The sequence below is a fragment of the Grimontia celer genome, from assembly GCF_900055185.1.
Classification (GTDB): domain Bacteria; phylum Pseudomonadota; class Gammaproteobacteria; order Enterobacterales; family Vibrionaceae; genus Enterovibrio; species Enterovibrio celer.
On record NZ_FIZX01000001.1, the window covers coordinates 865,072 to 980,414 of the forward strand.

Annotated in this window: 107 protein-coding genes (2 of these 107 only partly in view); 80 read left to right on the top strand and 27 right to left on the bottom strand. The window is 46.1% G+C overall.

The genetic code is table 11. The annotated features are described in order from the left end of the window. The 12 genes from GCE9029_RS03885 to GCE9029_RS03935 form a co-directional block, all read left to right on the top strand. Window positions 1-816, top strand: partial view of an iron-containing alcohol dehydrogenase gene (locus tag GCE9029_RS03885; RefSeq protein WP_062661113.1) — the 3' portion only. The gene continues 366 nt to the left of window position 1, outside the view; 816 of the gene's 1,182 nt are visible here — the last part of the coding sequence; the start codon falls outside the window, past its left edge; it ends in the stop codon at window positions 814-816. Between the two features lie 112 nt (window positions 817-928). Further along, complete coding sequence (nfsA, locus tag GCE9029_RS03890; protein ID WP_062661114.1) at window positions 929-1,651, top strand: oxygen-insensitive NADPH nitroreductase; 723 nt, start codon at window positions 929-931, stop codon at window positions 1,649-1,651. 420 nt (window positions 1,652-2,071) lie between these two features. Next, entirely contained in the window at window positions 2,072-3,295 is a 1,224-nt protein-coding gene (locus tag GCE9029_RS03895) for an L-lactate MFS transporter (RefSeq protein WP_062661115.1), read from the top strand. A 283-nt stretch (window positions 3,296-3,578) separates the two neighbouring features. Continuing rightward, entirely contained in the window at window positions 3,579-4,781 is a 1,203-nt protein-coding gene (locus GCE9029_RS03900) for an urea ABC transporter substrate-binding protein (protein ID WP_062661116.1), read from the top strand. 18 nt (window positions 4,782-4,799) lie between these two features. Beyond that, window positions 4,800-5,666, top strand: coding sequence for a branched-chain amino acid ABC transporter permease (locus tag GCE9029_RS03905; protein WP_062661117.1), 867 nt, complete (start codon window positions 4,800-4,802; stop codon window positions 5,664-5,666). A 14-nt stretch (window positions 5,667-5,680) separates the two neighbouring features. Next, a complete protein-coding gene (locus GCE9029_RS03910) occupies window positions 5,681-7,492 on the top strand; it encodes a branched-chain amino acid ABC transporter ATP-binding protein/permease (protein WP_062663115.1) in 1,812 nt (603 codons plus the stop codon). Beyond that, window positions 7,485-8,183, top strand: coding sequence for an ABC transporter ATP-binding protein (locus tag GCE9029_RS03915; protein ID WP_062661118.1), 699 nt, complete (start codon window positions 7,485-7,487; stop codon window positions 8,181-8,183). Before GCE9029_RS03910 ends, GCE9029_RS03915 begins: the two co-directional genes overlap by 8 nt. 4 nt (window positions 8,184-8,187) lie before the next feature. After that, a complete protein-coding gene (locus tag GCE9029_RS26280) occupies window positions 8,188-8,343 on the top strand; it encodes a hypothetical protein (RefSeq protein ID WP_157487763.1) in 156 nt (51 codons plus the stop codon). Then, window positions 8,327-9,703 (top strand): amidase, encoded by a 1,377-nt coding sequence (locus GCE9029_RS03920; protein WP_062661119.1) that lies wholly within the window; start codon window positions 8,327-8,329, stop codon window positions 9,701-9,703. The genes GCE9029_RS26280 and GCE9029_RS03920 overlap by 17 nt, the downstream gene beginning before the upstream one ends. Then, the gene (locus tag GCE9029_RS03925; protein ID WP_231870035.1) at window positions 9,700-10,833 is read left to right on the top strand and encodes a transporter substrate-binding domain-containing protein; all 1,134 of its coding nucleotides are present in this window, start codon (window positions 9,700-9,702) and stop codon (window positions 10,831-10,833) included. The genes GCE9029_RS03920 and GCE9029_RS03925 overlap by 4 nt, the downstream gene beginning before the upstream one ends. A 62-nt stretch (window positions 10,834-10,895) precedes the next feature. Then, window positions 10,896-11,432, top strand: a complete 537-nt coding sequence (locus GCE9029_RS03930) for an ANTAR domain-containing response regulator (RefSeq protein WP_231870073.1) — start codon at window positions 10,896-10,898, stop codon at window positions 11,430-11,432. Between the two features lie 387 nt (window positions 11,433-11,819). Continuing rightward, window positions 11,820-12,404 (top strand): RNA polymerase sigma factor, encoded by a 585-nt coding sequence (locus GCE9029_RS03935; protein WP_002541358.1) that lies wholly within the window; start codon window positions 11,820-11,822, stop codon window positions 12,402-12,404. A 95-nt stretch (window positions 12,405-12,499) separates the two neighbouring features. Here GCE9029_RS03935 and GCE9029_RS03940 read toward each other — a convergent pair whose 3' ends face one another. The 4 genes from GCE9029_RS03940 to pabB all read right to left on the bottom strand — a co-directional run bounded on the left by GCE9029_RS03940 (window position 12,500) and on the right by pabB (window position 17,635). After that, on the bottom strand, window positions 12,500-13,861 hold the full coding sequence (locus tag GCE9029_RS03940) for an L-serine ammonia-lyase (RefSeq protein ID WP_002541359.1): 1,362 nt from the start codon (window positions 13,859-13,861) through the stop codon (window positions 12,500-12,502). Between the two features lie 224 nt (window positions 13,862-14,085). After that, on the bottom strand, window positions 14,086-15,351 hold the full coding sequence (locus tag GCE9029_RS03945) for a serine/threonine transporter (RefSeq protein WP_062661121.1): 1,266 nt from the start codon (window positions 15,349-15,351) through the stop codon (window positions 14,086-14,088). 202 nt (window positions 15,352-15,553) lie between these two features. Continuing rightward, window positions 15,554-16,246 carry a CoA pyrophosphatase gene (locus GCE9029_RS03950; RefSeq protein WP_062661122.1) on the bottom strand — a complete coding sequence of 231 codons (693 nt, stop codon included), beginning with the start codon at window positions 16,244-16,246 and terminating at the stop codon, window positions 15,554-15,556. Window positions 16,247-16,282: 36 nt separating this feature from the next. After that, window positions 16,283-17,635 carry an aminodeoxychorismate synthase component I gene (gene pabB / locus GCE9029_RS03955; protein ID WP_062661123.1) on the bottom strand — a complete coding sequence of 451 codons (1,353 nt, stop codon included), beginning with the start codon at window positions 17,633-17,635 and terminating at the stop codon, window positions 16,283-16,285. A 317-nt stretch (window positions 17,636-17,952) separates the two neighbouring features. Between pabB and GCE9029_RS03960 the strand changes: the two genes are divergently transcribed. After that, window positions 17,953-19,467 (top strand): fumarate hydratase, encoded by a 1,515-nt coding sequence (locus GCE9029_RS03960; RefSeq protein ID WP_002541364.1) that lies wholly within the window; start codon window positions 17,953-17,955, stop codon window positions 19,465-19,467. Between the two features lie 179 nt (window positions 19,468-19,646). Here the strand turns inward: GCE9029_RS03960 and GCE9029_RS03965 are convergent, their stop codons facing one another. Further along, complete coding sequence (locus GCE9029_RS03965) at window positions 19,647-20,612, bottom strand: integron integrase (RefSeq protein WP_082804268.1); 966 nt, start codon at window positions 20,610-20,612, stop codon at window positions 19,647-19,649. A gap of 240 nt (window positions 20,613-20,852) precedes the next feature. Here GCE9029_RS03965 and GCE9029_RS03970 point away from each other — a divergent pair, with 240 nt between their 5' ends. The 5 genes from GCE9029_RS03970 (at window position 20,853) to GCE9029_RS03990 (ending at window position 26,284) form a co-directional block, all read left to right on the top strand. Next, the gene (locus GCE9029_RS03970) at window positions 20,853-21,770 is read left to right on the top strand and encodes an AbiTii domain-containing protein (protein ID WP_157487764.1); all 918 of its coding nucleotides are present in this window, start codon (window positions 20,853-20,855) and stop codon (window positions 21,768-21,770) included. Window positions 21,771-21,921: 151 nt separating this feature from the next. Next, window positions 21,922-22,677: a hypothetical protein gene (locus tag GCE9029_RS03975; protein WP_062661125.1), complete on the top strand. Its 756-nt coding sequence runs from the start codon at window positions 21,922-21,924 to the stop codon at window positions 22,675-22,677. 140 nt (window positions 22,678-22,817) lie between these two features. Next, window positions 22,818-24,494, top strand: coding sequence for an RNA-directed DNA polymerase (locus GCE9029_RS03980; protein ID WP_062661126.1), 1,677 nt, complete (start codon window positions 22,818-22,820; stop codon window positions 24,492-24,494). A 207-nt stretch (window positions 24,495-24,701) separates the two neighbouring features. Then, window positions 24,702-25,349, top strand: a complete 648-nt coding sequence (locus GCE9029_RS03985) for a hypothetical protein (RefSeq protein ID WP_157487765.1) — start codon at window positions 24,702-24,704, stop codon at window positions 25,347-25,349. A 281-nt stretch (window positions 25,350-25,630) separates the two neighbouring features. Continuing rightward, window positions 25,631-26,284 (top strand): hypothetical protein, encoded by a 654-nt coding sequence (locus tag GCE9029_RS03990; protein WP_157487766.1) that lies wholly within the window; start codon window positions 25,631-25,633, stop codon window positions 26,282-26,284. 381 nt (window positions 26,285-26,665) lie between these two features. Here GCE9029_RS03990 and GCE9029_RS03995 read toward each other — a convergent pair whose 3' ends face one another. Then, window positions 26,666-27,688 carry an IS110 family RNA-guided transposase gene (locus GCE9029_RS03995; RefSeq protein ID WP_062661129.1) on the bottom strand — a complete coding sequence of 341 codons (1,023 nt, stop codon included), beginning with the start codon at window positions 27,686-27,688 and terminating at the stop codon, window positions 26,666-26,668. Window positions 27,689-27,779: 91 nt separating this feature from the next. Between GCE9029_RS03995 and GCE9029_RS04000 the strand changes: the two genes are divergently transcribed. The 9 genes from GCE9029_RS04000 (at window position 27,780) to GCE9029_RS04045 (ending at window position 34,153) form a co-directional block, all read left to right on the top strand. Next, entirely contained in the window at window positions 27,780-28,244 is a 465-nt protein-coding gene (locus GCE9029_RS04000) for a GNAT family N-acetyltransferase (RefSeq protein WP_062661130.1), read from the top strand. Window positions 28,245-28,377: 133 nt separating this feature from the next. Beyond that, window positions 28,378-28,836: a peptidylprolyl isomerase gene (locus GCE9029_RS04005; RefSeq protein ID WP_062661131.1), complete on the top strand. Its 459-nt coding sequence runs from the start codon at window positions 28,378-28,380 to the stop codon at window positions 28,834-28,836. Between the two features lie 119 nt (window positions 28,837-28,955). Next, window positions 28,956-29,381, top strand: a complete 426-nt coding sequence (locus GCE9029_RS04010; protein ID WP_197475318.1) for a hypothetical protein — start codon at window positions 28,956-28,958, stop codon at window positions 29,379-29,381. 624 nt (window positions 29,382-30,005) lie between these two features. After that, on the top strand, window positions 30,006-30,530 hold the full coding sequence (locus tag GCE9029_RS04020; protein WP_062661134.1) for a hypothetical protein: 525 nt from the start codon (window positions 30,006-30,008) through the stop codon (window positions 30,528-30,530). Window positions 30,531-30,674: 144 nt separating this feature from the next. Next, the gene (locus GCE9029_RS04025; RefSeq protein ID WP_062661135.1) at window positions 30,675-31,070 is read left to right on the top strand and encodes a hypothetical protein; all 396 of its coding nucleotides are present in this window, start codon (window positions 30,675-30,677) and stop codon (window positions 31,068-31,070) included. A gap of 115 nt (window positions 31,071-31,185) precedes the next feature. Beyond that, the gene (locus GCE9029_RS04030; RefSeq protein WP_062661136.1) at window positions 31,186-31,557 is read left to right on the top strand and encodes a VOC family protein; all 372 of its coding nucleotides are present in this window, start codon (window positions 31,186-31,188) and stop codon (window positions 31,555-31,557) included. 575 nt (window positions 31,558-32,132) lie between these two features. Then, window positions 32,133-32,483, top strand: coding sequence for a hypothetical protein (locus tag GCE9029_RS04035; RefSeq protein WP_062661137.1), 351 nt, complete (start codon window positions 32,133-32,135; stop codon window positions 32,481-32,483). 152 nt (window positions 32,484-32,635) lie between these two features. Then, window positions 32,636-33,397: a sugar phosphate isomerase/epimerase family protein gene (locus GCE9029_RS04040; protein WP_062661138.1), complete on the top strand. Its 762-nt coding sequence runs from the start codon at window positions 32,636-32,638 to the stop codon at window positions 33,395-33,397. Window positions 33,398-33,529: 132 nt separating this feature from the next. After that, window positions 33,530-34,153: a histidine phosphatase family protein gene (locus tag GCE9029_RS04045; RefSeq protein WP_062661139.1), complete on the top strand. Its 624-nt coding sequence runs from the start codon at window positions 33,530-33,532 to the stop codon at window positions 34,151-34,153. A gap of 408 nt (window positions 34,154-34,561) precedes the next feature. On the opposite strand, the gene GCE9029_RS04050 is transcribed toward GCE9029_RS04045, so the two are convergent. Further along, entirely contained in the window at window positions 34,562-34,840 is a 279-nt protein-coding gene (locus GCE9029_RS04050) for a hypothetical protein (RefSeq protein ID WP_062661140.1), read from the bottom strand. 915 nt (window positions 34,841-35,755) lie between these two features. On the opposite strand from GCE9029_RS04050, the gene GCE9029_RS25765 reads away from it, so the two are divergent. The 16 genes from GCE9029_RS25765 (at window position 35,756) to GCE9029_RS04130 (ending at window position 48,642) form a co-directional block, all read left to right on the top strand. Continuing rightward, window positions 35,756-36,490, top strand: coding sequence for a class I SAM-dependent methyltransferase (locus GCE9029_RS25765; RefSeq protein ID WP_062661141.1), 735 nt, complete (start codon window positions 35,756-35,758; stop codon window positions 36,488-36,490). A 1,297-nt stretch (window positions 36,491-37,787) separates the two neighbouring features. Beyond that, window positions 37,788-38,663 (top strand): helix-turn-helix domain-containing protein, encoded by an 876-nt coding sequence (locus tag GCE9029_RS04060; protein ID WP_062661142.1) that lies wholly within the window; start codon window positions 37,788-37,790, stop codon window positions 38,661-38,663. A gap of 97 nt (window positions 38,664-38,760) precedes the next feature. Further along, window positions 38,761-39,051: a putative quinol monooxygenase gene (locus tag GCE9029_RS04065; RefSeq protein ID WP_062661143.1), complete on the top strand. Its 291-nt coding sequence runs from the start codon at window positions 38,761-38,763 to the stop codon at window positions 39,049-39,051. A 163-nt stretch (window positions 39,052-39,214) separates the two neighbouring features. After that, complete coding sequence (locus tag GCE9029_RS04070) at window positions 39,215-39,907, top strand: sulfite exporter TauE/SafE family protein (RefSeq protein WP_269449272.1); 693 nt, start codon at window positions 39,215-39,217, stop codon at window positions 39,905-39,907. A gap of 220 nt (window positions 39,908-40,127) precedes the next feature. Beyond that, on the top strand, window positions 40,128-40,532 hold the full coding sequence (locus GCE9029_RS04075; RefSeq protein WP_002541377.1) for a hypothetical protein: 405 nt from the start codon (window positions 40,128-40,130) through the stop codon (window positions 40,530-40,532). Between the two features lie 76 nt (window positions 40,533-40,608). Further along, window positions 40,609-41,028 (top strand): NUDIX hydrolase, encoded by a 420-nt coding sequence (locus tag GCE9029_RS04080; protein WP_062661145.1) that lies wholly within the window; start codon window positions 40,609-40,611, stop codon window positions 41,026-41,028. A 113-nt stretch (window positions 41,029-41,141) separates the two neighbouring features. Beyond that, window positions 41,142-41,609: an NUDIX domain-containing protein gene (locus GCE9029_RS04085; protein ID WP_062661146.1), complete on the top strand. Its 468-nt coding sequence runs from the start codon at window positions 41,142-41,144 to the stop codon at window positions 41,607-41,609. Between the two features lie 244 nt (window positions 41,610-41,853). Next, window positions 41,854-42,219 carry a terminase gene (locus GCE9029_RS04095; protein ID WP_062661148.1) on the top strand — a complete coding sequence of 122 codons (366 nt, stop codon included), beginning with the start codon at window positions 41,854-41,856 and terminating at the stop codon, window positions 42,217-42,219. Window positions 42,220-42,249: 30 nt separating this feature from the next. After that, window positions 42,250-42,849: a class I SAM-dependent DNA methyltransferase gene (locus tag GCE9029_RS04100; protein ID WP_062661149.1), complete on the top strand. Its 600-nt coding sequence runs from the start codon at window positions 42,250-42,252 to the stop codon at window positions 42,847-42,849. Window positions 42,850-42,933: 84 nt separating this feature from the next. Then, window positions 42,934-44,001, top strand: coding sequence for a ribosome small subunit-dependent GTPase A (gene rsgA, locus GCE9029_RS04105; protein ID WP_062661150.1), 1,068 nt, complete (start codon window positions 42,934-42,936; stop codon window positions 43,999-44,001). 100 nt (window positions 44,002-44,101) lie between these two features. Continuing rightward, window positions 44,102-44,563, top strand: coding sequence for a GNAT family N-acetyltransferase (locus GCE9029_RS04110; RefSeq protein ID WP_062661151.1), 462 nt, complete (start codon window positions 44,102-44,104; stop codon window positions 44,561-44,563). A 77-nt stretch (window positions 44,564-44,640) separates the two neighbouring features. After that, a complete protein-coding gene (locus tag GCE9029_RS04115; RefSeq protein WP_062661152.1) occupies window positions 44,641-44,928 on the top strand; it encodes a TfoX/Sxy family DNA transformation protein in 288 nt (95 codons plus the stop codon). Window positions 44,929-45,167: 239 nt separating this feature from the next. Continuing rightward, window positions 45,168-47,189 carry an alkyl/aryl-sulfatase gene (locus GCE9029_RS04120; protein WP_062661153.1) on the top strand — a complete coding sequence of 674 codons (2,022 nt, stop codon included), beginning with the start codon at window positions 45,168-45,170 and terminating at the stop codon, window positions 47,187-47,189. Between the two features lie 182 nt (window positions 47,190-47,371). Continuing rightward, complete coding sequence (locus tag GCE9029_RS25770; RefSeq protein WP_231870036.1) at window positions 47,372-47,671, top strand: hypothetical protein; 300 nt, start codon at window positions 47,372-47,374, stop codon at window positions 47,669-47,671. Between the two features lie 52 nt (window positions 47,672-47,723). Continuing rightward, window positions 47,724-48,080, top strand: coding sequence for a low molecular weight protein tyrosine phosphatase family protein (locus tag GCE9029_RS04125; protein WP_197475319.1), 357 nt, complete (start codon window positions 47,724-47,726; stop codon window positions 48,078-48,080). A 19-nt stretch (window positions 48,081-48,099) separates the two neighbouring features. Next, a complete protein-coding gene (locus tag GCE9029_RS04130) occupies window positions 48,100-48,642 on the top strand; it encodes an RNA 2'-phosphotransferase (RefSeq protein WP_062661154.1) in 543 nt (180 codons plus the stop codon). 95 nt (window positions 48,643-48,737) lie between these two features. On the opposite strand, the gene GCE9029_RS04135 is transcribed toward GCE9029_RS04130, so the two are convergent. Together GCE9029_RS04135 and pyrC are read right to left on the bottom strand one after the other, a co-directional pair. Continuing rightward, a complete protein-coding gene (locus GCE9029_RS04135) occupies window positions 48,738-49,676 on the bottom strand; it encodes a 2OG-Fe(II) oxygenase family protein (RefSeq protein WP_062661155.1) in 939 nt (312 codons plus the stop codon). A 262-nt stretch (window positions 49,677-49,938) separates the two neighbouring features. After that, window positions 49,939-50,967 (bottom strand): dihydroorotase, encoded by a 1,029-nt coding sequence (gene pyrC / locus GCE9029_RS04140; protein WP_062661156.1) that lies wholly within the window; start codon window positions 50,965-50,967, stop codon window positions 49,939-49,941. Window positions 50,968-51,421: 454 nt separating this feature from the next. On the opposite strand from pyrC, the gene GCE9029_RS04145 reads away from it, so the two are divergent. From GCE9029_RS04145 to GCE9029_RS04175, 7 genes are all read left to right on the top strand, one after another. After that, complete coding sequence (locus GCE9029_RS04145; RefSeq protein ID WP_062661157.1) at window positions 51,422-51,970, top strand: P-loop NTPase family protein; 549 nt, start codon at window positions 51,422-51,424, stop codon at window positions 51,968-51,970. 15 nt (window positions 51,971-51,985) lie between these two features. Then, window positions 51,986-52,510, top strand: coding sequence for a DinB family protein (locus tag GCE9029_RS04150; RefSeq protein WP_062661158.1), 525 nt, complete (start codon window positions 51,986-51,988; stop codon window positions 52,508-52,510). Between the two features lie 22 nt (window positions 52,511-52,532). Next, window positions 52,533-53,015: a GNAT family N-acetyltransferase gene (locus GCE9029_RS04155; RefSeq protein ID WP_062661159.1), complete on the top strand. Its 483-nt coding sequence runs from the start codon at window positions 52,533-52,535 to the stop codon at window positions 53,013-53,015. A 45-nt stretch (window positions 53,016-53,060) separates the two neighbouring features. Beyond that, window positions 53,061-53,675 (top strand): LysE family translocator, encoded by a 615-nt coding sequence (locus tag GCE9029_RS04160; protein ID WP_062661160.1) that lies wholly within the window; start codon window positions 53,061-53,063, stop codon window positions 53,673-53,675. Window positions 53,676-53,709: 34 nt separating this feature from the next. After that, window positions 53,710-54,291: an NAD(P)H-dependent oxidoreductase gene (locus tag GCE9029_RS04165; RefSeq protein ID WP_062661161.1), complete on the top strand. Its 582-nt coding sequence runs from the start codon at window positions 53,710-53,712 to the stop codon at window positions 54,289-54,291. Window positions 54,292-54,312: 21 nt separating this feature from the next. Further along, window positions 54,313-54,756, top strand: a complete 444-nt coding sequence (locus GCE9029_RS04170; RefSeq protein ID WP_062661162.1) for a GNAT family N-acetyltransferase — start codon at window positions 54,313-54,315, stop codon at window positions 54,754-54,756. Window positions 54,757-54,902: 146 nt separating this feature from the next. Then, a complete protein-coding gene (locus GCE9029_RS04175) occupies window positions 54,903-55,382 on the top strand; it encodes a prepilin-type N-terminal cleavage/methylation domain-containing protein (protein WP_062661163.1) in 480 nt (159 codons plus the stop codon). A 50-nt stretch (window positions 55,383-55,432) separates the two neighbouring features. Here the strand turns inward: GCE9029_RS04175 and GCE9029_RS04180 are convergent, their stop codons facing one another. Beyond that, window positions 55,433-56,338 (bottom strand): glycoside hydrolase family 17 protein, encoded by a 906-nt coding sequence (locus GCE9029_RS04180; RefSeq protein WP_062661164.1) that lies wholly within the window; start codon window positions 56,336-56,338, stop codon window positions 55,433-55,435. A gap of 65 nt (window positions 56,339-56,403) precedes the next feature. Continuing rightward, a complete protein-coding gene (locus GCE9029_RS04185) occupies window positions 56,404-57,279 on the bottom strand; it encodes a glycoside hydrolase family 17 protein (protein WP_062661165.1) in 876 nt (291 codons plus the stop codon). 369 nt (window positions 57,280-57,648) lie between these two features. Between GCE9029_RS04185 and GCE9029_RS04190 the strand changes: the two genes are divergently transcribed. Further along, entirely contained in the window at window positions 57,649-58,692 is a 1,044-nt protein-coding gene (locus GCE9029_RS04190) for an NAD(P)H-dependent flavin oxidoreductase (RefSeq protein WP_062661166.1), read from the top strand. 59 nt (window positions 58,693-58,751) lie between these two features. Here the strand turns inward: GCE9029_RS04190 and GCE9029_RS04195 are convergent, their stop codons facing one another. Then, window positions 58,752-60,755, bottom strand: coding sequence for a methyl-accepting chemotaxis protein (locus tag GCE9029_RS04195; protein WP_062661167.1), 2,004 nt, complete (start codon window positions 60,753-60,755; stop codon window positions 58,752-58,754). Between the two features lie 443 nt (window positions 60,756-61,198). On the opposite strand from GCE9029_RS04195, the gene hinT reads away from it, so the two are divergent. From hinT to GCE9029_RS04235, 8 genes are all read left to right on the top strand, one after another. Next, entirely contained in the window at window positions 61,199-61,549 is a 351-nt protein-coding gene (gene hinT / locus GCE9029_RS04200; protein WP_062661168.1) for a purine nucleoside phosphoramidase, read from the top strand. Continuing rightward, entirely contained in the window at window positions 61,549-62,991 is a 1,443-nt protein-coding gene (locus GCE9029_RS04205; protein ID WP_062661169.1) for a COG3014 family protein, read from the top strand. Before hinT ends, GCE9029_RS04205 begins: the two co-directional genes overlap by 1 nt. Continuing rightward, window positions 62,991-63,377 carry a YcfL family putative periplasmic lipoprotein gene (locus GCE9029_RS04210; RefSeq protein ID WP_062661170.1) on the top strand — a complete coding sequence of 129 codons (387 nt, stop codon included), beginning with the start codon at window positions 62,991-62,993 and terminating at the stop codon, window positions 63,375-63,377. Before GCE9029_RS04205 ends, GCE9029_RS04210 begins: the two co-directional genes overlap by 1 nt. A gap of 22 nt (window positions 63,378-63,399) precedes the next feature. Beyond that, the gene (gene lpoB / locus GCE9029_RS04215) at window positions 63,400-63,993 is read left to right on the top strand and encodes a penicillin-binding protein activator LpoB (protein WP_062661171.1); all 594 of its coding nucleotides are present in this window, start codon (window positions 63,400-63,402) and stop codon (window positions 63,991-63,993) included. Between the two features lie 3 nt (window positions 63,994-63,996). Then, the gene (locus GCE9029_RS04220) at window positions 63,997-64,839 is read left to right on the top strand and encodes a phosphotransferase (RefSeq protein ID WP_082804271.1); all 843 of its coding nucleotides are present in this window, start codon (window positions 63,997-63,999) and stop codon (window positions 64,837-64,839) included. Between the two features lie 35 nt (window positions 64,840-64,874). Beyond that, window positions 64,875-65,726 carry a DUF6279 family lipoprotein gene (locus tag GCE9029_RS04225; RefSeq protein WP_062661172.1) on the top strand — a complete coding sequence of 284 codons (852 nt, stop codon included), beginning with the start codon at window positions 64,875-64,877 and terminating at the stop codon, window positions 65,724-65,726. A gap of 209 nt (window positions 65,727-65,935) precedes the next feature. Further along, window positions 65,936-66,475: an alpha/beta hydrolase YcfP gene (gene ycfP / locus GCE9029_RS04230; protein ID WP_062661173.1), complete on the top strand. Its 540-nt coding sequence runs from the start codon at window positions 65,936-65,938 to the stop codon at window positions 66,473-66,475. Window positions 66,476-67,052: 577 nt separating this feature from the next. Further along, window positions 67,053-68,345, top strand: a complete 1,293-nt coding sequence (locus GCE9029_RS04235; RefSeq protein WP_046307840.1) for an NAD(P)/FAD-dependent oxidoreductase — start codon at window positions 67,053-67,055, stop codon at window positions 68,343-68,345. Between the two features lie 44 nt (window positions 68,346-68,389). On the opposite strand, the gene GCE9029_RS04240 is transcribed toward GCE9029_RS04235, so the two are convergent. The 5 genes from GCE9029_RS04240 to GCE9029_RS04260 all read right to left on the bottom strand — a co-directional run bounded on the left by GCE9029_RS04240 (window position 68,390) and on the right by GCE9029_RS04260 (window position 76,481). After that, on the bottom strand, window positions 68,390-70,774 hold the full coding sequence (locus tag GCE9029_RS04240; protein WP_062661174.1) for a bifunctional diguanylate cyclase/phosphodiesterase: 2,385 nt from the start codon (window positions 70,772-70,774) through the stop codon (window positions 68,390-68,392). Between the two features lie 147 nt (window positions 70,775-70,921). Continuing rightward, window positions 70,922-71,473, bottom strand: a complete 552-nt coding sequence (locus tag GCE9029_RS04245) for a GNAT family N-acetyltransferase (RefSeq protein ID WP_062661175.1) — start codon at window positions 71,471-71,473, stop codon at window positions 70,922-70,924. 105 nt (window positions 71,474-71,578) lie between these two features. Further along, entirely contained in the window at window positions 71,579-72,403 is an 825-nt protein-coding gene (locus tag GCE9029_RS04250; protein ID WP_062661176.1) for a peptidoglycan binding protein CsiV, read from the bottom strand. A 34-nt stretch (window positions 72,404-72,437) separates the two neighbouring features. Next, the gene (gene mfd / locus GCE9029_RS04255; protein WP_062661177.1) at window positions 72,438-75,902 is read right to left on the bottom strand and encodes a transcription-repair coupling factor; all 3,465 of its coding nucleotides are present in this window, start codon (window positions 75,900-75,902) and stop codon (window positions 72,438-72,440) included. Window positions 75,903-75,914: 12 nt separating this feature from the next. Then, entirely contained in the window at window positions 75,915-76,481 is a 567-nt protein-coding gene (locus tag GCE9029_RS04260) for a PilZ domain-containing protein (RefSeq protein WP_062661178.1), read from the bottom strand. 302 nt (window positions 76,482-76,783) lie between these two features. Between GCE9029_RS04260 and lolC the strand changes: the two genes are divergently transcribed. From lolC to lolE, 3 genes are read left to right on the top strand one after another with little or no spacing between them, the layout of a single operon-like run. Further along, window positions 76,784-77,980, top strand: a complete 1,197-nt coding sequence (gene lolC / locus GCE9029_RS04265) for a lipoprotein-releasing ABC transporter permease subunit LolC (RefSeq protein ID WP_062661179.1) — start codon at window positions 76,784-76,786, stop codon at window positions 77,978-77,980. Next, window positions 77,973-78,674: a lipoprotein-releasing ABC transporter ATP-binding protein LolD gene (gene lolD, locus GCE9029_RS04270; RefSeq protein WP_062661180.1), complete on the top strand. Its 702-nt coding sequence runs from the start codon at window positions 77,973-77,975 to the stop codon at window positions 78,672-78,674. The genes lolC and lolD overlap by 8 nt, the downstream gene beginning before the upstream one ends. Next, the gene (gene lolE, locus GCE9029_RS04275) at window positions 78,671-79,915 is read left to right on the top strand and encodes a lipoprotein-releasing ABC transporter permease subunit LolE (protein ID WP_062661181.1); all 1,245 of its coding nucleotides are present in this window, start codon (window positions 78,671-78,673) and stop codon (window positions 79,913-79,915) included. Before lolD ends, lolE begins: the two co-directional genes overlap by 4 nt. 123 nt (window positions 79,916-80,038) lie before the next feature. Here the strand turns inward: lolE and GCE9029_RS04280 are convergent, their stop codons facing one another. After that, window positions 80,039-80,596 carry a DUF2062 domain-containing protein gene (locus tag GCE9029_RS04280; protein WP_046305865.1) on the bottom strand — a complete coding sequence of 186 codons (558 nt, stop codon included), beginning with the start codon at window positions 80,594-80,596 and terminating at the stop codon, window positions 80,039-80,041. A 32-nt stretch (window positions 80,597-80,628) separates the two neighbouring features. Between GCE9029_RS04280 and GCE9029_RS04285 the strand changes: the two genes are divergently transcribed. Genes GCE9029_RS04285 through kdsB form a run of 5 tightly spaced genes read left to right on the top strand, consistent with a single transcriptional unit; the run spans window position 80,629 to window position 86,618 of the window. After that, the gene (locus GCE9029_RS04285; protein WP_062661182.1) at window positions 80,629-82,878 is read left to right on the top strand and encodes a DNA internalization-related competence protein ComEC/Rec2; all 2,250 of its coding nucleotides are present in this window, start codon (window positions 80,629-80,631) and stop codon (window positions 82,876-82,878) included. A 35-nt stretch (window positions 82,879-82,913) separates the two neighbouring features. Further along, entirely contained in the window at window positions 82,914-84,671 is a 1,758-nt protein-coding gene (msbA, locus tag GCE9029_RS04290; protein WP_062661183.1) for a lipid A ABC transporter ATP-binding protein/permease MsbA, read from the top strand. A gap of 3 nt (window positions 84,672-84,674) precedes the next feature. Then, window positions 84,675-85,706, top strand: coding sequence for a tetraacyldisaccharide 4'-kinase (gene lpxK, locus GCE9029_RS04295; protein ID WP_062661184.1), 1,032 nt, complete (start codon window positions 84,675-84,677; stop codon window positions 85,704-85,706). Continuing rightward, entirely contained in the window at window positions 85,687-85,869 is a 183-nt protein-coding gene (locus GCE9029_RS04300) for a Trm112 family protein (protein WP_062661185.1), read from the top strand. Before lpxK ends, GCE9029_RS04300 begins: the two co-directional genes overlap by 20 nt. Next, window positions 85,866-86,618: a 3-deoxy-manno-octulosonate cytidylyltransferase gene (gene kdsB / locus GCE9029_RS04305; RefSeq protein WP_062661186.1), complete on the top strand. Its 753-nt coding sequence runs from the start codon at window positions 85,866-85,868 to the stop codon at window positions 86,616-86,618. The genes GCE9029_RS04300 and kdsB overlap by 4 nt, the downstream gene beginning before the upstream one ends. A gap of 53 nt (window positions 86,619-86,671) precedes the next feature. On the opposite strand, the gene GCE9029_RS04310 is transcribed toward kdsB, so the two are convergent. Continuing rightward, window positions 86,672-87,979: a serine hydrolase domain-containing protein gene (locus GCE9029_RS04310; RefSeq protein ID WP_062661187.1), complete on the bottom strand. Its 1,308-nt coding sequence runs from the start codon at window positions 87,977-87,979 to the stop codon at window positions 86,672-86,674. Window positions 87,980-88,080: 101 nt separating this feature from the next. Between GCE9029_RS04310 and GCE9029_RS04315 the strand changes: the two genes are divergently transcribed. Next, window positions 88,081-88,992 (top strand): LysR substrate-binding domain-containing protein, encoded by a 912-nt coding sequence (locus tag GCE9029_RS04315; protein WP_197475320.1) that lies wholly within the window; start codon window positions 88,081-88,083, stop codon window positions 88,990-88,992. 76 nt (window positions 88,993-89,068) lie between these two features. Here the strand turns inward: GCE9029_RS04315 and elyC are convergent, their stop codons facing one another. Then, window positions 89,069-89,914 (bottom strand): envelope biogenesis factor ElyC, encoded by an 846-nt coding sequence (elyC, locus tag GCE9029_RS04320; RefSeq protein ID WP_062661189.1) that lies wholly within the window; start codon window positions 89,912-89,914, stop codon window positions 89,069-89,071. Between the two features lie 113 nt (window positions 89,915-90,027). Here elyC and cmoM point away from each other — a divergent pair, with 113 nt between their 5' ends. Genes cmoM through mukB form a run of 4 tightly spaced genes read left to right on the top strand, consistent with a single transcriptional unit; the run spans window position 90,028 to window position 97,330 of the window. Then, window positions 90,028-90,810, top strand: coding sequence for a tRNA uridine 5-oxyacetic acid(34) methyltransferase CmoM (gene cmoM / locus GCE9029_RS04325; protein WP_062661190.1), 783 nt, complete (start codon window positions 90,028-90,030; stop codon window positions 90,808-90,810). A gap of 37 nt (window positions 90,811-90,847) precedes the next feature. Continuing rightward, the gene (mukF, locus tag GCE9029_RS04330) at window positions 90,848-92,170 is read left to right on the top strand and encodes a chromosome partition protein MukF (protein ID WP_062661191.1); all 1,323 of its coding nucleotides are present in this window, start codon (window positions 90,848-90,850) and stop codon (window positions 92,168-92,170) included. Then, entirely contained in the window at window positions 92,151-92,873 is a 723-nt protein-coding gene (mukE, locus tag GCE9029_RS04335; protein ID WP_046305878.1) for a chromosome partition protein MukE, read from the top strand. Before mukF ends, mukE begins: the two co-directional genes overlap by 20 nt. Beyond that, complete coding sequence (mukB, locus tag GCE9029_RS04340) at window positions 92,870-97,330, top strand: chromosome partition protein MukB (RefSeq protein ID WP_062661192.1); 4,461 nt, start codon at window positions 92,870-92,872, stop codon at window positions 97,328-97,330. Before mukE ends, mukB begins: the two co-directional genes overlap by 4 nt. Window positions 97,331-97,392: 62 nt before the next feature. Here mukB and GCE9029_RS04345 read toward each other — a convergent pair whose 3' ends face one another. From GCE9029_RS04345 to GCE9029_RS04355, 3 genes are all read right to left on the bottom strand, one after another. Next, window positions 97,393-99,708, bottom strand: coding sequence for a methyl-accepting chemotaxis protein (locus GCE9029_RS04345; protein ID WP_062661193.1), 2,316 nt, complete (start codon window positions 99,706-99,708; stop codon window positions 97,393-97,395). Window positions 99,709-100,046: 338 nt separating this feature from the next. Then, window positions 100,047-100,547, bottom strand: coding sequence for a GNAT family N-acetyltransferase (locus GCE9029_RS04350; protein ID WP_062661194.1), 501 nt, complete (start codon window positions 100,545-100,547; stop codon window positions 100,047-100,049). Continuing rightward, the gene (locus GCE9029_RS04355; RefSeq protein ID WP_062661195.1) at window positions 100,544-101,257 is read right to left on the bottom strand and encodes an aspartate/glutamate racemase family protein; all 714 of its coding nucleotides are present in this window, start codon (window positions 101,255-101,257) and stop codon (window positions 100,544-100,546) included. Before GCE9029_RS04355 ends, GCE9029_RS04350 begins: the two co-directional genes overlap by 4 nt. A gap of 198 nt (window positions 101,258-101,455) precedes the next feature. Here GCE9029_RS04355 and GCE9029_RS04360 point away from each other — a divergent pair, with 198 nt between their 5' ends. Further along, window positions 101,456-102,367: an aldo/keto reductase gene (locus GCE9029_RS04360; RefSeq protein WP_062661196.1), complete on the top strand. Its 912-nt coding sequence runs from the start codon at window positions 101,456-101,458 to the stop codon at window positions 102,365-102,367. Window positions 102,368-102,393: 26 nt separating this feature from the next. On the opposite strand, the gene GCE9029_RS04365 is transcribed toward GCE9029_RS04360, so the two are convergent. Further along, on the bottom strand, window positions 102,394-103,620 hold the full coding sequence (locus GCE9029_RS04365) for an EAL domain-containing response regulator (protein ID WP_062661197.1): 1,227 nt from the start codon (window positions 103,618-103,620) through the stop codon (window positions 102,394-102,396). A 299-nt stretch (window positions 103,621-103,919) separates the two neighbouring features. Here GCE9029_RS04365 and GCE9029_RS04370 point away from each other — a divergent pair, with 299 nt between their 5' ends. After that, the gene (locus GCE9029_RS04370; protein WP_062661198.1) at window positions 103,920-104,810 is read left to right on the top strand and encodes a DMT family transporter; all 891 of its coding nucleotides are present in this window, start codon (window positions 103,920-103,922) and stop codon (window positions 104,808-104,810) included. Between the two features lie 40 nt (window positions 104,811-104,850). Here the strand turns inward: GCE9029_RS04370 and GCE9029_RS04375 are convergent, their stop codons facing one another. Further along, window positions 104,851-105,342, bottom strand: coding sequence for a MarR family winged helix-turn-helix transcriptional regulator (locus GCE9029_RS04375; protein ID WP_002540528.1), 492 nt, complete (start codon window positions 105,340-105,342; stop codon window positions 104,851-104,853). A gap of 458 nt (window positions 105,343-105,800) precedes the next feature. Between GCE9029_RS04375 and GCE9029_RS04380 the strand changes: the two genes are divergently transcribed. The 6 genes from GCE9029_RS04380 (at window position 105,801) to mepK (ending at window position 113,482) form a co-directional block, all read left to right on the top strand. Further along, a complete protein-coding gene (locus tag GCE9029_RS04380) occupies window positions 105,801-107,057 on the top strand; it encodes an imelysin family protein (protein WP_062661199.1) in 1,257 nt (418 codons plus the stop codon). 349 nt (window positions 107,058-107,406) lie between these two features. After that, a complete protein-coding gene (locus GCE9029_RS04385; protein ID WP_062661200.1) occupies window positions 107,407-108,783 on the top strand; it encodes a di-heme oxidoreductase family protein in 1,377 nt (458 codons plus the stop codon). A gap of 11 nt (window positions 108,784-108,794) precedes the next feature. Further along, window positions 108,795-109,808 (top strand): imelysin family protein, encoded by a 1,014-nt coding sequence (locus tag GCE9029_RS04390; RefSeq protein WP_062661201.1) that lies wholly within the window; start codon window positions 108,795-108,797, stop codon window positions 109,806-109,808. 3 nt (window positions 109,809-109,811) lie between these two features. After that, window positions 109,812-110,900, top strand: coding sequence for a DUF1513 domain-containing protein (locus tag GCE9029_RS04395; protein ID WP_062661202.1), 1,089 nt, complete (start codon window positions 109,812-109,814; stop codon window positions 110,898-110,900). A 101-nt stretch (window positions 110,901-111,001) separates the two neighbouring features. Then, complete coding sequence (locus tag GCE9029_RS04400) at window positions 111,002-112,639, top strand: L,D-transpeptidase family protein (RefSeq protein ID WP_062661203.1); 1,638 nt, start codon at window positions 111,002-111,004, stop codon at window positions 112,637-112,639. Window positions 112,640-112,927: 288 nt separating this feature from the next. After that, window positions 112,928-113,482, top strand: a complete 555-nt coding sequence (gene mepK / locus GCE9029_RS04405; protein ID WP_062661204.1) for a peptidoglycan L,D-endopeptidase MepK — start codon at window positions 112,928-112,930, stop codon at window positions 113,480-113,482. Between the two features lie 45 nt (window positions 113,483-113,527). Here mepK and olsF read toward each other — a convergent pair whose 3' ends face one another. Continuing rightward, window positions 113,528-115,264: a bifunctional ornithine lipid synthase OlsF gene (gene olsF, locus GCE9029_RS04410; RefSeq protein WP_062661205.1), complete on the bottom strand. Its 1,737-nt coding sequence runs from the start codon at window positions 115,262-115,264 to the stop codon at window positions 113,528-113,530. Between the two features lie 36 nt (window positions 115,265-115,300). After that, a protein-coding gene (locus GCE9029_RS04415; RefSeq protein ID WP_062661206.1) for a UDP-2,3-diacylglucosamine diphosphatase crosses the window boundary here: on the bottom strand, window positions 115,301-115,343 show its 3' portion. Its footprint extends 782 nt past the window's final position; the window shows 43 of its 825 coding nt (coding positions 783-825); the start codon falls outside the window, past its right edge — the gene reads right to left on this strand; it ends in the stop codon at window positions 115,301-115,303.

Consider the following 115,343-nt stretch of genomic DNA (forward strand, 5'->3'; position numbering starts at 1 on the left):
CTCACTGCCAAGCCACTGCCTTGTATTGCAATACCGACCACCGCCGGGACGGGTTCGGAAGTGACCCGCAATGCAGTGATGATTTCTGCCCAAGAGAACGTCAAAGCAGCAATTCGAAGCCCCGACCTTATTCCCGATGTCGCGATCATCGACCCAACCCTCACTTACGGTGCAGACAAATCGCTTTCTGCTCGTTGTGGTATGGATGCGTTCACTCATTTAATGGAAGCTTATGTCTGCGGTGAGCCGAATCCGCTGACGGACATGATTTGCGAAGAAGGCCTGCGCCGGCTGGCACCTGCGATTATTCATGCCTGTGAAGATGACGACCCGAAAGCCCGGGCAGACATGGCATTCGCTTCCATGCTAGGTGGTATGGCGCAATCAAACGCCAAATTAGGCGCAGCGCATGGCTTGGCTGCTGCACTGGGCGCGGTGTTGGATGCACCACACGGAGCAATAACGGCACAACTTGCCCCTTATGTGATGGCCGAAAATATTCTTGCAGCACGTGAAGCAGGGCGCATCAGCCTGCTAAACCGCTACCGCCAGTTGGCTTGTATTCTGACCGGGCGAATGAATGCTGAGCCAAGTGATGGGATTGTGTGGGTGCAGCGGATTCTGCGAAGGTTAGATCTTGAAACGCTTCCCCAGCTTGGTCTTTGTGACACCATGTTCGAAGAAGTAGCCGTGTCGGCTCTGCGCTCAAGTTCGATCAAAGGTAACCCGTTGCCACTGAGCGAAAGCCGCCTCATTCATATTCTTCAACAGGTCTGCCAATTTTCGAATCTCGAGGAAAGCTCTGATCCAGTTTAACCCAAAGAGTTAAAGACGTTACGAAGCGGATACTTTGAGGTGTCCGCTTTGCAATTGGTTCTTAGCAGTTTGATAATGGCGTTATTCAGGAAGGCACAAACAGGAAGCGACAATGACGCCAGCTATTGAAACCATTCTCTCTCACCGCTCGATAAGAAAGTTCACCGACCAAGCCATCACCGATGAGCAACGCAACGCCATCATTGATAGTGCGCGTGCTGCATCTACTTCCAGCTTTATTCAATGCAACAGCATTATTAGAGTCATCGACAAAGAGAAAAGGCAACTTCTGGCTGAATACGCAGGCAATCAGGCTTATGTTGCTGACGCTGCGGAGTTCTTCGTGTTCTGTGCTGACTTCAACCGACATTTACAAATCAAGCCGGACGCGCAAGTGGGCTTTGCTGAGCAAACTTTGATTGGCGCGGTAGACGGTGCATTGATGGCACAAAATGCCCTGATAGCGGCAGAATCTTTAGGCTTGGGTGGGGTGTATATCGGTGGACTTAGAAACAACCCTGACAAAGTCGCAAACCTTCTAAAATTGCCAGAGCAGGTCATTCCGTTGTTTGGGCTCTGTATTGGCTATCCTTCGCAAGATCCTGAAGTGAAACCACGCTTGCCATCAGAGTTGGTGGTTCACACCGATGAGTATTCAGCAATGGATAAGGCTGTTTTGGAAAACTATGACAGTAAGGTGCGGGAGTATTACCGAACTCGCACTGGCGGCAACAAAGAGATGAGCTGGAGCGAGCAGATTTCTGGCACCCTCAGCAAAGAAGCGCGTCCGTTTATGAAAGCCTTTCTCGAAAGCAAAGGGTTCAGCACCAAGTAGTCATTTCTAAGAGGATGTCCGTGACCTTGATTTGGTCAGCAAGGCATCAGAATATCCAAATTCCATTGAACACATATCTATCGCTCCGAGCCTTGATTACAAAGGGACTCGGGGCGAGTGCCTTTCTGTTTTCCCACACGTTTTGTTACAACCATTGAGTAATAAGTCACCGCAGAAAAAACTTTTTTCGCGATAAACAAAAGTAGATGGTGATCACTGTCTCATTCCCTGATAGACTCCGCGCGCTTCTGTCATTCTCATCAAATTTGAAGAATGCCAAAAATAATTTATATCTTCGCGGCTTTGATAATTAATTCATCAATTTAGTGAATCTAATTTTGCGGGGATGTTGGGTTGGGTGGCGCAGTAGGGGGCTTTTGCCGGCGACACCTTTTATTAATGAATTTATTGAGTCGTAACATGAACAAACTGAACAAAGCTACGGGCGTACTAGCAGCCGGTTTCTTTATCAATATGTGTATCGGCATCCTGTACGCGTGGTCTGTATTCAAACAGTCACTGGTAGAGCAGGGTTGGTCGAACGCAGATGCATCTATGCCTTACACCGTTGCAACCATCTGTTTTGCACTTTCTCTGCTGGTGGCGGGTAACCTGCAAGACCGTATGGGTCCTCGTAAAGTTCTGATCCTGGGTACCATCATGGTGGGTATCGGCATGATCGTATCTAGCTTTGCTTCATCTCCTATGACTCTGCTGCTGAGCTTTGGTGTGATCACCGGTTGTGGTATCGGCTTCGGCTACGCGTGTCTGTCTCCAGCGGCAATGAAGTGGTTCCACCCTTCTAAAAAGGGCATGGTTAACGGTCTGATCGCAGCAGGCTTCGGTCTGGCAGCGGTATACCTGGCGCCACTGACTTCTATGCTGATTGAAGGTTACGGCGTTCAGCAAAGCTTCCTGATCCTGGGTGTCGGTATTCTGGCTATCGCTGTTCCACTGGCGTGTACCATCAACAACCCACCTGCGGACTACACACCAGAAGCACCTGCTGGCTACGTAGCTAAAGCAGGCGCTGGCGACAACAACATGGGTTGGCGTGAAATGGTTAAGACTCCACAGTTCTACTCACTGTGGCTGATGTACGCACTGGCGTCTTCTGCGGGTCTGATGGTGATCGGTAATATCACTTCTATCGCGATTAACCAGTCTGATCTGACTCAAGTTGCGTTCCTTGTTGTTGTTCTGTCTATCTTCAACTCAGGCGGTCGTGTTGCTGCAGGTATCCTGTCTGACAAGATTGGTGGCCTGAAAACTCTGATGCTGGCGTTCATCATGCAAGGCATCAACATGATGATGTTTGCAACTTACAACACCGAGTTCACCCTGATGGTTGGTGCGGCTGTTGCAGGTGTAGGTTACGGCACACTGCTGGCAGTATTCCCATCTATCACTGCTGACTACTACGGCCTGAAAAACTACGGCGGTAACTACGGCGTGCTTTACACCGCATGGGGTGTGAGTGGTTTCATTGGTCCTGTTGTTGCTGCAACCGCAGTAGACATGACCGGCAACTACGTGATGGCATACACCATCTGTGCAGCAATGCTGGCTGTAGCAGTTGTTCTATCTTTCATTACGAAACCAGTGAAAGCAGAAGCAGCAAACGCTCAGAAAGTTGCAGCGTAATCGCTAACAACAAGCTTTTCAAAGCCCGCTTTATGCGGGCTTTTTCGTATTTAGAGTTCAAGACTCGCTTGACTCAAACTTAAATACAAAGCGCTATTGATAGTGTTGACAACAAAAATTTAACAAGTTAGTCTCTCGGTCGTGCGAAGTTGCACTCTGAAAATCGAAAGCCACGTAGCTGGATACTTGAAGAATTGTTCTTCTGGATCAGTGCGTGGTTTTTTGCGTTTCGGCTAGTCATTTTTCGAGTATTCAGCTCCCGATGAATTAAGGAGTTGGAAAAATGAAAAGGATTTTAACCGCAGCAAGTACGCTTTGTTTGGCCTTCAGCACTTATGTTAATGCTGAAGCGAAGGTTGGCGCTATTTACGACCTAACTGGAGGTCTGAATATCTATGGCATCCAGCAAAACAATGCACTGCAATTAGCAATCGAGCAGATTAACCAAGATGGCGGACTGCTCGGTCAGCCGGTTAAGATTGTCAGTTACGACGCGCAATCAGAACTGAACAAATATACTCAATTTACAAACACTGCGATTTTACGAGACAAGGTTAATGTCATATTTGCAGGCTTAACCAGTTCTTCACGAGAAGCTATTCGTCCTATCGTACGTCGTGCAAATATCCCTTATTTCTATTCTTCGCTTTATGAAGGTGGTGCCTGTGACAAACAGACATTTGTGACGGGTACTAGCGCATCTCAACAAATGTCAGTACTTATTGATTGGGCCATTAAGGAGTATGGGCCGAAAATCTATGTGATGGCACCTGATTATAACTTCGGCACTATTTCGTCCCACTGGGTTCGTGAGTTTGCAGAAACAAGTGGTGCAGAGGTCGTAGGACAGGACTTCTTACCTCTCACGGTAACGGACTATGCCCCAACCATTCAGAAAATTCAGTCTTTAAAACCTAATTTCGTTGTGGCTCTGCCGGTTGGTGCAAATCAAACTGGTTTCCTAGAACAATTTGCTGCGGCTGGTTTAAAAGAATCTATAGGTATTGTGTCAACTAACTATGGTTCAGGAAACCAGCAGGTTGTTGTTTCTCCAAGCGCAGGCAAAGGTATTGTTTCCAGTCAAGGTTACTTTCAGGAGGTCGACAACGAACGAAACAAACAGTTTGTTAATGCATGGCAGGCGAAATATGGAACAGACATCCCTATTGTTTCCGGTGCTGTCGATGTATGGAATGCTGTTAATTTGTGGGCAGCGGCTGTCAAACAAGCTAAATCAACAGACGCCAATGCGGTTATCGAAGCTCTTGAAAGCGGTGTTTCGATAGATTCACCGAATGGAAAAGTGTCGCTCTCTCCTGGTTCACACCACCTAAACCAAAACATCTACATCGCTCGAGGTAATGACGAGCATGGATTCGACATTATCAAAACGTTTGAAGATGTCGCTCCTGTGTACGAGAACGAAAAATGTGATCTGGTGAAACAGCCTCGTACGGCTAAGCACTTCAGTCCGGAAACCGAGTAGGATTGGGGGAAGTAGTTGATGGAATTCGATTATCTGGCGACAGTCTTACTGTCGTCCCTTTCCAGCGCTTCTATATTGCTGATCGCTACACTGGGTCTTGCCGTAGTTTTTGGGTTGATGGGAGTCATCAATCTGGCGCATGGAGAGTTCCTAATGATGGGGGCTTACTCTGCTTTGGTCGCGACGCAAATAGGGATTCCATATCCTCTGGCCATTCCTTTTGCAGTTCTGGTCACCATGGCATTTGGTGCGCTTGTTGAAGTCCTTATTATACGTCGCTTGTACGGCCGAATATTCGACACCATGTTGGCGACATGGGGCTTAAGCATCGTCATGTATCAGGTTGCTGTGCTGATCTTTGGCACAGTTACACCTGGGATAGGAATGCCTTCTTACCATATTGCGATTGGGGATTATCAACTCGCGCTTTATCCGATCATGATGATTCTTGTGGCAGCTGCAATGGCTGGATTTATCTACCTGCTCATGACCAAATCCTCCTACGGACGCAAAGCGCGTGCTGCTATTCAACAGCCCGACATGGCGAGGGCTATCGGTATTGAGTCGTCCCAAATCAATACCTTGACCTTTTCAGTCGGATGCGGTCTCGCGGGCTTTGCCGGGGCAATTTTGCTCCCTATCGTGCCTGCAACGCCATCTATGGGATTTGCGTTTGTCATTAAATCTTTCTTAGCCGTTGTTGTCGCCGGACCTGTAACGCTCACAGGGAGTGTTGTGACCGCTGTTGGTTTAGGTGGCGGCTCTTCTATCACAGCCAGCTTTTTAACTTCTGTTGCCGGAGACGTGTTCTTCTTTGTGCTTACCGCGGTTTTGCTATGGCTCTTTCCATTTGGGATTTCGTCTAAATGGCGGAAGAAGATGTAAATATGGATATCACAATGAATCAGAAACTATATAACACCAGTGGGTGGCTGTTTCCTGCGCTGTTTGTCTTCGCTGGGCTAGCGCTCGCAGGAAGTATTGACCCATACCTTGCTTATGTTGCTACTTCTTGGATTATTTTCGGAATATTAGGCTTAAGTCTGGACGTGGTGTGGGGGCGTGGTGGCTTTTTAAGCCTAGGGCAAACCGCTTTCTATGGTGTGGGCGGTTATCTGGGCAGTGTTGCTGCTATTAACTTGTCCCCTTTTACGGGGAATACACTGATTTGGTCACTTCCCGTTGGTGCGCTTTCGGGCGCATTGTTGGCAGCTTGCTTAGCGTGGATAATTTTTTACGCGAGAATGGGGCCGCTACAGAGCACGATTCTTTCATACACATTTACTTTGCTTCTGTGGTCATTAGCACAAACATTCAAGGTAGAAATTGGTAGTGCAGTCATTGGCGGTGACAACGGTATGTCAAGCATACCGAGTGTTGCTACAGACTTTGCCATTAACCCTGAGCCAATGTCGCTGAACTCAGTATTTGCGGTTGTCATAGTCATAGCGGCGTTTTGCTATTTTTGTACTTACTTCCTGATGAAAAGTCATTTCGGAAAAGTCGTAGATTGTATCCGGCTGGACGATCAAAAAGCTGAACTGCTTGGTTATGATATTCGCCGATATCAACTGATCACATTCAGCTACTCCGGCGCTATCGCTGGAATTGCAGGGGCATTATTTGGCGCTTGGTCGAACTACCTGAATCCTTCTATCTTCTCAGTACAAGAAGCCTTGCTGGTTCCTATCTATGTTCTGGTTGGCGGGATTTCCACACTCGCGGGCCCTTTTGTCGGTGCCATCATGATTGGTGGTTTGTCATTCTGGCTTGGTGGCGGCGCTGTCGGTGGGCAAACAACTCTGATACTAGGCGTTACCCTTATTGTTCTGGTGCTGTTTTTGCGGAACGGTGTACTAGGTGCGTTCAACCTTCTTTGGAAACGAATCCTACCTGATCAAAACGACGCGGCACTCCAAAGTAGCAGTGTGAACTTCTGTGAGAAAAAGTTGGCAAACCTCCAAAAAGCCTGTGCTGAGAACGCGAGACAATCAATGACGTTGTCGACGGATAAAGCATACAAGAAGTTTGGTGGTGTCGTGCCAGTCAATGAAGTTAGCCTCGCCTTTTCTGCTGGAAATCCATACGCATTGATCGGGCCAAATGGTGCCGGAAAGAGCTCGTTCCTCAAAACTTGTGCTGGGATTTATCTTCCGGAAAGTGGTGCGGTATTTCTGAATAACACAGAGATAACGCACAAGCCGATATTTCAGCGGGTAAAGCTCGGTATGGGCATTAAAAACCAAAAGCCTCAGGTCTTTGGGGAGAAAACGGTCAAAGAAAACCTCTGGATAGCGGGATATGCCTCTAATCGAGATGAGAAGTTCGCCAATACGATTAGTGAAATTGTTTTGGACTTTCTGGGTTTCGAACAACAAAGAAATGTCCAAGCATCCGCACTTTCTCATGGACAACAGCAGTGGCTGGATATCGGTATGGTGCTATGCCTTGCGCCTAAAGTCATTCTTCTCGACGAACCCGCAGCTGGTATGACAAACGATGAGACCAGACAGCTTTCTGAGCTTGTAAAAAGCTTATCGAAGTACATGACCGTGCTTCTGGTAGAACACGATATGGACTTTGTCCGGTCGCTGGACGGCAATGTCACGGTATTGCACATGGGCAGTGTGTTTGCTGAGGGCTCTGTGGAATCTCTAAGGGAAGACGAGAGAGTGCTCGATATCTATTTAGGGAGGAAAGAATATGCTTGAGGTGATTGAAGCCAAAGGGGGATATGCAAAAACCACTATCATCCGTGATGTTTCCATCAAGGTGCAAGAGGGGGAAGTCGTTGCGCTAATGGGAAGAAATGGCGTAGGCAAATCGACACTTATGCGCTATATCACGAGCCTCATTCCTTCCAAAGGGGGCAGTGTCTGGATCAATGGGGAAGACGCGCCTGCTTCAACAGTAAAAAGAGCCAGAATGGGGCTTGGATACGTGCCTCAGGGGCGTTTTGTTTTTGAGCGGATGACAGTATCAGAGAACATTGTGGTAGCGGCTGAAGCCCAAGGCCATAACGCAAAAGCTGCACTGGAAACCGCTTACGACTACTTCCCACTCATTAAAGCGAAAGCCAATGATTTGGCGGGCGGCCTTTCTGGAGGACAACAGCAAATTTTGGCTATGGCCCGTGCATTAGCGACTCAGCCTAAGTTTGTGTTGTTGGATGAACCCACTGAGGGCGTCCAGCCCTCTATCGTTGGAGACATGGCTGACATTTTGTTGAGAGTTTCCAAGGAGATGAATATTGGAGTTCTTGTGGCTGAGCAGAATCTGGATTTCTGTTTCTCAGCGGCATCAAGAGCTTATGTTATGTCCAAAGGTGGGATTCAGTTAGAAACCGATACAGCAAGCCTTCGTAAAAACAAAGAGCTACAGATGGAACTGCTGGGAGTGTGAACTTATGGAAAAGAGAAGGTTTAAGCGCAGCGAGAGAGAAACAGATATTGAAAAAACACTCAAGCGTATTCGGGGAGGTTTCAAGAAATACAATAAGTTGCTGACTGAAGAGCCTATTCACCTTTTTTCTCCGGAGGCTCTTTATGAAAAGTCAAAATAGAACCGTTGCGGAACAAGTCGAATCGCTTTTCCGTTGTAATGCGACTCCGGTTGATTTAGCTCATGACGTCATTGATCGTGCGAGTGAGTGCATTGGCTTAAATGCCTTTGTGTCATTGGATCCTGATCACGTGGTTACCCAGGCGAAGCAGTCAGATTTGAGAAGACGGCGAGGCAGACCATTAAGTCCGATCGATGGTGTTCCCATTGCAGTAAAGGACAATTTTTTAACTCAGGATTATCCGACCACGGCTTGCTCAAACGTGGGTCCTGGTGGGCAGCCAAATGAAGATGCTACGGTCGTGGCCAATTTGAGAGCTGCCGGTGCAGTTATTGTTGGTAAGACAAATATGCATGAATGGGCTTATGGGGCAACCAATACGTATTCGCGGTTTGGTGCGACTATCAACCCACATAATGAAGACTGTATTTCTGGAGGAAGTAGTGGCGGCTCTGGAGCTGCGGTCGCAGCAGGAATTGTCGGTGCCGCGCTAGGAAGTGACACTGGAGGTTCTGTGAGAATTCCAGCCAGTGCCTGCGGGGTTTATGGCTTTAAACCATCTTACGGTCGAGCATCTCGGCACGGGGTATTGGCCTTGAGCTGGTCTTTGGATGCTCCTGGTTTGCTGTCATCGAGCATTGACGATATACCGTTGCTATTACCTTATTTCCTGGGGGTTGATAAACGTGACCCGACGACATCGAACGCGAAGCCTTTTTCGAGAGTGCAAAATATCGATGATTTCAAACTGATCAATTTGGTTGGTACTGGATTAGAGCGTTCCGAAGAAGTGGGTCAGGCGTTGGAAAAAGTATTGGGCAACATATCTTCAAATGCGTTGTCGGCAACTATTCCTGATATTCAAAGCTTTTTTTGCGCATGGGAAACAATTCTTCATTGTGAGGCTTCCTCCTTTCACGATGAACGCATGAAGCTGTATCTCGACAAGTTTGGCGAAACAATGCAAAGCCATTTGCTGGCTGGCCAGGAAATTACTGGTGTAGAACTTCTTTATGCCCAACGACTTCGTTCAAAATTTTTGAATATTTTGATTAACCAGCTTCCTTACTGGGACGCGTTAGTGTTGCCGACTTTGCCCGTAGTCGCTCCACGTTTTGGCGAGCAAACCCAAATGTTTGGCGACAGGGTCGTATCGACTCAGGACAGCATGACATGGTTTTGTTGGCTAGGTAATTTGGCGGGGTTACCCGCAATCTCAATTCCTGTGGCTACGTCATCATCCGGATTGCCAATTGGGTTAATGCTAATGGGCAGGCCGGGAGAAGATGAAAAGCTTTTATCGATAGCCAAAAGTATCGATAAATCGGTGGGCTACACTCAAAGGGTATGGAATCAATGATTGTGAAGATAGGCGTACTTTTTTCTCAAAGTGGCCCCATGTCAGTGACAGAACAGGCTCATATCCAAGGTGTGCTTCTCGCTTGCGCTGAAATCAATGAGCAGGCAGAAGAAGATGGGTTCACATTTGAGCCGGTTATTCTGAACCCGGATGGAAATGACCAAGATTATGCCCGTTTAGCCACGGAGCTTATGCTCGAACATCGCGTTGCAGCTATCTTTGGCTGTTGTCTGTCGAGTAGCAGGAAGGCTGTTTTACCTGTTATTGATAGATTCAATGGCATTCTTTTGTACCCCTCGGTTTATGAGGGGTTCGAATTCTCGCCAAACGTCATATATGGAGGGGCCGTGCCTAATCAGGTCGTCCTTCCTCTTTTGGAATATATTTTTAAGAATCATGGAAAACGTATTGCCCTAGTAGGCTCAGATACGCTTTACGCAAGAGAAGTTAACCGGATTGTGAAAGAGTTCCTGACAGAAAGTGGTGGATCTGTGGTCTGTGAGCGTTACTTTCCATTCGACGCTGAGATTGAAGATTTCCAACCGGTGCTTTGTATGCTGAAAGAGAGTGGGGTGGATGCCATCATTTCTACAGTGGTAGGGAATGATAGCGTTGTGTTTTACGAAAGCTTCCATTCTGTTGGCATAGATGGCAGACAAGTACCTATTGCTTCTTTAACGACAACCGAGTCTGAGCTTGCTCAGGTATCTGAGAAAGCCAGAGCAGGACACGTATCGGTCGCACCATATTTTTCGAGCATCGAAAGTGCTGAGAATCGGATGTTTTTGAAAGCCTACCGATCAAGATTTGGAAAAGATGCTCAACCGTCGGTATATAGTGAAATTTGTTATGTTCAGGTTCACATGCTGGCAAAGGCAATAAGGCGCGCTTCGGACCTCTCTACAGAAGGCATACTAACCGCACTTTCAGGGTCTGTATTGAACAGTCCTTCCGGGGACAAGTACCTTGATCCCATGACACAGCATTTCTCCCACAAACCACAAATTGGTGTTGCATCCGAAAGTGGGGTATTTGACGTGGTATGGAGCGGTAAAAGTCCTGTTGCACCGGATCCTTACCTTGTCTCATATGACAGGACGGTAAGTACAACTTCGGAGAGTGACGCATAGTGGGTAAGGTAGTAGCACGTCATGATGAAGATCTTCTTCGAAAGCTGAGGAGGATGAAGGTGATGCTTATTCACCCTCATGACGGAGAAAAAGATGGCTTTCTTGCTCATTTGAAACGTATTGGTTGCCAGGTAGAAAGTGCCTGGCCACCTCCTCAGACGCTTCCAGACCATATTGATGTTGTTCTATTTCTGGTCCAGAAATCCTATGACAAGGAAGCCTGCAGTTGGATGTCTTCCGAAAGCACCATAGCGAAAATCGCGATCATCGACTTTGAAACGCCTGAGATACTTAATGCTTTGGAGCGGCAAAACATTCATGGTGTCCTTTCCAAGCCAATTAGGCTCTTTGGTGTATTGGCAGTGCTTACAACCGCTATTGGTGTGGCCAGTCATGAGGCGAGACTTCGACAACGGATAGAATCTTTGGATGAGACACTGAAAGCGAGAAGAAAAGTGGAAAGGGCTGTCGCCATTCTTGCAGAAAGCCGGAATATTTCAGAGGAAGAAGCATATAAACGGATCAGGAGAAAAGCACAAGATTCAAGGCAAAGCATTGCTCAGCTCGCCGATGCAATCATTGATTCTGACGGTCTTTAGCTGTTCTAACTCTGCTTGTTCGAACCAACCCTCCCTCTCTTTATAAACCCCATCCAGAGAAATTCAAAAAGCCTCAGACGGCTCTTCATAAACCACTATAGTCATATGCAAATCCGAGGTCTGACCTTAGACCAGAGCTGATAATGTGTTCCACGGGTGAGACTTTCTGAGACATTCTAAAGTCGCAACTTTCTTAGGGTAATTGAACGCTGTTCTAAATCAGTGCCAATAAGTGATTGATAATAAAACGCTGTTCAATAACAGTGATGAATAACTGGTCAGATTTGTTGGTTTATTCAGGCATTTTTGAATAGAAAACACTGTTTGATTGTTCAGTTTGCATTGGCTAGGTTGTGTTCACCACTCGAATACCAGGAGGGTATTAACATGCATTCAGTGGATTCAACCTGTATTAAAAACAGTGAGCGTGAACAGATAGCTAAGATTCAGGCGGGGCACCCGTTAGCCCGCAACTACTTCGACCAACTGGTCGCGAGCTACCTGTCACCATTACATCGTCGATGCATGGCATGGTTAGGTTGTCCTTATGACGCGGATGACGTGTTGCAAGAAACCTTGGTGCGGAGTTTCCGCTACATCCACGCCTATCGCGGCGAAGCTGCATTCAGAAGCTGGTTATATGCGATTGCAGACAATCAGTGCAGAAGCTATTTGAAGAAGCGTGCGACACACTCGCAACGTTTCGTTTCAGACGAGTTGCAAGAGGAAGTTGGCGTTGAAGAGAAGTGTCCTGTGACCTCAGAACAGGGAATTTCAAATTCAGTGCAATCATTGGCTAAAACCGCACAGGAAATCCTTGTGCTGCGTTTTGAACATGACCTCTCGCTCGAAGAAATCAGTAACGTCCTCGGCCTTGGCCTGAGTGCGACGAAAATGCGTCTCTATCGCGCCATTGATGCGGCAGAGAAGCATGTGCTGAAGAACGAGGAGGGCCTGCTTGCAACGGCTTGAAATTCGAATAGCAAATCGTGAATAAAGAAAACCGCCTACTTGGGCGGTTTTCTTTTTTGTACCTTAAGGTCAAAGGACCCTGTCACCAAACGCGATTAGCAAATCACTTTGATTGCCAAACCACCCTGAGAGGTTTCGCGGTACTTCGCGTTCATGTCTTTACCGGTTTCCAGCATGGTTTCGATAACCTTATCCAGAGAAACACGTGGCTCAGAAGAACGGCGCAGCGCCATACGGGTTGAGTTGATGGCTTTCATTGCAGCAATACCATTACGCTCGATACATGGAACCTGTACCTGACCTGCAACAGGGTCACACGTCAGACCCAGGTTGTGCTCCATACCGATTTCCGCAGCGATACACACTTGTTGTGGGCTACCACCCATCAGCTCTGCAAGACCCGCTGCTGCCATTGAACACGCAACACCAACTTCGCCCTGACAACCTACTTCCGCACCAGAGATAGATGCGTTTTGCTTGTACAGGCCACCAATCGCGCCAGAAACCGCAAAGTAACGGGTGTACTCACGTGGGCTTACGGTTTGGATGAACTTGTCATAGTAAGCCAGAACCGCAGGGATGATGCCACATGCGCCGTTAGTTGGTGCGGTTACCACACGGCCGCCCGCTGCGTTTTCTTCGTTAACGGCAAACGCGAACATGTTTACCCAGTCAACCACTGCCATTGGGTCGTTCGAGAACTTCTCGGTAGACAGAAGCTGTTGGCGGAGCGCTGCCGCACGACGTGGAACACGCAGTGGACCAGGCAGCACGCCTTCGTTGTTCATGCCGCGATCCAGACACTCACGCATGGTGCGCCACACGTTACCGAAGTAGGTTTCGATTTCATCTTCAGTATGCATGGCACGCATGTTTGCCATGACAACCGCACTGATTGACAGACCAGTCTCTTTACAATGGTTAAGAAGCTCTTCTGCGCTGTTGAACTCGTAAGGAACAGCAACTTTATTTTCGTCTTCTTTGCCGAAGTTCTCTTCGTCAACGATGAAACCACCACCGATAGAGTAGTAAGTCTTGGCGTAGGCTTTCTCTTCACCAGACCAAGCAGTGATGGTCATACCGTTCTCGTGCAGAGGCAGGTTAGTGGTGTGGAAGTTCATACCGCCTTCACGTGGGAAGTCGACAGTGTGAAGTTGGATACCTACTGGCAGACGTTCGGTTTCTTCAACACGCGCGATGAAGCCAGGAATGCTGTCGATATCAACGTTCTCTGGAGAGTTGCCCGCCAGGCCCATGATGATAGCCACATCAGTGTGGTGACCTTTACCGGTCAGAGACAGAGAACCATAGACATCCACAGTGATCTTGGTGATGTCCTGCAGCTTCTCCATGCGGGTCAGATCGTCGATGAATGATTTACCGGCTTTCATTGGGCCAACAGTGTGCGAGCTGGAAGGACCTACGCCGATTTTGTAGATATCAAAAACGCTGATCATGTGTCATACCTCAGTCAATGCCCGTGGTTTACGTGGACGGGCATTTGGATTAATTCGTTTATATCCATCCGTGGAGGTGACATGTTGCTGAGCCGATATACCCTAGGTTTTGCTGACCTTAAATGTTAGGTATTTACCTTTCCGTGGCTCAGTGAAAAAAGCAAAAAAGAGCAAGGAATTTAAGCATCCTTGCTCTTTTGGGGCTGTGCATTCTACACGATTTATTAGGCGATGAAACCGTACATAATCGCTGAAATCGCTACCATACCCATGAAAGTGACGAAGATGTTGCTCGCCTTACCGCCGTACTTCTGCATAGACGGTACTTTCTTGATAGCGTACATCGGCATGATAAACAGAATGGTCGCGATGATTGGGCCACCCAGTGACTCGATCATACCCAGAATGCTTGGGTTGATGGTTGCAACAATCCAGCTGGTGATGATAACGAATGCCACGGTGAACATATCGATTTTCTTCATGTTCACTTGCTTACCGCGAGAGCGCAGTTGCTTAATGATGATACCGTTCAGACCTTCACGTGCACCCATGTAGTGACCGAAGAAAGAAGAAACGATAGCAACGAAGGCAACAACTGGACCCAGATAAGAGATGAATGGGCTTTCATGTTTGTTCGCCAGGTAAGACAGAACCGCCAGGTTTTGTGCTTTTGCTTCTGCCAGATCAGCAGGCGTCAGGCTCAGAACACAAGAGAATACGAACAGCATGACGAAACCAAGCAGCATGCCCGAGGTGCGGAACAGGATTTGGTTTGATTTACGCTCAGCGTTGTCACCGTAGTCGCGGGTCTGTGCCATAGAGAACGCAGAGATCGCAGGGCTGTGGTTGAACGCGAAAACCAGAACTGGGATAGAGATCCACAGGGTGGTCATGAAATCACCCGCTGTAGGAATTTGCTGCAGTGCAGACATGTTCCAGTCAGGGATCAGGTAGATAGACATGAACAGCAGGATGGCAACCAGAGGGTAAACCAGGAACTGAGTCACTTTCAGCATCAGTTTCTCACCCGCCAGCATGACTGACATCATACCCATGATCAGGATGATAGACAGAACAGCGCGTGGCAGAGATTCCATGCCAAGCTGGTTAACCATGAAAGAGTCAACAGTGTTGGTGATACCAACACCGTAAATCAGAACGATCGGGTAAATCGCGAAAAAGTAAAGCAGAGTGATGAGTTTACCCGCAGTCGCGCCGAAGTGCTCTTCAACCACTTCAGTGATGTCGCTGCCTGGCTTCTTAGAAGACAGAACGAAACGTGCAAGGCCACGGTGAGCCAGATAAGTCATAGGACCAACCAGGATTGCCAGGGCAACCAGAGGCCAGAAACCGTTCAGACCAGCGTTAATAGGAAGGAACAGAATACCTGCACCTACCGCTGTACCAAACAGAGATAGCATCCAGGTGGTGTCTTGAGCAGACCACTTCATTTTGTCTGCGCTCGAAGTCGTGGTTGACTGAGTTTGCATCGTTTAATCACCAAAAATAATACGGAACAGATCGGGAACTGATGCGTATTGTTTACATTTTTTTCACTGTAAACTGTGATGGAGATCATTTTTGTGGCAACAATATTTCGTGCGACGAATTTATTTGATCTCACCACATTCACATTTTTTATGGTTTAAAAACGTTGTTTAAAGACCCTAAAAAAAGTTTAGGTATTAAAAATTAGTTGAGGGAAAGTTGCTGGCTGAGGGCATGAAGTATCTGAGCCGTAACACCCCAGATCAGGTGGTTTTCATAGCTCATGGCGTAGATGTGGTAGGTGTTACCACGAACATGGAAAGGTTGCTTGGTGATGGCGTCGCGTCTCAAAAATTGAGCGAGTGGCACCTCAAAAAGGCTGTGAACCTCATTGGCATCCAGCACGGGTGTGTAATCGGCATCCACAAAAGCGATAACAGGCGTAACAAGGTAGCCGCTGACGGTTGGAAGTGGCGCTAAGCAGCCAAGGAGATGTGCTCTGTCAGTGGTGACGCCAATCTCTTCTTCCATTTCACGGATTGCCGTTTCGACGATATCCGTGTCCGATTCTTCGACTTTACCACCGGGGAAGCTAATTTGGCCTGGGTGATGTTTCAAATGCGTTGCGCGTTTGGTTAACAAGACATGAAGTTCGCCATCACGTTCTGCAAGGGCGATCATCACAGCGGCAGGACGAAGATCTGGTGATCCTTCCCGACGTATGGCATCGGTCGCACGTTGAATCACGCGTTTGTCGTAATGGTAACTGGGGCTCAGGCTAAAACGCTGTACTAACCAATGGCGGGAGAGGGGACGCATCGGGCTTTGGCGTGTCTGATGCGCCAGAATTGCTGGTTGCTGTAGCGAGGTGTTATCCATCCATGGTGTTTTTAACATGCGTCCTACCTAGTTCTGAATGCGCTGTACCGCCTCTTATGAAGACAGCACAGGAAGAATCCGACTGAGCTTGTCGAGTGTTTCCTGATACTCCGATGCCGCCTCACTGTCTGCGACCACGCCGCCGCCAGCCCAGGCATAAATGTGCTGCTGATGGCAGACCAGCGTACGAATCGTAATGCTGGTGTCCATGGTGCCACAACGACTCAAGTAGCCAATGCTGCCACAGTAAATGCTGCGTCGATGCGGCTCCAGCTCCTCGATGATCTCCATAGCGCGTACTTTTGGTGCGCCAGTTATCGATCCACCGGGAAAACAGGCACGGAGCAAATCTTCGCCGTACTTATCATCAGAAAGCGTTCCCGTTACGGTACTGACCATATGATGGACGGCCGGAAATGTCTCAATATCAAAAAGTTTAGGTACATTTACCGAACCTGGCGAGGCCACACGGCCAATATCATTGCGAAGAAGGTCAACAATCATCAGGTTTTCGGCGCGATCTTTCTGTGCGTTCTTCAAGCAATGGATGTTTGCCGCATCCACTGCAGCGTCGTTGTGGCGAGGGCGGGTGCCTTTAATTGGCTTGGTTTCAATCTCTCTGCCATGCAACTGCAAGAAGCGTTCTGGAGAGACAGAAAGAATGGCAGAATCTTCCAAACGAATAAAGCCAGAGAAGGGCGCGCCATTGGTTTTGGCCAGCTTTTGATAGGCTTCCCACTCGCTGCCTTGGTAAGGCGCTTCAAAGCGTTGAGCAAGATTGATTTGGTAACAATCACCCGACGTTAGATACGCCTGCACACGGTCGAACTTCTCTTCATAGGTTTCCGGCGTCATGTTCGCCTGCCATTCACCTTTCAAAGAGAATGCTGAGGCTTCTGCTTCCTGATGGCCTTCTAGCCATGAAAGTCGGTTTTCACCCTCAGGTTGGATCAGCACCAGCTTTTTCTCTTTATGGTCTGCAATCACTGCCCAGTCATAAATACCCACAGCCATATCTGGAATGTCGATATCGCGGGTAGCCAGCTCAGGCAAAGTTTCTACCTGACGGCCAAGGTCATAAGCGAAATAGCCCAATGCCCCGCCGAGGAATGGCCAAGGTGCGATAGGCTCTGTGCGAGGTAAAAGTGAAAGCTGAAGTGCGTGCAATTCTTCGAACGGATCAGTCTCGCTGGATGCGGTGCGACCGTCACGATACCAAATGCGGTTTATGCCGTTTTCACTGCAAAGCGTCGCGATGGGGTCCGCCACTAGAATATCAAAGCGGTTATCCGGATGTTTTTCCGCTGCAGACTGCAGCAGCATTGCCCAAGGTTGGGATTCAATACGGGAAAAAAGCGACGTGAGTGCTGATGGCGAGTACTCAAGAAACTGCAGAGTGATAGGCATTCGTCTCGATTCGGTCATTTTCGTGTTTTTGTGATCGGCATTGAAGCGTCTGTTGGCGCTAAATCGGCCGTAAGAGTATCATAATCGTGGCTTTTAAAGCTAAGTTTGGAAAGTGAAAAATCAAGCGGCGAAAAGTCATTCGCCCAAACAAGGACGCGAGAGGGTCGCTTCTCTGGCAAAGCTGCCGAATAAGAGAAAGCGGCCTACTATTTTGTAATACCTATACGTAATACAAAGCTCGACTGGAAGCACTGTTTAGCCCGCATTGATAAGTGAGCGAACAGCGCCAAGGAATCATAAAAATTAAAGAGGCAACTATGACTGTCATTCGTAAGGAAGATGTCATCGACAGTGTCGCTGACGCCCTACAGTACATCTCCTACTATCACCCTATCGATTTTGTTCAAGCCCTCGAAAAGGCGTACGAAAAAGAGCAAAGCCAAGCGGCAAAAGACGCCATCGCCCAAATTCTGATCAACTCCCGCATGTCAGCAGAAGGCAAACGCCCAATCTGTCAGGACACGGGCATTGTCACCTGCTTCGTGAACATCGGCATGGATGTTCAGTGGGAAAGCGACCTCACCGTTCAACAAATGGTCGATGAAGGTGTACGCCGCGCATACAACAACCCAGACAACCCACTGCGTGCCTCTGTGGTTGCAGACCCAGCGGGTACCCGTAAGAACACCAAAGACAACACTCCAGCGGTTGTTCACATCAACATGGTGCCGGGTGACAAAGTGGAAATTCAAATCGCGGCGAAAGGCGGCGGTTCTGAAAACAAAACCAAGATGGTAATGCTCAACCCATCTGACGATGTAGCAGCGTGGGTAGAGAAAACCCTGCCAACCATGGGGGCAGGCTGGTGTCCACCGGGTATGCTCGGCATTGGTATTGGCGGTACAGCAGAGAAAGCCGCTGTGCTGGCAAAAGAATCTCTGATGGAACACATCGACATTCAAGAACTGATTGACCGTGGCCCAGAAAACGCAGAAGAAGAGCTTCGCCTTGATATCTTCAATCGCGTGAACAAACTGGGTATCGGCGCACAAGGCCTTGGCGGCTTAACCACCGTTGTTGATGTGAAAATCAAAACCGCGCCGACGCACGCAGCGTCTAAGCCTGTGTGTTTGATCCCTAACTGTGCCGCGACTCGCCACGTTCACTTCACCCTTGATGGTTCAGGCCCAGCCGACCTTCAGCCGCCAAAACTGGAAGAGTGGCCAGAAGTCACCTGGGAAGTGGGCGAAAACGTTCGTCGTGCAAACCTGGATGAAGTCACTAAAGAAGACATCCAAGAGTGGAAGACAGGTGAAACGGTTCTGCTTTCAGGCAAAATCCTGACCGGTCGTGATGCCGCACACAAACGCATTCAGGAAATGCTGAACAGCGGTCAAGGCTTGCCAGATGGCGTGGACTTCAACGGACGCTTCATTTACTACGTAGGCCCTGTAGATGCAGTGGGCGATGAAGCTGTTGGCCCTGCAGGCCCAACCACTTCAACCCGTATGGACAAGTTCACTGACATGATGCTGAGCGAAACTGGTCTTATCGGCATGATTGGTAAGGCAGAGCGCGGCCCTGCAACGGTTGAATCCATCAAAGAACACAAAGCGGTATACCTGATGGCCGTTGGCGGCGCTGCTTACCTTGTTGCAAAAGCCATCAAGAAAGCACGTGTTGTAGCGTTCGAAGATTTGGGTATGGAAGCGATTTACGAGTTTGATGTCGTAGATATGCCAGTGACCGTTGCCGTCGATTCGCGCGGTGACAACGCCCACCAAATCGGCCCAGACACCTGGAAGGTGAAAATCGCCGAAATGGAAGGCTAAGCCCAAACGGCATCTGCTTGAAAACCAATAAAACCGCAGCCTAGGCCGCGGTTTTTGTTTGTCGATTGCTTGAGGTTGATCGTAGAAGTATTGCCACAATTTCTATTGGTATGCCTAGTTTATTAGTATTTCAATCAATACGACTGCTGGGCCACACGCGCAGGGGCGGTAGCGTGGAATCAAAGTAGCCTAGATAGAGGGCTGATGACTCCGTTGGCACCATTATTTAAAACATGTGTGTATATCTGCGTGGTTCTAATATCAGAATGTCCTAACTGCTCTTGAACCGTCCTAATGTCTGCTCCGGCTTCTAGAAGATGTGTAGCAAATGAGTGTCGAAGTGTGTGACAACTTACCGCTTTGCTTATTTGAGCTTCTCTTGCCGCACGCTTTATTGCTCTTCGAATGGTCGTTTCATCTAAGTGATGACGCCGAATCAAGGATGAGCTAGGGTCTACCGAAAGTTTGCTAGAGGGAAACAGAAATTGCCATCCAAGCTGTTTGCTTGCTGCGGGGTATTTCTTTGCTAACGCATTTGGAAGCCAGACGCCGCTGAAGCTAGGGTTAGAAATGTCTTTCTCAAAGTATTTATCAGCTATCGCAATTTGGTTTCTAATCAAGGGAACAAGTTCTTTGGCTAGGGTGACTTTTCGGTTTTTATTCCCCTTTCCTTGCCAAACAAAAACGGCGTAATAGTCAAAATCAATATCCTGCACTCTGAGTCTAAGCATTTCAGTGACTCTCAATCCGCTACCATACATCAGTTTTATCGGAAGGCTAAGGTTAGGAGGAAGATGTTGGAAGAGGCGTATAGTCTCATCTTTGGTCAGTACGACGGGAAGTTTTGGGGATACTTTTGATCTATTGAAAGACAAATTTTCTCTAAGCGGTTTTTTTATATATTGCCGATAGAGAAAAACAACGGCGTTGAGCGCTGTTGCTTGACTTTTCACAGCCAGTTTTCGCTCATTTGCTAAATATGTTAAAAATCGCTCTACCTCCTCGTCTCCCATATCTGCGGGATGCTTTTTGTTGGTATAGATAATAAACATCTTTATCCAGTAGATGTATGTGTCAACCGTTCTCTTAGAATAGTGACGTGAATACATAAACTCGCAGACTGATTGGAGAAAGGGCGATTTCATAGATGTTTAACTATACTGTTTATATACACAGTTCTTACTCTATAGTAAGAAATTGCAGAATTTAAATGCGGGACGCCCGTTTTTGTCAGTTTGCAAACATAGTCATAGTTCTATGTGATTGATAATATTGATGTAAGATGCGCGGTGATACGGTGGTTAGCGTACTAATCGGGCGTCTCGGTTTTGGACTAAACGGGCTTTATGCCCGCTAATAAGTTGTTAGGCATATAGGAGGAAATATTGAGTCTTTTGAGAGAAATTCAAGCATCACTCATATCTGATGAACCAAATTTAGGTGGTGTTTTATTAAAGCTACGATTACTCGCGGCAAGGTTGGGAAGTGATATTCTAAGTGATTGGGTAAAACATGAAATGTCAGGTTATCCAACTGATGTTGATTTACCAGATTACAGAGTTATAGGTGTATCATTTAAAGGTACCTTTAGTGGTCCTTTTGGTTCAGGAATTAACAATGCATCTATCCCAACGGCACTTGTAGAGCAACATGCAGGTGAACACTGGAGTAATCATCGAGTCAGGCAGGGTATTGCAGCCATTGACGATTTGGTCAAGAGTGCTCAAGAGTCAGGCTATCTTGGATTAGATTGTTCAAACTTAATATTACTATTGCAAGGGAAGATATATGAAGACTATGCATGTAATGATATTCGGGGGTCAATTTCTAGAAGCGCATTGGTTCAAATTCAAAACGAAGTAAAAAGTAGAGCGCTAGAATTAACTATTGAGTTAGAAAAATCAGTTCCTGCCGCAGCTGAAATTGTGTTGGTGCCTGAGGGTACAGATAATATTGATAAGAGCGAAGTGTCTAAGATTATCAACCAAACAATTTACGGGAATTATACTGAAATCTCTAATTCAGGAGATAGTGCTCATATTGAAGTAAAAGCCATTCAAGGTAACGCAGATGCATTTCAAAAAATACTTGAAGACTCTGGCATATCACAAGAATCAGCAAAAGAACTGTCAGAAATCATCCAAGCTGAATCACCAGATTCTAAAGATGAACCACTAGGCAGCAAGGCTAAAAAATGGCTTCTCAGCAATCTTAAAAAAGCTGAAGATGGGACGTGGAATGTAGGTATTTCAGTGGCAACTGATGTAATCAAAAATGCAGTCAAAGGTTATTATGGGCTTTAGTTAAAAATGCCTAACAAAGCATTTATGAGTGATTCCCAACGCTTGGCATTTTCCATTCTACCGTTGGGTTTTGTGTTTACGGTGATCTGGTTAAGTTTTTTGGTAGCGTTGCTCACACCTTAATGCGGCGTTATGAGGAGAGGAAAATCCATTGGTTGCTACAAGTGCTGTAACTAAAAGTTGTTATTTTATGAGTAATTTCTCTTGCTACGAGATAGCAAAGGATTTTGCTAGTCCAATTTTGACAACCATCGCTATTTTGATTTCTGTCCTTATTGCGTTTAAACAACTATCTAAACAGCATGAGAATAGTCTTGAGCTTAAGAAAGAAGAAATAAAGAGTAAAACTCGAATAGATCTCTTTAAAGAGATTAATGACTTGTTAGAGGCTTCAAATACTCAAGTCCGTGAAATTAATTCCCATTGTTTCGGTAAGAAATACTCTAACATTGAAATGAAAGCAGCAATTGACCATGTGGAATTCCTGGAGTTAATGAAAGTATTCAGCAGTGCTCTTTTGACTGTTGCTAGTAAAGTCGAATATCATGAAATCGTAAACTTAAAATTGTTTCGTGTTTTTCGTTATTCTTTATATTCTATTCATCATGATTTGCTAGCTCTTCAAACTGAAAAAGACAGATTTAAAGTTTTAGAGAAGCTTATTGAACTTACTAATGATTCAATGATGTATTTTGGTGATTTTCAGGTGTGTATGCAAAACATGACTTATGGCGAAACTTTCAACTCAACTGTCCCAGAAAGAGTTCCTGCGAACAAGAAAATCAAAGTGATCACTAATTGTTCTGAGAACTTAGATGCTTTACAAGTCTATTTTGAGAAAGAGTCAAATTGGGGCAAAAGCTGTACAAAGTATGAAAGTGAGGCAAAGGAGAAATTTTCCTCATAACAAGCGAATGAACGAGGGACGTTTACTCGTGGCGCATTTTTCATAGAAAAATTGTGATTCAGGTGTTTCAAACAGTTTGGGCTAGTAAATACCCGTTATTCGAACGTTAGTACTAAAAAATTTAGATTGCAGAATATAAAATGAGTAGAACAAAAAAATTAATTCAGTATGGTTACTTGCCTATACAGTTACCACCTTCTTTTAATACTAGGTCCTTTGCTGAAAACTATACGAAATTTGAATCTAAATGGAATTCACAGAAAACACCAAAAACAAGGTCAGAAAAGTACTCCGTAGCAAGATCATCATATTATAGACGAGTTACTAGTATTCTAAATCCAATTGGTTTTTACTATATTTCAAAAGAAATTAGTAAGCATTGGGCTAAAATTGAGCGACATTATAGAAAAAGTAACATTTCTTTAAGCAAGCCTAGAATTAACCCTAGCTTGAGAGCTATTGAAATTAGTAAATTTAATGAACTTTATGAGGCTAAGATTGAGAGGTCTTCAGGGTATAAATTTGCATTAATTACAGATATTACAAGTTTTTTTCCAACAATTTATACTCATTCTATACCGTGGGCATTGCATACAAAGTCGGTAGCTAAAAATAATACAACTCATACAGATGAGTATTTTGGTAATTTGATTGATGCCAAATCAATGAGTTTACAAGATGGACAGACGATGGGGATACCTATTGGTCCTGATACTTCGCATATAATTTCAGAAATTATTAGTGTCTCAATAGATAAAGATTTAAATGATGTGCTAGGGTATTGGCCCGCTGGTTTTCGATATGTGGATGATTATTTTCTTTTCTTTAACACTCGAGAGGAGGCTGAAAGAGTTTTAGCATCATTGACAAAAATTGTTAGTAATTATGAACTTCAACTCAATCCTTCTAAAACCAAAATTATCGAAGTTCGAGATTTAGTTGAAGAATCATGGAAGTATAGTATCAAAAAGTTACGGATCTCGGATAAAAAGAAACAACAAAGGGATGATATCCATAATTATTTTGAATGTGTTTTTAGTTTGGAAAGTAAATTTAAGGATGAAAGCCTTGTTAAATACGCACTAAAACAACTTTCTTCATCGATTATAAAAAAATCAAATTGGTCTATTTTTGAATCGTACTTACTAAAATGTGGATACGGCTTTCCTAATACTTTACAAATAATAGTAACTATATTAAGTACTTATAAGCAATTTGATTATAATCTTAACCAAAAGGCTTTAGAGCGATTTTGTGGTAACCTCATTGAAACACACGCGATTTCTGATCATCATGGTGAGGTATCTTGGTTATTGTGGTTGTGTAAAGAGATTAACGTTCCACTTCGCAGAGAAGTTATTCGTGAAGTTGAGGGTATGTCAAGTGGTGTTTGTAAGTTGATGGTGATTGATCTTTATGAATCTGGAGTCATTAAGCACAACTTAAAGTCTGAAACATTAAGATTGCTAGCTTCCAAGGAATCATTGTATTCAAGTGATTGGTTAATCTCTTATGAAGCAGGTCGTAGGTTCTGGTTAAAAAATGCAGATGACAAATTTATAAAAAATGATTATTTTTTTAGTGCGTTACTAAAAAACTCAGTATCTTTTTATGACGAATCAGCTAAATGTAATCCTATATTTAATTTTAAAACAACCACATTATCTCAGAATTTTATTGATCAGCTTTTTGATAGTGATGATGATATTCATTCATACTTTGAGTTTGATGAAATGGACGAAGAGTACTTTGATAGCAGCTCTAGTTCTGATGTTTACGATTACGATGAAGACGATTGGTTTAGTGGCGAATTTTAAGTACTAACAAACAATTTAAGAGGGATTCACAACGCTTGGCACTTTTGCTTCTACTTCAAATTTAGTGTTTATGGCACAATGTTTTAGGTTGGGTGGTAGCGTTGTTCACCCCTTAATTGGGCGTTAAATGGCTATGAAGTTTGACAGTTGCATCTGTGCTTTAAATGAATTACTGTGTTTTTGTACAGTTTTCTTAAAGGGTATTTTATGGCTGGTAATTTCAATTTCATGACGCTGCTCTCAACTAGTGTAGCTTTCGCTGCTGGGACATTTACTGCTTTACAGTATATACAAGTAACGCCTTTGGAAACTGAGGTTGCTGTCCTTAAAGAAAAACTTAGTAATCAAAAAGAGCAAGTTGTAGTCTCAGTTGAGTACAGACAATTGAATGATGAGTTGTCACGAGAAAGAGCACGTAGTGAATTACTTGAATCTCAAGTAAAAAAGAAAAACCAAGCTGTCGAAGAAGCTATTGTCTTGCGAGTTGAATTATCTAATGCTAAGGAAAAGCTGGAGAAATATAAAAAACAGGGTGATTACCACTTAGTCAAGCAAAACTTAGAAAAAGTAAATAATGACTTATATGGTTTGAAAGAGAAATATCTAAAGTTGAATAAAGATTATAAGGCTTTATCAGGCTATATTTCTCTAAGAAAAGATTTTGAAGAACTTAAGCAACAAAAGAGTCGACTTACACAGATTATGCAGTGCATGAATAAATCTGCTTGCCCAACAATATACTATAAATATTACTTAGATAAATTTGAGCAAGCAACATACAATCAATTTGGTGATGAACTAAAAGAAGTTAACGCACAAATGAAGTTAATTATCGATAAGCTCCCGGCTATTTAACAATCTGTTTAAGAGTGATTCGCAACGCGTGGCATTTTTACTATGCGTTACGTTTAGTGTTTAAGGTGGTATGCAGTGGCTTCTGTATTGCGTTGCTCACACCTTAACAGGGCTACATGTGTCCGAGTACTCCGGCATTCCGTAATAATATAATTCATAATGCTTAACTTAACTGATATAATTAAAAATTGTTATTAATCAGGTTGTTGTGTTTTTGAATAATGATAGAAAACTTTAGTATAGAGTTTGTAGAAGAGCTAAAGAGATACGCAATAGAAGTAATGCAAGAGCAATATATTAGCCAAGAAACAAAGCGCTCTATTTGGGTAGATAGTACCAGAGGCCTCAAGCAAGATAGTTACCTCAGAGAGAGTTGCTTACCTGCACACTTCGCTATTTTGCCTATGGTCAAACAAGTTGCCGAGAACGCTGGTGTAGTTATTGGTGTAATTGATCCTCCTCGTTTAAATCGGATATACCATACGTACTCACACATTGCTATGTTCAGTGAAAACGCTAGGATCAATACGGATCCAGAACAACTGTACCATGCTTGGATTAAATTAAATTTGGATGACCCTAAAAGTGATATTCTTGACATTACGTCAGCACAAGCAAGACACAGCGAAAATGGTTTCTTAGGGAAGCATAGCTATAAACAGCATATAGAAATTCTCACTAATCCGAAAGACGTATATCATTTTCACGCAAAATATGTGCGTTTACGATTCAGCAAGTACCAAGACGGTTTAAGCCCACCTGGCTTAGCAAAAAATTACTTGAAGTCATTTGCGACTCAGCAATCGGTTGATGAAAGTGTCGTAATGGGAGTAAAGGGGGAATCGCCTTTGACAAGTTTGTTGCTTCCCTTTGTATATAAATGTTTGTTTTGTCATTATAAAAGAACAATTACAAAAGGTGGCCAAGACACATAACAAACTGTTTAAGAGTGATTCGCAACGCGTGGCATTTTTACTATGCGTTGGTTTTAGTGTTTAAGGTGGTATGCGGCGGCTTTGGTATTGCGTTGCTCACACCTTAACAGGGCTACATGGATTCCCCCGTTCGTCAAACATCCGCTAGACTTTTGAAGATGGGTTTTGGACTGCCGCTCTACATTCGGCCTTTCACTGACTCACGTCATGGCCCTGATGACATTACGCGGTTGCAGTGCCCCTTTTTATTAAACAAATTGGCGTTAGAAGGTATCAATGTGCCCGCCGTATTAACAGGCTCTCTGCAAATGGTCTTAACCTATCCTCATCAGCTGCGTCTGCAATGACCCGGTTGGTGTGTTTCCCTGCGCCGCCTCTTACTCAGGCGGCGTAGTCTTGATATTCGGTTTGGTTGTGCAACAACGCCCAGATAATGCGGGCGTTCTTAGCTGCCAGTGCGACAATGGCTCGGTTCATCCCTCGTCGTTCGAGGACGTTTCTCCCCCAGACACTGAGCCTGTCCTGTTTTTCCCCGAGGTTGGTTATGACGGCTCTCGCGCCGTGAACTAACAAGGTTCGTAGATACTTGTCGCCCCGTTTACTAATGCGCCCAAGGCGAGGTTTACCGCCGGTTGAATACTGTTTGGGAACTAATCCCAACCAAGCAGCAAAGTCTCTCCCGGAGTCGAACTGCTCACCTTTACCGATGGCAGCAATAATGGCTGTGGCGGTTTGAGGTCCGACGCCTCGGACGTTGAGGATACGCTGCGCATTAGGGCTGACTTTGGTCACCATCTCAAAGCACTGGTCAGTGTCTTCGACACGTTGATTCAGTGTCTGTAAGTGTTCAAAGCAATCCGCCAGGACAGCACGGGCAATATCAGGTAAGCCGTTTTCAGCGGCTTCGAGAATAAGAGGAACCTCGCGATGGACAGCGGCACGTCCGGTTGGAATGACGATGCCAAATTCGGCGAGCAAAGCACGGATACGATTAATGAGGGCAGTACGCTCCTGAACCCAGTGCTCACGCATTCGGTGAATAGCAAGAATGGCTTGGCGTTCAGGTGATTTAACAGGAACAAACCGCGTATTGGGTCTTTGGACGGCTTCACAGATAGCAATGGCATCATTAAGGTCATTCTTGCCTTTTGTGCGGTAGGGGCTGACATACTTAGCCGCCATGATGCGGGTATCATGGCCTAATTGGGTGAACGCTCTGGCCCAATAATGCACACCACTACACGCTTCAATGCCTATACGCATAGCTGGCATATTTGCTAATGTAGTCAGCAATTTAGCGTGTGATACAGATTTATGAAGGATGACCTTTCCCCGTTCATCAACCGCGTGCAGAGAGAAGTGGTGTTTGGCGAGGTCAACGCCACAAAAGAATTGAGAAGACATGATTACCTCCGGTATTTAACGCGACACCTAAGTGTGGCAAATCCTCGTGAGGGGGAATCCATGTCATTCGTTAGCTGCCAATGGAGTTTCAATGCCCAATGTAAAGTTACGACCTCCTAGTAAAGGATTGGGGCACAAGTGTGAAAAAATTCTGCGTAGTGTTCCCGAGTGGTTTGGGCGTGAAGATTCTCTTATCGAGTACGTAAATGAAATTGATCACCTGAGCACGTATACAGCGTTCCTTGATGAGCGACTAATTGGCTTCTTTTCAGTCAACATACACAATGAATGCTCTGCTGAACTTCACGTGTTAGCAGTCCATCTTGATTTCCATCGACAAGGCATTGGTAAGCAGTTGTATCGGTCTGTAGAGGAAGATTTAAAGACACAAGGCATCAAGTATGTGCAAGTCAAAACGTTGGGCCCATCTTACGGCGATGCAAATTACGAAAAAACCAGACAGTTCTATCTTTCACTCGGTTTTTCTCCTCTTGAAGAAATAAGAGAGTTTTGGGGGGAAGGTACGCCTTGTTTACTGATGGTAAAGGGCATCTAACAAGGGCTTCAAGGGGACTAAAAACACTGAATCATTTTTTAGTCTTTTCAAATTTGGTGCTTAAGGTGGTTATTTCGAGTGAATCGTGTGTTTTTATCCCCTCAAGCCGACGTTAGCTCTCAATGAGGTTTGTATGAAATTTAACTTTTTAATCGTTTTGTTTTTTTTAGTTGGCTGTGCTTCAACTAGTAATGAGTCAGTAAAGAAAGTACGCTTTGCAGATGTTTATCACATAATGGTGATGACAGAAAAAGATGCTAAAGATGTATATGCTGAACTTCAATTATTAGATAAAGGCGAACAATTTGTAGCATTTAAAAAACTTGCAGAGAATGTATCAATAGATACCGCGAGTGCTGGGAACGGTGGAAAGCTTGATACTATTTATGAAGGTATGATGGATTTGGAGTTTGAACAACATGTATTTTCTTCTCAGAAAAGTGAAGTAATCCCTGAGTTTAAAAGTTTTTTAGGTTGGCATGTTATATATGTAGAAAAGTTTTACGAAAGAGACGTTTACGACATTTGTGAAAATGAAGCTGCAAGCCATGAATCAGGTGAAAGAACTCTCTACTCAATTTATTGCTTATAAAGCGTAGAGAGCTAACAAGTGCTTTAAACGGATGCAAAGTTGTTGGCTTTGCTCCTCCGTCGCTAAGTTTAGCCAACAACTTTGCGCCGCTTAAGCAGGCGTTATACGCTAAAATCGAAATGGAAGTTCAATTGAAAGTTTTAGATGAAGTAAAGCTATTGATATCCGTTGTTTACATCAGCGATGCTACAAAAACTCTCACCAGAGAACTCAAAGGTAAATGTTGGGGAGCTATCGTACGGCTTGCCACACCTGCCGTGATTTCTGTTGGCGTTCTAGATATTGCGTTGTTGGAATTTACAAGATTTTGGATAAGTCCAGGACTTAGTATTTTAGCTGTATTCGCTACGCTGATATTAACTTCGATTTTTATTAATAAAGTGGTCAGTGATGATAAGCAACTCATTAAAGCTAAGATTTTTATTATGGAAATTGATGAGAAGGAACGAAAGGAAAAGGTATTCTTTTTCAACGCTGTTTATTTCATGGTTTCACTTCTTCCTGTCCTCATCTTTGGAGTTGCGCTGTGGATATCACGCATATAACAAATGCATGAACGGGATATTTCTTCGTCGTGCAATTTCACCGTGAATTAGGTGTTTGACACATATTGGTTTAGAAAGTGCCCGTTATGCTGGCGTTAGGATCTATTGAGGTGAATTTGAAGACCACTATTAAGCCCAAAAGACCTTTTTTGACGCTAATAGGTAGCATGCCATTTATTCTCATGGGCTTATTTCACCTAAAAAATGGAGTTTGGTTTGCCTATGTCGAGCTTTCACTAGCATTCATCAGTATGTCTGTCACTTTGGGCATGCTGCTCCCTTTTTCATCCTACGTAGAGGTCAAAGAAGGCAAGATAGTAATTCGTAATCTATTTATAAAGCGAACTCTCAATATAGATGAGTTAAGTGAAATAAAGTACAGCTCTAGAGCAATTTACATCACATTATTAAACCCAGAAAGCAGATCAATAAACAAGATTACGTATCAGCTATTTAACTACAACTATCTAATCCAGGATATATACAAGCTCCCATTGGTAAAAATTGTACATGCAGTAAACGAAAATAAAACCTGAATAGGAAATTAAACATCACGCCCTCGGTTGCTGGGTTTGTTAAACATGCCCGCTCTTTATAGCAAGATTCTGATATAAGGAAATAGTTTTGAGATTTATAGTCACTTTTACATCAATAATTTTCGCTTTCGGAGTGAATGCTAGTGAGCTGGAAATTTTGGTTGATAAATACGTTGCGGCTAATCTTAGTTTTAATTGTGAACAGATTGCTCAGCTAGTACATCCTGATGACCTAAGCTTTTATAAAAAGAAGGTAGATAATTCACTTAAAAGCTCAAATAAAGATATGGTCGAGGAAAACTTGCTTCCATTGTTGGGTGTTAATACTCGACAGCAAGCAATTAAGTTAGGGGCAGAAGAAGCCTATACTAATATTTGTACTAATCTAATTGCTAAGCTCCCCACTAAAAATTTAGAAATAGCCAACCCTGAGATTGAATATCTTAGGAAGACAAATCATGGTGATACCATGGTTGTAACATACAAAGTAATGTATGAACTCGGGGGAATATCTACTCAAAACATTTTCCAACATGGTTTCAAAAAGTACAAAGATAACTGGCGTGTCTTGCTTACACCTGAAGCGCTAGCGTACTTTGCACAATATAACTAGCAAACGCTTTAAAACGGATTCGTAACGCATAGTAGTTTTGTCATGCGTTGATTTTAGTGATAGCTGGTGTGCTGAAAAATAGCATTGCGTTGCTCACCCCTTAACAGGGCGCTGGCTTTCTGGTTGAATCATGAGGAACAAATAGTGTTCAAACGTTTTGTCGTTGGGCATATCAACAAACAGTCGGGAGTGAATCAAGGAATCTTAGGCGTGGCTTATCGTATCAGTAGAGAAAAGCAGGCCGATGGAACCTGTATTGCTGACCTAGATTCCCATCTAGAATGGTTGATGAGTTCCTTTCCAATTCCTGATGTTTTTAACAACCCAGAAAGCTTGAAAGGTGTCTGTTGGTTTAAGGATACATCGGTTGAAATCATTGCTCATGTAGTAGCCATAATTCCTTATGTTGAAAAATGTGGCTTCACAGTTACCGAGTTAACGTCAAATGCTCCGGGTCTAGTCATATATGAAGATGACTTCCAGATTGTCGCTATCCCAGACGAGCATCAGCGCAGAAAGCTAACGAATAGCTCAAGCTGACAACTAACCTTTGGGATTCTTGGCTCAATTGAGTTCAGTGTTTACGGTGTCTGTATTTGAGTATCGGGGCGGTTAGCTGCAACTTGATAAGGCATCATATGGTTAGAGGAAAATTATGTATCCATTAGCAGTTCTTGTTCATGTCCCAGATGTAGCTAAAGGGCTTGAATGGTACAAGAAAGCTTTTCCGGGAGCGGTTCCGGTTTACCACCCTGACTTTGACTTTACAGCGCTTGATCTAAATGGGTTCTCACTGGAGATAGTTCAAGCTGACGAAAAGGTTGGTACTGGTAAAAGTGGTACGGTTGTTTATTGGTCTGTAGATAATTTGTCTGTTGCTTTAGCTCGTTTTAAAGAACTAGGTGCGTGCCTTTATCGCGGGCCAATGGATATAGAAGGTGGGTTGTCAATGTGCCAAGTTGAGGACCCATTTGGAAACTTAATCGGACTACGCGGAAAAATAACACAAAAAATCATTCAAGAATGACTCGTTTGTTATGCGTCGGATTTAGTGGTTAAGGCTATATACGACGCAATAAAGCGTTAACAATAAAAAGGTATGATTAAATTGGGAAAACTATTTTTCTTCTTCATTTTTCTCATTTGTGTATTCTGCTTTTTTATTTCCTCCATTCTTTCTGTGTATATGGGTTGGTTGATGAAAAGATATGATACTAGCGGATATGAGAATCTATATATCCTCTATGTAGCTACCTCTCCAGCATTGTTTATAACCTATGTGTTTAACTCCAGTACACTCGAATTATACCCTGAAAATAGACGGTGGTTATTTCTATTATTAAGGGTGTTAATAAGCATGACGGGTATATGTTTTGTTCTAGTACTGATAGGTGCCTTGCTCTTTTATTAAGGTCATAAAGCAAGTGATATAAATGAGCTCAAAAATGAGGGGGATGTTATTAGGGACCTAAGTCCCTGTCAGGAAAATATAGTTAACGGTACGATTACTCTTGGTGCCTTTTCTAAAAATAATAATTAAATCGTTTCAATCAGTTTGGGCTAATAAACGTTCGATATTACAATGTTATGTAAGGAATACATGTGAGTAATGCAATGAAGTATGTTGGTTTTTCTTTGATGATAATAGGAGTGTTGATATTAATTCAGCTGATTCTTAGCATTCCTGGTTATCTGAGTGATTTTGAAAGCAACCCAGTATATGAATATGTCGTGGGTACTGAGAGTAAATCTTACTCAGTAACTTTAGATGGTACTGAAGTGTCTGTATCGGGTAATTTTAATCGCATCATTGCCATGTTTTTTGGACTTATGGTTCTTAAAATTTGGGTGAACGTCGGTTTAGCCATTGTTCAGGCTGGGCGAAGCTTACTGGTTGATGATATGGATAACGTTAAAGCGTTGCTGAACACCTTACTTGAAAAAAGGTATTAATACCTAGCGCTCGTACACAAGGTTATCAACGGGACGTTTTGTCAATGCGTCAGGTTATCAAGGTATTTTACATACATGCATTGCCCCCACAGGGGCTAGACTCGCGAAAAACGCTTTTCGTTAGTAGCAAGCGTAACGCAATTGGAGGGTAGATGTACATTGGCGCTCAGTTATTCGGCATTCCTGAAAAAGTCTTGAAAAGTGAGTTAGCACATGTTCTTAAGTTTATAAGTGAAACTGGTTATGATGGCGTTGAATTACCTTTTCTTCTAGAAGCCGAGGGGGAACCTGATCAGTTTGGGTTAGATTGCGTTGGGGTGCATGTTGCACCAGAGCAACTCGTAAAACATGATGAGCTAATAAGCTATTTAAGTCGGCATAAATGCAGAAACTTGTATGTTTCTGGTCCTTTGGGGTGGCACGATAGAAGTCTGGACAATTTCAAGGTTACATGTGGTTTATTAAATCGTGTGGCTGAACTGTATGCCAAAGAAGGTATTAAAGTTCAATATCACAATCATGACTTTGAGTTTTTAATAAACCTTGGTGAAACCTCTACTCCTTTTTCAATACTTGAAAATGAGCTTCATTATGAACATATAGATCTTTGCATTGATGTTGGATGGCTTCACTTAGCTAACGTCAATGTTAATGACTTTCTTCATGAACATAGAGACAAAGTGTCACACTTACATTTAAGAGATTTTGCCAACGCAGAGTCTGTTGCTCTGGGCCAGGGAAGTGTTCCGTTGCCCGAAGTATATGAACAACTTAGTGAATTTAATCGGCTTAAGTGGGTAGTCGTCGAGTTTGAGCCAACTTCGAATTACAAAACGCTCTTTAAACAAAGTTGGCAGCACTTGAACCTTCTACGTGAAAAAGTTGCGCAACAAACGCTTCAGTTGGATTCGTAACGCTCGACAATTTTAGCGTCAAATTGGGATTACGTGTTTACGATGATCAATTTTGGTCGGTGAGGCGTCACTCACCACTTGCTCGGATGCCCGCTTCTAGTTATCCGGCGTTGTAAGTAAGGAATAATTTACGTGACAGAGATTCATATTTTTAGACATGGTGAAACAGAGTGGAACATTGAAGGCCGTATGCAGGGCTTCAAAGATTCACCGCTTACGGAACTTGGAAAGGCTCAAGCTGCAGCTGCCCGCAAAAAGATAGAGCACCTAAACTTTGATGCTGTCTTTTGCTCAACAAGTTCGAGGGCTTCTGACACAGCAAGGATCTTAGTCAATGACGTAGATATCCCAATATATGAGACCCATGAGCTAAGAGAGATCAATATGGGCTCTTGGGAAGGCATGAAACATAGTGATGTTAAAGAACAATTTGCAACGGACTATTATGATTTCTGGAATCGACCTGGTTGCTTTCGGATGAGCGGTGCAGAGTCATTTCATGACTTAAAAGCTCGGTCTATCGCCTGTATTAAGCGAATTTCGCAAGAGCATAAAGGTAAAAAGATACTGGTCGTGTCGCACGCGGCATTGATTAAAACATTGCTTACGAGTTTACAATCGAAGCCCTTGAATGAGTTATGGGAAGGGCCATTCGCTACCAACTTATCGCATAGCATAGTTATCGGTGGTGTTAGTTCGGAGTTGGTCGTTAAGCAGTTCTGTGACGAGATTTGTAAAGAAACGTTTAATGATTAAACATGTAAATAAACCAACATATATGAGCCCTTCTCAGGTCAAGATGCAATAGCATTTTTGGCTGCGTTAGCAGTCAAGACTCTCGATAAACAAAGTCATCTACTTCGAGTTGTTATATGAGCCGTTAAGTTATTGCTTAGGGAAAACATCTTTAGAGAGGCTCTTACTACGGTTGCTACTCTGCCTGTCATTTGGGTTTAAGGACAAATAGACACTATTCGGTCAACCCAGGCTTGCACCATTCAAGGTGCAAGCAACTTTGTTGTTCGTTCTGGTGGGCACAAATAGGCGGCTAATCAAGGTCGATGGGCTTGCGCAATGGTTGACACAGCAGACCATGAGGTTTTTACCCAATAGCGCAGTAAAGAAGATGCTCTTTCTCAGAACCAGTTAGATGTCCAGCTTACCTCATGGTGCGCCAAAGAGGCCAGTGCTTTGGCTTTGCTCAGACGTTTTTGCAGTCAGGTCAGATATCTTAGGGTTCCCCGGAAGAAGAGTACCGCCTCTGCTAAGAAGGCCAATGCCGGGCACAGTTTGAAGGAGTAAATAGTCTTTCGGGTTGTGCTGTTTGGCGTTTTTCTCAATAAGGCGCTCCAACTTGGAGAGTTCTTTGTTGTATAAGGCAAAGATATTGATGTGGACATCGATGTTACGATTAATTACCGGCTCATTGAAGCGGTTGGGCACGTATTCTCTGGAATAGGGATAACTGCGCATTGTATTGGGTAAAGGTGTTGGCGACTTGGATTTTAAGGTTCGCGCCGTGGAGCGCGAGTTGGTTCGTTGGTGAAGTAAATCACCTTTAGTGCACATGGCTTTTGGATCAACGCAGACACCGGGGAATTGTCGCCTCTGAGAAGGGAGGCGATTTTCAGAAAATCATTGGCGTAGTCGAGGCAAAGGTAACTGACCCAGTACCGGTAATACCTTTGGGTATGCCCCATCTTCGTGTGAAGGACTTATTGCCTGCCGCATCAAGAATATAGACGTAGAAAATACACACACGCTGATCGATGTCGCAGTAATAATTATGGTGTTGGTGATAAAATCTTACTGAGTCTTCTCCGTTTTGGTTTTGTCGCCCTCCAGCTTGGCCAGGTGGTTAATTGAAGGGAAGGCTCAATGAGTATCAAGGCTATAAACTGGACGTTTTGCCAATGCGGCAGTTTTTTAAAGTATCATCAATACAAAAACTCAAACGGATTTGAGTGATTTGATAAGTATCTGTAACCACGATATTATGTTATCTAAGAAAATATGGACATATTGTTTTGTTTTGTAATAAAATGATCGAGATGGATGTATATAATTAATATAGTTACTAGTTTAATGATAACATGATGGATTTATTTTGTGGTCGATGTGTCATAGAAATTTGAACCATGGGGTATTTATTAATGAGATGTGTAGGCCGTGACCTATCTAAGGAAATCAATATACTTAGCAGCATGAATATTTTCGACTTAAGTGCTAGTAGATGAATATGATGTGGAATTTCTTCAGAAATGACAAAATTTGGCTCACGCTCATTTATTGCCAAGTTTAGCATAATATTTTTCGTCTTTTAAGCTGTGTTATGTAAATGAATTTATAGGAAAATTAATGTTTGAAAATTATCCAAAAGAACGACCGGTTTTACCAAAAGAAATTAAAGATATTTATTCCGAGCATTATAAAAATAATAGAGAAGGTTCGACAGCGGCATCTTCTCTATCGCAGTGGATGGAGTCTTGGTTGCACAAAAAAGTCGCAGAAGATATTTCCGGTCAGAGGGAATCAGGTAAAGTTACTCTTGAGTTAGGGGCGGGTACCCTTAATCAACTAAGATATGAGCCTGTATCTGACAACTATGACATTGTGGAGCCTTTTAGTGAACTTTATAGAAACTCTAGTTGTTTACATAGAATAAGAAGTATATATGATGACATTTCTGAGGTGCCCATCCATAGTAAATATGATCGAATTACTTCAATTGCTACATTAGAGCATATATGTAATTTACCTGAGGTTGTTGCTCGATGTGGATTGTTTCTGAGAGATGACGGAGTGTTCAGAGCAAGTATTCCAAGTGAAGGTACTTGGCTATGGACGCTGGGTTGGAAGTTGACTACTGGATTGGAGTTTAAGATAAAACATGGACTTAACTACGAGTTGTTAATGAAGCATGAACACGTTAACACGGCGAGGGAAATTGAGGAAGCGTTGGTCTATTTTTTCAAAGAAGTGAAATATAAGGTTTTTGGTTTATCTAAGTCCAATTCACTCTATCAATTTTACGAATGTAGAAACCCTAATATTAAAAGATGTCGCGATTTTATCAACGAATGTAATTTATGATCGATATATTTTTATTAATAAATATAACGTCATCAAAAAAATTTAAACTTCGTTAATTTGGCGTTATTTCCGTTTTATGGTCATGACGCTTTATCTTCACCATTTAGTTGGGATTTCTATAGATCTATTATATTATATCGAATTTAATCAGTTTTTTCGATTTATATGCGGAGAAATGATGAGTTTTTTCAAATAGTGCTTACGTTATAAGCGGCTCTCGCCTCACCCAGAGTTTCACAATACTATTGGCAAAGAAATTGTTAAATTTCCTGTTTTTCAAAGTGCTATGAATATAGGTGTTAAAGTAGTCTTGGGCATTTTAGTGAGTGACAGTTGTTGCAACGTTGAAACGTAAGAAATAATGGGGCCTGGAAAAAGTACTATATTTATGGCGAGCGTGATGTCGATTACTTTTTCTAGTTTTATGTGTTTTTCCTCCGATAGCCACCATGCTTATAGATCTTATTGTGGTTTCTTTAGTTATCGAATAAAAATATTTAATTTTTTTAGTCAATTTTATCTTTGGTTGATTGCAGTAGAAGCTATTTTAAAATTTGATTGTGATGGCACGGGCTTATATCATTACTTCTACAATCCTAACTGTAGTAATAATGGCAAGTTGGCTGTTACTCAGGTTTCTTTCTTCTTCTAAATGGCTGGTCCAACAGCATTTAAGATGATAGAGAAATAGAGTTGAAATAAATCTTAATACTAAATACGTTTGTAGATTTAGCATATGTTTAATCAGCTCTTTCACAAGGCGTAGTGGTTGATGATTTTTATTTGTCGCTCCAAAATTACCGGCGAACCCGATATGATGTGCTCCAAGAAATTAATAGGAATAAGTAAAAAATACGGATGTTGAGAGTATTCCATTCGGAACTACAGGCTGGAATGATACAGAGGTTACGGAGCATAAAGATGAAACGGCGTACCAAATATTTTCGGTAATTCCGAGTGCGAATGGTTGAATGCTTGTAAAATTATTTGTCGGATTGGTTTTAAAGGATATATCTGATATATTATAATGTCACTTAACCATTGGGATGGAGTATGAGTGGATCTTTATTTATAAACCGGAAATTTATTGTGAAGATTCTGAATTTAATTTCGGTCTATCTCTTTATCTCTTTATCTCTTTATCTCTTTATCTCTTTATCTCTTTATCTCTTTATCTCTTTATCTCTTTATCTCTTTATTTTTTAAAAAGTAAGTAGAGCAGAATTAAAAGGGCTGAAAGCAGATTTATGGAAAGACTAGGTGCTACTTATTACCCCGATAAACCTGAAAAACGAAAATGAAAACAATTTTTGAGCATACGCAATCAAACGTGCTGGTGATACCACAAGCTCTTTATGCCATGAAAGATGTAGCAATGATTTGTCATCATCGAAACTCAGTCATTTTTTATAAGAGCCTTGATCGCGACTTGGTAGACATTGAATTCTACACCAATACACCTTGCTTCATATTTGTTGAAAGCGGTCGTGAGGTCATCACAAACTACAACAACGATACGGTCGAGTTGAGTGCGGGATCTGCTATATTTCTCCCTCAAGGGGTAAATCTTCAATCTGATTTTGTTAAAAAAACAGAATCACTTAAAGCATATCTTGTGTTCTTTGATGATGATGTTATCAATGACTACTTAAGCAAAATTAAAAGCCCTTTGGCTGGCTATGAGCGAAAGGAAACCTTTTATCTTTTGGAAGGCAACCACGATTTTTCAAGTTTTTTCCAATCAATTCAAGCTGACATAAACACTCCTTCCTATTTGAACGTTAAACTCCAGGAGCTGCTCCACCTTATTGCATGGAGAGATAGTCAGCACATTTTTAACTCACTGCTGGCCACAAAGAAAAGAGTCCCTCCTAAAAGAAACCTCACGCGCATGTTAGAAACGCTTGATGTACTTCATTTGACTGTTAGCGACTTGGCGTATCTTTCCGGAAGAAGCCTTTCAAGTTTCAATCGCGATTTTAAAGAAAACTACAAGGTAACACCCAAAAAGTGGCTACAAGAGAAAAGATTATCTAAAGCTAAAGACCTTCTGGTAGGTAAAGAGCTGTCTGTAACTGAAGTCGCTCTGACGATGGGTTATGAAAACGTGTCGGCTTTTATCAAGGCGTTCAAAGACAAATATGGTGTAACACCAAAACAAATAAAGCCATAAGATAGATTGAAAATCGTTATTTTTGGCAGTTTGCAGGTAGTTTACCTTTGAGTGCTTGGTTAGTCTGCACTTAGATTTCATCCCAAAGGAGCGAAAAATGAGTGTTAGAGTCACGCTAAACTGCCAAGTAAAACCAGATCAGTTTCAAACCTTACTGCCATTTCTGGAAGACAACTTACCTAATGTAAGAGGGTTTAAAGGAAATATGCAGGTTAAAGTACTATTTGACGAAAAGAATAACGAAATGTTCTTGGATGAAGAGTGGTTGACGTTGGAAAGCCATCAGGCGTATTTGAACTTCATTGAACAGAATGGAATATTAGAAGAGTTAGGCTCTTTTCTCCTTGCACCGCCAACCATTAAGTATTTTGACAAAGTCGAAATTTAGCTATTAGAGCAAACACGAAATTAGCTTTAACAAAGTACTCTGCTTCAGTGAATGCTTTGCTGCGCTCCCAGCTTTCTGGTGGGCGCAGCGTTATCGCCTATAAACTCTTCACCTATGCTGACGCCATAGCGCAGGAGGCTCAAGTATCGAAATCCTATTAGGAATACTCGCTTTAGCGACTTCAATGGTTGCTGCGGTAGTGGGTTTCGGTGGCGGTATGCTGCTGATTTCCTTTCTTCCCTCATTCTTGGCGCCCAGTCTTATTATCCCAATACATGGGCTCGTGCAGTTGGCGAGCAACTCTTCTAGAATGTTGTTTTCACTGAACAAGGTTAGGTGGGAACTGCTACCGGGTTTCCTCGTCGGTTCTGTTCTTGGTGCGGTCGTGATTGGTTATGGCTTGTCACATATCTCCATGGAATATGTGCCTTTGGCAATTGGGCTTTATATCTTGCTCAACCTTTGGAGTAAGCACTTTTCATCTGCAATCAGTAAATATGAGAGTTTTTATCTTATCGGGTTTCTCCAAACCGGTTTAGGGCTAGTCGTTGGTGCTACAGGGCCACTTGGACTCAGTGTCTTAACCAAAAAACTAGCCTGCAAAGATGAAATCATCGCGACAAGCTCGCTGTTTATGACCATCAGCCACTTTGCAAAGATACCCGTGTATCTTGTTATTACCACATCACTACTTTCTGAACTTTCTGTGATTGGTTTTATGGTTGCGGGTGCGGTGATTGGTTCTTATTTGGGTACAAAGCTCCGCCTCAAGGCAAAGAACGAGCTTGTGGTAAAAGTGATTAAGGTTCTACTGTCGTTGCTGGCAGTGCGGATGATTGTCGGTGTGGCCTTATAACGGCTGTCCCTGCCGAATGCCAAATCGATACTACCAGCATCTAACCCAATGAAATTTATTGCTCAATAATGTGTCGGAGAACACGCATCTTTCCCTATCCGTACGTTGGCTAGATTTGTTATGGTAAACGCCAGTTAGCGGGTGGAAATAAAACCAGAACGACACTTAATTTAATTGCCACAGCGCATCGGATTCTGAGAATGAGTTAAGGAGAACTAGGATGAACATTATCGCTGTTTTTCAGGGTAAAGCGGCTTCATTACTGGCTGAGAGTGAACAAAGTGCGAGCGAGAAACTCATTGAGCTTGCGACGTTTTTCTACAAGATTGATAACCGTGTGGCATTGGCTGAGCAAAAGTACATGGACGAGCTTCTGCAAACCATTGAGTGGAAATCGACTGTCAGTGTGGAATCATTCCAACGTAACTGCATTGGTAAGATTAACAGCGTGCTCGACGGTTCTGATGAGGAAGCTTCTGCCTACCTCTCGCAACTGATGCAAGAGCTCTCTGAGTTGGGCGCAGCAGAAAAAGCGAAAACGTTGGCGAAGGAAATCTCTGATGCCGATGGCGAAATTGCTGACGATGAAGTGCGGTATCTCGACCTGATTAAAAGCTTCAAGTAATTCCAATAACCCGCTGCCGAAATCAGCGGGTTTTTTGTCAGGTTGAAATGAAACTATCCAAGTTACAGAACTACAAATGAGTTTGAGAAGAATTAAGGTATGCCCGTTGGTCTTGCGTGAAATAGACGGTGAGATGAATCTTCTTTTATTCAAACACCCTCTGGCGGGTATTCAACTGGTAAAAGGCACTGTCGAACCCTTTGATATTTCTTACGAGAGCGCGGCGAAACGAGAGCTTACCGAAGAGTCAGGAATCTCCTATGTATTAAACACCACGTATTTGGGGAGTTGGGAAAGTGGTTATCAAGACCAGTTTTGGCACTTTGTTTTATGCCAAGTTGGTGAAACCTTGCCTAAAACGTGGTGCTTTTATACCCAAGATGATGGTGGACATGAATTTCAGTTTTTCTGGCATAGATTAGGTGACCCTATTCCCAACGATTGTCACAAGCTATTCTGTGATGCTATTCAAAAGGTACAAGAGCTCATTCGGTAGTTGGGCGTTTAATAGGCATACATTGCGAATACAAATACTTATTTGATTTTTATTCCCCGTTTTATCGAATTGGGAAAAGGTAGCTGTTATCTACGGATTGTTCTGGAGGAAAATTGAGCGCAAGTGAATATATAAAAGAGTTACGGTCTAAAGTCGGCCATATGCCCTTGCTGCTTCCTGGGGTTGCGGCGGTGATTTTAAATGAATGTAATGAACTGCTGCTTCAACAAAAAAATGACAATACCTGGAGCCTTCCAGCGGGGATGATTGAACCTCAGGAGTCACCAGTACAAGCGGTCATCAGAGAAGTGCGCGAAGAAACGGGCTTCATTGTGAAAGTAGACCGATTGCTTGGTGTTTTTGGCGGTGACGGTTTCTGCTTTACTTATCCCAACGGCGATCAGGTTGAATACACGATCATTCTGTTCAAATGCGTAGTCAAAGGTGCTTCAGAGTCTGAGGTCGACAGGGAAACCAAAAACCTTGAATGGTTTTCAAAAGATGACTTGCCAAAGCTTGAACTTCCATATCCTTTGGAATGCTTGTTTGACGAGAAAGAGTCAGCTTATTTTATGAATTAATGACTGCGGACAGCCAAAGACACAATGAAGACTGTGTTGTCAGACAAAATACAAACGCCTGTGAATTCCAATGTCAAATCCTCTCGCTTTTTCCACCTAAATTTGATATTGGGAAACATATTGGAAGTATTAAGGAAAATGCGTACCGCAATTTTTGTCAGGTACAAATAGGTGGAATCGCATACGTTGGCGTATTAAATGTCTTAGTCAAAGTGTAAAAAGGCGAATCAATCACGGAGGACACATGCCCTTTAACGAACTCATTGAATGGCAATGGAAAGGCTATTCAAGGTTTCATCAATCGAAGAAAAATCTTCTCATCCATATCATCTTTGTTCCCTGCTTTCTCTTAGGCTTTGCGTCTTTTGTGTTCTCACTACTTAGTCTTGATTTGATAGCTGTGCTGATGTCAGTGTTATTAATGGCAGTTTCATTCGGTTTGCAGGGGTTGGGACACAGCAAAGAGGCAAACCCGGCAGAGCCATTTACAAGCTTCAAAAATGCGATGTCGAGAATCCTACTTGAGCAACTTTATACCTTTCCTAAATTTGTGGTGACGGGAAATTGGTATCGGGCGTTTGTCGCATCAAAGCAAGGGATAGGTGCTTAAGAGATGCCCAATGAATAACGAGAGTTAAACATGAATCCTGACGAGATAGGAAAAGCCTACGATCAAATCACTCATCTTTGGACAGATGAGGGCTTCAATATGACCAATGGTATTGCCCAGCATAACAAAGCAATGAGCTTTGCCAAGCATCGTGGCAATGCGTTGGATATTGGTTGCGGCTGCACAGGTCGGTTTATGGATCTGCTTGTAAGCGAAGGTTTTACGCCTTCTGGTTTGGATGTTTCTAGTGAGATGCTCAAGATTGCGAGAGAGAAACACCCAGATATTCAATTCATTCAAGGTGATATCTGTGAATACGTACTCTCCGAGAAGTATGACTTTATCACTGGGTGGGACAGCATTTGGCATATTCCTTTATCTGAACAAAAGCAGGTTCTGACCAAGATCGTCGAGAGTCTTAATGAGGGTGGTGTGTTCATCTTTTCGTTCGGTGGCACAGAAGAGTCAGGAGCCCATAAAGATGACTTTATGGGGCCTGAAGTCTATTACTCATCGCTTGGCACCAATGGCTTCTTAAATCTGTTCATAGAGATCGGTTGTATTATCCGGCATTTGGAATATGACCAATACCCAGAGTTACACACCTATTTGATTGTGCAAAAAACTTAGCCACCTCTTACATCTGGTCATGGAAATACATAGCGCATTCGTTGAATATGGTGGGGTTAGGTGCAATAAAAACTGAGAACAAGAATGACGAATAAGCTGGAAAGCATCGGATTTAGCAATTGGTTCGAGAGCCGGATTGACGAGAGCAAAGCTGCCAACCATGGTATTGCCCGTGTCGTCTCCGTGCATAAAAACAGCTACACAGTGACAAAAGGTGGGGAGGAGGTCTTTTCTGAACTATCTGGAAACCTGCTCTACGGTGCCGAGTCTTCAAACGATTTGCCGACCACGGGAGATTGGGTCTATGCAGACTTTTACGACGATGATTCACACGCCATTATTTATGGAGTCTTTCCGCGAAAAACACTCCTGAAACGAAAAGCACCGGGAAAACAAATCGACGTTCAGCTTATCGCTGCAAACATTGATACTGCTTTTATCGTTCAGTCATTGAATGAAAACTTCAATTTGCGAAGGTTGGAGCGATATTTGGTGATGGTGAATGAGAGCAATATTGAGCCTGTGGTTCTACTCAGTAAAAGCGATCTTCTATCAACAGAAGATATTGAGGATATTAAGTCGCAGGTGCTGGGTATTGCTCCTCATGCAACGGTGATTGAATTTAGTAGTCTTAATCAGGAAAACATGGATTCGATTCTTGAGCTGTTGAAGTTCGGGCGCACTTATTGCTTGTTGGGCTCATCAGGGGTTGGGAAGACAACACTGCTCAACAAACTGTTAGGCAGTGAAGAGTTCGAAACCCAAGAGGTGAGCAAGATACAAAGCAAAGGTCGCCATACCACGACCAGCCGTCAGTTAGTCCAGTTAGAGAGCGGTGCGCTGATCATTGATACCCCTGGGATGCGGGAGCTCGGCAGCATGTCGGTGGATGAGGGACTAGATGAAACCTTTTCAGAGATCTTAGCGCTATCGCTTAACTGCAAATTCAAAAACTGCTCGCATACGAATGAAAAAGGCTGTGCCATTTTGAAAGCCATCGAAACGGGTGAGTTATCTGAACAGCGTTATAAGAACTACCTCAAGATGAAAAGAGAATCCGAATTTAATCAAATGTCTTACTCTGAAAAGAGAACGAAAGACAAGAACTTTGGAAAAATGATTAAGTCGGTCTTAAAAAACAAAAACAGATAGAGCAAGGGACATCGCGTCCCTTTACTTTATGGGTTAACCTTTGACCGACCGTTGCTCATCGTCTATATCAAGACGCTCAGAACTATGAAACGCTCATCCTATGACATTCAAAAGCCAATCTCTGACACCTGCCCATAATAAAGATTTCATTTCGCTTATCGACGAACTCAATGTTTCGCTGGGCAATATCACGGGTGATTCCGGCGAAAGCTCGTTCGTTGCCGATGATTTCGATTTGAGCCGTGATGGTTGTATTGTGGTTTACGTCGGTAACAAGGCTGTCGCCTGTGGTGTGTTTCGGTTTCATTCAGGTCAAACCTGCGAGCTAAAACGCATGTATTCGAAAGTTCCGGGTGCCGGTAGTTTTCTGCTGAATGAGCTTGAAGACCTCGCCGCGAGTAAAGGTTATGTGGGTGCTGTGCTTTCCACCCGAAGAGTGAACGAAAGGGCAGTAAAGTTCTATCAGCGAAATGGCTTCAAAGAAATCGAGGCTTACGGCAAGTATATGGGTCTAGAAAGGTCAATTTGCATGGGTAAGCCGATTGTAGGTTTCCACCACTAAGAAAAAGTGGGTCACGTAGAATAAGAGTAGCGTTGCACGTGGCCTGAACCAATTGAATAGTATAAGGAGAGGATGCCTTGTTAGATGCTTATGAAAAGCAGCCAAAACGACTCAGAGAATTAAACGGTTTTGGACCACGTAGCGAAGAAATATTGGCGGAAGTTGGCATTTATTCTGTTGAGGACTTTATGGCTATTGACCCTTATGTTTTGTACGCCAAAATCAAACCAATGAAGGGAATGGGCCTGAATTCCATCTATTCCATCATTGGCGCTCGGGAGAACATCTCCTGGATCGAAATAAAAAATACCCGCAAAGAAGAAATCCTCATGGTGCTGGATGACATGGGACTTGCGCCAAAGTAACTCTTACCAAAGCTTCTTGGAAAGGCGGGCACTCTGAGCCGTCTTTGACTCCTACTTAACCACTTCCGTTCCCCTTCTTTCAAACGAACAAGCTTTCAAAACGAACAAGCGTTAATCGGTCAGTTTTGTCTTATACATAACTCATGGAGATGAATTGAATAAATTTAAGTTTATTTATGGTTATGTTTTGGGAGGGTAAATTACACCCATACCCAATACGAAACCCCAAGAGGTTCACTATGAAAACCCGATTCGCTCCTTCAGTTCTGTCTCTCGCTATCGTTGCGTCTTTCGGCGCTTTTGCCAATGACTATGCATCTATCGATACCTACGAAGGCAAGCCTGCCTCTGAACACACCATCAATGCGAATGCGGCTGTGGCGAAAACACTGCCTTGGAATGACACAACAGCGTTTGACCGCACCAAACGCGGCCTGATTGCTGAGTTTGGTACGCATGAAGCGGGTGAGTTGAAAAATCGATTCGAATACATGACTGACATGTCTGTGAATGATCTGCCGCCAACAGTTAACCCATCTATCTGGCGTCAGGGTATGTTGAACTACGCGGCAGGTGGCTTGTATGAAGTAACTGACGGCGTTTACCAAATTCGCGGTGCAGACCTGTCAAACATGACCATTTACCGCTCTGATAACGGTTATGTCATTCACGATCCTTTGCTTTCCCGTGAAGCCGCAGCGGCATCTTGGGAGTTTGCGAAACAGCACCTGCCTGCTATTAACGGCGAACACAAAATCACCGGCATGATCTATTCACACATGCATGCTGACCACTTTGGCGGCTCTCGTGGTGTCTTTGAATCTGGCGACTTCGCAGCAGACGCTGAAATTTACGCGCCGAATGACTTCATTAAAGAGCTGGCGGACGAAAACGTGATTGCCGGTACCGCGATGGGACGCCGCGCTAATTACCAATACGGTACAACCTTGGATACCAACACCAAGGGCATTGTTGATAACGCGCTTGGCTTGGGTACCTCCCGTGGCGAAGTGACGCTGGTGGCTCCAACAGAAGAGATTGAAGAGCGCGAGAAACTGATCACTATTGATGGCTTGGATTTCCTCGCAATCAATATGCCTGGCGCAGAAGCTCCCGCAGAGCTTGTTCTGTATGTACCCGAGTACCGCTCTCTGAACACCGCAGAGCTGACTTATGACGGTATGCACAACATCTACACCTTCCGTGGGGCAAAAGTTCGTGACTCGCTGGTTTGGACCAAGTATCTCACCGAACTGAAAATGCGCTTTGTAGACAGTGGCTTGGTCGACAACATTCACGCAGCTCACTCAGCGCCAGTGTGGAATGATGCTAACAGTGAAACGAATGAAATCTCTGACTACATGACGCTTCAGCGTGACAACTACGGCTTTATCCATAACCAAGCAATGCGACTGGCAAACCATGGTGTGACCATTCATGACGTTGGTCGTGAAATCGAGAAGATTGTTCCTCAATCTCAGATTGATACCTGGCACACGAACGGTTACCACGGCTCATACAGTCATAACGCCCGAGCAGTAGTTAATCTCTATCTTGGATATCACGACATGAACCCAGTCAACACCAACCCACTGCAGACTACAGAGAAGTCGTGTGTATACGTTGAAGCTGCAGGTGCGGATGCCTTCTATAAGGCGGGTATGAAGCACTTTAATGCGGGTGAATATCAGGAAGCGTCTCAGCTGTTCAATGATCTGGTTCAGTGTGAGCCTAGCAACATAAAATACCGTTTTGCGTTAGCAGACAGCTTTGAGCAGCAAGGTTATCAGTCTGAAACCATGGCATGGCGTAACAGTTATCTGCAGGGTGCCGTTGAGCTGCGCACCGGTGACATTCAGCCTTCAATCAAACTGGCATCACCAGATGTGATTGCGAATACGCCAACGGGCATGTTCCTCGACTTCATCGCGGTAAGTTTGAATGCTCCGAAAGCAGAAGCAGCAGGCCTAGACTTTAACTTCGGTGTGTACCACCCAGATTTGGGCGAGCGTTACTACGGTGAAGTGTCTAACGCGAATATGGCTAACATCCAAGTTGATGAGCTGCCAAAAGTAGATTTTGAACTTATCATTCATAAAACCGACTTCACCAAAGTGGTATTGGGTGAAACCAGCTTGGAAGATCTGATTAAATCTGGTCAGGCAGGTGTGAAAGGAGATGCAGAGTTGCTTACGAAACTGGCTGGTACGCTGGATAGCTTCGACGGCATGTTTGAAATCTTGCCAATGCCTAAGAAGTAAAACTCCATCATAGCTGAGAGAATAGACAGAATTGACATCTTGTCCGCCCCGGGTCTTAGACCCGGGGCGTTTTTCGTTTGAGCGTTTTAAACAATTAACGCTATGAAAGTACGAGATAATCCAAACTCCGATACGAATGTTCTTTGCTCATAGCCGTACAATAGAATTTCAGAAATCACTCAGTGGCTGTAGTTTGGGTGAATGCAATTCAAGGGTGTCATGTGTCAATAACTTACTGGTTTGTATTCTTAGTCATTACTTTGATTTTAAATACATATACTTCATTCTATTTATCTAGAAGGGATGATTTAGGAACCACCCAAAAAGTTGCTCAAGTCATTTTGGTGTGGCTGATACCTTTAATTTCTGCAATTGGTTTGCTTCTTTTTTATAAAGGCCAAGACGATGAGAATGACCCCGATAAGGGAAGTTTTGGTGGTGGGCCGAGTAATAGTATTGGTACGTCACATTCTGGGGACTGATCCGGCTTGCTATGAATCAAACACTTTTTTAGCTAAGTCATCATGGAGAGATATGCTTCGTCAAAAGCAAGAAATGAAAAACCTTCTTTTTGTTTGTAGTCGCAACCAATGGCGTAGCCCAACAGGTGAAGAAGTTTGGAGAAGACAACCCGGCTTTAATGCGCGTTCTGCTGGCACTAGCCCAAAAGCGAGGAAGACGGTCAGTGGGGCAGATATACGCTGGGCGGATGTTGTCTTTGTGATGGAGAAGAAGCATAAAAACAGACTAACTGCCGAATTTTCACGATTACTCGATCACAAGCCATTGTATGTTTTGGATATCCCAGACGAATACCAATATATGGATCCCGAGTTGGTAGAAGAGATCGAACAGAAAGTAGCTTTAGTCTTGGATCAAAAGACTCAATAGACATGAAAACTATATATTGATGAACAAAGAACTCACCGACATTTCAAAGTACCTAAGCTTTGTACTCAGGCACAAGCCAGAAGCCATTAACCTTGTACTTGATGAGCAAGGTTGGGCTGAAATTAACGCCCTTATCGCAAATACCAAGGATTATGAACTATCAGTGGATTTAATCCGATTGGTGGTTGAAACCAATGATAAACAGCGCTTTTCTCTTGATGAGGCAGGGCATCGTATTCGAGCGAATCAAGGTCATTCAATCTGCGTTGATTTGGGGCTATCACCACGGGTGCCGCCATCTCAACTGATTCATGGGACGGCCGAACGATTTGTTGTTCAGATAGAGAAAGAAGGGTTATTGAAGGGAAATCGCCAGTACGTTCATTTAACAGAATCAGAGAGCGTCGCGTCATCCGTTGGTACGCGGTATGGAAAGCCTGTTTGTTTAACCATTGATGCAAAGCGAATGCATGAAGATGGTTTTGAATTTTATAAGACAATGAATAATGTCTGGTTGGTGGACAGCGTACCAAGCGAATATTTGACGCTGCCTAAGCGCTAGAGAATATCTCACCTTCTCAAATCTATTTGATATCCGCCAATTACTCAAAGAAAAAGCCCAGCTATATGCCGGGCTTGCTGTTTCTAATCTTCATATCAAAACGGTGCGTAGCTATCTGGGGTCGACACTGGCACTGTCCAGCGTGCTTTCGCATCAATTTCTTGGGTCAAACCACGAACAGGGATCTGCATGCGGTCGCCATATAACCACAACACGATGTTTGTGCGCGAACCACTGGTGATAGGCTGTGCAGCATGCGGCACACTGCCACGGTGAATCATCGCGATACCCGGTTCAAAGCTGAGTCGACGCACCACACCTGTGGCTGGGTCGTAGTAATCAATCTCTGAGCCAGTGAACTCTTCACCTGGCAGGTTGAGGTTGATATTCATTGTCGCCGCGGAAGCATCAGTGTGCAGTCGCAGTGACGTATCAACACCGGGTTGATACTGAATCGAAAACCCAAAGGTTTGCGAATCATAGCCAGTAACTTCTGGAAACAGCAGTCGGGCGACAGGGCGCATATATTTGTCCATCACTGATTGATAGAACGCCTGAAACTCCGGTGCGGCCAGATAGCCTTCAGAACGCTTGTCCAGCATAGCGCCGTGTCGGTTTAGCGCGATGCCATAAGGAGGACGCAAAGGAATCTCCGCGTTGGCGACGTTTTCCAAATAACCACGCAGCTGTGCCAAACGTTCAGGGTCGAAAAACTGGCATTGGAAGACACCTGGAGCGACTTCTTCCCACAGCTCTTTCACATCCAACTCTGTTGTTGGGTCTTCCCATGCTTTGTTGACTGCATCTCGGAGTTTTGCATTCAATAAAGATTCATCCAACTTAAATGCATTGCCCTGCTCAGTGCGCTGCCACTCTTTCCAGGCGCTGCTCAGTAACTCTCGGTTGTTATCCCAAAACTTTTGAACAGTTGGGGTACGCATTAACATTTCTTGTCTTGAAGGCAGCGTGAGATTACGTGCTTGGTCCAAAGCGTTGACGGTTGCTTGGTCATTGATGATTGCTGCATGGCTCATCTTTCATTCTCCCATTCTTATTGTTCGTTTTGCCTGAGTAGCGGCGATGGGATAACGTTATTACACACTTCATTATTGATAAATGGGCTAAAAGAAAAGACAGTTTCAATGATTTCTACATAATCAATGGCGGCTAAGCTTTTCGGGTTTGGAGTAGGCAGGCTGGATTAGCGTTGAAGTGGGGTTTCATCAGAGGGTAATAAAAAGCCCGACTCGTCGTCAGGCTTCTTTCATTCACTAAGATGTTCTTAGCTGTTTCGAATTACTTTACTTTCCAGCTAACGGTTTCGCCAGCGCGGATTGGCACGACAATGTCAGAACCAAATGGCATGGTGTCTGGCACTGGCCACTCTTCCTTGGTCAGCGTTACAGTGTCGGTGTTACGTGGCACACCATAGAAGTCTGGGCCGTTTTGACTTGCGAAGGCTTCCAGATTATCCAGTTTACCTTCTTGTTCGAACACTTCTGCGTAAAGCTCTAGTGCTGCGTGTGCGGTGTAAGAACCGGCACAACCACATGCTGATTCTTTCGCGCCTTTCGCGTGTGGCGCTGAATCTGTACCCAGGAAGAATTTCTTGCTACCGCTGGTCGCTGCTTCAACAAGCGCTTTCTGGTGCGTGTTGCGCTTCAGAATTGGCAGGCAGTAGAAGTGAGGTTTGATGCCGCCAACCAGCATGTGGTTACGGTTATACATCAGGTGGTGAGCGGTAATGGTTGCTGCAACGTTCTCGTTCGCGTTTTTCACGAAGTTTGCCGCATCCGCTGTGGTGATGTGCTCAAGGACGATTTTCAGGTTAGGGAAATCGTTAACGATGGGCGCCAGAACGGTATCAAGGAACTCTTTCTCGCGATCGAAGATGTCCACCTCGTGGTGGGTCACTTCACCATGAACCAACAGCAACATTCCTACTTCCTGCATGGCTTCAAGAACGTGGTAGATGTTCTTTGCATTGGTCACGCCTGAATCCGAGTTGGTGGTTGCACCGGCAGGGTAAAGTTTCGCAGCAACAACAGCGCCAGACGCTTTCGCTTTGCGGATTTCGTCTGGTGTGGTGTTGTCGGTTAGGTAGAGCGCCATCAGTGGCTCGAATTGCTCAGAAGGCTTTTGCGCCATGATGCGTTCGCGGTAAGCAAGTGCCATTTCAGTGTTGGTCACAGGAGGGACGGTGTTTGGCATGATGAGCGCGCGACCGTTGTAACGGCTGATGTCGCGGACGGTATCTGTCAGCACTTCGCCATCGCGAAGGTGAACATGCCAGTCGTCAGGGCGAGTAATTGTAAGTGTGGTCATTAAGGCGTCCCTCCATAGCTAAAATATCGGATTGGCGCCTGTCGGCAAGGAATGTGAAATAAAAAGCAAACGCTTGCGCTCAGGCGGCAGGATGATAGTGGAAAAGGGCTTTTATTTCATCTTCTTTCTCGAATTTTACTGTTTCCATGTGTTTTTATGAGAGTCAGAAAAGCCAGATAAACTGACAAATAGGGATGTTCACTGCTGCTAACCGAGTGTTAGCTATTAATACAGAATATTGTTGTAATCTTCTGTATTTAAAGGAGGAATGGTTGACTTCCTTATTGGCATTGACAACTATAGGTGTATGAAAACGAATTCAATGCTCAAACTCATCCGAATTATCATCATTCCATAGGAATGGTGGGGATGCTGTTGCGCGTTATATTTGCAGAACCCACCCAAGAGGTGGGTTTTCTTTTTTCTGCTTCTTGGTTTTTATCTTGGAGGCGACATGAAGAAAGTAGCGGTATTTGGAAAACCGGGAAGCGGTAAATCCACCCTAAGCAAAAAACTGGCGTCAGAGACCGGGATTGCTCTCTATCAGTTGGATTCCATGCTTTACCAGAAAAATGGAGAGCAGGTGAGCCACGAAAGTTTTGAAGCGCGGCATGATGAGATACTGGCCTCGGAGAGCTGGATACTGGATGGTATGGGATTGCTCGGTTCGTTTAACAAACGTTTGGAAGCGGCAGATACGCTGGTTTATGTCGAACTGCCTTACTCGACAAGCTACTGGCTGGTCACCAAACGACTGCTGAAAGGTTTGTTCATCAAACCGGAAGGATGGCCTGATGGAAGCTCGGTGCTCAAGGGCAGTGTGCAAAGTTACAAGTTTCTCAAACTGTCACCGAAGTTCTGGAATGACAAGTTCCTGAAAAGGCTTGAAGCCATGTCGGAGAACAAAAACGTGTATGTCATCCGCTCGGTAAAGGAACTGAATGAATTCGTGCGCGTTAATGTGGAGCTTGAGAAGCGAACGCTTGGAAAGAAATCGATATAAGGGAATAGGGTCGATATGAAAAGCCAGTTTGAGCTAATGGCAAGGTACAACCGGTGGATGAATGAGCAATTGCTGGGTCATATGGAAAATCTCAGTGACGAAGACTTGTATGAAGACAGAAAGGCTTTCTTTGGCTCTGCTTTTCATACCATGAGTCATATTCTGACGGGTGATTTGTTGTGGCTGAATCGCTTTACCCGCGTTCCTAGCGAGGTGATGCTTGAACAGTTGTTAAGCCGTTATCCCGAGCCTCCAAGTAACACAGTACATCTGGTGGAAGACTTGGCCTCTTTGAAAGCACTGAGAACGTCGCTTGATGATGATATTTCCCGCTGGGTCGCGTCTATTCCAGAGCAGGAATTTAATAACACTTTGACCTACCGAAATACAGCAGGGGCAGAGTATTCTGAAAATCTCGCCTCTGTGCTTTTGCATTTTTTTAATCATCAAACGCATCATCGCGGCCAGTTGACGACCTTGTTGAGTCAATCTGGCGACAACGACTATTTCACCGATCTTATCGCGGTTATCAGATCCTAAGTAGTTAAGGAGCACACAGGACATGGAAAGTATTGAAATCAGAGATGCCACTATTGAAGACGCATCGACAATTCTGCGCTTTATCACTGAGTTGGCAAGGTATGAAAAAGCCGAGCATGAAGTGAAGACCAGCATTGAAGCGATTGAGCAGTCTCTTTTTTCCGAAGAAGCCAACGCGAGAGCCATTATGTGCCTGCTGGGCAATGAGCCCGTTGGTTTTGCAGTTTACTTCTTCAACTATTCGACTTGGTTGGGCAAGAATGGCCTTTATCTGGAAGATCTTTATGTTTCACCGGAATACAGGAACATTGGCGCAGGTAAAGCGATTTTGAAGTATCTGGCAGAGCTGGCGGTATCTAAAAAATGCGGCCGTTTTGAATGGAGTGTTTTGGATTGGAATGAGCCCGCTATCAACTTCTATCAGTCAATTGGGGCCAAACCTCAGGAAGAGTGGATCACCTATCGAATGGATGGTGATGCGCTGGCTGCGTTTGCTAACCAATAAGGGAATTGAGCGGGCTCGTGACCCGCTATCAAGGAGAAAGGAATCATGACCATTGCTTCTGGTATCGCACTGTTTTTCGCTATGGCACTTTCCGCACTTATTCCTGGCCCGAGCGTGTTTGCGACAATTTCGCGCTCGATGGGAAGTGGAATGAAGCAAGGTATGTTGCTCGCGTTAGGGATCCTGATTGCGGATTATATTTTCATCTTCCTTGCGCTTTCAGGGCTTTCCGCATTATCGAAAGTGCTGGGTGAAGTGTCTTTCGTCATCAAGTATGTCGGCATTGCCTATTTGTTCTGGCTCGCCTACGTCAGTTGGACGGCAGAAGTCCCTGAAGACGGAGAATCTGTCCCTTCGCAATCATCAAGGTTTTCGAGCTTGCTGACGGGAGTAGTGGTCGGTCTCTCTAACCCCAAAGCAATCTTGTTTTACATGGGCTTCTTCCCCGCGTTTGTGGACGTGACTCAAATCACCGGGCTTCAAGTGGGTGCCATTCTTCTGATTTCTACCGTTGGCGTGGGTGGTGTGTTGGGGATGTATGCTTATTCCGCAGCCAAAGCCGGCAAGGTGCTGAAAAGTAAGCGTGAGAAGCAAATCCTGAACAAGGTATCCGGCGGCTTTATGGCGTCATGTGGCGCGTTTCTTTTCGCAAAGTCTTGATAGAACGAGTGGCAATGAAACAAGGGAGAATTTCATGAAGTGTTTGGTGGTGCTTTCGCACCCTCTTAAGGAAAGCTTGTGCAGTTACCTTTGTCAGGAAACGATTAAACACCTAGAGTCGAAAGGCTATGACATCACCTTGCTGGATCTCTATGGCGCTAACTTCGACCCAGTGTTAAGTGCAGAAGAAAGGCAAAGTTACTACGCCGAAGACTTTGACCGAAGTCAGCTTAACAAAGAGCTTGAACAGCTGGTGGAAGCGGAGTCCTTAGTGCTTATCTTTCCAACCTGGTGGTTTAGCTTTCCCGCGATGCTGAAAGGCTGGATTGACCGCGTATGGGCCCCTGGCTATGCCTACGATCATGACGCGGAACTAGGAGCAATTAAGCCCAGATTGAGTAACCTCAAAGAAGTGAAAGTAGTGACGACACTGGGTTCACCTTGGTGGGTGGATAAACTGGTGATGCACAAGCCGGTGAAGCGCATACTGAAAACGGCGATTTTAGGTGCGTGCGCGAAAGATTGTAAGGTGACTTTCCTTTCTCTTTATAACGCCGAAAAGGCGGGCAGGGAGCAGGTCGATAAATTTGTTCAGAAGATCAAAGCGAAGTTTTAAGGTCAACAGTAGGGAGAGAAGATGGAAATCCGCAAAGTGGTGTTAAGGGATTTGGAAGCGGCTCAGGAATTGGTGAATTCTGTTTCAGAAGCAGACGTTATGCCTTTGTTTAATACGCAGGGAAAGGCCGAGTTTAAATCCCGAATCCTGCCAGACCTTGCTACCACCTTCGATGATTCCCGTTTCTACACCGTCATAGCGTTTAACAATGAGAAAGTTATTGGGTTTGCAGCGTTGCGCGAAGGGAATTATCTGACCCATCTTTTTGTAGCTAAATCTGCACAAGGCAAAGGGCTGGGGAAACGCCTGCTAGAGCATGTATTAACAACAACGAGTTCGAAAGAAATATCGCTTCGCTCATCAGTCAATGCTTTGGCTTTTTATGCATCACAAGGTTTTGAGGCAACAGGTGAAGAATCAGATTTCAATGGTATTCGTTTTGTGCCTATGAGGCTTGTCCGGTAAAGGCCAGAAAGGGTTTGATTTAAATGTGAACGCTCTCAGTTTGAGAAATAGCCAATCAGTCATTTGTTTCATAAATTTCGTGTTCTAAGCAAAGACATTCTCATAATGCTCTGTAGAATGGCGATTTTTCGCCAAAAACGATAATTATGAAAGGCTTTACGCTCATTGAATTGCTTGTTGTTGTCATCATTATGGCGGTATTAGCCGTCACCGCTGCACCGAAGTTTATTAACTTTGAATCTCAGGCTAAGAATGGTGTTTTGAATGAGGTGAAAGCCGCAATTCAAAGTGCTGCTTCTATGGTGAATGCCAAAGCGATTTTGGAAGAAAAACTGGAAAAGTGCCGTGGTGATGACTCATTTTTGTCTGACGGTATTTATACCTGCTTTGGTTATCCTTCCGCTCATATCGATAACTTCCGAAAAATCATCAATCTCGACAGTGGATTAATCATCAATACCAGCGAAACCAACGGCCGTCGAACCGCGATTGTGACCTTCCCGGAGTATAAAAATTCCATTCCCTGGGGCTTCAATGCGAGTGACGATGTCTATTGTGCAGTTCGTTACCATGAGGCTACGGCGAATCATCTTTACGAAATTGATATGCTCACGGCAGGCTGTTAGTGGTGAGCGGCAGGAAAAGAAAAGGGCGGTTAATCCGCCCTTCTTTGTAGTCAACCGTACAGAGACTGCATGACCAGTTTTGGTGTGCGGTCCACCTTGAACAGACCCCAGTGTTTCTCTGGCTCTTCAGGGTGGTTGTCACCTTTCCATGGCTCGTCAAACGCTTCGAAGACAAAAGTCAGGATCTTTTCATCACGCGTCCACTGCAGCAGTTGGTCATAGTAAGCTGCCTGAAGTTCTTCAGACGCATTCCATGCTTCAATGCCACGGCCGTTAGAGGCTGTTGCCCAGCCAGCTTCGGTAATAACAACAGGCTTACCTGGGTGACGATCGGCGACATCGCGGTAGTTTTGCTTAGTGTATTCCAGCGCGTCGTCGATAGTTTTGTATTCCCAAACCGGGTAAGTGTGCAGGGAAATGAAGTCGATCACTTCAACCAGCGCATCCAGCTTGTAAGTCCAAGGCACGTAGTTTTCACAGAATGTGACAGGTTGGCTGATGTTGTCTTTCACTTTCTGTACGTGCTCGACCAGCTTCTCAACAGAGATCAGGTGATCTGTCCATTCAACGCTTGCTTCATTGCCGACTGATACATAACCAACAACTTCCGGATATGCGTTTGCAAGCTCGATGAGGCGGTCGATTTCTTCCTTGTTGTGCTGGCGGTTTTTCTCCAGCGTTTCTTCGCTGAACTGTGCTCCCCAAGGGCAATTTGGGTTGTTCATTTCAGCCGCAACATCGGCGCCTAGCATTACTTTGAAATCAAGTCCTTCGTCGCGAATAACATCCAACACCAGTCTTGCGTGAGTGCCGCAGTCATATAGACGCAGTGCAGACCAGTTGTGGGAGAGGATAAGAAGGTCTTCTTTGATCTCTTGGTACGTTGGGTAAATTCCCTCACGAGGGTTTTGACCTTCACGATAGCCTGAGTAACAAATGGCGTTTCTGTATTCCATAGCGCTTTTTACCTTAGTTTTCTAATGCCCGCAGATAGTCCGCGGGCGCCTTGTAATGTGTTCTGTTAGGTTGAGTACTTGAAGTTGCCGTCTTTATCCCAAAGACCCCAGTACGCACCTACCGCGCCTTCCTTTTCCACCTTCCAGGCTTCATCGAAAGACGAGAAATAGAACACATCAATGTTCTCTTCTTCTGCCCATGCATAAGTATCAATAAAGTACTTCAGGGCGTTTTCTTCTGAAGGTATCGAGCCGCGCTCAGGAACACCTTCATTTGGCCAGCCAGTTTCTGAAACAATCACTGGTTTGCCTTTACCGGCATTCACTGCACGGCGATACATTTCCTTCATGTAAGGCACGGCAAAGTCTGCCGGACAGCCTTCCCAGAAGGGGTAGCAGTTTGTCAGGATCACCTCACAGGCGTCGGCGACGCGAGGGTGATTCTCAAATAAGTAGTAAGCATCAACGTAGCCCACCTGAACGTCAGGCAGTTCCGCCTTGGCACGTTCGATGTAGCTGATGAGTTCGTCTTCATGCAGGTCTTCACGAAGTAGCACTTCGTTACCCACACCAAGAATATCTACATGCCCTTCGCGCGCGACGGCGATGGCGTTTTGCAGCTCTTCCTCGTTCTTTTCGTGGTTTCCGTCAATCCAAACGCCAACCATGGTTTTGAGTCCATACTCTTTGGCGATTTTTGGAATGAGCTCATTACCGTCAGTACAGGAGAAAGTACGAACCCAGTTAACGTGTGGGGCAATGATCTGAAGCCTTTCGTGGATTTGAGCTTCAGTGATGATGGAGCCAGGTCCCTGTCCATCAACATAGGGACTGAAAGAAATCCCGTGGATTTTTGCATCCACCAAATCACGTGTTTTTTGCTTGAGGTAGCTCAGCCACTCCTCACCTTGAGGCGCAGCTCGGTTGATTCTGCTTGACACTCTCCAAACTCCCTTTCGGATAGTCGCACTTTCTTTGAGTGCGGTTATTCACTGTCTGTTTTCTATTTTTTGTTAGATTGGCTCTTCAAATCGCCCTGGGTAACAGCACCGAAAAACGAAAAGAAAGCGCTTTCTTTTTGAATTAAGCCATACGAAAGAAATATGACAACCCGTAATGTTGCGAACATGTACATGGATCACATTTGAATAGAAGGCGCGTAAATGGATAAAAATATGCATATAGATGCATTTATTTGCACGTAAGGTTTTTGAAAACAAGGCGTTGCTCACTTGTTGACCACCAAAATTGGAGTAAGGTAAACGCTGATGGTGCATATCTAGAAATGTATGAAAATCTAGGATAGGAATATGGAAAAATTGGATTTTGCCAAATGGATTGGGGTGGAGTTGCCCTTGATTCAGGCACCCATGGCAGGTGTTCAGAACAGCAAGCTGGCGATAGCAGTTGGTGAAGCCGGCGGATTGGGCTCAATTCCTTGCGGTATGCTTGATGCTGAAGGCGTGATTGAAGAAATTCAGCGTTTCGAAGCCGCCTCAAACAAGCCTTACAATCTTAATTTTTTCTGTCACTCATCTTTTCCTTTTGACGCGGAGCGCCACAAAGTTTGGCGAGCCGAGCTTCAACCTTTTTTCCAGCGTTACAGCATTAATGAAAAGTGTTTGGGGAATAAAGCCAGCCGATTGCCATTCAGCCATGAAATCGCGAACGCGATTGAGCAATACGCACCACCCATTGTCAGCTTCCATTTTGGTTTGCCGGAATCCTCGCTACTCAAACGAGTAAAAGGGTGGGGAGCTAAAGTGTTGTCTTCAGCGACAACCTTGGAAGAAGCAGTATGGCTTCAGGATAATGGTGCCGACGCTGTGATTGTTCAGGGGATTGAAGCAGGCGGACATCGCGGCATGTTCCTCACCGAATCGCTGGAGTCACAGCGTCCTACCATGGAGTTGTTGCCGCAAGTGGCTGATGCTATTCAATTACCTGTGATTGCTGCGGGTGGAGTATCGAACCGAGTTGAAGTGCAGCAAGCGCTGGCCTTAGGTGCTGATGCTGTTCAGGTAGGGACTGCATTCTTACTCTGTGATGAAGCCAGTACGTCATCGTTACACCGTCACGCACTGAAATCGGAAGCTGCAAAAACCACGGCACTCACGAATGTGTTCTCAGGACGCCCAGCGCGCGGCATTGTGAATGGTGCCATGGCGGCGTTGGATTGTATGAACAACAAAGCGCCTGTTTTTCCTTTTGCTTCTATCGAAATGGGGCCACTGCGTGCAGCAGCAGAAAAAGAGGGCAAGGATGACTTTACGCCATTGTGGTCGGGAATGAATAACAGCCATTGTGAAGAGAGCAGCGCGGCGGCGATCACTCGAAAACTGATGGGTGTTTGAAACAGAGAAACCAATAAAAAAGCGGGCCATAGCCCGCTTTTTCTATTCAGAAAATCCAGTTATACCGTGAATCGATGAACCAGTTCGTTCTGATTAACGGCTTGTTCATCGAGTCGTTCACTCGCACCAGCCACGTCCTGCATGGCGGTATAACTGCTGTCGGCGATAAAGCTGATGTGTTCAACGTTTCGCGCGATATCAGCAGAGGTGGTGCTTTGTTCAGAAGCTGCTTGTGCTATCTGACTGCTCATGTCGCTTATCATCATGATGATGGCTTCAATTTCTTCCATCGCGGAGTTGGCGTCAGAAGCCTGTGCAACGCTGCTGCTCATTTCTTCTACACATTCCTGCATCACCAAAACCGCTTGGCTTGATTGGGTCTGTAGCTTGCTAATCATCTCTTCGATTTCAGATGTTGAGTCGGATGTACGTTTCGCCAGAACGCGAACTTCATCTGCTACGACCGCAAAGCCTCGCCCTTGTTCACCAGCACGGGCTGCTTCGATAGCCGCGTTCAGTGCCAGAAGGTTAGTTTGATCGGCAATATTGCTGATAACGTCGAGAATGGTTTCAATATTCGCGGTCATCTCCTGAAGTGAAGAAACCACTGCTACAGAATCATCCAGGCGGCTTGAAAGCTGATGCGTGGTGCTGATGTTGCGGGTCATGATTTCACGGCCTTTCGTCGCAGCATCACTCACTTCCATCACTTTATCCATGGTGTGGCGGGCGCTGTTTGCAACGTCTTGCACCGAGTGCTCCATTTGCGTCATGGCTGCTGCGACCGCTGTGGTTTGTTGGCGCTGCTCATTGAGCTGAGCTTTCGCGGTTTGCGTGGTGGACTGGTTTGCGGCTGCAACCTCAGCTTGCTCCTCTGCTGCATCGCGAAGCTGTCGCAGAATGCCTTGAAGATTTGAAGCCAGGGTATTGATGTGGTCTGCCAGCTGGCCAAATTCATTGTGTTCTTTCACTTCAATGCGCTGGGTCATGTCGCCTTCAGTGATAGCTTCCAGCACGTTCAGGGTACTGCTCAGTGGCTTACGAACGCTTCGGGCAATGTGCCAGCCAATGAAGACAGTAATTGCCAGAATCAGCGCGCCAATGAAAATCGTTTGGCGAACACCATTTTTGAAGGTGTCGTTAGCCTGTGCGATAGATGCTGACATCACGCTTTCCGCTTGACCACGGAACTGGTCGAGGATGCCCATTGCGTTGTCGACTTCAACGGCAAGATTACCGATGTTGGTGTAAAGCTCGTTAGTTGCAACGAGATATGCATAGTGCTGATCAAGCACACCGCCTTCGCGGCTCACATCGCGGGTAAAGGCATCGATGTCTTTTTGGAATTTTTCTTTTAATTCTGGTAGCTGGGAAGTCAGTGAACGGAAAGAGTAGTTGAGCTGCTTAACGCTGCGGCGGTTGCCGTTCATGGCTTTTTCAACATCAGCCAATTTGTTGCTGGCCAGTGCGTCGGAAGTATGGGTTTCCGTTTCCTGAAGCTTCTTGAAGTAAGTCTTTGAAATGATTTTCAGCGTGGTGGAACCATTGTTTGCCACGAAATCCTGCATACCGAGTGCAAGTGCTGTGTTCATGCGCTGGAATTGGCGGGCAGCGGTCACACCTTCTTCTTTGGCGGTTTGTTGGCGCTGGAAGTTGCCAATGGCGACAGAAGCTTCAGCGAAATAGCGATTCTCAATTTCTCGCAGCGATTCCAACTGGTTTTCCAGACCTTCTTGACCGGAGGAGGCTTGGTAAAGGTTATTCAGTGCGGTATCAAAGCGTTGTCTAGCGACATCAAAGTTTTCAAGCACCTGTTCGCTTTGCGCACCATTGCTGCTGGTAAGGTAATCTTTGAAAATTTTGTCTGCAGCGAGGAGGCTGACACTGGCTTCGTTGGATAAGGAAACTAAGGGGAGAGCTTCTGAGGTAACGACCTCAAGTTGTTCGTGGATGTCCTGAGAACTTTTTAAATTAAGTGTATTGGTTGCAACCAGACTGACTGCGAGTACCGCAAAGCCGGCATACATCCGACGAATCACAGAGCTTTGTCGTTTTTTAGCCATTTATATTCCTCCCACCGGTGATTAACCGATGCCTCCCGAAACACGAGTTCAAAGCAAAAGAAAAGGAACCCGCTTAATGATGACGCCAATGGTTATTCTTCTATCACGTCTCATGCTGGTCGATTTTGGCCAGCAGATTCGTTTGTTCTAACACATCGCTTTTCTAGTCATCCGCCAGTATTTCAAAAACTTTAAACTTAAAAAGGTCAATACTTTCGAACCTTTGAAGTGAGACGCAAATTTGTTGAGAGAGTGGTTAATAAACAGCTATGGGTTGATAAACGGAGCCGAAAGCTGTTTCGAGGTTGGACTGAAATTGTTACGGAAAGTGAAGATTTGGTGTATTGAACACGAAGTGTGATAAAAAACACTGTTCATTATTGCCCAATTCCTTTGTCTCTAGCATACTTACAGCTCTGTAACTGATTCATTTGGAGTTGCCCGTGGCTGAAGAAACCATATTCAGTAAAATCATTCGTAAGGAAATCCCGGCTGACGTGGTTTATCAAGACGATCTTGTAACCGCCTTCCGAGACATCAACCCTCGTGCTCCAAGTCACATTCTTATCATTCCCAACAAGCTGATCCCGACTGTTAACGACATTGAAGCTGAAGATGAAGTGGCGTTGGGACGCATGTTTACCGTAGCGCGCAAACTGGCAGCGGATGAAGGTATTGCAGAAGATGGTTACCGTTTGATCATGAACTGCAACAACCACGGTGGCCAAGAGGTTTACCATATTCACATGCATTTGGTGGGTGGTCGCCCTCTGGGACCAATGCTGATTGGTTAATGATTAGAAAGCTTTCTTTGGCTCTCGCTGGCAGGCGCAGAGCCAATTTTTCGTTTACAAAGAAATTGGTGGCATTCAGCCTTGGACTTAGTCTGGTTGGTTGCGCCAATCTTTCTGCACAGGCGCTGTTCAGCCACTACTCTGCTGCATTGCAGCAACCACACGCTTTGGTTGCAAAAGGCGAATACCAAAAAGCATTGGAGCAGTTGCCGGATTCGCCAGACGGTGAAATTCTCAATGGTATGGAAAAAGGGCGTCTATCTCTGCTTTCCGGTGACCTTGAGCAAAGTAAAACCGCACTGGAACAAGCTGATTTGGCTGCAACAGAACAACAAGACAAAGCCATAATCCAACTCTCTAAAGGTGTTGATCAGATAGGCGCCTTGGTGACCAATGACAATATGATCACCTACATGCCTCCGGACTATGAGTTGGGCTTTCTTCATTTGTACCTGATGCTGAATTACTTGCAGGAAAATGATCTGCAAGGCGCTTTGGTTGAAGCAAGACGCGCTAACCAGGTTCAGGAGCGCGCGAAGAGGCTGCGTGAAGGTGAGCTTCGTAATGCCTCAAAAACAGCGTCGCAAAATGGTATTGATGACAATGTTGGAGCGGTGCTCTCTAAGTACCCACCAGCAGGTAACTTATTAGGCTCAGTGCAAAACGGCTATCTGTTTTATCTTTCAGCGCTTCTCTACGAAGCGGAAGGTAATCTCAATGGTGCCTTTATTGATTACAATCGTGCGCTGGCTGTAGAGCCTGACAATCAATTTATTGCCGATGCTGCGAAAAGAGTGGCTTTTCGTCAGGGGCGACGCGACGAGCTGAAATTGCTTGAGAAAAAATATGGCAAGTATCAACGCCTAGATAGATCGAAGGGCCAGTTGATCGTGTTAAATGAACAAGGCGTAGTAAACGCCCGAGATTTCTGGCGATTGCCGCTGTGGCTGTCTGACAGCAGGGGTAACCTCGAAGCGCATACGGTCAGCCTCCCGTACTATCGTTCTCATAGCGCTGCACCTCAAAGAGCTATAACGGTGAATGGTCAGTCGGTAAAGCCAGAGCAACTGGCGAATGTTAACGGTATGGCGCAAAACGCATTGAGTGAAGCGATGCCTGCAATGGCAGTAAGGCAAATCCTGCGCGTTGTGGCAAAAAATGAGATGCGTAAGTCTTTGTCAGAAAATGATGAAAGTGGCATTGGCAATCTCGTCGTCAACATCTTTAATGTGTTGAGTGAGCAACCGGATACCAGAAGCTGGCAGACACTGCCTGAAAGTGCAGGCGTCTATAGCGGGTTTTATTCTAAAGGTCAGCATACTGTGAACGCTGACGGACAATCTATTAACGTAAACATAGAATCAGGAAAAACCACGTTAGTTTGGCTTTCCAGGCAGGGCGGTCAAGTGGTTCATTGGCAGGGGATATTAGGAGGCATATGATGAAATATGCAGCAGTTCTGTTATCAGCGAGTATGTTGCTGGCAGGTTGTGCGAACAACACAGCTGGCATCAGCATAGATAGCAGTAATCAGAATGTGGTGTTGGGAAATTCGGTGTTGGCGAAAAACCTCGAATTTGGCAACGCAAAAACCAGTGTCGTGAATGAACGACTGCTGGCTCAGGTGATGGTGACCAATAAGAGTGACGAGTCCCAAAATCTGCAGTACCGCTTTAACTGGTATGACGCTCAAGGTCTCGAAGTAGACAGCGGCAAGTCCCCGTGGCGTCAGTTTATCGTTTACGGTGGGGAATCCGTGACACTTCAAGGTGTGGCACTGAACCCAAATGCGAAGAACTTCCGCGTCTCGCTCAGAAATATTCAATGACTATAACGAAATAGGTAAGCCAATGAAAAAAAGCTTAATTGTGCTCGTGGGTGCTGCAGCGCTCATCTTGGGTGGTTGTGCCAAGCAGGTGAGCTATGGTGATGCTCAGGAAGTGGAAACGACGACGATAGATTTCGGCTCGACTGATCTGCAAAAAATCGCTGTAGAAATGACAGATAGCATGCTGTCTTCTGGTTCTGTTACTGCCATTACCCGCAGCAACCGCCCAATCGTGTTTGTAGAGTCAATCAAGAACAAAACCGCTGAACACATTGATACTGAATCAATCACTGACACTATCAGCACTCGTTTGATTAACTCTGGCAAATTCCGCTTTGTTGACATGACCCGCGTTGAAGCGGTTCGCGATCAACTGGATTTCCAAAACAATGATGCGCTGGTAAACCCAGGTACTGCCATTCAGTTTGGTAAAATGGTCGGTGCGCAATACATGCTGTATGGCAACCTGTCTAGCATCAACAAGCAAGACGGCAGCGACAAAGACGTTTACTACAAAATGACCATGCGTCTGATGGATCTGGAAACCGGCCTTATCGAGTGGGCTGACGAAACTGAAATCCGCAAGAAGCAGTCTAAGTCTCTGATTGGATGGTAATCATTGCTTTCAGCTGATGAAAAAGAAAAGGCCGCAGTCATCGAAAGACTGCGGCCTGATTTTATTATTGAGCAGGCAGAATTTCTTGAGGGCGGATTAAGTAACCGCTGTATGAAACTGACTGCGAATGATGGTAGCCAATTTGTTTGGCGACCAGAAGCAGCATCTACAAAGGCATTTGGCTTAAGCCGTGATAATGAATTTGAAGCCTTAACCTTAGCGTCAACAGCAGGCTTGACTGTCCAGCCAGTAAAACGTTATCCGGAGGGATTACTGAATCCCTGGATTGAAGGTGAGACCATGACGGAGGCTTCGTTGGACATCGCCGCGACGCTTCAAGCTAAGGTCCACGAATTGCCACCTCTTTCGAACACGTTTGACCCTTTCGATAAAGGGTTAGTGTACTACAGCAACCTTTCCGCAAGCTCGTTGAATGATTCATTGAATGCGGTTCATGAGCACTTTCAGAAGCATAGATTTACTTCAGGCATGCCGCTTGCTACTTGCCACTATGACTTGGGTTACTACAATTTTATCCGCCAAAATGACGGTGAAGTTAAAGTCATCGATTGGGAATATGCTGCGTTGGGCGATCCGGCGATGGACTTAGTGATGACTTCTCTCGCAAATGGACTGGATCTTGAAACCTTGGTGAATCGATACTGTCAAATTAGACGTATAGACTCAGTTGCCGATTGGTTTGATGCTTGCAGAATGTGGCAACCAGTGGCGGCTTACCTGGGTGTGTTGTGGTTTGCATTGGGTTATGAGCTCTATGGCGAAGGGATCTATAAGGAAAGAAGCGCATTTTTCCTGAAACAACTTGAAGGCCACATCGCGAGTTAAATGAAGGCAGAATGTATTAAAGGAGAGCGAAGGAAATGAAACTCGGCAAATCTTCAGTCAGACACTTCTTCTTGTCGCTGGCCGCTGTATTCCTGCTCTCTGCCTGCACCAACCAGTTTGCTTACAACACGCTTCCTTTCTGGATTGACTACTACCTCTCTGATTACGTTGATACAACATCTGCTCAACAAAAGCAGCTGGATAACGATCTTGAAGCATTCCATGAATGGCATCGCCAGAACGAACTGCCAAAAATTCAGGCTTTGCTTGACCAACTTGAAGCAGATATGGCGAAGCCACTGTCTTACACGCGCATTGGTGACTATCACCACCTTGTTAATACCCGCATCAAGGCCTCACTGGAAGGGCTTACCCCGACTCTTGTGAATTTGATTTCATCGATGAGTGACGAGCAGGCCCAGAATTGGCTCGATACAGTTAACAAAAACATCGAAGAAGCGGTCGAGAAGGCCAACGAAGGCAGCGCAGACGAGCAGCAGGTGCGCCGTCAGGAACGGTTAGTCGAACGGGCAGAGTTTTGGGTCGATTCGGTCAATGCTAAACAGAAGAAACAGTTTCTGGAAATGGCAGGCTACCAAATCGAAATGCGCCCTGTGTTTTATTCGATTCGTAATGAATTGATGATAGAACTCGAAGGGATATTGATGAACCGGCAAGACCCCAATCTTGGCGAGCGAATCAATGCCTATTTCTCCCACCTGATTGCTTTCCAAAGTGAGCAGCATAAAAACGACATGGCGTTGTATTTAGCTCGACGTTATGAGCTATTGCAGCGTCTGGATCGCCATCTGTCTGAGAAGCAACGAACCGCAATGCGCAACAAGCTTGCCTCTTACAGCGAAGACATTACTGCTGTTTTGAACTAGTGTGGCCCGGTAATCGCCAATTCGTCTCAAAACCTTGAGGCGTACCCGTGTTTCTGTCTTAACCCTTAATAATGTGTGTGATTGAGTGGTAGTATTTCTGAACCAAGCTTTTTGAACCCGCTTGTTTTCGGTTCAATGCCATTTAGAGCGGTTAACTTGGGAAAAGATTAAAAGCTGGGTGAACCAGCGACGAGTGAGAGGGACTTTTAGTGATTATTTATCTTCACGGCTTTGATTCAAACAGCCCGGGAAACCATGAAAAGGTCATGCAACTGCAGTTTATTGACCCAGACGTTCGCTTCATCAACTACAGCACACTTCACCCTAAGCACGACATGCAGCACCTTCTTAAAGAAGTGAGCAAGCAGATGGAAATGTCAGACGACAAATCGCCTCTGATTTGTGGTGTCGGACTTGGCGGCTTCTGGTCTGAGCGCATTGGCTTTCTCAGTGGCATCAAGCAGGTGATCTTCAATCCGAACCTGTTCCCGCAGGAAAACATGGAAGGGCGTATCGACCGACCTGAAGAATATGCCGACATTGCAACTAAGTGTGTTGAGAATTTCCGCACCAAGAATGCCGGTCGCTGCATGGTAGTGTTATCAAAAGAAGACGAGATTTTGGACAACTCGCGTTCAGAAGAAGCATTGAGCCCTTACTACGACATTGTTTGGGATGAAGCGCAGACGCATAAGTTTAAAAGCATCTCTCACCATCTGCAGGCCATGAAAGCGTTTAAAGACGCGTAACATTTCGCTTATACCCAAACAACCTGAAGATGCTCGCATTGAGGGCCTCCCTTCGGGCGAGTTGACTGACGCCGTGCTCTTTGTTGTTCCTTTTTGATGGAGGTGACTACACCTGCAAAGGAACGCCGCGATCACAACGCCAGTCAAACTCGCTGAATCCGGCATCTTCAGGTTATTTGGGTATATATGTTTAAAGAGCATCAGCTGGGAAGGTTGGTGCTCTTTTTGTATCAGCCGTGTTATCAATTGGCGCGAAACTCATCAATCTCGTCTATTTTCGCTGCATTTAGTGTGGATTTAGGGATTTAAAAATTGATTGAGATCAAGTGACCTGTATAATGGTTTCAACAAAAAATGAGCACCATGTCATAAAAATGCGGGTGTCAGCGTGCAACAAAACATAAACAAAAATGCGCGTTTATAACGTTGAAAACAAAAGCTCTTTACCTCTCCAAACGATATTTATAATCGACCGAATACGAAGGTTGTTTAAACACATTTTCTTTCATCACGCGAATCTGTTATCGCGGGATGTAGCCCAATTTTTTCGTATTTAAATCATGGTGAGGAAGTAATCGTGACCAAAATTATTGTAGTCGGTGGCGGTGCTGGTGGCCTCGAATTGGCAACCAAACTAGGACGCACACTTGGACGTAAAGGACGCGCCAAGGTCACTCTTGTTGATCGTAAAGCAAGTCATCTCTGGAAGCCGCTTCTGCATGAAGTTGCGACCGGTTCCCTCGACGAAGGTGTGGATGCAATCAGCTACCGCGCCCACGCAAAAAACCACTATTTCGATTTCCAACTCGGTAGTCTGTCTGGCATCGATCGTGATAACAAAACCATTAAACTGGCGGCGTTGCACGATGAAGAAGACGGTGAGCTGCTGATGCCTGAACGTGAACTGAGCTATGACATTCTGGTGATGGCAATCGGTTCAACCTCCAACGACTTCAACACCGCAGGTGTTCGCGACAACTGTATCTTCCTGGATAGCCCTGAACAGGCGCGCCGTTTCCGTAACGAAATGAACAATGAGTTCCTGAAACTGCATGCGAAATCCGGTAATGGTACCGTTGACATAGCGATTGTTGGTGGCGGTGCAACAGGTGTTGAGCTTTCCGCTGAGCTGCACAATGCCATCAAAGAACTGCACAACTACGGTTTCCAGGATCTGGATAGCTCTAAGCTTAACGTTACTCTGGTTGAAGCCGGTGAGCGTATTCTTCCTGCATTGCCGCCACGCATTTCTGGTGCGGCGCAGCAAGAATTGATCAAGCTGGGTGTGAACGTTCGCACCGCGACCATGGTTGTAAAAGCTGACGAAGATGGTTTGGTAACCAAAGACGGTGACAAGATCCCAGCGCAAATCATGGTATGGGCAGCCGGTATCAAAGCGCCGGATTTCCTTAAGGACATCGCAGGCCTTGAAACGAACCGCATCAACCAATTGGTGGTGAAATCAACGCTGCAAACCACCCGTGACGAAGACATCTTTGTTATCGGTGATTGCGCAGCTTGTGAACAACCGGACGGTACTATGGTTCCACCTCGTGCTCAATCAGCACACCAGATGGCAAGCCGTTGTTTCTCGAATATCGTGGCGAAAGTGACAGACCGCGAACTAAAGCCTTACATCTACAAAGACCATGGTTCACTGGTTTCCCTTAGCCGTTTCTCGACCGTAGGTAGCCTCATGGGTAATTTGACCCGCGGTTCGATGATGGTAGAAGGCCGACTGGCGCGTGTGGTTTACATCTCTTTGTACAGAATGCACCAGATCGCGCTGCACGGTGTGATTAAAACCGGCTTGATGATGGTGGTTAGCCGCATCAACCGTGTACTTCGCCCGTCGCTGAAACTGCATTAACTGCAGGTTTTTGAAAAAGAAAAGCTGCCAGATGGCAGCTTTTTTTATGCCTGGCCTAAATGGGGTTTTAACAAGAACGGCGCAAAGATTTTTGGCGTCGAGTTAAGAGCTTCAATGCGATTTGATACAGCGCAGGCTGGATGCCAGTTAATCAACTCCTCAACAGGTAATGGACGTGAGATCAGGTAGCCTTGTATAGAAACGTCTCCTTGTTCTAATAACCACGTCAGCTGTTCTTCCGTCTCCACTCCTTCTGCCACCACATCCATTTCCAGGGTTTTCGCTAACTGGATCATTGCTGCGCAAAGCTTGGTAGAGCTTCTATCAGAGTCGATTACATTGGTGATGAAGTGGCGGTCTATTTTCATGACGTCAAAAACGTATTCTCCTAGTAATGAAAGGGATGAATATCCCGTACCAAAGTCGTCCAGATAAAGTCTAACTCCCGCCTTTCTCAATGCTTGCAGTGCTTGTGCGCTGGCTTGCTCATCTTCCATCAAGGTTGATTCAGTAATCTCTAGTCCCAACTTATAGGGGGCAATTTTGTTTTGCTCGATAAGTGATTCCACAAAACTGATGAAAGCTGGGGAAACCAGTTGTTTAGCTGAGACATTGACGGTGATCCCTGGGTAGTCAAATCCTCCGGATTCTCTTTGCCAATACCCGAGTAGCTGACAGACACGGGCCAGAACCCAACGGCCGATTGCATGGATCTGATTAGTGTCTTCTGCAATGGGAATGAAAGTCATCGGAGAGATAGAACCCAGTTCAGGGTGATGCCAACGCAGTAGTGCCTCGAAATGGTGGACTCTGTCCCCCTTACAGATAGGTTGGAACACCAGTGACAGTTGGTTTAATTCAAGCGCATAACCTAGGTCTTGCTCTATATTAAAACGCTGTTGGGCCTTTTCCAGCATATCGCTGTGAAAAAAGGTAATCGAAGCACCGCTTTCTTTTGCATGATACATAGCGATATCTGCTTGTTGGATAATATCCAAAAGCGTAAAGCCGTGATCTCTGATGGTTGAAATACCGATACTAGCGCCAATCTGAATATCGTGGCCATCAATGAGGTATGGTTGGTTGATGGCATCAAGGTAAACGCTTGCGCTTCGATAAGCACCATCTTGTGTGATCACATCTGGGAGACAAACAACAAACTCATCACCTCCAAAACGAAACGCTTTATTTGGAGATTGGGTGGCCATAAAAAGACGATCAGCCACAGCTTGAAGAAGTTTGTCTCCAATTAAGTGGCCGAGGGAGTCATTGACGTTTTTAAAGCGATCCAAATCAATAAACAGGATGGAGAAACCAAAGCTTTCAGCGTTCTGTAATTTAGATTGTTCTTTCTCCAACCGTTTTTCCAACGCCAGCCGATTATTCAATGACGTTAGGCTGTCATGGTAAGCTTGAAACCGGAGCTTCTTTGTCTGTTGTGAAACCAACTGGTTAGCGAGTGCGAGTCGACTTGAATAGGACCAAATACAAAAGCTCGTGGCGATGGTAAGCAGAAAGCCGAGCACGGTCATGACCAAACTGTAGCGGTAGCTGGCTAGATGATCCTCTCCTGAAGTAAATGTGAACCAAACGCCTTCTTCACTACCTGGGATTTTCACCAAATGTTCCGCTGTGAATATCCTTGCAGTGTCATTTTTGTTTTGTGGCAGGGTCTGAAATAGGAAGGCGCTATCATCATTTTTGTTGCTGAACTGAGGCCTGACGGAGATCTGAAGGTTATCCAGTGTACTGTAATCTGGCCAGATTGCAGAAAAAAAGCTATCGAAATAAATAGACGTGACCAAGTAACCTTTGAGCTCCTCTTCGAGGATGACTGCTGAGAACAAGCGCACGCCATGCTGATCGTCTTTTTCGAAAAAGCTCGCTTCCGGACTACGTTGGAAAAATGCTCGCTCCATGGCATGTGCAAACTGGCACTGGGACTCTGCACGCCAACCAATATAGTTCTCTACCTGATTCTCTGGAGAAACATAAAGGACAGGAAAGGCATAGTCACTTAGCGCCCATGCACATCTATAGTCAGGCTGAGGATAGGTTTGATAGTTGTTATAAGAGTCATCCTCACTACCGGCGACTCTATTCTCGAAGTCATCAATGTAATCCCTGAATACTTTTGGCAGCCAAAATACGGAGTGAATGCCCGAATTTTCTCGCGTGCGACTTGCCAGAAATTGCTGGAATTTCTTCTTACTCAGGTTTTTGTCGGTCTGGAAGTAGAGCTGAGCGGAGAGCTGCAACTCATGGAATGAATAAAGGGCTTTCTCCAAGCCCTTTAAACGTTGTTCAATCAGTGTGTTGAAGGCACTCTGTTGACGCTTTTCGTCAATGTGAAAAACAGCGAAACCGCTGCATAACGCCGCAACTGTACCAACAACGAACACGATCCAGTGTAGATTTCTGGAAAACATTATTTCTAGTCAGTTAATTGTTAATAAGCCCGATTATAGGAACAGCTGTTACGGTGATTTTTAGGTTTAGTGACAGTTCGATGACAGAGTCTTAATTTCGAGATGACGCATCATTTTGAATGAAACAAGATTATATCTTCATCAACTTTAAAGAATATCGCCCGGGACCAGGCTGTAAACCAGGCCTTCGCGAGCTTCACCATCATACATATAACGATTACGTGCACGGCACTCAAATGTGGCTCGAAGCTTTTCTGCAATACGGATGCTGGCTTCGTTAGCAGGGTCCATTACCAGTTCAAGGCGTGTTAAGAGAAGATGAGTGAAGGCGAGGGTGGCAGCCACTTCGCTGGCTTCTAGGGCATATCCCCGGCCTTGGAACTTTGTGGCAATCCAGTATCCAAGGTTCGCCATATTGGCGACGCTATCAATACTGGAAAGGTAAACACAACCGACAAGTTCTCCTGTTTCGATTTCAAATGCAGCCAATTCAAAACTTGCCCCTGTTAACCAGCCCTGGCGGCTACGATTAACCCAGGCTTCTGCATCCATATCATCGAATCCTTCATGGCACCAATCCAGCCATGGGCTGATGGTGTCTGACGATTCCGCGATAGCTTTTTTGAGCGGTGCGACATCGACTTGCTTGAGTGCACGCAATATGAGGCGATCAGTCTGGAATTCAAGGTTGGCTTGCATGGTCTGCTCGGTTGGTTTGTATCGTTATAGTTTTAGTTAAAAACGCTGAAAAAACAACGCCCTCAAATGAGGGCGTTGTAGAAAAATTCTAATTCACAAAAGCGCTTATTCAACGCGAGTGACCTGAATAATCAGGCCCATCAGTGGGTGATCCAGATAGTGGATTTCACCGCTTCTCATGCGACGTTTTTGCTCAAAACCATACGATTTCAAGTATTTCTCGATGGAGTAGGTGCGTTCCAGCTTTTGAAGCCCGGTCAGTGCACTACCTTCAGTTACCGCAGCAATATTTGAGCCTTCAGCAGTGACGCCTTCCACTTCGGTTGCCACTTGGTTATCAAGAGGAACCGGAACAGCCTGAACTTCTTTCAGAACCTTACGTTCACCAGGTTCACGCAGCGCGAGGTCGGTTTCAATGAACAGATAGTGTTGAACGTATACACGAATAAAGCCATCCAGCTCATACATTGGGCCGCTGACTTTGTCTGTGGGCTGATAGCCGTCAGGAGCGGACTCACTGGTCACCAGAGGCGCATCTTTCGACGTGCCATCTTTATAGAAGCTGTCGCCAAAATTACGCCCTGCAGTGAAACGCAGTTTAGGCATAGAGCCGCGTCCACCATCGTTTTGACGCCAAGCGACATGCGCTAGTGGTTTGAAACCTGCATGGTTAGCCAAGCGATTGTATTCCGCATTCAACTGCCATTGGTTTTTAGGAAGCACTTGCAGACCACGTGCCGCCAGTGTTTGTTTGTCGAAAACAGAAACAGCACCACTCAGATTGATGTCCGGCTGCGCATCTGGCCAGTTTTCCTGAACAGCGTCAGGGTTCTGGTTACGCTTGAATACAATCACTTCAACGTCGAACCAACGTTCAGCGAAGGAAGGCCAGCTAATGACACACAGCAGCAGGATAATCAGCTTTTTCAAGGCATTACTCCGTTTTAAAGCCAGTTGCCTTCTTCTAGGCAACCAATAAATTCTCGGCAAATTGGTTTAATAGTGTTTCGATGAACTCAACCCGCTCACGGCGATCAGTGAGCGATTCTACGATTTTGAGTTTGGTTGGTCCTTCAAAACGATAACGGCTTGGGTGGGATTGTAACAGACCCACCAGGAAGCCGGGATCAATTTGGGCGTTTTGAGTAAACTCGATCACACCGCCTCTGTCGTGTGCGTCGATCTTACGTACACCCAGTTTCGCTGCATCCAGTTTGAGCTGCTGTACTTTGAGCAAATTATTCGCTGCATCAGGTAGTAAGCCGAAGCGATCAATCAACTCAACGCGCAACTCTTCGATATCATCGGAAGATTTGGTTCCCGCAATACGTTTGTACAGTGACAGGCGCGTATTGACATCCGGGATGTAGCTGTCGGGTAATAATGCCGGAAGTCGAAGCTCAACATCTGTCTGTTGATTAAGAAGATCGTCAAGTGATGGCTCTTTGCCTTCTTTTAAGGCTTCAACGGCTTGCTCCAGCATTTCCATATATAAGGTGAAACCAATCGACTGAATCTGACCACTTTGCTCATCACCCAGAAGTTCACCCGCACCACGAATTTCTAGATCGTGGGTAGCCAACGTAAAGCCTGCGCCCAAATCTTCGAGTGAAGCAATGGCTTCCAAGCGTTTGACTGCATCTTTGGTCATGCGTTTTGGGTGAGGGGTTAGCAAGTAGGCGTAAGCCTGATGATGCGAACGACCAACACGGCCACGCAACTGGTGAAGCTGAGCAAGGCCAAGGTGGTCAGCACGGTCCATGATGATGGTGTTAGCCGTCGGAACGTCGATACCGGTTTCAATGATGGTGGTACACACCAATACGTTAAAACGCTGATGATAGAAATCAGACATGATGCGTTCCAGTTCGCGCTCTCGCATCTGACCATGTGCCACAGTAATGCGTGCTTCTGGCACCAGCTCTGCCAATTCATCAGCAGTTTTTTCAATCGAATCAATGTCGTTGTGCAGGAAGTAAACCTGACCACCGCGCATGATCTCACGAAGCAGCGCTTCACGGATCAGTGATTTCTCGCGCTCACGGACGAATGTTTTTATCGCCAGTCGGCGAGAAGGCGGCGTAGCGATAATTGAAAGGTCGCGCATGCCGCTCATTGCCATATTGAGTGTTCGCGGAATTGGCGTTGCGGTGAGCGTTAGGATGTCGACATCCGCACGCATTGCTTTCACTTTCTCTTTTTGGCGCACGCCGAATCGGTGTTCTTCATCGACAATCAACAAACCCAGATCGTTGAACTTCACATCGTTTTGAAGAAGCTTGTGGGTACCGATAAGAATATCGACTTTACCTTCGGCGCTGTCTGCCAGAATTTGCTTTTGCTCTTTCGCGGACTTAAAGCGGGAAAGCACTTCAACGCGTACTGGCAGGTTAGCAAAACGGTCGCGGAAGTTTTCAAAATGCTGTTGGGCGAGTAGGGTAGTCGGCACCAACACTGCTACTTGCTTGCTGTTATTCACCGCAAGGAAAGTGGCGCGCATTGCCACTTCAGTTTTACCAAAGCCTACGTCACCACAAACAAGACGGTCCATTGCAATTGGCTGACACATGTCAGATAGCACCGCATTAATGGCGTTTTTCTGATCGGCGGTTTCTTCAAACGGGAAGCCTGCGCAGAAGTCGAGGTAAGCCTCTCTGTCATGTTTGAACGCAAAGCCCGGTTTAGTGGCGCGCTTGGCGTATACATCAAGCAGTTCTGCTGCTACGTCGCGGACTTTTTCTGCCGCGCGCTTACGGGCTTTCTCCCATGCTTCACCACCAAGCTTGTGCAGCGGTGCGGTTTCTTCTGCACCACCACTGTAGCGACTAATCAAATGCAAAGAAGCAACGGGCACATAAAGCTTGGAGCCTTGTTGGTATTCGAGCGTGACGTATTCAGTAGTAATACCACCGGCTTCCAAGGTTTGCAGACCGAGGTAGCGGCCAACACCATGCTCAAGGTGAACAACGGGTTGCCCTATCTGAAGTTCCGCCAGGTTACGGATAATGGTGTCGGAATTAGTCGTGGCTTTTTTATTGTCACGGCGACGCTGCTGAACAACACGCTCGCCGAGCAGATTGCTTTCACAAATTAGCGCAAATAAAGGGCTTTCGCATTGGAAGCCAATTTCAGCTGGGCCGACAACCATAGCGAAATTGGTGGGAGTATCGAATGCTTCATTGAGTGACCCACAAACCATAGGGCGAATTTTGATGCGTGCAAGCAGGTCCAGCATGGCTTCTCGGCGGCCTTCTGTTTCCACCGAGAAAATGATTTTGCCGGAAAACTCTTCAGTGAATTGTCTTAGCGCGCCCAGTGGCTCTTTGAGCTGTTGATTAACGGTCAGTTCTGGAAGAGGGGTAATAGGGGCGTTGGTTCTGCCCGCTTTGTCTTCCGTCGAGTCGATTTGAACCTTGATGCGTGGGTAGTTCTTAAAAGCTCCAAACAGTTCATCAACGTTTTGCCAGATGTCGTTTGGTGGCAGCAATGGACGAAGAGGATCAACACGTCGTTGGTCATAGCGGTAATCCGCATCGCTCAAAAATTGTTTGGCGGCTGATTCCACATCACCTTTAGTCAGTACCAAGGTATTCTTTGGCAGATAATCAAACAGGGTTTCTGTTTCATCAAAGAACAGTGGCTGCCAGTACTCGATGCCTGCTGGCCAGGTTTTTTTACTGACTTGCTGGTAGATAGATTCTGGTTCACGACGAGCTTCAAAGCGTTCACGCCAGCGCCCGCGAAATTGCTCAACTGCTTCATCATTCGTTGGGAATTCATGGGCAGGTAGCAGGTTGATGCTGTCCAACTCTTGTGTCGAACGCTGATTCTCTGGGTCAAATTCACGGATGGTATCCACCTCATCGTCAAAGAAGTCGATACGGTAAGGTTGGTTTGAGCCCATTGGAAAGAGATCGAGAATAGAACCGCGGCTTGCGTATTCACCATGCTCGATGACTTGATCAACATGACGATAGCCTGAAAGTTCCAGCTGGTAACGCAGTTTTTCCAGTGACAGCAAATCGCCTTTTTTCACCATTAGCGCATGCTGAACCAAGAACGAACGCGGCATGACGCGCTGCATGAGTGTGCTGACAGGGATCAGCAAGATACCATTGGTTTGTTGCGGCAATTGATACAAGCGCGCGATGCGGTCGGAGATTATGTCTTGATGCGGTGAGAAGTTGTCATAGGGCAAGGTTTCCCAATCAGGAAAAACGTGACACTCGCGACCAGTAAACTGTTTGATCTCAGGTTGCAGCTTGAGGGCGGTTTGGTTATCCGGCACCACCATCAAAATGAAGCGATTCTGCTGTTCGGCAAGGGTAGCAACCGTCAGGGGAAGAGAGGCGCCGATCAGATTAGCGATGACGCGGGTGTCTCCTGCTTTTTCAGGAGCAGGTAAATCAAATAATGCGTTGTTAGTCATGAATTCTGGGGCTTAACTGTTTCTTTCCAATGCGCGTTGACGGAGGAGTTTTTGCTGTTGATGAAGCGCAGCGCGGATTAACACGTCTTTGTCTTCTTCTTGAAGGCGAATATATTTCACGCCAACAGCAAACTTACCGTTTTTTTCTTTGCAGCCGTAGACGCTACCGTAGCAGTAAATAGCAGAAGGTGGGTTCTCAAGAAAGAGCTTCAATCGCACATGCTGACCTTTCTCGAAAGCTTTTCGTGCAATGAAAGTAAGGCTGCTTGCACCGAAGGTTTCGGTTTGATAACGGAGTTTAGGGTTGTCCTGTTGCGATAGCATGAAGCCGAGCAGCAGGTTGATTTTTTGATTCTGGGCCTGCAGGAATTTGGTCAGGGCTTGGCTGTCATCGTGGTGCAGGGCATGAATTTCTTTCTCCACGCTGCTGTCGAGGTCTCCACATTCGCTTGCAATGCGAAAAGCGACAGGGATTTCTCGGCCAAATTCGGCTTCAGAAGGCACATGCTCGTCGTCCCCAAGAACCTCAACATTGATCTTGAGGTGCGCATGTACGGAAAAGTATTCGTCCTGGCTCATCAGTAATCCTAAAACCCTGTAGTGCTATTGATTATACCCGCAGTGGCACGATTTACCCAATCAGCCTGTTGAAGAAGTGTTTATTTTCACAGCACTTAGACAAGCTCGATACTTCAGGTTGTTTAAATTACGGAACGTTTAGCTTGAAAAAGCATCTGATTACCGTGTTCCACATGTGGTTTCGTGGCAATTAGCTGACCTAAAAGGTATTCTTCTTGCCAAAGATTGTTATTTGTTTTTGTGGTTCTCTCTAAGGTCAACAGACCTTTTTACTGCGAAACAACGTTTTGAGATCTCATTTTATGTTTCACCCTTTACCGGTGTTTATAGGGCTGCGCTATCTGAGGGGACGATCCGGCGATAAATTCGGCCGCTTTGTCTCTTATATGTCAACGGCGGGTATCACCATTGGTGTGATGGCGCTGGTGACCGTGCTTTCTGTGATGAACGGCTTTGAAGGCCAATTAAAACACCGCATTCTTGGTGTGATTCCACAAGCCATTGTGGCGGGCGATGCCCAACACGCGCCGGACGTTAACACCTTGGCTAATCTTGAAGGCGTGACGGGAACAGCACCTATCGTCAGCACTGACTCAGTTGTTCAGAGCCCTAAGTCCATTTCGGCCGGTAAGTTACTTGGCGTGGATGTTGGCGCGCGTGAGCCAATCCGTGAATTTATGGTTCGTGGTGACTTCGATTTACTGACGCCAGGCAGTTACAATCTGGTTCTGGGCCGCAAAACGGCGCGCGATCTGGACGTTTCTGTGGGGGATAAAGTCCGTGTGATGATCACCAGCGCCAGCCAGTTTACCCCTGTAGGACGCATACCTTCCCAACGTAATTTCACCGTAACAGGTATCTACGACACGGCGACTGATGTCGATAATCAACTGATGTTCGGTAATCTCAATGATGTCGCTCGTCTCATGCGTCTTCCCCGTTCCCAGCCAGCGGATCTAAGGCTTTTTGTTGAAGAGCCTTTCAACGTGCCGATACTTGAAAAAGTCGCAGAGAGCATGGGCTATGAATGGTCAGACTGGCGTGCGCTGCGTGGTGAGTTGTTCCAGGCCGTAAAAATGGAAAAGAACATGATGGGATTGATGCTGAGCCTGATCATCCTCGTTGCGGCGTTTAATATCATTTCCGCACTGATCATGGTGGTGATGGAGAAGCAATCTGAAGTTGCCATTCTCAAAACACAAGGTATGAACCATAACGGTATCGTCGCGTTATTCGTTGTCCAAGGTGCCAGCAGCGGTGTAATTGGTGCACTGCTGGGCGGCGTTGCGGGCTCTGTATTGGCGCTGAACATCAATGAAGTCATGGCGATATTCAACTTGAGCTTGTTGGGGGGCGGATTGTCGCTGCCAGTGGTTCTGAAACCTGAGCAAGTGCTTTCTGTCGTGATTGGTGCGATCGCACTAAGTCTTATTGCAACCCTGTTCCCGTCGTTAAAGGCGGCTTCTGTTCGTCCAGCCGAGGCGCTTCGCTATGAGTAATGCATTGTTAACCTGTTCCAACGTCACCAAAACTTATCAGGAAGGGGAGTTGGAAACTCACGTATTAAAAGGCGTGTCGTTCTCGATTGAAAAAGGCGAACTGGTAGCAATTGTTGGTGCGTCGGGCTCGGGTAAAAGTACGCTTCTCCATATTCTTGGTGCGTTGGATACATTGACCGAAGGTGATGTGTTTTTTGAAGACAAAGACCTGATGAAAATGCGAGCCTCAGAGCAGGCGACGCTGCGAAATCAAAGCATTGGTTTTATTTATCAGTTCCACCACCTTCTCGCGGATTTTACGGCCGTAGAAAACGTAGCCATGCCGCTGATGATTGGCGGTGAGAAGCCTGTTGAAGCGAAGCGTCGCGCGATGGAAATGCTGGAAGCAGTTGGTATGGGCCATCGTGGTGAGCATCGTCCGTCAGAGCTTTCCGGTGGTGAGCGCCAGCGTGTTGCGATTGCCCGTGCTGTAGTGAATCGTCCGGCGCTGGTATTGGCAGATGAACCAACCGGTAACCTCGACCACAAAACTGCGTTGGATATTTACGATCTAATGCGAGAGTTAAATAAGGAATTCAATACCGCCTTTTTGGTGGTGACTCACGACCGTGAGCTTGCGCAGAAACTGGATCGTCAGCTTTCAATGCTGGATGGTCAGTTTGTGGAGTCGAACGCTGAGGCCGTGGCATCATGATGGATTCTTTAGCGCTGTTTATCGGGCGCAGATTCAGCAAAGCCAAACGACGCAACAAGCTGGTCTCCTTCATTTCTGTCTCTTCCATGATTGGTATTTCAGTGGGTGTAATGGTCATTATTGTTGGCCTTTCAGCAATGAACGGCTTCGAACGCGAATTGAATAACCGCGTGCTGGCAGTGATTCCCCATGCCCAACTTGAAGGTGTAGAAGCGCCAGTAAAAGCGTGGCAGGAGATGAAAGAAACCGCAGAAGCTAACCCATGGGTTTCTGCAGGTGCACCCTATGTGACGTTTACGACCTTGTTGGAAAAAGGGGCCAACTTAAAGCCGGTGCAAATCCGCGGTATTGACCCAGAACAGGAAGTGCGTGTCAGTAATATCGGTGATTACGTGCTTGATAACGCTTGGTCGACACTCACTCCAGGAAACCATGCCGTGGTGCTGGGTAAAGGCATTGCAGATGGTTTGGGTGTTGAAGTCGGAGATTGGGTGACAGCGTTGGTGCCTTCGCCGGATCCAGAATTAAAGCTGCGTGCGCCGCAACGTATCCGCATGCAGGTGTCTGGGGTGCTTAGCTTGGGTGGTCAGGTTGATCATGGCTTGGCGCTGGTGCCTATTCAGGATGCACAGCAATATCTTGATATGGGTGATGCGGTTTCCGGCGTTGCACTGAGAGTCAAAGACCCACTTGAAGCGCGAAAGATTGTTCGTGAAGTGGGTTACACGCTCAAAGAGTATGTTTACCTTAAAAACTGGACGCAGGAATACGGCTTCCTTTATCGCGATATCCAGATGGTGCGCGCGATTATGTATCTGGTAATGGTGTTAGTCATCGGCGTGGCCTGCTTCAACATTGTGTCTACCTTGATGATGGCAGTGAAAGACCGTGCCGCAGATGTCGCCGTACTGCGAACTATGGGCGCAAAAGATGGCCTGATCCGATCCATTTTTATCTGGCACGGTTTTCTTTCCGGTTTGATAGGAAGCCTGGTGGGCTCGGCTGCGGGATGTTTGATTGCACTGAACCTGACAACAATTGTTGGCGGGATTGAAACACTGACAGGTCAGGACTTCCTCTCAGGTGATATCTACTTTGTTGATTTCCTGCCAACTCAACTACAAATGGGGGATGTCTTACTGGTATCCGTCACCGCGATTGTGTTGAGTCTACTGGCAACGTGGTATCCCGCACAGCGAGCCTGCAAGTTGCAACCCGCTGCTGTATTGAGCGCAAGGTAACGGTGATAAGTTGCGCGATTACATCTTAAGGCGAAAAGGTCGCATATCGGCTCGCAGCCTGAATCGGAATAAAAAAATACCCCGCCAATGCGGGGTATTTTTTTATGTGTCTGTTTTCGTTTTCTAGCTGTCAGTTTTGGTTTTTTTCTTCTTTAGCGCTTTGATTTTTGGCAGGCGTAGGCGGCGTTTTTGCCAGCTTCTGACCACGGAATATCGCCAAATCCCCCTGACACCAAAATACCCGATAAGACCAAATACCACGCCACAAACGAAGGAACCCAACAGGAAAGGAGGTCCAATCTGGCTCATTTGATTGAACAGGAAATCCCAAGTCAGTTCAAAGTGGAAGTGGTAGTCGGGCGTGCCCATCAACCATGTTCCGACTTTGTAAGCGCCCCAGAATATCAAAGGCATGGTAATGGGGTTGGTGATCCAAACCAATGCAACAGAAAGGGGCAGGTTAACGCCAAACATGATCGCAAGGCCAGCAGCCATGATCATCTGGCTCGGCAGCGGAACAAATGCCATAAACAGGCCAACGGCAAATGCACCAGACGCAGAGCGACGGTTCAAGCACCAAAGGTTAGGGTCATAAAGCAGATTGCCAAAGACCGCCAGCGCCTTTTGCTTGCGGATAACGTCGTGTCTGGGGAGAAATTTTTTAATTATTTTTCTTGGCATAGATCTTCATTTCACACGGAACGGCTACCGATATGAAAATCATGTTCGGTATCGTGGTGGCTATAGTCTCGCTTAGATGGTGGCCAGCGCTCCCGGAACCCTCGCTAATACTTGGGCTTCTCGCTGTCATCCTTGTCCAATGCAAACGCGTTCCCCTGTTTGTAATTGGTCTCACCATTGGCTGTCTGGTGGCGTCCAGTGCTGCGTCACTGCATTTGTTTAAAACCAGTACCGCTTTGACAGTGGTTCAGAATACTACCATAGCGGGCAAAGTTGGCAGCCTTTTTACAGGGGAAAATCAGCAAACAAGTGTAATCTTTGATGTCGACACGGTGAATGGACGGAAATTGAGCGCCTTTGATAAATTCCGTGCTCGTCTTTATTGGCGCAGTGAATCTCCCGTAAAACAAGGGCAATACTGGGAGCTGAAGGTCCGAATCCGTGAACCTTATGGCAGGGTAAACGAAGCAGGGTTTGACGCAGAAACCTATTTTCTCTCAAAACATATTCATGCCAAAGGCACGGTACTTTCTGCGAGTCTGATTGACGAGGAAATATCTGCTAGGCAGTGGCTTTTTGACCGGACATTTCCCCAAATCCTTCCTTTCGAAAACAGCGCATTTCTCATTGCACTCGCGTTTGGTGAAAGGGCCTTTCTAACCAGCCAAGATTGGATGACGCTCAGGAATACAGGCTTGGCACACCTTCTCGCGATTTCAGGTCTTCATATCGGTTTGGCATTCTTCTTTGGTTACAGTGTCACTAAAGCTTGCCTGCCGCTATTCAATCGATCAGATAGATATCTCTGGCTTTCGATACTTGCAGGTTTGGGGTGTGCTATCACCTATGCTTGGTTGGCGGGCTTTTCTTTAACAGCTCAAAGAGCGCTCATTGCTTTGATCGTTTTCATGGCGATTCGACAATCGGGTTTTAGCGTTAGTCCTTTCAATACCTTTTTGTTAGTGCTGGGCATTGTATTACTTATTGATCCGCTGTCGGTGTTCTCCGTCAGTTTCTGGCTTTCCTTTGGTGCGGTGATGGTTCTTTGCGTTATGACGTTTACGACTGGACGAGGAGAGTCGAAAGGTCCGTTGAATTACGTCATCCAGCTATTTCGCATGCAGTGTTATCTCATTGTCGGCATGTTACCGCTTACATGGGCATGGTTTGGAGGAGTCAGTTTCCTTTCTTTACTCTGCAATCTAATTGCTGTGCCCATCGTGAGTCTGCTGACGGTACCAATCATATTGCTCTCGCTTCTTACGAGTTCAGTATTTAGCGCCGCGTGGTTATGGCGTCTCGCTGACTATTCACTTTGGCCTATTCGTCAGATGTTAAACCATGCCGATATAGGGTGGCTGGATATTCAACACACATCCATTATGTTTGTGCTTGTTGTTGTGGCGACTTTTTATCTCGTGGCTATTTCGAAGGTTTCGGGGATAAAAATTCTGTTGCTTGCACTGATAATGACGTTGGTAAGCTGGCGTGGCTCAGTGCAAAAAACGGAAGGATGGAAGGTCGATATTCTTGATGTCGGACACGGACTGGCAGTGTTAGTCGAAAAGAATGGAGAGGCCATCCTCTATGACACCGGCGCTGCATGGTCTTCAGGCAGTATCGCGCAATCCGTGATTGAGCCCATTATTTCTTCCAGAAACAGCAAACTAACCGGGTTAATTTTAAGTCACGGAGATAATGACCATTCCGGCGGGGAAAATTGGGTCATTGAAAACCTTTCTCCAGATTGGGTGAGAGCGCCTGAAACTGGCGGTGGGTATATTCCTTGTGTCCGCGGTGTAGGCTGGCAATGGCAATCGCTGAACTTCGAGGTGCTATATCCCAAAGAAGTATCTGAAGAGGCAGAAAACGAAGACTCTTGCGTTGTACGTATCTCAGACGAAAATTATTCAGTATTGCTGACGGGAGACTTACCCAAAGAGCAGGAGAACTGGCTGGTAGAGTGGGACGCTGATGTCAGTGCAAATGTACTGCTGGTTCCTCATCATGGTAGCAAGACGTCTTCATCGTCAGGATTTATCGATGCAGTCAATCCCAACGCGGCGATCGCATCGACAGGTCGATATACTCCTTGGAACTTGCCGAACCCCGAAGTTGTCGATAGATACCGCGAGCGCAACATTTCCTGGTATGAAACCGGACAACACGGCCAAGTGAGTGTACATTTCTCAGACAAGGGTTGGCGGGTTAGTAGCCAACGTCTTGATATCGAGCCTTTTTGGTACAGGAAGATGTTTGGACCACCCCCAATAAAAGAGTAGAATGCCCGCTACTTGCAAGAATATAAGCAAATAACATGTCATCAAACTACCAAGACAAAACTACCTGGGAAACCTTTAAGCAGCTGTGGCCATACATCGCTAACTACAAAGCGGGTTTGGTGGTTGCTGTTATTGCGTTGATTGTTAACGCTGCGGGTGACACCCTTATGGTTTCTATGCTTAAGCCTTTGCTTGATGAAGGCTTTACGTATGATGCAGTCGAAAGTGATTTCCTTAAATGGATGCCGCTCTATCTCGTTGGCTTAATGCTGATTCGTGGTGTGTCGAGTTTCGTTTCTGCATACTGCCTTTCTTGGGTATCCGGTAAAGTCGTGATGACCATGCGACGCCGCATGTTTAACCATTTCATGAAGATGCCGGTGAGCTTCTTTGATAAAGAATCTTCCGGTGCGCTTCTCTCCCGTATTACTTACGACTCAGAACAAGTTGCCAATGCGACCAGTGGTGCTTTGGTCAGCCTGGTGCGTGAAGGTGCGTCAATCATTGGTCTGATGATTCTGATGTTCTACAACAGCTGGCAGCTTTCGGCGATCCTTTTGGTGATCGCGCCAATTGTTGCTATTGCGATTCGTATCGTTTCCAAGCGTTTCCGTAAAATCTCTTCCAACATGCAGGAAGCTATGGGCTCAGTGACTTCATCTGCTGAGCAAATGCTGAAAGGCCACAAAGTGGTATTGAGCTTCGGTGGTCAGGAAGTTGAAAAGGCGCGTTTTGAAGACGTATCTAACCGCATGCGTCAGCAAACCATGAAACTGGTATCTGCTCAGGCGATTGCTAACCCTGTGATTCAGTTAATTGCGTCTTTTGCTCTGGTTGCTGTGCTTGTTTTGGCAAACACAGACGCTATCCGCAGTGAGTTGAGCGCCGGTACTTTTGCTGTTGTATTTGCTGCCATGTTCGGTCTGATGCGTCCTCTGAAAGCACTGACTAACGTGACATCACAATTCCAGCGTGGTATGGCTGCGTGTAACAGCTTGTTCGAGCTGATGGAACTGGAAACAGAGAAAGACAATGGTCAACATGTTGCAGAGCGTGTGAAAGGTGATGTTAAGGTCAACGATGTTGTCTTCACTTACCCAACCAAAGATGCGCCAGCGCTTAACCATGTTACCTTCGATTTGCCTGCAGGGCAGACGTTGGCGCTGGTAGGCCGTTCCGGTTCTGGTAAGAGTACCATTGCGAACCTGCTGACTCGTTTCTATGACATCGACAGCGGTGATATCACCATTGATGGCGTAAAAATCGAAGATTACACCCTGAGTAACCTGCGTGATCATGTAGCGATTGTTTCTCAGAATGTTCACCTGTTCAACGACACCATCGCCAACAACATCGCTTACGCCGCGGAAAGTGAATACACACGCGAAGAGATTGAGCGAGCAGCGGACTTGGCTTATGCGTCAGACTTTATCCGTAATATGGACAATGGTTTTGACACAATCATCGGTGAAAACGGTGTGAGCCTCTCTGGTGGTCAGCGTCAACGAATCGCTATTGCGCGTGCTTTGCTGCGTAATGCGCCAGTGCTGATTCTCGATGAGGCAACGTCTGCGTTGGATACAGAGTCTGAGCGTGCTATTCAGGCAGCGTTGGATGAGTTACAAAAAGACCGCACTGTGCTTGTGATTGCGCACCGACTGTCGACCATTGAAAACGCTGATCAAATTCTGGTTGTCGATGAAGGTGAGATTGTTGAGCGTGGCACTCACGCCGATTTGCTCGCCAAAGATGGTGCATACGCACAGCTTCATCGTATCCAGTTTGGAGAATAACGCTTGGCGGGTTTGGTCGAAAAAATCTGGTTTGAAAACCACCCGCTAGGTTGGATTGGCGCGCCACTTTTGTGGCCGCTGAGCAAGTTGTTTGGCGCAATTGCGAAAAAGCGTCGCGCTGCATTTTTAGCCGGCACTAATAATGCCTATAGACCGCCCGTACCTGTCATTGTGGTTGGTAACATCACGGTGGGCGGCAATGGCAAAACCCCCGTGGTCATTTGGCTGGTGGAGCAATTGAAAGCCAAAGGCTTCAACCCCGGTGTGGTTTCTCGAGGTTATGGCGGTAAAGCCGAAAGCTATCCGTTTGTCGTTGACGATAACACCAACACCGACAAAGCAGGAGATGAGCCTGTTTTGATTTACCAGCGCACCAAGGTACCTGTTGCTATTTCTCCTGTTCGCAGTGATGCCGTAAAGGCGCTGTTGCCAATGGGCGTAGATATCGTCATCACTGATGATGGTCTTCAACACTACAAACTGGCGCGTGACATTGAATTTGTCATTGTTGATGGTGAACGCCGTTTCGGCAATCAACAATACATGCCATTTGGTCCTCTACGTGAGCAGACCGATCGCTTGGGCAGTGTCGATTTCGTTGTCTGCAACGGTGGTGAAGAAGAAGCGGATGAAATCGCGATGTCGCTGAAACCTGCTGAGCTCATCAACCTGAAAACAGGCGAACGTTCTTCTGCTGATTCACTCGACGCCCCTGTTGCCTTGGCAGGAATCGGGAACCCACAGCGCTTTTTTAATACTTTGGCCTCTCTTGGTGTTAAGCCAGTGCACTGCGAGCCTTTTGCTGATCATAAAGCATTTGAATATACCCAATTGGACGCATTGGCGAAGAAAGGCCAGAATTTGCTGATGACGGAAAAAGACGCAGTGAAATGCCGCGCCTTTATCAACCAATACCCAGACATTGAAAATTGGTGGTATCTGCCTGTTGACGCTGCATTTAGCGACACAGATACGGCCAACATTTTGAACAAAATCATGAAAGTGAAGGATGGATATGGATCACCGACTGCTTGAAATCGTTGCTTGCCCTGCATGTAAAGGAAAGCTCAACTACAACAAAGAAAATAACGAGTTGGTATGTAAATTCGACCGCTTGGCTTATCCAATCCGCGAAGGTATTCCAGTCATGCTGACAACAGAAGCGCGCGAAATGTCTTCTGAAGAGGTTAAACAATGAAATTCACCGTGGTGATCCCGGCGCGTTATGCGTCGAGCCGCCTACCTGCAAAGCCACTGGTTGATATCGGTGGCAAGCCGATGATCCAATGGGTTTATGAGCAGGCAATGAAATCAGGCGCAGATAAAGTCATCATCGCGACTGACGATCAACGCATTGTTGATGCAGCAAATGCCTTTGGTGGTGAAGTATGCATGACTCGTGAAGATCACCAATCAGGTACTGAGCGTTTGGCTGAAGTGGTTGAGAAATACAACCTGGCCGCTGATGAAATCATTGTCAATGTGCAGGGTGATGAGCCGCTGATCCCGCCTAGCGTGATTCGTCAGGTGGCAGAAAACCTAGCACGCAGTGAAGCGCCGATGTCGACACTGGCCATCAACATTGATCATGCAGACGAAGTGTTCAACCCGAATGCCGTAAAAGTGGTGACGGACAAAGACGGTTACGCATTGTATTTCAGCCGCGCAACGATTCCTTGGGATCGCGATAACTTTGCTAAAGCGCCAGCTGAAATTCATCACAACCTGAAACGTCATATCGGCATTTACGGTTACCGTGCGGGCTTTATCAATACCTACATCAACTGGGAACCAAGCCCAATTGAGCATATCGAATGCCTGGAACAGCTTCGTGTGCTTTGGTATGGAGAGAAAATCCATGTGGATGTTGCTATTGAAGCGCCGCCAGCGGGTGTTGATACCCCGGAAGATTTGGAAGTGGTCAGAAAACTGATTGCTGCTGAATAAGCAACTTGCCTAAATGAGAAAAGCCCCGATTTCTCGGGGCTTTTTCAATATGTTTACTTCAACTGTTCCGCAATGGCGTCAAATGCAGCAAGACGGGGTTTGTTTGTTGATCTCACCGCGTTTGAAGCGCTCTCTGCAGATGAGAAAGTAGCGATGACGACATCTTTATCTTTGTTGATGTAGAGGTGTTGACCAAACACGCCACGGAAAGTCGCAATACCTTTTTCGCTGTCATGCACCCAAAGGTAGTTTTTATAACCTTCCAGCCAAGGGTCATAAGCTGGGCTATTTGGGTCTTTGTAGTTACTCTTCGCGACGTGTTCTTTTTCTTCATCAGTTAACATGAAGCTTTCTTTAACCCATTTTTCAGAGAAGACTTGTTCACCGTTGTAGGCACCGTTATCTGCCATTGCAATGCCAACTCGTGCAAAGTCACGTAGCGTCGTATTAAAACCACCTGTCGCAATCGCGTTGAACCCAACATCGGCTGCCATGAAGGCATCGTGCTCGGCCCCCAGTTTTGACCAAACTTTTTCAGATATCACCGTATGTAGCGGTTTTCCGGTGACACGACTGATAATCCAACCTGCTACGTCAACGTTGGGTGAGTGATATTCAAATTTGTATCCGGGCTCAAATGCTTCGGTTTGTTCAAATTGCGGAAGCAGCTGCAATATGCCTCGTGGTGTATCGCTTTTAGTTGGATCAAGGGCCATCAAATCAAAAGCAGGCACGAAACCAAGACGACGGAAATATTCAGTGCTGATTTGGCCAGGCTCAAAGTTCACGTAGTCTTCGTTATAGTCCAACGCAGAGACCATGTTCAAAATGTCGCGAACGGTGCGGTCACCGAAGTGCGTCCCTTTAAGCTCAGGTAGATAGGTTTCTACTTTCGCAGTATCGGAAACCAGACCTTCTTCGATCAAAAGTCCCATAACTTGCCCAACCAAGGTTTTGGTGCTCGATGCCCAAATGTGATGATCGTGGGGGCCAAAACCGTTGAAGTACTCCTCATAAACGATTTTGCCATCTTTGATAACGACCACGCCGTCCGTGTCATCACCCATCATGGCACTCCTGACGGTATAGTTCTGACCGTCAAAGTCGAAAGCAAAGTTCGGGACGGCATCATTCAGTGCTTGCGGAATCTCGCTGATATTGCCGCCGCGTGGAACCATCAAACTAGGATGGATCCCTGCATTCTTGAAGCTCCAGTGATTGTATGGCTGTGCTGACCAATTGGAGAGGGTAACTTGTGATTCTGCAGAAGCGGGTACCGTGTCCATAGCCACTTTTGCTTCAGCCCAAGCACCTGCACTCATTCCCATGGCGATAACTGCGGTCGTTAGTGTTTTTCTCATTGTTATTCTCCAATTGTCACGCTGTCTGTTTGGAAGTTGTGTTTATAGTATGGTTGGCTGATACTTCATACAAATGCATAATGAACGCCTTGGACGTTCAAATGTATATCCAAAGGCGCTTGATGATTTCACTGGAACAAATTCAGAGCTTTTTATCGGTGTACGAGGCGGGCAGTTATAGTGCTGGCGGAAGGAAAATCGGCAAAGACAGAACCACGGTGCGGGAGCGCGTTGTGGCAATGGAAGAAATGATTGGCGAGCCTTTATTTACGATAGAAGGAAAACGCGCACTACCCACCGCTTTGGCTGATGCGTTGTATAGAAGAGCGTGGAACATTAACAAGCAAGCAATGGATTTCAACCAAGCCGCGTTTACCGCAAATCAGGTACAACTTACTGAGCTTGTCATTCATCATCATGCATTGACTTCTATCGATATGCTTTCCGATGTTGATAAGACGATAGGAGAGCGATATCCACACCTGAAAATTAACTGGTTGCAACGCCACCGAGATGAAAGTTTTGTTGATCTGGAGAAAGGGCGCGGGCATATATCGATCATGCCAAGCATCGGTAATGCGCTGCTTCAAAGAGACGTGGGATCGGTTAATCTCGGGGCCGACAGAATTGCCGTTTATGCTGGCAAGCACTCTCCATTAGCGAAAAAGAAATCTGTTGATGTCAATGCGCTGACGACTGAAGTGCAGTTGGTTAACGAAAGTGCCCAAAGCGCACATTTAGCCTACATGAATGTCGCTAGCCAACAACATACCGTCTCTAACAGTGAACTGTTGATGTCATTGCTCCGCTCGCGTGGATGGACCGCGCTAAGTCGCGCAAATGCGGAAAAATACGTCCAACGAGGCGAAATCGTGGAGTTGAATGTTGAGCAGCTTACTAATGGTTACTCAGCAGGTTTGGTGCTCTTCTATGCGTTGGCGTTTGAGAATAATGACGTGGTTAGGGAAGCCATCAGGATCATTCAGGAGGCTGCGCTAAAACACTTCAGCTAGGCGTTGATCGCCAAGCACGACAAAAAAAGCTGCCACTGGCAGCTTTTTGCGCTTTTAGATTTTGCAGGGAATGAACTCAGTTTGTTCCTACTGCTTCCGCTTCAACTTCATTCTCAGGTGAAGTCACTGGAACGGGATCACCATCAAGCACCGCTTCCTGTTGAGCAACTTTGTCCCGTAGGCGTTGCCATAGTTGTCCCAGATTTTCGTGCCAGTAACGTTCGAACTGCTCAAGGTACTGCGCACGAGGACCGTACTTGATCCATGGCTGGTGAATCTCTTTCTGCGCCATGAAGTTGGTTGGTGCTGGAATTGGGTTCAAACCTGCGTTTTCGAATTCGTACATGGCACGTGGCATGTGGTTCGCTGATGTCACCAGTACAAGATTACTATCACCAACAACAGAAGCCGCTTGGAAAGCTTCTTCCCAGGTGTCTTTCGCGGTTTCAAGTAACAGGATGTTGTTCTTGTTCACGCCCAGCGCCATCGCAACCCTTGCCAGCATCCGCGCATGGCTTACTTCATATCCACCGTCATAGCCAGAAAGGATCAATTTTGAAGTCGGATACATGAAGTGAATTCGGATGCCTTCAGCAAGACGCATCAGTGCAACACGTGACAATTCTGACGTTGGCGGAATCTCATCATCAACGACATGTCCGTGACCCAATACCATCACATAGTCGACAGGCTCTTCTGTTGGCAGGAAGGGCTCATATTGACGTTCCAGCTTCATGAGAAGTGAGGAAGTGAACGGTTGAAAAGAAACCAATGTCATTAACAGCAGCGAAACAAAAACAAGGAAAGAGCCGAAGCCTTTGCGCTGGGTAAACCAGATCAAAAAGAGACCGAAGAATCCAAGAAGCAGTAGCGCAGGCAAGGGCATCAGTAAAGTTGATATAAGTTTTTTTAGTTCAAACATGAAATGTCGCCCGAAATATAGTCAAACAGGGGCCAGAAAGTGCATCAGACCTTTATTAACGGCAGGCTTATGCGAAAATAAACCCCTTAGCAGACAATGATAACGAAGGCACTGTGACAGAGGATAGAAATTTCGACGACATTGCCCACAAATTTGTTAAAAACATTTATGGCTCGGGCAAGGGAGAAATCCGCCAAGCCGTTGTTTGGCAAGATCTCGAATCAATACTTAGCCGCTTGGGTGAATCCAGTCCATTAGACATTTTGGACGCTGGAGGCGGTTTAGCGCAGATATCGCAACAAATTGCACATCGTGGGCATAAAGTCACCCTGTGTGATCTTTCTTCACAGATGCTCGAACTGGCGGAAAAAGATATCGAAGAAGCTGGCCTTCTGCCGCAATATCGCTTCGTCCACGCGCCTGCGCAGGAAATCGCACAGCATGTTGATAAACCGTTCGATTTGATGCTTTTTCATGCGGTGATGGAATGGCTGGCAGATCCACGTGAAGCACTGGATGTCGTACTGTCACAAGTTAAGCCGGGCGGTGTTGCTTCGGTCATGTTCTACAACCAAAATGGACTGCTGTTTAAGAATTTAATTTGCGGCAATTTGACTCATGTAGAAGAGGGCATGCCGCACAGAAAACGTTTCAAACTCCAGCCTCAAAAGGGTCTTCAGCCGGAAGATGTTTACGCATGGATTGAAGAGGCTGGTTTTAATATTTTGGGGAAAAGTGGTGTCCGCACGTTTCATGACTATATGAAAGACACAAGAACGGGCGAGTTCACCTTTGAACAGGTGGTGGCGATGGAGCAAAAGCTCTGCCGTCAGGAACCTTTTATCTCGTTAGGTCGCTACATTCACGTGTACGCGCAAAGGCCTCTCGAGCCATAACGATTACAAGATTACACGTATACAACAAGGAAAACGGATGAGCGAATTCTCTCAGACTGTTCCTGAGTTGGTTGGTTGGGTGAAAACGAATGACTTCTCCCTCAATCTGCCGCCGGAACGGCTGGCATTTCTCCTTGCCGTTGCTGTACTTAGCAGCGAGCGCTATGAGGAGGAGCTAGGGGAAGGGGAGCTGATTGATGCATTCCGTATCGTCAGTGACCAATTCGATCAAGCTAGCGAAACCATCGCGTTTCGTGCGAACAATGCCATCAACGACTTGGTACGCAGCCGCCTGCTAAGCCGTTTCACCAGTGAAATGACGGACGGTGCGAGTATATACCGACTCACACCGCTGGCACTGGGTATCAGCGATTACTATGCGCGCCACCGCGAATACAGCTCTCTCAAGCTTTCTATCCAACTGTCCATGGTGGCAGATGAGATTGATAAAGCCCTGACCGCTGCCGCAGAAGATGGTGATGCAGATTTCTGGCGTAAGAATGTTTATGGCGTACTGAAGTATTCAGTAGCCGAAATTTTCGATCGTATCGATCTGAACCAGCGCACCATGGATGAACAGCAGCAGAAAGTGAAAGAAGACATTGCTGCGCTGTTAAACCAGGACTGGCAGGCAGCGATTGCCAACTGTGAGCAACTGCTGAACGAAACGTCCAGTACCCTGCGTGAACTTCAGGACACCCTGCAATCTGCTGGGGATCAGCTACAAACCCAGCTTTTGAATATTCAGGAGCAGATACAAGGCCGTGACGATTTAGATTTCGTTGATGCCATGATCTACAACCTGCAAATGAAGTTGGACCGCATTGTGAACTGGGGCCAGCAGGCGATTGACCTGTGGATCGGTTACGACCGCCACGTTCACAAATTTATTCGTAATGCCATCGATATGGACAAGAACCGCGCGTTCAGCCAGCGTCTTCGTCAGTCGGTGACAGAATACTTCGATAACCCATGGTTCCTGACTTTTGCCGATGCAGAGCGTCTACGCGATATGCGTGACGAAGCACTGGTACTTCGCGATGACGAAGTGACAGGCGAAATGCCGGCAGAAGTCGAGTTTGAGGAACTGACACTGGTTAACGACCAATTGAGCGACCAAATCTCTGACATGTTGTCGCGTCACCGTACGACGGGCGAGGGCATAGATTTGGGCGTGGTACTGAAAAACTATCTGGCTCAACACCCACAAGCACGCCACTTCGACTTAGCGCGGATTGTGATCAACCAAGCGGTTCGCCTTGGTTACTCGCAATCTGACTTGAGTGCGATTCAGCCGGACTGGCAGGCAATTAACGATTATGGAGCCAAGGTACAAGCGAATGTCATCGATAAATATTGAAGAATTTATGCCGGAAGAATTGGCCAAAGCGATTGCCAATCCTTTATTCCCGGCTTTGGATAGTGCGCTGCGTGCTGGCCGCCATATTGCCAGCGAAGATCTGGACAATCATGCATACCTGATTGAATTCGAAAACCCGTTGCAGCACTTCTACCAGCGTTACAACGCGGAGTTGGTGCGTGCGCCGGAAGGCTTTTTCTATCTGCGTCCTCGTTCAACCTCACTGATCGGACGCGCAGTATTGTCCGAACTCGACATGCTGGTGGGTAAGGTCCTTTGTTTCCTTTATCTGAGCCCAGAGCGTCTGGCACAGGAAGGTATTTTCACCACTCAGGAACTGTTCGACGAACTGCTGACACTGGCAGACGAGAAAAAACTGATGAAGCTGGTGACATTGCGTGCATCTGGCTCTGACTTGGATCGTGAAAAACTGTTCGACAAAGTGAAGACCTCACTGCGTCGTCTTCGCCGCTTGGGCATGATTGTACCAATCGGGGAGAACGGCAAATTCCGTGTGAGCGAAGCGACATTCCGCTTCGGTGCAGATGTGCGTGCGGGAGATGATATCCGTGAAGCACAACTGCGTCTGATCCGTGATGGTGAAGCCGTCATCCACACCCAAGAGCATGCTCAGTCAAGCCTGCTGAAAGATGAAGAACACGACGAAGAGCGTGAAGATGATGATCAGGAGGTTCAGGCATGACCCAACGCGGTAAATTCCAATCGCTGACTATGGTCAACTGGAACGGTTTCTTTGCCCGTACTTTTGACATCGACAACCTGGTCACGACGCTTTCTGGCGGTAACGGTGCGGGTAAATCCACCACCATGGCAGCGTTCATCACCGCGATGATCCCTGACCAAAGCCTGCTGCATTTCCGTAACACCACAGAAGCGGGCAGTTCTAACGCGTCACGCGATAAAGGCCTGCACGGTAAATTGAAGCCGGGCGCATGTTATGCCGCGCTGGATGTAGTGAACTCGCGCAACCAACGTATTCTATTCGGTGTTCGTCTGCAACAAGTGGCGGGTCGCGATAAGAAAGTTGATATCAAGCCTTTCATCGTTCAGGGTTTGCCATCTGGCGTAAAACCCACTGACATCCTGATCGAAAACGTGTCTGCGAATCAGGTTCGCGTTCGTCAATTGAACGAAGTGAAAGACGCGCTGGCAGATTACGATACGGCGCATTACAAAGCGTTCAACTCCGTGACTGACTATCACGCGCAGATGTTCGAATTCGGTGCCTTGCCGAAGAAGCTGCGTAATAGCAGCGATCGTTCTAAGTTCTACCGCCTGATTGAAGCATCGCTTTACGGCGGTATTTCGAGCGCGATTACCAAATCCCTGCGTGATTACCTGTTGCCACAAAACGGCGGTGTGAAGAAAGCCTTCCAGGACATGGAAGTAGCGCTCCGTGAAAACCGTATGACGCTGGAAGCCATCAAGCTGACCCAGCGTGACCGTGACCTGTTCAAGCACCTGATCACTGAATCAACCAACTATGTGGCGTCTGACTACATGCGTCATGCCAACGAGCGTCGCAAGAAGCTTGAACTGGCACTGCAGCGCCGCGGCGAACTGTTGGGTTCTCGTCGCCAGTTGGATGATTTCCAATCCACGTTTGGCCGCATGACGGATGAATTGGATGCGCTGACTGACAGCCAGACTCACTTAGAGCAAGATTATCAAGCCGCGTCTGACCATCTCCAATTGGTTCAGACCGCTGTGCGTCAGCAAGAGAAAGTCGAGCGTTACCAAGAAGATCTGGAAGAGCTGGCAATCCGCCTCGAAGAGCAGATGATGGTGGTGGAAGAAGCCACTGAACAGCTCGCGATGGCGGAAGAACAGGCGCACCTTTCTGAAGAAGAAGTGGATAGCCTGAAAACCCAGCTTGCGGATTACCAGCAGGCGCTGGATATGCAGCAAACCCGCGCGCTGCAATATCAACAAGCCGTGAAAGCGTTGGAGAAAGCCCGTGACCTGACCGGTAATGATGCTCTTTCTCAAGAAAACGCGACCGAATACCTAGGTTCACTGAAAGCACAGGAAGAAGTGCAAACGGCTGAGCTTTTAAGCCTAAAACACAAGCTGGATCTGTCTTCTGCCGCAGCTAAGCAGTTCGAGCGTGGCCTTCAATTGGTGCGCAGCATCGCTGGCGAAGTCGAACGTTCTGATGCAGGCGCGAAAGCCCGCGAAGTGATCGCAAAAGGCCGCGAGTTCGCGAATCTTGCGGCAAATGCTGAACAGCTAGCTTCACAGCATCGTGACCTTGAGCGTCAGATGCGCAGTTTCCAGCAGGCGAGAACCCTGACTGAGCAGTACCAGCGTCAGTTCAACGAAACAGTCGCTTCTGAAGAAGCGGTTGAGCTGGAAATGGCGCGTCAGCAAGAGCGTCTAGAAACCGCAGAAGAAGCGGTCGGCGAGCAAGCGGAGAAAGTCCGTGAACTGCAGCGCAGCGAAAACGAAATCAATGCTAAAGCGGTTGCGTTCGAAAAAGTTGCGCCAGCCTGGATTGCCGCGCAAGAAGCGCTGGAGAAATTAGCAGAGCAGACTGACGCCGAACTATATGACAATCAGGCGGTGCTGGATACCATGCAGCGCGTGATGGCGGATGAGCGTGAAACTATCTCGACACGCGATAAATTGCAGGCTGAGAAACAAGCGCTGGAAGCAGAAATCGAACGTCTGGCGCAGCCGGGCGGCAGCGATGATGCACGTCTGCAATCTCTGGCTGACACACTGGGAGGCACGCTGCTTTCTGAAATCTACGATGACATCACCATTGATGATGCACCGTATTTCTCAGCGCTTTATGGTCCCGCACGTCACGCGATTGTGGTGCCTGATCTGAAAGGCATTAAAGAGAAGCTGCTGGATCTGGATGATTGTCCGGAAGATCTCTACATCATCGAAGGTGATGCAGACGGTTTTGACGACAGTGTATTCGATGTTGAAGAGCTGGAAGATGCGGTTTGTGTTCACCTGAATGACCGTCAGCTTCGTTATTCTCGCTTCCCGAAAATCCCGCTATTTGGCCGCGCGGCGCGTGAGCACCGTTTAGAAATATTACGTGAAAAGCGTGAAGAGCTGGTAGAAAACTACGCTAAAGCCTCTTTTGATGCGCAGAAGCTTCAACGTTTGACCCAAAGCTTCAACCAGTTTGTGTCGAACCACATGAACGTAGCATTCAACGAAGATCCAGAAGCGGCACTGAAAGACCTGCGCGAAAAACGTGGCAGTGTTCAGCGTCAACTGGGTCAACTTCGCGAGAGCGAGCAGCAGGTTCGTAGCCAACTAACGGGCTCAAAAGAAGCGATTGCACTTCTGAACAAACTTCAGCATGTAGTTAACGCACTTGAAGATGGAACACTGGAAGCGCGCCTGGAAGAAGTGGAAAGCCGTCTGTCACAAGCAGACGAAGCTCGTCATTTTACCCGTGAACACGGTAAAGCGCTGGCTGAGCTGGAGAGTTTGGTTTCAACGCTGGACGCCGACCCAGAACAGTTTGATGCATTGAACGCTGCTTATCAGCAAGCGGACGAAGCGTTGCAATCGCTGAAGAAAACGCTTTTCGCACTGTCTGATCTGGTCGAGCGTCGTCACCACTTTGGTTACGCCGATGCGGTTGAGCTTCTCAATAAGAGCAGCGAACTGAATGAACAGCTGAAAGCCAAACTGGTTGATGCAGAGCGCGCCCGTACCCGTTCACGTGAACATGTGAAGCAGGTCCGCGATCAAGTCAATCAATACAACCAGCTTCTGGCGTCTCTGAAGAGCTCGCACCAAGCGAAACAAGAAACGGTGGCTGAGTTCAAACGTGAATTGGTTGAGCTGGGTGTTCGCGCCGATGTAGAAGCAGAAGAGCGTGCTCGTATTCGTCGTGATGAGCTGAATGCGCAGCTCTCTCAATCTCGCAGTCGCAAGAGCGAGCTGGAAAAAGGCCTGACGTCGATTGAGCTGGAGATGAAGTCTTTGGTGAAAACACTGAAGAAAGCCGGCAAAGAATACACCGAACTGCGCACTTTCGTCGTCAATGCGAAAGCGGGCTGGATGGACGTGTTGAAGATTGCACGTACAAGCAACGTAGAGAAGCAACTGAACCGCCGCGAAATGGCTTACATGTCTGCTGATGAACTGCGTTCATTGTCGGATAAATCCTTGGGTGCGTTGCGTCTGGCAGTAGCCGACAACGAAACGCTGCGCGATGCACTGCGTGCGTCTGAAGACATGGCACGTCCTGAACGCAAAGTTCTGTTCTACGTGGCGGTTTACCAACACCTGCGCGAGCGTATCCGTCATGACATCATTCGTACTGATGACCCAGTCGAAGCGATTGAAGAAATGGAAGTGGAACTGGCTCGTCTGACGGAAGAACTGACTCAGCGCGAGAAACGTCTGGCGATCAGTTCAGAGTCTGTGGCGAACATTATCCGGAAGACTATTCAGCGCGAACAGAACCGCATTCGTTTGTTGAACCAAGGCTTGTCTAACATCGCCTTTGGTCAGGTGAAAGGTGTGCGCCTGAATGTGTCGATTCGTGACACCCACGCGCAACTGCTGGCTGGTTTGGCTGAAAACGCCGAGCAGCATCAGGACTTGTTTGGTAACAATCGTCTCACCTTCTCCGAAGCGATGGCAAAACTGTTCCAGCGTTTGAACCCGCATATCGACTTGGGTCAGCGTTCTCCACAAGTTCTGGGTGAAGAGTTGCTGGATTACCGTAACTATCTGGAACTGGGTATTGAAGTTAACCGTGGTACTGACGGTTGGCTACAAGCTGAGTCTGGCGCGTTGTCGACGGGTGAAGCAATTGGTACCGGTCAGGCCATCCTGTTGATGGTCGTGCAGAGCTGGGAAGAAGAATCCCGACGTCTGCGTGGCAAAGACGTGATTCCATGTCGTCTGCTGTTCCTTGATGAGGCTGCGCGTCTGGATGCGAAGTCAATCTCGACCCTGTTCGAGCTATGTCATCGTCTGGATATGCAGCTTCTGATTGCTGCACCGGAAAACATTAGCCCAGAACAGGGCACCACCTACAAACTTGTACGTAAGATCTTTAACGACAAAGAGCATGTACACGTGGTGGGCTTGCGCGGTTTCGGTGATGTGGCAAAAACCAGCAATCCGATTCAGGAAGCGTTGGAAATCGCAGATTAAACAAGCGACCATTCTTGAACAAAAAGGCCAGCAGTTGCTGGCCTTTGTTTTTTAGTAGTCGGTTAGGCGATTTTGAAGATACCGATTTGTTCTGTCAGTTTCTTGGCCTGCTCGTTGATGCTGATCGCAGTGCCATCGGTGTTCACGGTTTTCTCAGATACATTCTCAGAAGAGCGGGCAATATTGTTTACGTTCATCGAGATTTCTTCGGTCACTGAAGATTGTTCGGTAGCTGCAGTGGCAATCTGGGTATTCATGTCATTAATGTCTACCATCATGCCTTCAATTTGGGCCAGCATTTCATTATTTCGATTACAGTTTTCTACACTGCTTGCCACAAACTGATTGGCACCGCTGATACCTTTGACCACTTTGTCGGTTTCCGCTTGAAGCGATTCCACTTTGGCACGGATTTCTTCTGTCGATGTTTGGGTTCGAATTGCCAGCGAGCGCACTTCATCGGCTACCACCGCAAAACCACGACCTTGTTCACCTGCGCGTGCTGCTTCGATCGCGGCATTTAAAGCCAAGAGATTGGTTTGCTCTGCAATGCCCTGAATCACATCAAGTACAGAACCAATGGAGTGACTCTCGGCTGAGAGTTGCTCCATCGACTGTGTCGCTTCGTTCATTTTGTCGGACAGAGAAGAAATTTCGTTAACCAGTTGCTTTCCGACATCCGCACTTTGACGCACAGATTGCACTACGTTTTCTGATGATTCAGAGGCGGTATTAGCAAAGTTAGCAACTTCCGATATCGATGCGTTCATCTCCGTCGCTGCAGTAGCGACCTGACTGGAGTTCGACGCCTGCTCATCGACTTCTCCGCGCATTGAACTGATATTTCCTTGAATACTTGAAGATGCTTCGCCCAGCGATTTAACTGTTGCATCGGCACCTTTAATCAAGTTCATGAAGTCATCAAGCATCGCATTCATAGAGGATGAAAGCTGAGTGATTTCATCTTTACCTTTCACATCCAGTCGCACGGTCAAATCATGATTTCTTGCAATATTGGTAATGCGATCGGTGAGTGCAACGATAGGTTTACTGATGCTACCCGCTATAAACCAGGCGAGGACGATCGCAATGAGCACAACCACGATGCCAGTAATACCGGCTGCTTGATATAGGGTGCCCTGAAGAGCAAGTACTTCCGACAATGCTTCTTGTTTGTTGATTTCAGAGGCCAATGCCCATTGCTTACCCAGAATATTGATAGGTGCATAGGCAGCAAACACTGTACTGCCCAAATGGTTGTCTGTCGCAATAAAACCCTTCTCGCCGTCTAAGGCGAGGTTGATGTGGTTTGAGTTGACAGGTTGTTGGCCAGATGAAGAGTCAGTCGTTGCAATGCGGTCGATGGTTGTCTTAGCAACACCTGATTGCTGAAGCAGTTTTAAGTATTGCTCTTTGTCTTCGACCAACATACGTGCTTGCGAGCGGATAAGACCGTCTGAGCCAACGAGAAACGTCTCGCCGGACTCACCCAAACCATCTTCTCGCCACTTCCCATGGTAAGTCATGATGGCGTTGATGGTGTCTATTGGCATTTGGAATATCAGTACACCAATATTCTGTCCATTCTTCACTACGGGCGATCCAATAAAAGACGCTGGGCTGTCGTAAGAAGGGTAATATGGCGCGAAGTCTATAAAGGCAAATTCGCCTTTCGCCAAGTTCTGCGCACCGGCAAACGCTTCCGCCAAACCGCTGTTTTTATATGGACCGTTGGAGAGGTTGGTGCCGTAATCTAATTCCTTGAACACGGAATACACGACATTACCGTCGTTATCTACCAGGAAAATATCGTAATAACCAAACGACTCCAGAAAAGTGCGGTAGTTGTTGTGGTAGACCTCGTGCACTTCGCTATAAGTTGTTTCATCGTTCGCTTTGTCCATCAAATGCTTGTTGCCCAGAGGGTTTTCGTTCAAGCCAATGTACGCTTGTTGAAGAAGCAGGCCATTCATTTCTATGTTATCGAGATTGGCAGATGCATTAGCGTTTTTATTGTTAGTTTGCTGGTAGGTCACCCCGAACTCATTTTCATAATAGTTCCGGAGGACCTCAGCTTGATTCGCTTTGGGAAAGGTCTCCGTCGCTACGCTTTGAAAGCTTCTTGAGAACTGCGCCATGGCATCTTCTGTCATGGTTGAGTTGGCGAGATTCGTCAATTGTTTGCTGATATTGACGAAGTATTCTTCCACCTCCGCTTTTTTCACCTCTCTGACGGAAAGCAGTTGGTTTTCCACCTGATGTTCAAGTGCCAGCGTAGAAGTGTTAATGGCAGTGACTGTAAGTAAACCCGCGGTCGTAATGACGGCGGCAACGCTGATTGCGACAAAAGCCGTTTTTATTTTTGTTGAAATTTTCATGTTTCTTACGCTCCACATTAGAAACATATGTTGCAATTATGCTTTCTAAGAAGTGTAGGAAATCTTTTTACTGAATTAGCAGATTCGCACAGATTTCTTTGCTTTAGCCTTGTAAGGCAATGAAAAAGCAGGAAATAAAAATTATTTCAATTAAGTCAGAGTGATAGGAAACGAGTTTGATAAAAAAGTAAGGGAGTTAAGTTATTTTATGAGACCAAAATGTATGATTTTCTAGTCTGAGAGAGAAATTATATTAAATAAGTACAATTAGACAGAAAATGCATCTTTCTGTCTGTTTTACCGTCAAAAGTATACTTTGTACGGTAAATAATACCTTGTTAAAGTGTGGTTTTTTCTAAAATAGCCACCGAGTGGTATTGGTCGAATTTGTATCCAACGTCAGTCAGTAGTCCAACTTGTTGAAAGCCAAACTTTTCATGCAATTTTAATGAGGCGGGGTTCGGTAAAGTAATCACCGAGTAAGCCCGGGAGATGGGGGATGCCACCATTTTATCGAGAAGTGCTTGAAACAATTCCGACCCTAAACCTTTTGCACGGAGCTCTGGATGAAGGTAAATGGTAATTTCTGAACTGACTTTGTAAGCCTGCTTTTCGCGAAACTCGCTATTGTAAGCAAAACCAATCACTTGACCATGTTCATTCTCTTTAACAAGGACATGATAGTAGTCCTCATTTTCAGCCAGTTTCTGAAGCCAAGCCTGGCGTCTTTCAATCGACCATGGCTCGTAGTCAAATGTAATCGATGTTTCACGAACATAGTGATTGTAGATGTCGTTGATGGCCGGAAGATCTCCGGCCTGTACTGCTCGAATTGTCATACTGCTTCTTCTTCCTTGCTGGCGGACAGTGCGAGTTTTACGGCTGCTTCTGCGTGCAATTCTGTGGTGTCATAGAGAGGAATAGGAGTGTGTTGCTGCTGGATCAACAAACCTATCTCAGTGCATCCCAAAATAATGCCTTCAACCCCACGGGCTTTAAGTGCTTCGATAACAGAAAGATACTGTTTGCGAGAATGAGTGTTTACCTCACCCTGAACCAGTTCTTGGTAAATGATTTCGTGAACAATATCCTGATGCCAATCTTCCGGAACACTCACTTGAATACCATGGGAAGCCAGACGCTCCTTGTAGAATGGCTGTGACATGGTAAATCGTGTACCCAGCAAACCAACATGCTTGATGCCATCTTCTTTGAGCTTCTGTGCGGTTGCATCAGCGATATGGAGTAGGGGAATGGAAATCGCGTCTTGAACTTCTGCCGCGACCTTGTGCATGGTGTTAGTACCAATCAGCATAAAGTCAGCGCCAGCGGCTTCCAGCTTTGCGGCTTCGTTTGCCAATTGCGCCGCAGATTCATCCCAAGCACTGGCGCGTTGCTGGGCTTCAATTTCAGCGAAGTCGACGCTACTCATCAAGATCTTGGCTGAATGATGACCACCAAGTGCCTCTCGAACGTATTGATTGAGGAGTCGATAGTAAATCGCTGTCGACTCCCAGCTCATCCCACCAATCAAGCCAATTGTTTTCATTTTCGCATCCCTACACGATATCAATATGTTTCGAATATATATCGAACAACCTCAGGAAATAAAACACTTTATGGGGACAAACGTGAATCATTTTTTGGACGTAAAAGTGCTTTCAATTTGCGGCCTATGCTACATTGTCGTCTTTCGTCCCTTACACACACTTGGTAGGGAAAGACTCAAGTAACAGGAGTAGGTTGAGTGACTGCGATTAAACGGGCACAAATTGCGCCACAAGGGCCTGAGCTTTCAGAATTGGTTCAGGGCTATTGGCGACTGGGTGAGTGGGGAATGTCTCCACAAGAGCGCCTGACCTTTATCAAAAAGCATCTTGAGCTTGGCATCACCACGGTTGACCATGCCGATATATATGGTGACTACCAATGCGAAATTTTATTTGGCGAAGCGCTAAAATTAGAGCCTTCGCTTCGTGACGAGATGGAAATCGTTTCCAAGTGTGATATCAAGTTGGTCAGCCAGAGCTCGCCAGAGCGTAAGATCAACCATTACGATACTGGTGAAGCGCACATTCTTCAGTCTGTTGATAACAGCCTTTCCCGCCTCGGTGTTGATAGCCTTGATGTGCTGCTTATCCATCGCCCGGATTGCCTGATGGATGCCGACGAAGTGGCAAGCGCATTTGAAAAGCTTCATACCGCAGGAAAAGTGAAGCATTTTGGTGTGTCTAACTTCTCACCTTCCCAATACAACCTACTGCAATCCCGATTGGATAAACCGCTTGTCACCAACCAGGTTGAGATAAATCCAATCAATTTCGACGTTGCGCACGACGGCACCTTGGATCTCATGCAGCAGCTTCGCATTCGTCCTATGGCTTGGTCATGTTTGGGCGGAGGTGCAATTTTCTCATCAGATACTGAGCAAGCGGTTCGCCTTAGAACCACGTTGACCGAAATTGCGGAAGAATTGGGTGTGACAATGGAACAGGTGATTTATGGCTTTGTTATCCGTCACCCAAGCAAGCCTCTGCCAATCGTTGGCTCAGGCAAGTTTGAACGTGTGGAATCTGCAGTTCAAGCTATGTCAGTTGAGCTGAACCGGGAACAGTGGTACCGAATTTGGGTGGCTAGCAAAGGTCACGGTGTGCCATAGGCCGTTTTTCACAATCATTTCGGGCGTCAGCGACCGGTTCCTTCAGAACTGATGCTGGCGCCAACACCTTTCAGCCAGCTGCTATACCAACTTTGCAACGATTCAATCGGTCTTGGACGGCAAATTAAAAATCCTTGTAACAAGATGCCGGGATAGCGTGTAGAAAGGTATTCCAACTCTTCAAAGTGCTCGATACCTTCTGCCACCAAATCAACGTTGAATTTATCGGTGATCTCCGAGAGCGACTGCACAATCACCTGACTGAACTGGTCATGATGAATTTGACTGATCAAGGTGCGGTCAATTTTTACTTCAGTGAAGGGCAGGCTCCGAAGCTGCTGCAGATTGGTAAAGCCAGTACCAAAGTCATCCAACGACAGACCGTACCCACGAATTCTCAGCCTGTTTAGAGATTCCATCTGCTCAGCGGATTTCAGTGCATATTCCTCGGTTATTTCCAATACAACGCGGGATTTGTCGATGTTCCGGGTTTTGAAGAGCGCTTCCAATCGGTTAGGTATTTCCAAATCTGCCAACTGTTGTGGTGAGAGGTTGAGACTGATTTTAACTTTGTCACCAAAGATGTTTGAAAGCGCTTCCATGTCGACGGCGGTTGTTTCAGCCAACTGCATAGTCAGCAAGTCCATCAAATCGTATTGAATGGCGGTAGGGATGAATCGACCAGGAAGAATCGCATCAGCCTCACCGGGTTTTCGAATACGTGCCAGCACCTCAAGACTTTCAACACGATTGTTGTCTGGATTTAACTTGGGCTGGTAATAGGGGACAACCTGATGATGAACGATGCAGGTGATCAGTTCCTCTTTGGTCATTTTCTTGAACTTGAGGAATTTGCGCTCTTCGAACTGGTCCATTCGGTCAAGAATGAGTTGCAGCGCATCTTTGTTGATGGGTTTTGCAATGTTACCCAGCAAACATACTTGTTGCTGTCGGGCAACCTCGGCAGCGAGCTCTATGATCCTCACATCGAGATCAGAAATGATGCAGATACCGCCCCCAAAGTGCATTTTGCCGAGCTCTCTGATCACGCCCATTCCATCAATGTCAGGCATATTGAGGTCAGTCAGAACAACATCGTATTTGGTGGGCGAGCGATGCAGTTCCTCTAGGGCAGCGTGAGGGTCGTTAAATGTTTTTACATCATTAATGCCGATGTCTGATAAAAGAGACTTCACCATCAATAAGATGGCGTCAGAATCGTCGACGACGAGAATCCTTCTTGTCACTGGCATTTGTCCACTCTCAATGTATCTGTCTCACATATAAAACTAGATGCTTAGTGTTAGATTTCAACAGTGCTTGAATGTATATGTGGTGCTGCTTTAGCAATATCTAATGCAAAAGATCTTTGGTTTGATGCAGTTACAGTTGCTTGGCTCACAAAAAGTCCCTATAAAAAATATGACTTTGTGATGATTCCGTAGAGAGTACCGTATCTGGCCAGTGTTTTAGGGAGATTCAGTTAAATTAGCAATATGGTTTTAATGCGCCTTTATCTTTGGAAAAAAGGCAAAGAGAGTCAGGGAAAAACATGGAAATGAAGAAACTGGATGTCATGGAGTTGATGTTACTCGCCGCGTTATGGGGAGGCTCATTCATTCTGATCCGCTACGCTGTGCCGGACTTTGGTCCCTTCGCACTCATTCTCGTCAGGGTGGGCCTTGGCGCTTTATTCTTGATCCCGTTGATGCACATAAAAGGGCAAACAGCCGCATTTCGCGACCACTGGTTTCATGCCTGTATTGTTGGACTTTTCAGTTCAGCGTTTCCGTTCCTTTTGTTTGCTTACGCCATGGTTAGCGTTACCGGGAGTTTTGCGTCTATTGTGAATGCTGGCACGCCAATTTGGGGCGCCATTATTGCTTATCTCTGGCTCGGTGAATCCCTCAATCGCAACCGAACTTTTGGTCTTTTACTTGGCGTAGCGGGTGTTGTGATTCTGGTGTGGGGTAAGCTTGATTTTGGAGATCAAGGTCTGGGGTGGCCGGTCTTAGCGGTACTAGGCGCAACTTTGATGTATGGCATCTCTGCGAGTTATACAAAGCGATTCCTTACAGGGGTTCCACCATTAGTGACTGCAACCGGAAGTCAGGTGGGGTCAACGGTGGTTCTGTTGCCACTGGGTATTCTCTTTTGGCCAGAGACACCTCCGGATAACGCGGCTTGGATCGCTGCTGCCATCCTGGGTATTGCGTCTACCGGCTTTGCTTACATCCTATTTTTTAGGTTGATTAGCAGGGTAGGACCAACCAATACGATTGCAGTCACTTTCCTTATACCGCTCTTTGCGGCGGTTTGGGGTGTTGCCTTCCTTGGGGAAGTCATCACACCAAGAATGTTGGCGGGGGGATTAACGATCTTTGCCGGTACGGCTCTTACGACGGGAATAGTGAGTTTCGGACAAAGGGAAAAGCGCGCATAAAAAAAGAGCCCGAATGGGCTCTTTTTGATCCTGCTTTTCATCACTCAGAACGCACAGGCTCTGCCGATGTAAGAGGTGTCACTTCCAAAAGCGGTGCCGCATCAATGTTGTCAGCGTTCATCATTGATGAGATGCGCTGAACAGAAGAGATCAGCAGGGACTGTTCCCACTCTTCGAGAGACTGGAAGCGGGAAATAAAGCTTTCCTGCAAAGGCTTTGGTGCTTGCTCCAGCGCTTTTACACCTTCAGGTGTTAAATGGGCATGAACTTTACGCTTATCCAGATTACTTCTCACACGCACAATGAGGTTACGATTCGCCAGGCGATCAAGAATTGTGGTCGCTGTTGCTTGACTCATGTTGGTGTGGTTGGAAAGCTGACGAATGGTAACTTCGCCCAGTTCCTGAATTGCACGCATCAGAACCAACTGGGGCCCCGTCAAACCTGCTTCTTTATTCAGTTTTCTAGAATGCAGATCGATAGCGCGGATGATTTGTCGCAGTGCAACCAGAACCTCTTCGTGCTTCTCCATAGAAGCCTCTCCTTTAGACAGCAGGATGTTAAAAATCGCGGGAATTATCGGTATAAAAGATCAAGATTTAAAGACCTTTTACACAGGAATATTGCTGATAGGGCAATAAGCGTAAAAGACGGAGACTTTCATCACTGATTCACAGCAAAACGTGCCCCGTTGTTGAAGGAAAAATCCCAGCGATTATCGGATATTAACTTGTATTCATCACTTTAACTTTAGGTCAACCTTACACCCAAGGCTCAATCTGTCTCAAGCGATGTGACACGAACCTTCTCCCGAACCTCTCATTCATCCTTGAAATAAAATGAAAGTCCCAAAACTTCAACGGATGATCATGTTTAGTTAATCTAAATGATAAAAACTATCAATATCATTTGAATTTACTCGAATGTGAATGTAATAATTGTTGCCGATCGCAACAATTTGTTACAACCACACGCATTCAAGGAATGATTATGAAGCGCTCCACTTTGGCTATTGCCAGCTCTATTTGGGTTCTTTCTTCTTTTTCAACCACTGCAATGGCAGCAACACCGGACGAAGTCGTTAACCACTACGCAAATCTGGCCCATGCTGTTTACAGTGATGCGCAACAATCAGCGGTGAAATTGGATTCCGCGATTGAGGCCCTCATCAAATCCCCGTCTCAAGCGAACCTGGATGCTGCAAAAGCGGCTTGGGTTGCTGCACGCGTACCTTATCAACAATCTGAAGTATTCCGTTTTGGTAACGCTATTGTGGACGACTGGGAAGGTCAGCTAAATGCTTGGCCACTGGATGAAGGCCTAATCGACTATGTAGCAACGGATTATCAATACGAGCTTGGTAATGGTGGTGCAGTTGCGAACATCGTGTCTAACACTAGCATTCAGGTGGGTAGCGAGAAGCTGGATGTAACCACTATTACTCCTGAGTTATTGGCTTCTTTGAATGAAATTGGTGGGTCCGAAGCGAATGTGGCGACAGGTTATCACGCTATTGAATTCTTGCTTTGGGGTCAGGATTTGAATGGTACTCAATCTGGTGCAGGTGAGCGTCCTTACACTGATTTTGCCTTTGGCGAAGAATGTACCAACAACAATTGTGACCGCCGACGTGAGTACCTGAAAGCAGCTTCTGATTTGCTCATCGAAGATTTAACTTGGATGGAAAAGCAATGGTCTGCGAACGAGTCAGGTAACTACCGCGAAGCCCTTTTGAAAGAAGACACCACAAACGGTCTGCGTAAGATGCTGTTTGGCATGGGCTCACTTTCACTCGGTGAGTTGGCAGGCGAGCGTATGAAAGTCGCTTTAGAGGCGAATTCGACGGAAGACGAGCATGATTGTTTTTCTGACAATACGCACAACTCCCACTACTACAACGAGCAAGGTATCTACAACGTACTGACTGGCTCTTATCAGCGTATTGATGGTTCTGAACTGACTGGCCCATCACTGCTGGATATGGTGAAGAAGAACAACGATAAAGCGGCTGCACAAATCAAAGCAGATTTCGATTCTGCCCGCACTGCCGTTTACCAACTCGTAGAATCTGCTGAGAAAGACAATGTGCATTTTGATCAGCTTATTGCGTCCGACAACGCTGATGGTAACAAGTTGGTGAACAATGCCATTTCGGCATTGGTTCAACAAACCCGCAGTATTGAAACGGTCGCTGCGGAGTTAGGTATTTCCAATCTGAACCCTGACAGCGCTGATCATCAGTTCTGAGTTTGATTCTTATGTTTTATCAAGCCTCCCTGGGTTTTAGGCCTTAGGGTCTGTTGACCTTTGGTGGTTAAGTTTTGTTCTAGCCCTAAGCGTTTTAGGCGCGGCGAGGTGTGTGCCGCCTAGTCATTCTAAGCAAATACACCTCAACAAAGCATAAAACGCTTAGAGCAGAACCCTTCGGGCAGCGTTTGTGGGGAATTTCTGCTGCGTTATCGGCTTCTCATGTAGGCTAGCTACACCTCGAAGCCTCTGCCTTGCATAAAACCCCCACAAACTGCTGCAAAAATCATCACCAAAGGTCAACAGACCCTATAGAGGCTTCTGTCGTTTAGCTGGTTTCAATGTTGTTATGAAATATATTCCTTTCGCTTTTGCTGTAATTGCCTGTTCTGCCAACGCCTCTGCTATCAAATCCGGTGGAGATACCACGACCAACAAGCAGGGTGTCAATGCCTTCTCACAACCTGCCACCAATCTTCCTATGATTGAGCGCATCGACTTTAGCGTCGGTAACAGCTTTTTCAGAAACCCTTGGGTGAGTGCGCCTGCTTCGACGGATGCAAGGGATGGACTGGGCCCGCTGTTCAACACTAATGGTTGCCAGAACTGCCATATCAAAGATGGGCGTGGTCATTTACCTAAACCGGGCGATGACAACGCCGTTTCTATGCTTATCCGACTTAGTATCCCTGCAATGACAGATGAGCAGAAAAAAGCGCTAATCATGTCAGGTAACATTCCTGACCCGGTTTATGGCGGCCAACTCCAAGACTTCGCACTTCCGGGGGAGAAGCCAGAAGGTCAGATTGCCCTGAGTTTCGAGAAACACAATGAAACGTTCAAAGACGGTTATTCGGTAGAGCTTCGAAAACCAGTCATCACTATCGAAGATCTCAATTACGGAGACATGCACCCTCAGATAGAGAAATCTGTTCGTATCGCGCCACCTATGATTGGTCTTGGTTTGCTTGAGTCTGTCACTGAGCAAACGATGAAGGGTATTGCTGAAGCGCAAATCAAAGAGGGCAAAGGCGTATCAGGGCGTCCAAATGAAGTGTGGGATGTTTTGCAGGAAAAAACCGTCGTTGGACGCTTTGGGTGGAAAGCCGGCCAACCCACACTGATGCAGCAAAACGCTGCTGCATTTAATGGCGATCTTGGCTTAACCAGTGCTTTGTTCCCAGCAGAGAACTGCACTTCAGCCCAAACACTCTGTGAACGGCTGCCAAATGGCGGTAGCCCTGAAGTAACAGAAAAGGTGCTTAATTTCGTTGAATTCTATTCCCAGCATCTGGCAGTACCTATGCGTCGAAACCTCGACGATCCTAAAGTGCAACTGGGGGAGAGGCTCTTCACAGATGCAGGCTGTGAAAGTTGCCATCAATCAACGCTTCAAACCGGAGAGCGCACTGATAGGCCAGCCCTGAGCAATCAAACCATTCATCCTTATACGGATTTGCTGCTTCATGACATGGGCGAAGGATTGGCAGACAACCGCGGTGAATTCATTGCTAACGGGCAGGAATGGCGAACCGCGCCATTGTGGGGCTTGGGCTACACCGAAGAAGTGAATGGACATACCGAGTACCTGCATGATGGTCGAGCAAGAAACTTAATGGAAGCGGTTCTGTGGCATGGCGGCGAAGCCGAGAACAGTAAACAAAACGTGCTGGGATTCGATAAAACCCAGCGAGAAGCCCTTATTGCGTTCCTGAATTCGTTGTAGGAGTGGTAGCCATGTTTATTCAATCACCAATGAAAACACTAACGCTTTGCGTGACGCTGTCACTATTGTCGGGTTGTTTCAGTGAAGCAGCAGTGAAAGAGAGTGAGCTGGTAATGTGGGAGATGCAAAAGCAATCCACTAAGCGATTTCTCGATGCTGCACGAGCGTTGGAAGGAAGTGTTAGTGAGCTCTGCGAAGCGCCTTCTGAAGAAAACCTGAACCAAGCCCAGAGTAGGTGGATCGAAACCATGAGCGCTTGGCAGCCTTTTGTGGGAGGAAATTCTGGCAACGAAGCGGCGATGTCGATCAGTTGGAACATCCAGTTTTATCCTGACAAGAAAAACACTACGGGTCGCCAGTTGACCCAGCTTTTGAAGACAGATGCGGTTCCAACTGCTGAAGAACTGGCTCAGCAAAGTGTTGCTGTGCAAGGGCTTGGTGCGATTGAATGGTTGCTGTTTGATAGTGCGGAGGTCGAATCCATGGATATGCGCTGTCCTCTTACGCTGTCGGTAGTCAGTCGTACTGTGAAGTCAGCGGAGGAGCTGGACAGCGCGTGGCAGGTCAACCCTTGGAATGACGTTACCGGGAAGCAGCTGGAGGCGGAAACCCTTCGCGGGGTGACCTCTCAACTCGATGCAATTTCAAAGACCTTATCATTACCAATGGGCAAGCCGGGTTTCCCCAAGCCTTATCAGGCTCAGGCTTGGCGTTCTGGCCAATCGGGTGCTTTTTTGAAGGCTGGATTGAAGTCTTTGCAACATCGTTACAAATCCACTCTTCAACCGATGTTGGTTGAAAAAGGACATACCGAACTTGCTAACCGTTTGGATTTCCATTTTGAGTCGGCGGTGGAAAGCGTTCCGGAAAGCATGTCAATGGCACCGCTACTGGCTGACAAGCCGGGCTACCAGTCTTTGATGATTGTTGCTAACAATATCGATTACTTGCAAACCGCACTGAGTGATGAAGTAGGGCCAACGTTGGGTTTGGTTGTTGGGTTTAATTCAACAGATGGAGACTAAAGGGTGAGTGTGAGCCAAAAGCGTCGTCGCTTGTTGTTGTCTTCATTGGGTCTGCTTACTACAGGAGCTTTAGCTGGTGGATGGCGCGCTTATCAGAATGAAGCCGATAAAGCCAAGCCAGCATTTCTTGGCTGTGCCAAAACATCAGATGGAAGTTTCGCGGTAACGGCAGTAAACACAAATGGGGAGGTATGCTTCCAAACCTCATTACCTGGTCGGGGGCATGGTATAGCAATAAGCCATAACTGGTCGCTTGCCTATGTGTTTGCGCGGCGGCCAGGAGAGTTCATCGAAAGCGTTGATCTGGAAACGGGTACCGTCCGCAAAACGACTTCTCCTCCAGCTGGAAAGTTCTTCTACGGGCACGGTGACGTGCTTGGAAACCAACTCTTTGTCGTAGAAGGAGATATCTCAACAAGTGTGGGCAGTATTGGCGTTTATCACACCCATCGAGATGGCTCACTGACCCGTATGCGTGAAATTTCTGGCTTTGGTATCGGTCCTCATGAAATGAAGGTTATCAATGGCACCACACTGGCGGTCGCTGTTGGTGGGATCCGCACTGAAGGCAGGAAGAAATTGAACCTTGATTCGATGCAACCGTCATTGGTACTGATAGATATCGAGTCAGGACAGGTAAAAGAGAAACACACCTTAGAAGATCCAAAACTGAGTATCCGCCACCTGGCGTTGAGCCCAAAAGGTGATGTGGTGATTGCGCAGCAATATCAAGGAGACACTGAGAACATCGTTCCATTATTGGCAATAAAACAACATGGGCGTGACATTACCCCTTTAAAGGCCAGTAGAGAACAGTGGACGCGTTTTCAGCAATACATTGGCAGTGTTGCGTGTACAGAATCGCAGATCATTGCGACCTCTCCACGTGGAAATTGTTTTGGAATTTGGGACTTAGCTTCAGGCGCACTTATCGAGATGGGATCACTGGTTGATGCATCCGGTGCGGCTGCGGTGAAGGACTGCTTTGCTCTTAGTGCGGGTAGTGGGCGATTAGTCATACGTAATCATCAAAAAAGTATTGCTTTTCAGTCTTCTAGCGTAGTTTGGGATAATCATTGGGTCATGCTTTAGGATGATGCTTTTCTAACCCTTTGTTTTCCAATATTCATAAAAATTCCGCCAACGAAAATTGCGCCATTTGCCATACTATGATCTCTAACTGGAGGTAGCGCATGTTTTCTGCTCGTACGCTTATCAAGACACTGTTTGTATATATAGCTATGCCTTTGGCAGCTAACGCTTTGGAAACAGTGGAATCACCTGACGCCGCTTCTCAAGAAGCTGTGCTTTGGGTGCAGCAGGCAGAGCCAGAGCCGGGGGTTGTCACCTATTCACAAGACCTCGCTAATATTTACGAATTTTTCTCTTTCGCACCGATTTGGCACGATTACCGCGCTAAAGACGAACTTGAAACCCAAATCAACATTATTTCTCTCGCAGGGATCAGTCAGGATTTCGAGTGGCGAGCAGTGCTTTTACGTGAACTGAGGGCAAATGCAGACTGGCGAGCCTATGATGTGTTCGCCACAGACAGCTTGCTTGCACTTGTCGGTTACATTGAATCTGTTCCTGAGTTCGGAAAGAGCTGGTACTTCGGAACGGATATTGGTGAAACTTTGCCTCGTCCAACGTTAACCTTAATCAACAAGCTTAAGGTATCGGCGAGCCGAAACAACCTATACGACTTTGTGTTCAATCTGCGCCCTGATACACAGCAGTACCGTGAAATGGCAAAAGCCATTGTGGCATTGCAGGATCAGGAATCAACTTACTGGCCAAAAGTGCTGCAGACAGGTCTGATTCGCCATGGCGACAAGCTGAAGAATGCCGACAACCTCATCACTAATCTGGAGCGTCAGGGTGTGTTGAGCACTACTGAAGCGCAACGATTGAAAATAGAGCAGGTTGGCTTTTACAACGCTGTGTTGGTTGAAGCGGTTAAGCGCTTTCAAGAGCAGCACGGACTTAAGCGTGATGGTGTGATAGGAAACAAAACGCGCCGTTGGTTGAATATGTCTGTGAACACGCGGATACAAATACTGGCGCTGAACATGGAGCGCTTGCGCCTATGGCCGACAGAACGTGAGAAGATCATTCTGGTCAATATCCCAAATTACGAAATGGAACTGTGGATGGACAGCCAGCTTGTGCTCGACAGTAAAGTCGTAGTGGGTCGACCAAGTCGCAGAACGCCTCTTTTTGAATCACGCCTTGATTCTGTGGTCTTCAACCCTAGCTGGAATGTGCCTGTCAAAATCATGCGCGAGGATATTCTGCCAAAAGTGCAGCAGGACAATGAGTATCTAGATAAGCACTCTTATACGGTTCTTAGCAGCTGGGTAAATGGCTCTGTCATCTCTTCAGAAGAGATAGACTGGGAAACGGTAAGTCCGAATAACTTCCCTTACCGTTTGCAGCAATCGCCAGGTAACTTTAATGCGTTGGGACGTTATAAGTTCAATACACCAAACGGCAATGCGATTTATCTGCATGACACTCCGGCGAAAGGATTGTTTAACAAAGCGCGCCGTGCATACAGTTCAGGTTGTATCCGAGTGCAGAAAGCCGAAGTGTTGGCTGAAGTCCTGTTGAAACGCTCTGGTCTGAAATTTGGGGATTATGAATACTACCAACGTATTCCGGAGACCAAGTGGGTATCGCTGCGTAAGAAAATCCCGGTGCATACTATCTACCAAACAGCGTGGGTAAATGACGAAGGTGAAGTGCAATTCCGCGAGGATGTTTACCACTATGATACGCGCCCAAAGCGTAATTCTTCTTCGTTATCACTGACCGCTCAAAACCAGTAATACCTAACCTCATGAGCATACTTCGTGGTGGGAGTCATCGTGACCCCCACCACAATTACACACTTTTACATTCCTCTGACATTCTCAAAAACTAACTAAAAATCATCAAGAAGCGGTGCTTTTAACAGCATTTTGCTCATTTTTGAAACAAGTTGGGGTTTGATTAACGTTTTCATTGTCGATAAATTCCAACTGTTTTTAAGGGTTGCCACAGGAAAATCGCGGAATTTGGCGTAGTTAGCAACTCTGTTTGTTTATTTAGTACTTTGTGGGAAATAGTTAGTTGTTATGGATGGTTTGGATACCCAACGTCGTCGTCTAATCTTGGGCGGTGCGGCGTGTTTAGTGGCGGCAGCCTTACCTCAAACTGCACTCGCTCTGCCGTTGGCAGTTGGAAAACCACGCAATTTGGACATGCTGAGCATTAATACCGGTGAACACGCAGATGTTTGCTATTTCAACGGTAAGCAGTATGTAGACAAAGAATTGGCTGTGCTGAATCAGCTATGCCGTGATCACAGACGTAACGTTTCTACTGATATGGATCCGAAACTTTATGATCTTCTATCGACTATCTATGACTTGGTCGATGCAAGAAACCCAATCACCATGGTGTCTGGCTACCGTTCGCCTGCGACCAATGAAATGCTGCGAAAAAACGGTGGTGGTCAGGCGAAGAAGAGTTATCACACTACTGGGCAAGCTATAGATTTCTTCATCGAAGACGTGCCGTTGTCTAAGTTACGTAATGCAGCACTGGAATTGAAAGCTGGTGGTGTAGGATATTATCCGCGTAGTGGGTTTATCCATATCGATACAGGTCCGGTTAGAAGCTGGTCATAATTGTCGAAGATTTAAAAAAAGGCGCCGAGGCGCCTTTTTCAGTTCTCAAACCAGTTCAATCTCTTTTATGTGCGGGTAAATGTACCGCTGACGTTTCTTATCTTTCAGCTTGGTCATGTCCACCATCACTAGGCCGTCGATACAATCAGCAAAATCTGGGTCGATGCTGAAATCAAGAAACTGCACTCCGCCCGGCTCACACAGCTCACTGTATTGTTTATAGAGGGTTGGAATCCCCGTCCCCAAATTGTCCAACAGCATCTTGAGTGTCTTCAAATCTTTCTGATAGTCATCACCGCAGAAATGAGCGAGTAGTTCATGCTCTTTTTGGCTATCGAGATTGAAGGGACGCTTGGAGCGGGCAATGGTCTCGTTTGCGCCAAAGTAAGTGCGGTAGAAGAATATGAGCAGCTCTTTCGCAGCTTGTGGCATCGCATTACTGATGGTGACCGGACCAAAGAGATAGCGGTAATGAGGGTGCTTCGCCAGAAATGCACCAATTCCCAACCAAAGATAATCCAGACTGCGCTTGCCCCAGTATTTGGGTTGCACAAAGCTTCTACCCAATTCAAGACCCTTATTCAGCACGTCTGACATGCCGTGGCCATAGTCGAACAAAGTATGGGTGTAGACAGCCTTTAAACCATGTTGAGCGATGACGGCCTGAGTATCGCAGAAACGATATGCCCCAACGATGTCCATTACTTTTGGATCCCACAGTACCAAGTGGAAATAGTGTTGATCGTACTTGTCGATGTCTCGGCGTTGCCCTGTGCCTTCACCCACTGCACGGAAAGCCACTTCACGCAGGCGTCCAATTTCCCGCATTACATGGGATTCATCTTTATAGCGATAAAGATAGATGGACTTACCATCTGGAGTTTCACCCAGTAATTCACTCTGTTCCAGCTCACTCGCTAACTTGAGCCTGGGTTCAGGTGAAGCTATGGCTGATTCGGTAGGAAACTCTCCCGATCTACCTTTTGCGATACTGTAGAGGTGTTTCTTAAACAGCTTCACCCGAGTTTTTGAAGGTAAATTCGCGCTGGCATGGTAGCTGGAGAAAGGGATGGTTTCACCAATGGTCAGATTGATGGTGTTGTTTTCCTGACCAAACATCTCATTCACCAGCAGCAAGGTCGATAACGGTTTGTAAACCATTGACGCACCGTAGAAAACGGCAGAATTTCTACCATCAACATGAATGGGAAGAATAGGCGCTTTAGCTTTAGTCGCCATTTTCAAGAAGCCATGGTGCCAGGCGCTGTCTTTCACACCGGTAGGGCTTAAGCGGGAGACTTCACCTGCTGGGAAGATAATAAGTGCCCCTTCGTTTTGGAGCCATTCATCGATTTTGCGCAGGTTTTCTTTCGGTGTTTTACCAGACATATTGTTTACTGGCAGCAGGCAGCTATGCATAGGTTCTAACTGCATCAACAGATTGTTTGCTACCGCTTTGACGTCAGGTCGAATTTCGCGAACCAGCTTCAGTAATGCCAGTCCATCAAGCGACCCGATAGGGTGGTTAGCAATTATGACAACACGACCAGTTGAAGGAATACGCTCTCGTTCGCGGTCGCTGGTGGCATAGCTGAAATGGAAGTAATCCAGCACCTGTTCGACGAATTCAAAGCCTTTTAGGTAGGGGTATTTTTCAGCAAAATCCTGGAAGGCTTCTTCGTGCAGTAAGCGTCGGAGTGTGGAGCTGACGGGACGTGAAATCCATCGTTTGTCAGCGATGTTTGGGTAGTTTTTTGCAATAACGTCTTCAATACTAAACATGTCTGTCCTTGTTCCCCTGATTCTCAATGCGAGAACTCAGGCGGCTTCAATACTTTCTTTTTCTTCGCGCAGTTTGACT

Bases quoted from the DNA above. Each gene is read 5' to 3' on its own strand.
- GCE9029_RS04150 (WP_062661158.1), top strand. From the start codon at position 51,986: ATGAAAAGCCAGTTTGAGCTAATGGCAAGGTACAACCGGTGGATGAAT.
- GCE9029_RS04165 (WP_062661161.1), top strand. From the start codon at position 53,710: ATGAAGTGTTTGGTGGTGCTTTCGCACCCTCTTAAGGAAAGCTTGTGC.
- lpoB (WP_062661171.1), top strand. From the start codon at position 63,400: ATGAAAAAAAGCTTAATTGTGCTCGTGGGTGCTGCAGCGCTCATCTTG.
- GCE9029_RS04065 (WP_062661143.1), top strand. From the start codon at position 38,761: ATGAGTGTTAGAGTCACGCTAAACTGCCAAGTAAAACCAGATCAGTTT.
- msbA (WP_062661183.1), top strand. From the start codon at position 82,914: ATGTCATCAAACTACCAAGACAAAACTACCTGGGAAACCTTTAAGCAG.
- GCE9029_RS04285 (WP_062661182.1), top strand. From the start codon at position 80,629: ATGAAAATCATGTTCGGTATCGTGGTGGCTATAGTCTCGCTTAGATGG.
- GCE9029_RS04160 (WP_062661160.1), top strand. From the start codon at position 53,061: ATGACCATTGCTTCTGGTATCGCACTGTTTTTCGCTATGGCACTTTCC.
- GCE9029_RS04030 (WP_062661136.1), top strand. From the start codon at position 31,186: ATGTATCCATTAGCAGTTCTTGTTCATGTCCCAGATGTAGCTAAAGGG.
- GCE9029_RS04370 (WP_062661198.1), top strand. From the start codon at position 103,920: ATGGAAATGAAGAAACTGGATGTCATGGAGTTGATGTTACTCGCCGCG.
- GCE9029_RS04195 (WP_062661167.1), bottom strand. From the start codon at position 60,755: ATGGCTAAAAAACGACAAAGCTCTGTGATTCGTCGGATGTATGCCGGC.
- GCE9029_RS04345 (WP_062661193.1), bottom strand. From the start codon at position 99,708: ATGAAAATTTCAACAAAAATAAAAACGGCTTTTGTCGCAATCAGCGTT.
- elyC (WP_062661189.1), bottom strand. From the start codon at position 89,914: ATGTTTGAACTAAAAAAACTTATATCAACTTTACTGATGCCCTTGCCT.
- GCE9029_RS04280 (WP_046305865.1), bottom strand. From the start codon at position 80,596: ATGCCAAGAAAAATAATTAAAAAATTTCTCCCCAGACACGACGTTATC.
- GCE9029_RS04310 (WP_062661187.1), bottom strand. From the start codon at position 87,979: ATGAGAAAAACACTAACGACCGCAGTTATCGCCATGGGAATGAGTGCA.
- GCE9029_RS04120 (WP_062661153.1), top strand. From the start codon at position 45,168: ATGAAAACCCGATTCGCTCCTTCAGTTCTGTCTCTCGCTATCGTTGCG.
- GCE9029_RS04145 (WP_062661157.1), top strand. From the start codon at position 51,422: ATGAAGAAAGTAGCGGTATTTGGAAAACCGGGAAGCGGTAAATCCACC.
- GCE9029_RS04355 (WP_062661195.1), bottom strand. From the start codon at position 101,257: ATGAAAACAATTGGCTTGATTGGTGGGATGAGCTGGGAGTCGACAGCG.
- GCE9029_RS04155 (WP_062661159.1), top strand. From the start codon at position 52,533: ATGGAAAGTATTGAAATCAGAGATGCCACTATTGAAGACGCATCGACA.
- GCE9029_RS04400 (WP_062661203.1), top strand. From the start codon at position 111,002: ATGTTTTCTGCTCGTACGCTTATCAAGACACTGTTTGTATATATAGCT.
- GCE9029_RS03930 (WP_231870073.1), top strand. From the start codon at position 10,896: ATGCTTATTCACCCTCATGACGGAGAAAAAGATGGCTTTCTTGCTCAT.
- GCE9029_RS04100 (WP_062661149.1), top strand. From the start codon at position 42,250: ATGAATCCTGACGAGATAGGAAAAGCCTACGATCAAATCACTCATCTT.
- GCE9029_RS04385 (WP_062661200.1), top strand. From the start codon at position 107,407: ATGAAATATATTCCTTTCGCTTTTGCTGTAATTGCCTGTTCTGCCAAC.
- mukE (WP_046305878.1), top strand. From the start codon at position 92,151: ATGTCATCGATAAATATTGAAGAATTTATGCCGGAAGAATTGGCCAAA.
- GCE9029_RS03990 (WP_157487766.1), top strand. From the start codon at position 25,631: ATGCAAGAGCAATATATTAGCCAAGAAACAAAGCGCTCTATTTGGGTA.
- GCE9029_RS03905 (WP_062661117.1), top strand. From the start codon at position 4,800: ATGGAATTCGATTATCTGGCGACAGTCTTACTGTCGTCCCTTTCCAGC.
- GCE9029_RS04390 (WP_062661201.1), top strand. From the start codon at position 108,795: ATGTTTATTCAATCACCAATGAAAACACTAACGCTTTGCGTGACGCTG.
- GCE9029_RS04095 (WP_062661148.1), top strand. From the start codon at position 41,854: ATGCCCTTTAACGAACTCATTGAATGGCAATGGAAAGGCTATTCAAGG.
- GCE9029_RS04080 (WP_062661145.1), top strand. From the start codon at position 40,609: ATGAGTTTGAGAAGAATTAAGGTATGCCCGTTGGTCTTGCGTGAAATA.
- GCE9029_RS04130 (WP_062661154.1), top strand. From the start codon at position 48,100: ATGAACAAAGAACTCACCGACATTTCAAAGTACCTAAGCTTTGTACTC.
- GCE9029_RS03920 (WP_062661119.1), top strand. From the start codon at position 8,327: ATGAAAAGTCAAAATAGAACCGTTGCGGAACAAGTCGAATCGCTTTTC.
- GCE9029_RS04010 (WP_197475318.1), top strand. From the start codon at position 28,956: ATGGAAGTTCAATTGAAAGTTTTAGATGAAGTAAAGCTATTGATATCC.
- pabB (WP_062661123.1), bottom strand. From the start codon at position 17,635: ATGCCTATCACTCTGCAGTTTCTTGAGTACTCGCCATCAGCACTCACG.
- GCE9029_RS25765 (WP_062661141.1), top strand. From the start codon at position 35,756: ATGTTTGAAAATTATCCAAAAGAACGACCGGTTTTACCAAAAGAAATT.
- lolC (WP_062661179.1), top strand. From the start codon at position 76,784: ATGTTTCACCCTTTACCGGTGTTTATAGGGCTGCGCTATCTGAGGGGA.
- GCE9029_RS04225 (WP_062661172.1), top strand. From the start codon at position 64,875: ATGAAACTCGGCAAATCTTCAGTCAGACACTTCTTCTTGTCGCTGGCC.
- GCE9029_RS03915 (WP_062661118.1), top strand. From the start codon at position 7,485: ATGCTTGAGGTGATTGAAGCCAAAGGGGGATATGCAAAAACCACTATC.
- GCE9029_RS04075 (WP_002541377.1), top strand. From the start codon at position 40,128: ATGAACATTATCGCTGTTTTTCAGGGTAAAGCGGCTTCATTACTGGCT.
- lolE (WP_062661181.1), top strand. From the start codon at position 78,671: ATGATGGATTCTTTAGCGCTGTTTATCGGGCGCAGATTCAGCAAAGCC.
- pyrC (WP_062661156.1), bottom strand. From the start codon at position 50,967: ATGACCACACTTACAATTACTCGCCCTGACGACTGGCATGTTCACCTT.
- GCE9029_RS03935 (WP_002541358.1), top strand. From the start codon at position 11,820: ATGCATTCAGTGGATTCAACCTGTATTAAAAACAGTGAGCGTGAACAG.
- GCE9029_RS04375 (WP_002540528.1), bottom strand. From the start codon at position 105,342: ATGGAGAAGCACGAAGAGGTTCTGGTTGCACTGCGACAAATCATCCGC.
- GCE9029_RS04175 (WP_062661163.1), top strand. From the start codon at position 54,903: ATGAAAGGCTTTACGCTCATTGAATTGCTTGTTGTTGTCATCATTATG.
- mukB (WP_062661192.1), top strand. From the start codon at position 92,870: ATGACCCAACGCGGTAAATTCCAATCGCTGACTATGGTCAACTGGAAC.
- GCE9029_RS03995 (WP_062661129.1), bottom strand. From the start codon at position 27,688: ATGTCTTCTCAATTCTTTTGTGGCGTTGACCTCGCCAAACACCACTTC.
- GCE9029_RS26280 (WP_157487763.1), top strand. From the start codon at position 8,188: ATGGAAAAGAGAAGGTTTAAGCGCAGCGAGAGAGAAACAGATATTGAA.
- GCE9029_RS04260 (WP_062661178.1), bottom strand. From the start codon at position 76,481: ATGAGCCAGGACGAATACTTTTCCGTACATGCGCACCTCAAGATCAAT.
- GCE9029_RS03925 (WP_231870035.1), top strand. From the start codon at position 9,700: ATGATTGTGAAGATAGGCGTACTTTTTTCTCAAAGTGGCCCCATGTCA.
- GCE9029_RS03895 (WP_062661115.1), top strand. From the start codon at position 2,072: ATGAACAAACTGAACAAAGCTACGGGCGTACTAGCAGCCGGTTTCTTT.
- GCE9029_RS03950 (WP_062661122.1), bottom strand. From the start codon at position 16,246: ATGTTAAAAACACCATGGATGGATAACACCTCGCTACAGCAACCAGCA.
- mepK (WP_062661204.1), top strand. From the start codon at position 112,928: ATGGATGGTTTGGATACCCAACGTCGTCGTCTAATCTTGGGCGGTGCG.
- GCE9029_RS04000 (WP_062661130.1), top strand. From the start codon at position 27,780: ATGCCCAATGTAAAGTTACGACCTCCTAGTAAAGGATTGGGGCACAAG.
- mukF (WP_062661191.1), top strand. From the start codon at position 90,848: ATGAGCGAATTCTCTCAGACTGTTCCTGAGTTGGTTGGTTGGGTGAAA.
- GCE9029_RS04365 (WP_062661197.1), bottom strand. From the start codon at position 103,620: ATGCCAGTGACAAGAAGGATTCTCGTCGTCGACGATTCTGACGCCATC.
- GCE9029_RS03910 (WP_062663115.1), top strand. From the start codon at position 5,681: ATGAATCAGAAACTATATAACACCAGTGGGTGGCTGTTTCCTGCGCTG.
- mfd (WP_062661177.1), bottom strand. From the start codon at position 75,902: ATGACTAACAACGCATTATTTGATTTACCTGCTCCTGAAAAAGCAGGA.
- GCE9029_RS04190 (WP_062661166.1), top strand. From the start codon at position 57,649: ATGGAAAAATTGGATTTTGCCAAATGGATTGGGGTGGAGTTGCCCTTG.
- GCE9029_RS04170 (WP_062661162.1), top strand. From the start codon at position 54,313: ATGGAAATCCGCAAAGTGGTGTTAAGGGATTTGGAAGCGGCTCAGGAA.
- nfsA (WP_062661114.1), top strand. From the start codon at position 929: ATGACGCCAGCTATTGAAACCATTCTCTCTCACCGCTCGATAAGAAAG.
- GCE9029_RS04135 (WP_062661155.1), bottom strand. From the start codon at position 49,676: ATGAGCCATGCAGCAATCATCAATGACCAAGCAACCGTCAACGCTTTG.
- GCE9029_RS03985 (WP_157487765.1), top strand. From the start codon at position 24,702: ATGGCTGGTAATTTCAATTTCATGACGCTGCTCTCAACTAGTGTAGCT.
- GCE9029_RS04060 (WP_062661142.1), top strand. From the start codon at position 37,788: ATGAAAACAATTTTTGAGCATACGCAATCAAACGTGCTGGTGATACCA.
- GCE9029_RS04125 (WP_197475319.1), top strand. From the start codon at position 47,724: ATGCTTCGTCAAAAGCAAGAAATGAAAAACCTTCTTTTTGTTTGTAGT.
- lolD (WP_062661180.1), top strand. From the start codon at position 77,973: ATGAGTAATGCATTGTTAACCTGTTCCAACGTCACCAAAACTTATCAG.
- GCE9029_RS04210 (WP_062661170.1), top strand. From the start codon at position 62,991: ATGAAATATGCAGCAGTTCTGTTATCAGCGAGTATGTTGCTGGCAGGT.
- GCE9029_RS04380 (WP_062661199.1), top strand. From the start codon at position 105,801: ATGAAGCGCTCCACTTTGGCTATTGCCAGCTCTATTTGGGTTCTTTCT.
- GCE9029_RS04180 (WP_062661164.1), bottom strand. From the start codon at position 56,338: ATGGAATACAGAAACGCCATTTGTTACTCAGGCTATCGTGAAGGTCAA.
- rsgA (WP_062661150.1), top strand. From the start codon at position 42,934: ATGACGAATAAGCTGGAAAGCATCGGATTTAGCAATTGGTTCGAGAGC.
- GCE9029_RS03940 (WP_002541359.1), bottom strand. From the start codon at position 13,861: ATGATCAGCGTTTTTGATATCTACAAAATCGGCGTAGGTCCTTCCAGC.
- GCE9029_RS04240 (WP_062661174.1), bottom strand. From the start codon at position 70,774: ATGTTTTCCAGAAATCTACACTGGATCGTGTTCGTTGTTGGTACAGTT.
- GCE9029_RS04315 (WP_197475320.1), top strand. From the start codon at position 88,081: ATGTATATCCAAAGGCGCTTGATGATTTCACTGGAACAAATTCAGAGC.
- GCE9029_RS04005 (WP_062661131.1), top strand. From the start codon at position 28,378: ATGAAATTTAACTTTTTAATCGTTTTGTTTTTTTTAGTTGGCTGTGCT.
- kdsB (WP_062661186.1), top strand. From the start codon at position 85,866: ATGAAATTCACCGTGGTGATCCCGGCGCGTTATGCGTCGAGCCGCCTA.
- GCE9029_RS03900 (WP_062661116.1), top strand. From the start codon at position 3,579: ATGAAAAGGATTTTAACCGCAGCAAGTACGCTTTGTTTGGCCTTCAGC.
- GCE9029_RS04040 (WP_062661138.1), top strand. From the start codon at position 32,636: ATGTACATTGGCGCTCAGTTATTCGGCATTCCTGAAAAAGTCTTGAAA.
- GCE9029_RS03965 (WP_082804268.1), bottom strand. From the start codon at position 20,612: ATGAAATCGCCCTTTCTCCAATCAGTCTGCGAGTTTATGTATTCACGT.
- GCE9029_RS04300 (WP_062661185.1), top strand. From the start codon at position 85,687: ATGGATCACCGACTGCTTGAAATCGTTGCTTGCCCTGCATGTAAAGGA.
- olsF (WP_062661205.1), bottom strand. From the start codon at position 115,264: ATGTTTAGTATTGAAGACGTTATTGCAAAAAACTACCCAAACATCGCT.
- GCE9029_RS04245 (WP_062661175.1), bottom strand. From the start codon at position 71,473: ATGCAAGCCAACCTTGAATTCCAGACTGATCGCCTCATATTGCGTGCA.
- GCE9029_RS04205 (WP_062661169.1), top strand. From the start codon at position 61,549: ATGATTAGAAAGCTTTCTTTGGCTCTCGCTGGCAGGCGCAGAGCCAAT.
- GCE9029_RS04110 (WP_062661151.1), top strand. From the start codon at position 44,102: ATGACATTCAAAAGCCAATCTCTGACACCTGCCCATAATAAAGATTTC.
- GCE9029_RS03980 (WP_062661126.1), top strand. From the start codon at position 22,818: ATGAGTAGAACAAAAAAATTAATTCAGTATGGTTACTTGCCTATACAG.
- GCE9029_RS03960 (WP_002541364.1), top strand. From the start codon at position 17,953: ATGACTGTCATTCGTAAGGAAGATGTCATCGACAGTGTCGCTGACGCC.
- GCE9029_RS04350 (WP_062661194.1), bottom strand. From the start codon at position 100,547: ATGACAATTCGAGCAGTACAGGCCGGAGATCTTCCGGCCATCAACGAC.
- GCE9029_RS03945 (WP_062661121.1), bottom strand. From the start codon at position 15,351: ATGCAAACTCAGTCAACCACGACTTCGAGCGCAGACAAAATGAAGTGG.